The sequence below is a fragment of the Deinococcus seoulensis genome (assembly GCF_014648115.1).
Lineage (GTDB): Bacteria > Deinococcota > Deinococci > Deinococcales > Deinococcaceae > Deinococcus > Deinococcus seoulensis.
This window is the reverse complement of record NZ_BMQM01000017.1, coordinates 1-88,690: the sequence shown is the minus strand read 5'-3', so window position 1 is coordinate 88,690 and position 88,690 is coordinate 1. Positions and strand designations below refer to the sequence as shown.

Below are 88,690 nucleotides of genomic sequence, written 5' to 3'. Positions count from 1 at the left end.
ATTCCGCCGCCCTGGGCGGCCATCATCTACCAGCAGGACACGGGCACCCTGACCCTTGAGCGTACCCGCGCCTTCCCTGACAGGTAACCCAAACCGAGACCCACGCCGCCCCACGGGGCGGTTTTTTCGTACCACCCTTTTTGCCTGGAGGTTCCACCGCATGACCAACGTCGGATCTGCCCGCATCGACCTCACGCTGATCACCACGGCCGCGAAGGCCAGCCTGACGGCGTTCGCGAACGCTGCCCGCGCCGAGTTGCAGGCGATCTCCAAACCCGTCCGCATCAACGTGAAAGCCGACCCGGCCCAGCTGCGCGGCCAGGTGGACGGCGTGAAGGCCGCGTTCCGGGACCTGAACACCGACCTGAAAAGCCTCCTGCGGGTGGATGTCAGCGCCCTGAAAAGCGTGATCAGCAAGATCGGCAAGCAGATCACGGACCTCACCGCGCTGGAAGCGAAGATCCGCAGCCTGGGCGGCGGCCCTGGCGGTGGCGGCGGCAATGGGGCCGGTGGCGGCGGACCGGGCGTCAGCAACGCCTACGCCTCGCAACTCCGCGCCCTGCAGGCCGACCTGAAGAACAGCGTCCTGAACACCACGCAGTTCGAGCAGGCCACCCGCAACCTGAAGGCCAGCATCGACGCGGAGATCGCCAGCCTGCGCGGCCTCGGCCCCCTCACGCAGAGTCAGCAGGCCCGCCTGGACGCCCTGCGGAACAGCAGCGGTCAGGCCGCCACTGCCCTGAAGGGACTGGCGGATCAGCAGGCCCGCGCCGCCCGTGAAGCGGCCCGTGGAGCCGAGCGCGCCCAGGCGGACGCCGTCGCGAAACTCGGCCGGGAACTCGACTCCCTGAAGGGCAAGTACGACCGGGGTGAGGTCAGCCTCCGCACGTACCTGCGCGGCATCCAGAGCATCGAACGGGACGGGCGCGCCATGGCCGCCACCCTGACCGCCGGGAGCCGCGAGGCCGCCACCCTCGAACGCACCATGAAGGGCCTCACGCAGGCCACGCGGAACATCAACGCGCAGAGCATCACCAAGATCAAGACCGACATGGCCGCCGCCCGCGCCGAATTCGAACGCGCCACCGCCGCCGCTGGACGCTTCGGTGAGAAACGCGCCGCCGTGCAGGCCTTCGAAGCCGAGATGAAGCGCCTGGAAGGGCAGATCGCCGCCGTGGGCCGCCGCACCACCACCACGACCGCGCAGATGGGCGAGCTGAGCCGCATGAGCGGGCAGATCCGCTCGAACCTGAACAGCCTGAACAACAACCCCAGCGGCGCCGGGTTCGCCGGGGGCATCATGGCCGCCCTGCGTCAGCTCCCGCAGTTCGCGCAGATCGCCGGGGGTAGCCTCGGCGCGGCCGCCGCGCAGGCCGGCACGCTCGGCAGCAGCCTCAGCGGCGTCGGCGCGGTCGGCGGACCCGTCGCCATCGCCATCGCCGCCGTCACGGCCGCCGTGGTCGCCCTGGGCGCCGCGATCGCCGCGAGCGTCAAGACGGCCGCGCAGTTCGAGCAGACCCTCGCGGACATCCGCGCCCTGACGCAACCCACCGCCGAGCAACTGCGCCAGCTGACGGCCGCCACGTTCGACATCGGTAAACCCCTCGGCGTCGGGGCGCGCGAGGCGGCCGGCGCGGTCCTGGAACTGAACCGCGCGGGCCTGAGCGCCGCCGACGTGATCGGCGGGGGCCTCAAGGGCGCCCTGGAACTCGCCGGGGCCGCCGGGATCACCGCCGCTGAAGGCGGGAAGCTCGCCGTGGGTGCCATGACCGCCTTCGGGTTGCAGGCGCCGCAGCTGTCCAAGGTCGCGGACGTGTTCGCGAACTTCAGTAACAAGACCTTCCTCGGCGCGCAGGACCTCTCCCAGGCGATCGCGGCGGTCGGTCCGGTCGCGCGTGACGCGAACCTGAGCCTCGAGCAGTTCACGGGCGTCATGGCCACCCTCGCGCAGGGTGGCTTCAAGAACATGTCGGACGCCGGGACCAGCCTCAAGACCCTGCTGCTGTCCCTGACCGCGCCGGTGGACACGGGCGCCAAGGCCCTGAAGGCCCTGAAGGTCAGCGCGTTCGACGCGGCTGGCCAGATGCGGCCGTTCAACGACATCATCGCGGACCTGAAAGGCAAGCTCGTCGACCTGACCCCGCAGGCGCAGAAGCAACTGCTCCGGCAGATCTTCGGTCAGGACGCCCTGCGCGCCGCGCAGATCCTGCTGCGCGAAGGTCCCCGCGCCATCGAGGCCAACACCGAGGCCATGAAGAAGCAGGGCGAAGCCGCCCGCGTCGCCCGTGAACGCCTCGAGTCCCTCCAGGGTGCCGGGAAGCAGTTCGGCGCGGCGTTCGAGCAGGTCAAGATCCAGATCGGCACGCCGTTCCTCGCGGCCCTCGCCGCCATCGTGCGCGGCGCCACGCAGGCCGTCGAGGCGTTCAGCGGCATGCTCACGCTCGCGCAGGAAGGCCAGGGCGCCTTCGGTCAGCTGGCCGACTCGGCCCGCACCGCCATGACCGGGCTGGGCAGCATCGTCACCACCGTGTTCGGCGGTATCCGCGCCGTGTGGGACTCCGTGCTGTACCCCGTCCTGAAGGTCCTCTGGGAAGTCTGGACGGTCATCCAGACCGCCGCGACCGTCGCCCTCGGCATCCTCCTGAACGTCGTCAACGGCGTGTTCCAGGGTGTCATCGCCGCCATCAGCTCCCTGCTGTCCGCGTTCGGGGTCGGGCAGGGCGGCATCACCCTCAGCCTGCAGGGCATCGCGGACGCCGCCACACGCGGCGCCGGAATCGCCCGCCTGGCCCTGGTCGCCCTCGGGCGGTTCGTGGCAGGCCTCCCGGAGACTTTCAAGCTCGCCGGGACCGGCATCGGCACCATCCTTGCCGGGGTCGTGAAACTCATCCAGGCGTTCGGGCAGGGTGCGCGCGCCGTGTTCGTCGCCGCCGGCGGGTACGTCGGGGCGTTCGCTGCGAGCGTCGGGCGGAACGTGCAGGGCGTCGGCCTGATCGTGAAGGGCCTCGCCGGGGTGTTCGGGGCGCTGCTGCTGGCCGTCCGGAACGCGTTCGTCGAGAAGGCCGGGCAGGTCCTCGCGGCGGGCATCCGCCTGTACGGGCAGTTCAGTGACGGGGTCAGCCGCGTGCTGTCGCAGGTGGCCGGGGCGTTCTTCCGGTACGTCGTGCAGCCCGTCCAGGCGGGCGCGGACTTCCTGGTGCAGGCGTACAACCGCGTGAGCAGCATCGTCGCCGGAGCCGCCAACAGCATCAGCCGCATCCTGGCCCCCATCGGGAACGTCCTGAAGGCCCTGGGCCTGAGTGTCGGGGACGCCCTGGCCGGAGTGGCCAGGGCCGCCGTGAGTACCGCCACCGGGATCATCGACCGGTTCGCCGGTTCCTCCCAGGCCGCGTACGACCGCGCGCAGGCCGCCGCCGCTGCGTCCGCCAAGGACAGCGCCACGAGCACCGCCGACGGGGTCGCCGGGGCACTCAGCGGAGCCTCTGGCGCCCTGAAGGACTTCACCGCCGACAACGGCGCCGGAAGCGCCCTGAATAGCGCCCTCGGGAACGTGCAGTCCGGACTCAAGGGCGTCAGCTCGTCCGGCGCGCAACTCCAGAAGGACGTCGCCGGGGTGTCCGGCACCCTGAAAACCGACCTGGGCGGCGCGGCGCAGACCGTGCAGGCCGGACTGGGTGACATCCGCACCGGCGCCCAGCTGACCGGCGCGGCCCTCGACAACGTCCGCGCCAGCGCGCAGGACGCCGCGCAGGGCTTCACGCAGGACATCAAGACCCTCGGGCAGACCGCGAAGGCCACCGCCGCCGCCGTGCAGGCCATCAAGCCGCCGGTCGTGACGGCCCCCACCGTCCTCCCGAGCGGCACGCGCACCCTCCCCGGCACCGGCACCGGGACCGGCAGCAGCAAGACCACCGCTGCCGACCTGGCCGCGCAGTCCGAGTACAAGAAGAACCTCAAGGACCTCACCCCCCTGGAACTCGCCCAGGCGAAAGCCGAAGCCCAGCGGACCAACAACAAGAAGGCCATGACCGCCATCCTGGCCGAGGAAGCCCGCCGCGAGCGGGAACGCACGTCCGCCGTGAAGGCCGGCACTGCCGCCGACAGGGCCGCCGCCGCGACCCGCGAGACCCTCGTCCGCGAGATCCGGCAGAGCATCGCGGCGTTCAAGCTCCAGTCCGACCAGGGCAAGGTCACGGCCGCCAGCCTGCTGGCCTTCAACCAGCGGATGGAGGACTTCCAGGCCCGCGTGCAGAAACTTCCCCTGGCCCTCCAGGCGGGCACGCAGGCGCTGTTCAACCAGGCGGCCGCCCTGGCGTCCAGTACCAAAGTGCAGGCCGCTGCCGCCCGCACCGTCGCCCTGAGCGGCGTGGCCCTCACCGAGTACAAGGAGGCGCTGCGGAAGAAGACGTCCGCGCAACTGGCCAGCATGGAAGCCGACGCCCGCGCCGCGAAGCTCGGGCCGCAACTGAACGCCATCCTGGCCGAACGTGCCCGCCGCGCAGGCGTGCAGGCCACCGCCGATAAGAAAGCCCAGGCGGCAGCCGAGGCGGCCAGCAAGGCCCAGCAGACCCTGATCCGCGAGACCGGTCAACTCAACGACCGCTTCGCCCTTCAGGTGCAGCAGGGGAAGGTCACCGCCGAGAGCCTCCAGCGCTACCAGCAGGCCCTCGCCGACACCAGGGCGAAGGTGGACGCCCTCCCGCCCGCGCTGCGGGGCAGCGTCACGGCCCTGATCACGCAGGGGCAGACGCTCGCCACGCAGGGACAGGCGGTCGTCAACCACCGTAGCGAAGTCGAGAAGCTCCGCGCCGAAGTTGACAAGTGGACGCTCTCCGAACTGGAGAACGCCCGCGCCCGCGTCATCGCCAACGGCGGCGACAAGGACAAACTGGCGCTGCTCGACGCGGAAATCGGGAAGCGCAAGCAACTCACGGACGCGCAGACGCAGCAGGCCCTCACCGAGAGCCAGCTCGCGCAGGCCGGAGCCGACCAGGCGACCGCCGAAGGCGAGTACGAGAACCGCAAGGCAGCCGCCAAGGGCAACCTCACCGAACTCCTGCGGCTGGAAGTCCAGTTCGGGCAGCGGGTGCAGGACGCCCGTGACGCCGCCGCCCGCGCGACCGCCGCCGACGAGGACCGCCAGACCCGCGAGAAGTACGGCAAGCTCCTGTCCCTGGAGGGCATCACCGCCGCCCGCCGCCGGGAACTGGAGCAGGCCAGGGACCGCGAACTCGCCGCGAACACCGCCCGCCTGAACAACACCCTCGCCAAGAACCTCAGTGACCGCACCACGGCCGAGGAGGACGCCCGCCGCACCCTCAACGCGGCCCTGGAAACCCTCGACCGCGAAACGGCCAGCCGCATCCGCGCCAGCCTCCTGGCCGACCTCGAACAACGCACCCGCGACGTCGAGAACCAGCAGGCCGACGAACTGGACGCCGAGGACCTCACCGAAGCCCAGAAACTGGAGATCCGCAAACGCTACCAGCCGCAGCTGCTCGCCGCGAAACGCGCTGAGGTCGATCAGTCCCGCGCGATCGAGGAGGCCGCCGAACGCGACCGCTACCAGGCGGCCGTGGACGAGGCCCGGCAGCAGGGCCTGCTCGACCAGCAGCGCCTCCAGGCGGACGGCAGCACCCTCACCGTCCGGGAACTGCTGGAACGCGACCACCAGCTCGCCCTCGGCCGCATCCGCACGGACGCCGAGAACGGGTACCGCGACTACGTGCTGGCCGTGAAACGCGACACCGGCAGGCAGATCACCGCCAGCGAGAAGGAAACCAGCGAGGGCCTGAAGACGGAAATCGACGGCCGCATCCAGGACCTGCAGGACAACCTCGACACCCAGGACGCCCAGCAGCGCGCCACGGCCCGCAGCGTCCTGGCGACGTGGCGCACCACGTACGCCGCCATGGGCAAGAGCGGGGAAGCGGCGGTCGCGCAGATCGACGCGGCCCTGCGCAAGCTCGATCAGGCCAGCGGCAAGGTCCGGCAGTCCGCCGCGTCCCTCGTCGCGGACCCGGACAGGCTCCTGACCCAGGGTGAGAAGGACGTCGCCGCCGTCGGCAAACCCGACGACGCCACCAGCGCCAGCGCGAAGGCCGCCGCGCAGTTCGACACGCTGCGGGACACGTACACCACCAAGCTCGCGGACCTCCGCGCGGCCCTCGCGGCGTTCGCGGAGAAACGCGACGAGGACCTCACGCCCGACGAACTCCAGGTCCGGGACGGTCTGCTCGCCACGCAGCAGGCCTACCAGACGCTGCTGGACAACGTCACCCTCGCCGCCGCGAAAGCCGGGGACGACGCCGCCAATGCGTTCACGCAGGCCCAGCAGGACCAGGCAGCCGAGAGTGCCCTCGCCCTGGCCGAGGCGCAGAAGGCCCTCGCGGACGCCGAGGGACGCGACGGCAGCCCCGCGTACCTCGCCGGACTGAATGCCGCACTCGCCTACTGGCGCGCCCGCCTCACCGGGCTGGCCGCCGGAACGCCCGAGTACATCGACGCCCTCAAACGCATCACCGACCTCGAAGGGAAGGTCGCCGGCGAAGGCAATCCCGTTGCGGACCGCCTCACCATGCTCGCCGGAGTCGTCGGGAAGGGCGGGAAACTCCAGGGCACCATCAGCGCGGGCCTGGAAGGCCTCTCCGCGTACCTGAAGAAAGGCGGCGGGCAGGGCGGCCTGATCGCCGGAGCGCAGGCCCTGATCGGCGGGCTGGCCGGGGTGTTCAAGACCGGCGACGAGGACATCGACGGCGTGATCGACACGTTCGTGAGCGGCGTGCAGGCCACCCTCGGTGCCCTCGCCAAGGGCGACTGGATCGGCGCGCTGATCGCCGGCGTCACCACGGTCGTCACCACCCTCATCGACATCTTCCAGGGCGGCGCGAACAGCGCCAAGAAAGCCGCCGAGCAGGTCTCCCAGGCGACCAGGGACGTGAAGTTCTTCGACCTCAGCAAGTACGCCAAGGTCGAGAGTCGCGGCGGGTTCTGGGGCTTCCTGGGCTTCAAGAAGTCCAGCATCGACCAGGAAAGCGTGGACATCGCCAAGGGCCTCGGGGACGCCCTGTACAACGCCATCAGCACCGGCATGCTCGACGGCATCAAGCAGGGCAAACGGTCCTTCGCGGAACTCGGCCTCGACGTCCGCAAGGGCCTCGGGCAGCAGATCCTCCAGGGGCTGATCGACGGGTTCGTGAAGAGCGCCGTCATGCAGGGCATCCTGCAACCCTTCCTGGACACGTACATCACCGCCATGAAATCCGGGAACGCCCAGGCCCTCGCCGAGGCCGCCAACGGACTCCAGGGCGCCATCGCGCAGGGCAACAGCGCCCTCGCCACCTTCTACGAGACCGTCCTCGTGCCCGCCGCCGAGAAGATGGGCCAGTTCGGCACGGACGTGCAGGAGCAGGTCGGGCAGACCGGGAACTCCGCCGTGGACCTCGGCCTCGCCGCCGCGCCCACCGTCGTCAGCGCCGCCCCGGCGTACATGACGGACTTCAGCGCGTCCGCCACCGACGTCGCCGCCGCGTTCCGTGAGGCCACGCCCGTCCTGAAGCAACTCGCCAGCGACGGCCTGCGCGTCCAGGCGGAAAGCCACGTGCAGATCGACGCGGTCAACGACCTGCGCTCCTACGCCCTGCGTCTCCTGCGCTCCTGACCCCCACCCTGAAAGGAGGTGATTCACCCTGCCCTGGCAAGTCGACCTGATCGCCCCGGACGGCGTGACCGTCAAGGCCACCTGCACCCAGGACCAGCCCACCGGCATCGTCGGCGGGTTCACCTGGAACTCCACCCGCCTGCTCGACGGCGTGACCGCCACCCTCCGCGCCCGCGCGCCCACCCTGGGCGTCCGGAACCGCGACCTGATCCGCCTGAGCCTCGGCGGGCAGCCCATCTTCTACGGGCCGGTCGTCGAGTGCCCCCACCCGCGCGACCCGAACTTCGGGGACGTGAAACTCGTCGGCGCGAGCGACCTGCTCACCCGGCGCGTCATCGGGAACGAAATCTTCGAGAACGTGGACGTCGCCGTGATCGTCCGCGCCCTCGTCCAGCAGTACCGGCACCCGGCCATCACGTACGACGAGAGCCTGATCCCCCTGACCGGGCGGACCCTGACGAAGTTCAGCATGCCGTTCCGGAAGCTCGGGCAGGCACTCGACACGCTCGGCAAGACCCTCGACACCGAACGGGGCGTGCCGTTCGGCGTGCTCCCCGACGGGCGGTTCTTCTTCGCCACCCCGGAACCACCCACCCTGGCCCTCAGCGTGAACGACGTGCAGAGCCTCGGGCTGCTGACCGTCAGTGGGGACGACGCCATCACCGAGATGACCCTGATCGCCCTGAGCCGCGCGAGCGGCACCAACCCCAACAGGGTGGCCGTGTACCCGCCCGGGTACCTCGCCGGGACCATCATCGCGTACGCCTTCGGCCGGGGCGGATTCTCCGCGTACGGCCTCCCGTACCAGCCCGGCACGTACACCCTCAAAGCCACCTCGCCCGGCTTCGAGGACTACGGCCTGCAGGGCGCCGCCATCGTCCCGGACGGCGCGGACGTCCTCACCCGCACCCTCCCCCTGAGCGACCTGACCAGCTCCGGCTTCACGGGCGTCGCCAACGCCACGGACGGCAGCGGCACCACGTACGCCGCGAACGACGGCGCGGCCCGCGCCCCGTACCTCCAGTTCCGCGTGCCGGTCGGCGCGGACGCCGACCCGGTCGTTGGGATGCGCGCCGTGTACTCACTCGACATGAGCGGCCTGGACGCCAGCAGCTTCTACGGAGAGATCACCCTCCAGTACGCCTTCACGGACCCGACCGGCGCGACCACGTACCAGGCGGAAGCGACGTTCGACTACCACCTCGACGACACGGGCGGCGCGGTGCGCGAGGTGACCAGCGTCCGCCCGCTCCCAGCCGAGTTCCTCACGAGCCTGCGCACCGAACCCTGGGCCGCAGACACCCCCACCCCGTACGCCGCGACCCTGAACTTCGGGTTCAACACCTTCGACGGGCAACCCACCGTGCCCGCCGGACGCCTGAAACTCTACGCGCTGGAATTCATCGGCCTGGACCGCGCGAAAACCAGCACCATCGCGCAGTCCAGCCTGCGCCCGCCCGCGCAGGAACCCACCGAGTTCAAGGTCACGGCGCTCCCAACCGCGCTGAGCAGCGTCACCCTGACCGGCCACCCCGGCGGGGACCTCGTGGGTGACGTCGCCGAGATCGCCGGGGAGCACACGGCCGCCGGGCTGACGCGCCTGACCATCAAACTCCAGCAGCCCGGCGCGAGCGAGGCGGCCCGCCTGGTGCGCCTGATCACGCAGGAAGCCGCAGCGGGCGCGCAGACGGACCTGCGCGGGTACATCGAGAGGAACCCATGACCCAGCCCAGTTACCCCATGACCATCCACCTGGCCGTCGGGGCGCCCATCACCCTCGGCCGCGTCGAACCCATCGCCAGCGACCGCGAGTACGCCGACACCGTCGAACGGGCCGTGGAGAGCAGCGAACAGCAGGTCGGCGGGGACGGGGAACGCGAACCCCACTGGAAGAAGTTCAACACGTGGCTGCCCACCAGCGGCCGCCCCAGCGAACGCGCCGCCACCCTCGCCGCCTTCGAGGACGCCCTGCGGTACGCCACGTACGCCGAGATCGACGGCCTGCGGTACCCCATCACCCGCATCCGCGTGAAGGGCACCAGCTTCTACGCGCGCGGGTACCTGCTGGCCATGGAAATGATCGGCCCGCACCCCGAATTCCAGGTCGTAGACGGCAGTGGTAACCCCACCGGCCCCGCCCCCCTCTGGTGAAAGGACCCCCATGCCCACGAAGAAACAGACCGCCCGGCCCGCCACGCCCGACGAGATCCTCGCCGGACTGAACGCCCGCATGAACACCCTGGAAACCAGCGTCAGCGCCGCCCTCGCCCGCCTCGACGCGTTCCTGCTCAACCCGCCCGCCAGCACCGTGCCCGGCCCGCCCGGACCCGCAGGCCCCCAGGGACCGCAGGGAGAACCCGGCCCGGCAGGACCGCAGGGCGAGGCAGGCCCGCCCGGACCCGCCGGGGACACCACAGCCCTCATGGACGCCGCGCAGGGCCGCCTCGACCGCCTGGAGGACCTCGAACGGCAGATGCGCGTGCGCGTGCACCAGGTCGCCGACGAGAGCGAAGCGCGGGTGCAGCGTGCGATCACGCAGGTGAACCTCCTGACCCGCAAAGGAAGTGAGACATGAAAGCGAAAGTCACCGGCGTCAGCGCCTGGCAGGGCACGCCCACCGGCGGCACGCTCAGCATCCGCGTGCCCCGCTACGTGGACAGCAGCGGGAACGCCACTGTGGAGGAGTACATCGGCTGGCTGGACGTGAATCACACTCCACCCCGCTGGATGGACGGCATCGACCACACCCGCGAGCTGTACACCATCGTGCAGGGGCCGGATGATCCCCCCGGCGTGCGCGGCCACTTCTACGAAGTCCTGGAGTACGGTCCCACCAAGGCCGTCCGGACTGAATTCACCCGCAAGATGATCAGCAGTGACCTCGACGGCCTGATCTTCGATTACGCCGCGCCGGAACCAACCGAAATCCCGGTCGGGTTCGGGGACGCCCCGCTGACCATGCGAGCCGCCCAGCAGGTGATCGAGGAGGGGGGCGCGGTGGTGTCGGAGTGGTCCGATATCAAGGTTGATATCGCGCAGGCTCAGGCGCTCGCCGTGGCTGCCGCTGGCATCACGCCCCGCGCCAACCTCGCCGCCATCACTGGAGCGGACGGGTATTACCGGGCAATGGATACCGGGCGGGTATACCAGCGGGCAGGCGGCATCAACACCCCCCGCCCCGAACTGGAGCCCCTGAGCCGCGCCGGTCAGACCGCCGTGCAGCCCGAGTGGTACGACGGCACCGACCTCCAGGCGGGTCTGATTGCCGCCATTGCCGCGCTGCCCGCAGAGGGCGGCACGATTGACGCGCGGAAATGGACGGGCACGCACACGCTCACGGCGCAGCTATTCGCGAGCAGCACAAAGAAATTGACGTTGCTGACGGGCCGTGTGACGCTCCAGTGGAACCCTGGCACCCTCAGCCTGGAACTACCCAGTGATTTTCACTGGGCACTGGACGGCACCACCCTTCAGAGCAGCGTGCCGAATCCCAACGGGGCGAGTTTCACGGGCGGCTTCCTGACGAACCGCCGCTCGCCCGTCACGGTGAACAGCACCGCTGGCAGTCCCACCCTCACCCTGAGCGACGTGACCGCCCTGCGCGTGGGGGACGTGCTCGTGCTGCGCGTGGCAGGCGGAGCGAGCCCCTACGCCTTCGGGACGCTCGGCGCGGGCATCGGCGCGGGCGACACCACCATTCCACTCTCTGGTGGCCCCGTTGCGGGCCTGAAGGGACAGGATTACTACCTGATCGGCAGCGAGATCGTGTCCGGCAACAGCGACGGCACGCAGATCACGGGCGCCGTGCGCGGACTGTTTGGCACCACGGCTGCCGCGCACGCGAGCGGGGCCGCCCTGGCCTGGGCGCAGAGCGTCGTGGGGCGCGTGACCGCTATCAGTGGCACGCAGGTCACGCTAGATAAACCGGCGGCGCTGACCCTGACCGCCGCGCCCGCGTACTACGCTGCGAGCGGCGTGCGAATCAGCGGGCGCGGCCTGATCGACGGACGCAAGACCGACCCGGACACCACCCAGAACGCGCTGGGCGTGGTGTACCAGGCGGGCGCGAACTGCAAGTTGACCGGCGATCTCCAGCTCAACAACTGGGATCACGGCGGGTTCGCGCTGCGGGCCACGCGGGACTGCGTGGTGGATGTAGACGCGACACTGAACAATGGCCGCAGCAACGTCGGCAGTAACGTATGGGTGTTCGGTTCCTGCGAGGGGGACCGCGTGACTGTGCGGCGCATGTCGGGCGGGTTCGGCGGGGTCATCATTGACGACCGCACCACCTTCTTCACCGGCTGGGGCGTCGAAGGGCCGTGCCATAACGTCACCGTGACCGTGGGGGACGTGCGAGGCATTGACCCGTACGGCATGACCATCAGCGGCGGGACGGGCAACCGCATTACTGCCGGTCGGGTGGGTGCCGGGATTTTCGCCAACGTGGCAAGCGGAGATGGGCAGTGGACGGTAGACATGCCCACGCTGGACAACACCATTGAGTTTATTGACCACGAGGATGCTGGGCCACAGTGGCGTGGGGACGCGGTGGCGAAAGCGGCTAACAATTTCATCGCGCGCGGCGCGTCGTTGAACATGGCCCGCAGCATGACGATCAACGGGGTTGTCAGCAGTGACAATCTGAAAACGTCGAAAAACCTGCCGTACACGATTCTGGACCGGGCGGCAGGGCAAGCGGGCGCGTTCGGTGGGGTGCTGTTCACGAAAGCAGGCGTCGCCAGCGCATATGTTCTGCACAACTTCGACACGAACCGTCTGAGCCTTGCGGACGCTACAGCCACCGAGGCGTTCGGAGTGGACCTGACCACTGGGCAACCCCGCGTGACCGCCAGCGCCGCCTACCTGAACCTGAACCGCAAATCAGGCGGCAGCGGCGGGTATGGCGGCCTGTACTTCACGGACAACCTGACCGCGAAGGGGTACTTCGCGTTTGAGTGGAGCCTGAACCGCTTCGTATGGCTGGACAGTGCCGCTGCGGTGCAAGCTTCCATGACGGCGGCGGGGGCACTCACCGTCAAACGCCTGTTCGTCAGTGCCCCGCAGGTGCCCGCCTCGGCTGCGGCGATTGGCACGGCGGGTGAAATCTCGTGGGATGCCAATTACATTTACATCTGCGTGGCAACGAACACATGGCGGCGTGTGGCACTTGCGGCATGGTGACGGACGGGCGTTCGCTACGCTACAGAGCATGCGCTACGCTCTGATCCTAGGACTCGGCCTGATCTCACATGCTCCCGCAGCTACCGTCCCCAGCGACGCGACGCTCCTGCGGGACGCCCGCGCGTGCGCCGCCCCGGATGCCCGCGCCGGGGAGAATTGGCCTGCTGTCGTCATCAAACCCAGCTACAAAGAATACGTGGATTTCGGCCTGAATAAGTTCAAGACCACGCCCCCAAATTACTGGGTGGCGCTCCAGGCACAATACGACCCATTCGGTAGCTACCTGAACTACCACGCTAAAACGGTATTCCGGGATTCGGCGGCCATGAAAATGGATGACCAGGGGCTTCCGACAGTGAAATACGCGAACGGGACTTTCCATTACAACCCAGTAACCATGGCGCAATTCGTGCTGCATCAACATTCCCGTATGGTGAAAGGGTTCAAAGACGCCGAGGCATTGATGATTGCCGGAACCGATAAATTGCTGGAATTGCAGGACGATCAAGGCGCGTTCCGTTACGATTTCGAGTACAAAGCCAGCGCCCACACTTTCAAACCCGGTTGGGTGAGCGGCATGGCGCAGGGGCAGGCACTGAGCGCCTTGGCGCGGGCGTATCGGGTCACGAACGATACCCGGTACCTCGTAGCGGGCAACAAGGCCCTGCGATTTGGGTTACTGCGCGTGGCGGATGGCGGCACTCTGACGGACATGAGCACGCTTGACAAGAGCCTGAAGCGATTCCTATTCCTGGATGAATATCCGGCGGCCCCGTCCACCTATACCTTCAACGGGTTCATGTTCGGGATGCTGGGCTTCTACGACTGGAGCGTCCTGCGCGCCGGGCAGACGGACGGGACGCTGGCAAAAGCGTACTTCGACTGCTTCGCGAATACCCTGGAGCACATCACGCCTTACTACGACATTGGCGGCTTCACTAGCTACGACATGGGATTCATCACGGCAGGTACGAAACCCAACCCCAGCACCGATTACCACGGCGCGCACATCTACCTGCTGCACGCTCTGTATACAGTTACTAAAAATCCCATGCTTGAGGCGTACAGGGAGAAATACAGGGGGTACATCACGACCGACCCTTTGATGTTCTTCACAAGATGACCTGATCCCACACAGGATCAGGCCCGGTATCAGGCCCAGGGCACGCAGAAAAACGCCGCTTCCCTCCCCAGGGTCGCGGCGTTTCAGTTCACGAGTCGAGTTCTCCAACTCCGGCCCCGCCAGGGCAGCCTAACCGGCCACGGCGCCCAGCGCGGCCGCTCCTGCCGAGGCGTCAATCGCTCTTGCGCTTCAGGGTCAGCTCGACGCCCAGCTCGTCGAGGATGTCCGGCCAGATCCCGGCAGGCTTGCCCCGGTCGAGCAGGGTGCGGCTCAGGCTCTTCTCGTTCACGCCGAGTTTCTCGGCAAGGGCGCGCTGTGAGAGGCCCTTCTCCTTCATCAGGCGCTTGATCTCGGCTCGGATCTCGTCGGTCATCTCTCTCAAGGGTAGTCCTCCAGTGGGCGTTCTCCCGATGTGGTGGATGCATGAAGGAATTCGGGAGGGGGCGTTCGGGTCTCTCGCGTGGAGACCTTGACATAAGTTCAACCGAAATGGTGGAATCGTGACAAGCCGTCCGGCCCACAGTTCACGCTGGGGCCGCCTTCCCGTCCCGCCCGCAGGCCTTGCGGCGGGCCTTTCCGCTGGAGGTCCACCCATGATCAAGCGCATCCTGTCCGCCGCCGCCCTCGCCCTGACCCTCGCCAGCTGCAACGTCACCGCCCCGCCGCGCGACAACGCGCAGTGGACCAGCACCGTGCGGGGCGTGAGCATCACCTGGAGGTGGACGGCCCCCGGCGCGCTGGGGGAGCCGGTGGTGGAGGCGGGTGTGGCGACGCAGGTGGCCGGGCACACCACCATGGTGCCGGGCGGGCAGTCGTGCGTGGTGGACATCGACCCGGTCGCGGCGCGCGGGCAGGTGCCGAGGGTCGCGGCGCACGAGGCGGGTCACTGCCTCCAGGCGCGGTACCTGAAGGTCAGCGCGGACCCGCAGAACCCGGACCCGTACACGCATCAGCTCAGTGAACGCTGGGCGGAGGCGTACGCGCAGGCGTACCTGCGGGAGTGCGGGCCGAGCCTCCGACCGCTCGGCTGGGCGGACGGACGCGACCCGGACTGCGCGCAGGCGCCGGACCCGGACAGCATCCCGTTCTCCTGGTAGGACACAACTCAGGTTTCTTCCTCGCCCCCGCCTTCGTGCGGGGGTTCTTCGTTCCGAGGTGATCACATGCTTCGATTCCTGCCCCTGCTGGCGTTGCTGCTGGCCGGGTGTGGCCTGCTGGTCCCGCCGGTCAGTCCCCTGCGCGCCTGGGGCGTCCCGTTCATGGCGGAGGTCGTGCCAGCCGGGGCGCTCGCTCCGTTCCAGGGGTTCGCGACCGCCTACCACGTGCGCGTCGAGGCCCCGTACACCGCCGACGTGTTCCTGGTCGCGCACGAGCTGGCCCACGTCTGGCAGTGGCATCACCGCAACCTGATGCGCGACTGGGCGGGCGTGCCCTGCGCCGTGCAGGTCCCCGGGCACTGCACCCCCCGGGAGGCACACGCCGACGCCGTGGCCCTGGCGGTCCTGGCGGCCGGGTGCCTGCCCGGCGACCTGGGCTGGCCGGGCGGTGCGGTCAGCGGGTGCGTCCTGCCTGACCCCGCCTCCATCCGCCCGCCCTGAAACCGGCCCGCCACCGGCACTCCGGCCCCGCTGCCACGCGGGATTCTCGCCCTCACGCTGCCCCTGACCGGCGCGAGGTTCACGGCCGTCAGGGGCAGCGGACAGGGCACCAAAAGCAGCGGACAGGGGATAGCGCCCCCTGTCCTGCCTCGAATCATGCGCTCCACGCGGCAAAAAAGCTGCCAGGAGAGACCAGATGTTGTGTAGACAGCACGTTGGAGGTGTTGGATGGCCCTGGACCTGATCGGCCTGCAGGCCGCCACCACCATCGGCTGCGGCGTCAGCGCCGCGTTCCTCCACTGGGCCGGGGTGATCACCCGCGCCCGCCGCGTCCCGCCCGGCAAACTCATCGCCGAGATGACCGCCACGTTCGTCGTCGGCGCAGGCGTCGAACGCGGCCTGGACTGGGTGTCGCACGGCGCACTCGACGTGATGAGCAAAGCCATCGGCGCGTGCATCGTCGGGTTCGCGTACGGCCCGACCGCACTGCTGCTCGCCGCGCGGTACGGCGTGCAGAAGTACATCCCCGACGCGCCCGCCCCGCCCCCACTCGACCCGCCGGACCCGCCCGCGCCGCCCAGCGTCACGCCCGGAGGTGACGGCCGTGCTTGACCTGCTGATCGCGCTGTACATCGCCGCGGTGGACCTGAACCGCTGGATCATCGGGCCGCCCATCATCCTCGCGAGCGTCACGGTCGTCATGACCGGCGTGAGCGTCCTCGCCGCCCGCCGCCTGCACGCCCACCCGGCCCCCGGCATCCGCTGGGGGTCCCTGGTGCTCGCGGCGGCCCTGCTGCTGCAACTGCCCGCCCGGACGGCCGACCCGAGCGCGTTCGGACGGGTGATCGGCACGGCCGCCCTGACGTGGCTGCTGCTCGCCATCGCCATCCGCTGGCGCAAAGGAGACCCTCATGACTGACAGCCCCTGGCACGCCGCCCTCGTCGACACGACCCGCGCCGCGAACGCCCTGATGAACACCCCGTTGATCACCGACCCGGAATGGTCGTACCTCGCGGTGAGCATCTACCGCGTGCTGATCATCGCGCTGCTGGTCATGCTGACCGGGCGCATCCTGGCGGTCGTCCGCGAGGCCCGCCGCACGCACCCCCCACTCACGGTCCTGGCCCTGCTGGAGTACGGCGGCCTGGAACGCTGGCGGACGGCGGTCGTCAGCGCCGTGATCGGGCTCGCGTTGCTGATCGTGTGCCTCGCCGGGCAGATCGTGGCCGGGCAGGTGGCGGGCAGTCCGCTGGGGCACCTGACGCTGTACCTGCTGGTCATCTACGCCGGGCTGGGCGCCCTGTGCCTCGGCATCGGCCGGGGGTGCAGCCTGCTGCAGGAGGTGATCCGCGTGCAGGCCGTCACCCCACAGCGGGCCGCGTGATCGGCCGGACCGTCCTGGCCGGAGCGGCCCTCGCCGTCGGCGGCAGCCTGCTCGCCCAGCGGCCCGCGACGCCCAGCGCGTACTGCGCCGCGACCGTCGAGCGCACCGCGACCCTCGGCATCATCGAACGGCTCGCCATCCGCCCCGCCCCGGACTGCCCGGCGCGCGGCGTGGTCCGCGCGCGGAAGCGCAGCGTCCTGAACGCCGAGGGTCCGTACCAGCCGATCTACCCGCTGCGGGGTGCGTGGCAGATCCCGAGCGGCGGCGTCCGCAACGAATGGGTGGGCCGCTCCTGGTCCGTCGAGTACTGGAACGGGCGGGCCTGGGTGCCCGCCGGGAGGTTGAAGTGAGTGCATTTGATTTCGCTGCGGCAATCAAGGCGCGTCCGAGCGGCGCGCAGCAGGCGCAGCTCGTCGCCGCGTTCGGGAACCCGGAAGGTCCGGGCGCCACGCCCAGCGCGCAGGGCCCCGCGTGGTTCGAACCCAGCCCCCAGTGGCGGGCCGCGAACCTGGTGCGCGTGCCGGTCACGGACCTGCCCGGCTGGCCCGCGTACCCCGGCTCGTCGATCACGGCCGTCACGGTGCACCGCCTGGTCGCGCCGGTCCTCGTGGCCACCTGGGCGGAACTCCGGAAGCGGGGCCTGAACGGCCGCCTGCGCACGTACAACGGCGCGTTCGCCGCCCGGCACATGGGGCACGACCGCAGCCGCCCCCTGAGCGTCCACGCGTTCGGGGCGGCCATCGACTTCGACGCGGCGTGGAACGGGTACGGCGTGCCGCTGGACCGCATGCAGATCGACCGGGACGTGATCCGCTGCTTCGAGGAGTGCGGCTGGAGCTGGGGCGGGCACTGGACGGGCCAGTACGCGGACGGGATGCATCTGCAGTGGACGGACCCGCTGCCGGGCGTGACAGTCCCAGCGTGGCAGGACGCCATGGCGCACAAGGCCAGCGTCCCGCCCGCTCCAGCACCTGCCCCAGCTCCTGCTGCCCCGTCCGGGCGCGGCGTAGTCCTGAGTCAGTTCGGACGTCCGTTCGCAGACATCGACGGCAGCCGCGTGACCATCACGGGCGCGGCCACCATCGTCATCAACGCCACCGACCCCGGCAAGGTGCAGATCCGGGTGGAAAGGGAGAAAGCGTGAAACTGATCATCCTGCTGCTGTGCCTGTCCGGCCTCGCGTCCGCGCAAGTGCCGGACCTCTCCGGCGTGAACGTCGCGTTCCTGCTGGGCCTCGCCAGCGACCCGGTCGGGCTGGGTCTGCTGGTGTTCGGCCTGATGGCCACCCTGAAACGCAACCTGGCCCGGCGTGACCCGCCACTGGCCTGGGCGCCGTGGCGGTGGTGGGGACTGACCCTGCTGACGAGTACCGTGTGCGCGGGTGCGCTGCACCTGCTGACCGGGCGGGCGCTGCTGGGGTTCCCGGACGTCCGGGGATTCGTGCTGTTCGTGGTGGTGGCGGCTGTGGTGGCCATCGTGGGGCGCGACGGGCTGAAGACCGCGCTGGGCTGGCTGGGCAACCTGAAGCCTGCGTCGCCGGTGACGGTCGAGCAGGCCGGGACGGTCGAGGTGAATGCCGCCCCGACTGCCCCAGCCGCTGCACCAGGAGAGCCGGTGATCACAGTGGAACGGCCCGGCGCGCCGATCGCCGAGGACATTCCCCGGTGAGCCTCCGGCAGTTGCTCACGGCGCTGCTGCTGATCGCCCAGGCAGCCGGGTGTGACGTGGACCGGCCCCTGTTCGACGTGCCCGCCCAGGTCACGGCAGGGGCGGCGTGAAGCTCCGCCGCTGGGAGGACCGGGGAGGGGCGCGTGAGGGCCTGACCTTCTGGTGCCCCGGCTGCAACTGGCCGCACGCGGTCACGACACGCGGAGAGGGTGCCTGGACCTTCAACGGCGACCTCGACGCGCCCGTGTTCAGTCCCTCGGTCCTGGTGCGGGCCGAGTACCCGGAGGGCCTGCGCGTCTGCCATTCGTTCGTCGGGATGGGCGGTGTGCCGGCGGGGCACATCGTGTTCCTGTCCGACTGCACCCACGCCCTGGCCGGTCAGACCGTGCCGCTGCCGGACTGGCCTGACGCCTGACGGGGTTGCGCCTTTGTGGCGTTCGCCTTCCACTGCCATCAATTCCGCACAATCCCGCGCGGGTGCGTCCGCTCCAGCACGCGCGAGGGTTTGTGCTTTCAACATCCAACACCCAACAATCGAGGCCCCACCCGCTCCCAGCTTCGGCCGGGGCGGGTGGGGCCTCTTGTCGTTTCAGGCCTCTCCTCTCTAAAGGGCGTGTCGGATATGAGCGTCCAGAAGCCCAGCCCGTGTGCGACCCTGTGCGGCATGAACGACAGGCATGGCCGGGCGAGGCTGGAGCAGATCCGGATCCTGATGGAAGAGATGGAAGCGCAACTGGACCGGGACTGGCCGCTGGTGCCGGTCGAACGTGCCGCTGGCACTCAGTCCTGAACAGGTGGGTCTGCTGGCACGAGGTAGGCATGGGGCGCGGCCTCTGCGCGCCAGAGGTCGCTATCCTTGCGCCACGTCAGCAGGCGGCCCGTCTTCGCACCGGCGGCGACGCGGGCTGCCGAGGCGTTCAGGAACGGTCCGAACCGGTGCAGTGCGGCGTCGGATTCCAGGTCGAGCACGGTGACGTAGGTGTCCATCACAGCCAACCTAAATCAGCAGTGGTTGCGAGGGGTGAATGCAGGACGCGGCCCGCATCGGGGTGTCCGGGCGGGCCGCGCTGTTGGGACCATGCGTTTCAATCCTCGCCCCACCCGAAGGTAGGGCGCGACGTCGAAATCACGGGGCAAGACGTGCGCTACATCGCGTTTCAATCCTCGCCCCACCCGAAGGTAGGGCGCGACAATTTTCAAGGAGATGAGACATGCAGCGTGCAGGTGTTTCAATCCTCGCCCCACCCGAAGGTAGGGCGCGACTCCTTGACGATGTTCTCCATCTCGGCCTGGGTGTTTCAATCCTCGCCCCACCCGAAGGTAGGGCGCGACTCAGGAGGCCCTGAACCTCACGGCCGCCGACGTGTTTCAATCCTCGCCCTACCCGAAGGCAGGGCGCGACGGGAGTTCAGCCTGGAGCGGTACCCGTACCAGCGGGTTTCAATCCTCGCCATACCCGAAGGCAGGGCGCGACCCGGCTCGTCGAGGACGGCATCACCGTGCAGGTCGTTTCAATCCTCGCCCTACCCGAAGGCAGGGCGCGACCACGGAAGCGCGGGGCGAGTACGAAGTCAAGCTCACGTTTCAATCCTCGCCCTACCCGAAGGCAGGGCGCGACCACCAGCGCCGCGCCGGAACCCGATGCGCTCGAGGTTTCAATCCTCGCCCTACCCGAAGGCAGGGCGCGACCTGGTGTCCGTCCAGCGTTTGCCGCGCCCAGTGCCGCTGTTTCAATCCTCGCCCTACCCGAAGGCAGGGCGCGACCGCTATCCAAGGTGAAAGGCGAGGCTGACCGCGCGTTTCAATCCTCGCCCTACCCGAAGGCAGGGCGCGACGCCCGATGCCCGCGCGCCTCACCGCAGGAGGATCATGTTTCAATCCTCGCCCTACCCGAAGGCAGGGCGCGACGTTCGGGCACGTCACGAACTGCACCTACGGCGTGTTTCAATCCTCGCCCTACCCGAAGGCAGGGCGCGACTCATGATCTGGGCAGCTCCTTCGGGGGCTTGGATTGTTTCAATCCTCGCCCTACCCGAAGGCAGGGCGCGACCGGGCGGCCTCCCCGCCGCCGAGTACCGCCTGCGTTTCAATCCTCGCCCTACCCGAAGGCAGGGCGCGACGAGTTCGGAGTCATCACGAACTGCACCTACGGCGTGTTTCAATCCTCGCCCTACCCGAAGGCAGGGCGCGACCGCATCCGCCGCCTGGGGGCGGGCATCATCCCCACGTTTCAATCCTCGCCCTACCCGAAGGCAGGGCGCGACTGGACCGCGCGCCGCGCCTGCTGGGCCTCGTGCCGTTTCAATCCTCGCCCTACCCGAAGGCAGGGCGCGACGCAATTCCGCATGTTCACCGTCTAGGAGGCGCATGTTTCAATCCTCGCCCTACCCGAAGGCAGGGCGCGACAAGGGCTTCCTGTCGGTGCTCAATGACGGATGAGTTTCAATCCTCGCCCTACCCGAAGGCAGGGCGCGACGGGAGCGTGACGTAGGGTCTGGGGTCTGTCATGATGTTTCAATCCTCGCCCTACCCGAAGGCAGGGCGCGACATGACAACGGCGCGGTTAAAGGCTACCTGAGTTGGTTTCAATCCTCGCCCTACCCGAAGGCAGGGCGCGACCCAGCGTTTCGAGGATTTCGACGGCCTGAACGTCACTGTTTCAATCCTCGCCCTACCCGAAGGCAGGGCGCGACGTGCTCACCGGGCTTCCCCTCATCGGAGGGGATGAAGTTTCAATCCTCGCCCTACCCGAAGGCAGGGCGCGACCGCACGAAACGCGACAGGCGCGACCGGGTGGATGTTTCAATCCTCGCCCTACCCGAAGGCAGGGCGCGACGCGCAGGCCGCGCAGACGGGCGGCACCTACGCGGCCCAGTTTCAATCCTCGCCCTACCCGAAGGCAGGGCGCGACGCGTCGGTTCCCACGGCATTCGCCTTCATCGGCCTGTTTCAATCCTCGCCCTACCCGAAGGCAGGGCGCGACAGGGGGATAGCGAAAGGCTGTCCAGCACGCGTCTGAATCGCCTGTTCGCGCGAACCCCCTCTTTTGTGTCCTGAGCTTGCACAGTCTGTTGTCATGAATCGCGGCCTGCACGGCCTGAACGGGTGGCGCGAACCCCCCGGGGTTTTGGTGCTTACGAGGGGTTCGCGGGATCCAGCACCGTCACGGTCACCTTCGGGCTGCGGGGGTGCGGCCCGTCAGCAGGAACCTGCACCTGGAGGTCCTTCACGCTGCGGGGCGTGTCGGTGGCCGTGATGGTCACGTCGTCGTACAGCGCGTACGAGGGCAGGTTGCCCATGGGATGCTCGTGCGTGAAGATCACGACCTTCAGGGAGCTGGTGCTGCCGCTCGACGCTGTCCGGTGGTTGTCGTACATCTTCGTCAGCGCCTCCCAGAACAGCTGCAGGTCATCCGACGTCACGAACCCGGCCGCGTCGCTGTGCGGGGAGTACTGCCCGGTCACGGTGTACGCCGCGTACGGAACCGTCCAGCGGTCCGCGAACGTCGTGCGCTTGTGCCGGTCCTCCTCGCGGGTCACGGTCACGCGCGCCAGGCTGTCGTGCACCGTCTCGATCGGGTGGGCGCTGCGGCCCATGTGGACCTGCATGGCGCCCCGGACCTGCCCGGCCTTGTGCGTGCCGGTGTCCATGGTCGCGCCGAACATGCGCACGTCGTAGTACTTCTTCAGCATGTACTCGCGGGCGCGGCCGACGTTCTCGGTGTTGACCTTGTTCTGCCCGCTGCCTTTCGTGATGTCCTTCAGGGCGTCCATCAGCGCTTTGGGGAGGCGCTGTGGCTTGAGTTGCTCGAACAGGGCCTTCACGTCCTCCTTGGTGAGGGAAGTGTCGTAGCTCAGCAGTCCTTCGTCCTCATCGACGGTGAATGCCATCGGCAGGACTTCCCGTTCCTGCAGGTCCGTGACGGCCTGGAGGATGTCGGGGGCCAGTTTGCGTTCGGCGGCCTTGCTGCCGGTCAGACCGAGCGCCTCGTACGCCTTGCGGAGCGTGCCGTTCAGGGGTTCGTCCCGCTGAATGAAGATGCGGTGCGTGTCGCTGTCCGCGTGGAGCGTGTGGACGTAATCGCGGACCTTGCGTTTGACGCTGGCGTCGCTGACGCGGCCGTGCCCGGTGCGGTCGTCCGTGCGGGGGCGGTTCGCGGCGTCCGGGTCGCCGTTGGGGTTCCCGTCAGTTACCTGAAAGATCAGGACGAAGTCGTGACGGCGTTTCGGGTTGAGGTGGGCGGGGGTTTCGGTCATGCGCGGTCTCCTGGGGTGTGCAGCTGGTGGTAGTAGCCGAGCGTGAACGCGGTCTGCTCCTCCGGGGTGAGGGTGGTGGGGAGTGTGCCCGCCTGGAACGGCGCGGTGAGCTCCTTGATCTGCCCGTCGAAGTGGGCGGCCAGTCCAGGGGTCGCCCGGCGGATCTTCTTGAGGTGCACGGTGGCGTTCGTGAGGATCAACCCGACCGCCTGGCTGGGGTTACGACTGGCCAGACCGAAGTACGTGTCGGCGAGGCTGGTGTTGACGGTGCCCATGGCCTGCCGCTGAATGTTGCTGGCCAGGGCGAGGAGTTGCCCGACGCGGTAGGCGAGGTCGGCGTTGGTGGGTGGGTCGTGCATGGCGTGGTCCTCCTGCAGGATGCCGGCGCTGGTGAGGGTGAGATTGCCGAGGGCCGCCAGGGCGGGCGTGACGTGGGCGGGCGTGCGGGCGCGGGTGGTGATGACGGTGGCCAGGCTGCGGGGGAGGGGCGTGCCGGTCAGGGCGTGGCGGAGCAGGGCCTCGTCGAGACCGGGAGGAAGGGCCGCACCTTTGGGGCCGTCGTTGCCGTTCAGGTCTCGCAGCACGCTGCGGATGCCGAAGGGGCGCAGGGTCGCGGCGTGGTAGCGGCGGTCAGGGACGCGCAGGCGCCGCAGGAACGCGTGGATGTGCGCCTGGGTGTCCATCAGGGTGCCCTGGAACTGCCCGAGGACAACGAGACGGGACTTGTTGCTGCCGAGCAGCAGACCGTGGAAATCGCCGTCCTGAACAGTCAGGGGTTCCTGCCCGGACTGGGGGGCCTGCAGGAGGTTCTGGATGTCCTCGGGTTGAGGGTCGAACAGCCAGTCGAGGGGCAGGTCATCCGGGGTGGTCGTCCAGTAGATGAGGTCGGCGGTGTTCAGGTTGACGGTGTGCTTCGGGTCCTTCAGCAGGGCGTTGATGGCCTTGCCGAGCTCGTCGGCGGTCTGGGCCGTGAGGCCGGTGCCGAAACTGTTCACGAGCCCGTAGTTGTGAAAGGCAAACTTGTCGGCGCTCGCCAACATGGCCTTCTCCTGCTTACCTTCCTTCCCGCGCACCCGGGCGCTGGCGGTGGCGGGGAGACGGTCGGTGTACAGGCCAGGGTCGGGCCGGACGCCATCCTCACCCGGACGGCCGCCCGCGAGGATCAGGGTCTGCCAGTATGCCTGCACGGCCGGATCGTCATGCAGGTGATTCCCGTTGACGTACACGACCGTGAGGGCCTGCGGGGCCAGGTCGGTTGGGAGCGTGAGATCGTGCGTGCCGGCCAGCAGGGCGGGACCATCCGCAGTAATCGCCGCGTGAAGGGAGAGCAGTCCGGCATGCCCGGTCGCGTCGGCCGCTGCTTTCAGGCGTTTGAGGTACTCGGTATGCCGCTGTGGGCTCTTGGCATCCCGGGGCACACCGAGGGTGTACTCCAGCGTGTCCGTGGCCAACTGCGAGACGATCTTGTTCGTCCGGGCGGCCGGAAGTTTGGGGACCAGGACTGGGCGGACCGTTTTGCTGGCGGCCGAGATGCTGACGATGCGGTCCGCCATCACCTCGATTACGATGCCGGGCGGTGCGGGTTCGTACCCGTACGGGACCGTGGGCTGGCCGCTGCGGCGGACAAATTCGAGCAGGTAGGTATACATCAGCGCTCCGGGACGTGCAGCACGCCGTTCTCGAGGCTGGCGTGAAAGAACAGCGGCGTGGCGCGGCCGCGGACGGTGCGGCCCCCGTCCGGTCCGAACTTCCGGAAGGTGAAGGTGCCCTGCGGGTCCTCGTCGAACCGCATGCGCAGCAGCATGCGGCCCAGGTCCTGCGTGACGGGCAGCGTCCGGGCGTAATCCTCCGGGGTGGGCGGCGCGAAGAACGCCGGGAATTCCCGCAGGCCCAGGAAGGGACTGTGGTAGCTGCGGCCGGTCTGCACCCGCTCGGTGAAGATCCCGACGTACTTGCCGGGTCCCTCGGTGGCGTGCGGTTGGAGTTCGACGTTGGCCTTGATGATGTACTCGACGTCCTGCAGGATCAGGCTGCTGCGGGGCGTGTGGTCACGCGTGATGTACAGCGGTCCCCGGTCGGGCATCTGCCGGCTCTTGAGTTCGTTGCGGGACAGGCGGGTGAACTGCACGGGTTTGAGCAGGTGGATTTCCGTGACCTGGTATCGGATCTCGGGTTTCCAGAAGATGGCGGACAGGAGGTTCTCGGCAGCGGACGGCGTGATGAGGTCGTAGGAGGCGCGCTCAACCTTCAGTTCCGGGCGGGTAAAGCAGGCCAGCGGCCCCCACACCCTCACCTGTATGCGGTTCATGTGCGGTCATCGTACGGGCAACGCCGCGCGAAGTCCTGCAACTTTGTCGTACTCGCCGTCCCATCGCAGCACGCCCGGGCGGACTTCCCGCAGCAGGCCGCCCAGGTGGCAGTCCACGAAGGACTGGTTCACGCCGACCGTGTAGCCGCTCAGGGCGCGCAGGTCGCTCATGCCCGGTTCTGCCGGGAGGCGTTCCAGGAGGGGGAAGCACTCGCCGTAGTTCACGTGGACGGGCGTGCGGTTGTCGTCGATCAGCTGGAAGAGCTTTTCCACTGTGGCGAAGTTCTGCTGCCGCCGTTGCTCGAGGATCTGGTGGGCGTCCGTCTGGAGGCGCTGATACATGGTGGCGTAGAACGCTTCGCTGACGCCGGGCTGGTCGAGGGTGTCGAGCACGCCGGGCTGGGCGAGGAGGGTGCGGGTGTGGGCGGTCAGGTCGCGGTACTCGTCGCTCGGGAGGGGCGTGCCTTCGGCGGGTTCGAAGATCAGCATGGTGCCGCGCGCATGCTTGAATTCACGGTTGCAGCGGCCGGCGGTCTGGATGAGACTGGGCAGCGGGCCGAGGGCGCGCGCCGTGAATGGGAAGTCAATGTCGACACCCGCCTCGATCACCTGCGTACTGATCAGGTGCACGGGTCGCAGGACGTTGAGTGCATCCTTCCCTTCCTGTGGCTGGAGTCGGGCTTTCACTTCCTGCAGGACGTCGTTGCGGTGCGCGCCGCACTGGAGGGTGCTGAGGTGGCGGGTGAAGGGCGCGGCGTCCGTGGCGAGGAAGTGGTCGAGCAGGGCGAGCGCGTCGGCGCGGGTGTTCAGGACGGTGAGCGTCTGGGCTTCACGGGTGAGGCGCTTGGTCAGGTCGGCCCAGGTGATGGGGCGGACCTCGCGGGTGAACGTGACGCGGCGCAGCCCCTGGAAGTGCCGTTCCTGCTGGTCGGGTGCCAGGACGGGGTGCACGTGCCTGAAACCCGTGAGGAAGGGCGTGTGGCCTTGCACGGCAGGGGGCGTGGCGGTGCACAGGAGGATGGTGGTGCCGTACGTTTCGCTGAGCTGCTCGAGCATCCGCACGACCGGGCCCGTAAAGGCGACGGGAATGGCCTGCACCTCGTCGAGGATGATGACGCTGCGCGCCAGGCGGTGGAGTTTGCGGACGCGGCCGGGATGAGCAGCGTGGAGGCTTTCGAGGAGCTGCACGAAGGACGTGACGATCACGGCGGCGTCCCAGTTCTCGGCGGCGAGTCGGAACGGGAAGGGCAGGCGTTCGGCGGGTGCGGCGGAGTGGTGTTCGAGGATGGGGAGGCCGCCGAGGAGGTCGCGGGTGACGCGGGCGGTCTGCGTGGTGATGCTGTTGAACGGCGCGGCAATGACCACGCGGTCGAACTGGTGGTAGGCGGCGTGCTCGAGGGCGAAGGCGAGGCTGGCGCGGGTCTTGCCTCCGCCGGTGGGTGTAGTGAGCTGGTACACGCCGGTGGGGCCGTGGGCCGCGTGGACGGCCGTGTCGAAGATGTCGCGCCGGATGACGTTCAGGGCAGTGTCGGGCGGGTCGTGGTGAAGGCTCTGGATGGAGGCACGGAAAGCCTGGATGAACTGCGGGAGGGTGGGTCCCTGTCGGGCGGCGGCGACGTGTGGGCGCCGGTACGCTTCGGTGTCGAGGAAGTCCGCGTCAGCCAGGGCGCTGAGGAGCAGGCGGGTGTGGAGCTCCAGGTCGAGGGGCGCGCGGGTTGATCTGGTCCCACGCGTGGACATGACGTCCGGGAAGGCGCCTTGCAGGAACGCCCGGATGGGGGGCAGAAGGGCGGGGTCACCGCGCTGGCGAAGGCCTTTGCGGAGGTCTTCGGTGTCCAGCAGGCCCTGGTGGTGACCGTAGATGGCGTTGACGACATCCCGGTCGTAGCCGAGTTCATGCGCGAGCAGAGCGCCGTGAATGGCGTGCGGTGGCCCGGGTGGGCGGGTGCGGCCAGCGGCAGAGTCGACCAGGTACTGCTGGAATGCGGGAGGGATCTTCCCGGCGTCGTGGAGGACGCCGACCGGGCGGGCCAGTTCAGGAACGCCGAGGGGTGCGAGGAAGGCTTCCAGGCCGGTGGCGACGTCGGCGGCGTGTGTGGTGAGTGGGTGCCAGGGGGTGCCGGGGTCTGTGGGCGTGTGCGCGAAAGGGCCTTCTGTCGACTTCACAGCAAACCTGACGTCAGGGTAGGCAGGGAGTTCATACCCCAGCGTAAGGGGTGAGGAGAAAGCCCGCAGCTGCATTGAAGAGGAGCGGTGCTGGCATGGGAGCATGCCCGGACGGCATGAGATCAGCGCGGAATGCCATGGGAAGTGGCCCCCGGCGCATGACGGTGGGCGGATCTGGGCACCGGAGCGCCGTACCAGATCTGGTAAAACGAAAATCCCGGCCTGCACGATCATTTCTCCACCAGGGCACGGTGCCCTGAGTGGAGGTTTCAATGGAAACAGCGGGTGTTCTGATGTTCGTGCTGGTCTTCTTCTGGTCGGGGCGCGGGTCGCCGGCGCAGGGGGACGCGGTCCTGGCTCTGGCGCAGGGGGCGCTGGGGTCGATGACGTTCCTGGCACTGGTGGACCGGGTGCTGCCGTTCGTGCTGGAGGTGCTGCGGTTGAGCGCCTGAGCGGATGGGGTGGGTGGGGGGACAGGTTGCCTGCCCCCCCACTTGCTATTTAATTGCGTATGTAATTAAACAGGGGCATGAAGACCATGACGCTCAGCCAGACCGACACCGGCTTCTACCCCACCTTCGGGCCGTTCTTCGTGTCCGCCGAGGTCCGTCAGGCGACCGGCAGCGCCATGACCAGCGAACCCACCTACCGCTGGACGGCCGTGCAGGACGCCGGGCAGACCGTCGCGTTCGCGGGCATCAAGCCCCAGAAGAACGGCGGGGCCGAGTTCATCGCCGTGTACGCCCAGGGCGGCAACGTGGACGCCAAGCGCCTCGCCGTGCAGGCCGCGCTCGACGACGCCAAGGGCCAGCGCCTGAGCCGCGTGAAGATCCTCGCCAAACTGGAGAACGCCGACTTCTACCGCGACCTCGGCTTCGAGAGCGGCGCCCTGCGCGGCGGGTTCATCGCCCTGGAGAAGACCCTGTGACCGGACCCGGCCGCCCCGTCGGACCGGAAGGGCGCACGCAGCGCGTCCAGGCCATGCTGACCGCGGACGTCACCACCATGGCCGCCAGCAGCCCGCGCGGCCTCCCCGCCATGATCCGGCACGCCCTGCGCATGCAGCACGCCCTCGACACCATCGGACCGCTCCCCGACGCCATGACCGAGGCGCGCGCCCTGGCCGACCTGCAACTCGTGCGCGACCTGCACCGTCAATCCTGGCACGCCCTGACCCACGCGGCCCGATTCAGCGTCTCCGTGACCGGCGACCGCCACAGCGAACGCGGCCCGGTCTACGCCTGGCGTGACGGGCAGTTCACGCGCGCCGAAACGGACCCGGACCCGGAACCCACCCGGCTCTACCTGATCCACGACGCGCTCTACGCCCCCGACTACCAGTTCCAGGTCGCTCCCCTGCACGTCCGCGCCCTCGAACGCATCCATGCCAACCCGGAGGCCATGACCCCATGACACAGCCCCGCCTGATCGACCCGGCCGCGCCCGACATCGCCACCCTCGCCGCGCAACTGGCCGAGGCCATCGCCGCACTGCCCAGCACCGACGCCCAGGTGCAGGCCCTGAACACCGCCCGCCGCGCCCTGCATGCCGTCAGTCCCCTGCGCCACCACCCCGTGGACCTCGTGGAGTGGGTGCCGGCCGCCGACGTGCAGGCGAACGCCTACAACCCCAACACCGTCGCGCCGCCCGAGATGCGCGCCCTGACCCGCAGCATCGAACGCAGCGGGTACACCATGCCGGTCGCCACCTGGCCGGGCGAGGAAGGGCAGCGCCGCGAGATCATCGACGGGTTCCACCGGACCCGCGTGGTCCTGGAACGCCCGAAGGTCCGCGCGAGCACGCACGGGTACCTGCCGGTCACGACGGCGCGCGGGGAGCGGCAGGACGTGGCGAGCCGCATCGAGGCGACCGTGCTGCACAACGAGGCGCGCGGGTCGCACTCGGTGCAGGGCACGCAGGACCTCGTGGAGGTCCTGCTGGCCCAGGGTGTGGCGCTCGACGACGTGGGCCGGGCGCTGGGCATGGACGCGGACGAACTGCTCCGCTACCGCCAGCGCGGCGGCCTGCTCGACGGGGTGGGCGAGACGTACAGCGAGGCGTGGGAGTGAAGATCCCGACCTGCTGACGCAGATTCAATACGACGCATTGCTTGATCTCAGGCTGGGTTTTCTGCACTTCGTGAGAATCCCGGAAGTGCAGATCCCGGCTGAACTTGTCAGCCAGAATGCAACTCGGCAGAAATTTCAGCATCAAACGCAATGGACAGCGGCAGGCGATTCTGGCAAATGCCAGGGCCGCCTGCCGCTGCTGTCAGTCGGGGATTGGACCGGCCAATTCAGGGCGTGAGAATCCGCGCGAGGCTCAGCAGGCCCCGCCAGCCTCTGGCCACGGCCGCCACGATCAGCATGAAGCCCAGGCCGGCGCTGGCCCAGGTGAACGTGACGGTGGACAGCAGATGACCGGCGGCCACTCCCAGCACGGCCAGGATGCCCAGGCAGGGCAGCGCGACGTGAATGCGGCCCGACCGCAGCGCACCGACGACCAGCATGATCCCCACGACCAACGCCACGCCGAGCAACGTAACGAACCCCGCATCTAGCAGGGACTGCGTGAACATATCAATGACGGGTTGCAGTGCTTCAGATGCTTGCTTGCGGCCTTCCAGGGTTGCGTCGGTGATGATGCTGCCGTAATCAATAGCTGTCGGTGCGGGTGTTGTCATGTCATCACTATGCGGTTCATTCACGGAAAGTTCCAGGCCAAATTTGCCTTCCAAAAAGTTGAACCGGCGTGTATTCTGATGGATCACGCCGATTGATTTAAGTGGGAATTTCTGTGGAGCATTCAGAAATTTTTGACTGTATTCATGGAGGCCGTAAACCGTTGCCGGTGACTTGGATTGCTTATGGGCGGCGGAACGTGCGAACGACTTCCCTCTACAGTGTCCGTCCGTGCTCGTCGACGCTGTGACCGCAGGTCTGGCACTCCCACCCTTCGTGCTGCCCGGTGGGGTCGTGGCGGAGTTCCAGGTACGCCGCGCTGCCGCACGCAGGGCAGTCCGGGCCGGGTTCGACCGGTGCGGGCGGGATGACGGTGAGCAGTTCCGCCAGGCGCGTCCGGGTCCGCTCTGGCAGCGTCAGCGCGGGCAGCGGCTCCTGACGGCCCGTGAGGTCCTCACCGGCGGCTCCGGCCGCGAATCGCTCGGCCAGTACCGTCAGCTGCGCCGTGCTGACCACCCCGCCCAGCAGGCGCGCGCCGGTCAGCGCCGGGGACACGCGGTAGTGCCCGATCGCGACGCCCTGCGCGGTCCCGACGTGCCGTCCATTCCACGTCAGGGCCGGGTGCCGCTGCCCCGGGCGCGTGACGAGCCCGACGCCTTCTGCGGGGGCGCGCAGGGTCTCGCTGATCGTGGCGTCCGGCATGAGGTCAGTCCTGGGGTGGTCCGACGAACTGCGCGCGGGTGAGGTGCAGGTCGAGCTGGGCGACGGCTGTGGCGTGACTGTGCAGGGCATCTCGGAGTTGGTGGGCATGGGCGGGTCGCTCCTGGTCGAGGGCGCGCAGCAGCGCGGCGTGGGTGCGGGTGAACTCGCGGAGGTGACGTTCGAGGGTGAGCAGTCGCTCGGTGGTCGTGCCGGGCGGCCCGAGGCGGGCGGCCGGGCCGGTCACGCGGCCACGTCCGGGGTGGGGTTCAGGGTGCGGTGCGCCTGCGCCAGGGCGTCCGCCTCGGCGTCTTCGCGGAACCACGCGATGCCGATGCCGACGACGCGCCCCTGGTACGTGGCGTCCACCTCCCAGCGGCCGTCCTCGTCATGGGAGGGCCACAGGTGAATCTGGTCACCCAGGGCGCCGCTCACAGGCCCGCTCCGGCGTACGCGATGGCCGCCTGCGCGTAGGCGTGCTGCGCGGCGTTCAGGCGTTCGCGCGCTTCATCCAGGGCCCGCTGGGCGGCGCTGACGGCCGGGGCGGGCGGGGTGGGCTGCGGCCCGGCGTTCACGTCCACGTCCAGCAGGATGGTCAGGCTGACGGCGCCGATACCGTCGATCAGGCGGGTGCCTTTCGTGCCGTGCCCGGCGCGGTCGCTCTTGCGGACGGGCGTGCCGGTCTCGATGTACGCGGCGGCGTCCCGGAAGGCCTCCTCGAAGCTGTAGCTGCTGCGGTGGCATTTGGTGGAATCGAAGTGGAAGGTCAGGTACGTGCTGGCCGGGGTGAAGATCAGGCTCACGGGGTCCCTGAGGCTCTCGCCGTTCATGCGGGCCAGGGCGTACCCGAGGGCTCCGGCGGCGCGCAGGGCCTCTTCGTGCGTGAGGGGGCGGGCGATCAGCAGGCCGATGGTGTCGAAGTCGCTGTCGATCTGGGGGAGGTTGTGAGCGTAAATCTTTACTGCATTTCCGTTCATGGCTAAATAGTAGAGCAATTGCTATACAAAGTCAATAGCAAAAGCTATAGTTGGCGGCGTATGAATGCATGCCCGACAATGAATTCATGAAGTGGAACGACGCTCAGGACGATATCCGCACCCGCATGGCCACGCAGCCCCGTGGCTATCAGGCTCAGCTGGCAGAGCAACTCCAGAAGACGCCAGGGTACGTGAATCAGATCATTACCGGTCGCCGCCCCATCCCTCTGGAACACCTCGACGAGATTCTGGCCAGCCTGAACATGGAATACGACGTCATCCTGCGCGACCGAGATAAAGGCGGGGTCGATAAGACAGAGGCCTGATGGCCTGGTGTCACAAATTTTTCCGCAACCCCTTCGCCGTCGTGTTACGCTCTGATCGTAATTGATTCCTGCCGCTTTCGAAGGAGACGATATGCCGATCCGTGAACAGCAACTCGCCAGCTGGACAAAGCGTTCCAGCGACCATGAAGAGGCAAAATGCGAACGGGCCGCCAGAATGATCCGTCAAGCACTCGCCCGGCACTCCGGCATGGAAGCCCGGGGGTACCGGATCATTCCGCAGGGTTCCTATCACAACAACACGAACGTTCGACTCGAAAGCGACGTTGATCTGTGCGTGGTTTTCGATGACGTAGCGGCAACAGATTTCACCTACGCGGACGGGGAAACCTTCGAGAGCCTTCGTCTCACACGCGCAGGCAGAGATTACCAGCAGGACCGAGACATGGTCGAAGAGGCCCTGCGCAGCACATTCCAGCGCAACATGACCCCAGGCAACAAGGCCTTCGATGTCCACAGCAACGAAGGGACCCGCGTGGATGCTGACGTGGTGGCCGCCTGGGGCTTCAACGGGTACAGCAAGCAGGCTGGAGTGATGTCCATCGAGGAGGGGATCGCCTTCTGGACACGCGACGGCCGCCGCATCGTGAACTTCCCTGAGCAGCATCACGAGAAGGGCAAAGGTAAGAACATCCGGACTGGCCGCGCGTACAAGAGGGCTACGCGCATCCTGAAGCGCCTGCGTTACCAGATGCTCGCGGAGAAGGTAGGCGCGGCTGATGGCGTGTCGTCGTTCCTGCTGGAGTGCGCTATGTACAACGTGCCGGATTGGTACTTTGCTCAGCTCACCTGGGGGCAGGCGATGGACATTGCCATCCAGTACATGATCGACGAGATCCAGGCCGGCCGCGCTGAAGAGTGGGTTGAGGTGAGCGAGAAAAAATGGCTGTTCAAGCCGACGTACAGCACCCCGAGCAACTGGCAGTCGCAGCAGCTGCTGGATTTTCTGGTCGACGCTGCTGAATACCTCGAAGCGTGATCCCGAATTACGCGCTGGAACTCCTGAAGCGACTCCTCGGGTGGCTTGGGCCCGTTGCCCTCGCCCTGCATCTCGCGCTCGTGTGGGCCGGTCAGCAGCCTGCGGTGCAGGCGTATCTGACGTGGACGCCGGACATCAAGACGTTCCTCAGTCTGTATGTGACGCTGTATGGCCTGGCCATTCTGGCATTCAACGGATTCGTCTGGCGTACGCCCTTGGGGCGACTGCTGGGCTGGAAGCTGCCGGATCTGCGCGGCACCTGGAAAGGCACCTTGGTTCCCGTGAGCCTTCCGAATAACATCCCGCTGCCGCCGGCGCCCATCCCGATTTATCTCGTGGTCCGGCAGTCGGCCTTCACGCTGAACATCACCCTCTACACAGGGGAAAGCTGCTCTCGGTCGCTCTCTGCTGAGTTCACGCGAACAGATGACGAGATCCAACTCGTCTACTGCTACCGCAACGAACCGGACCCGCAGCACAGGCACCGCAGTCAGATCCACACGGGGACGGCGCTGCTGGATATGGCCACGGTGTATCCCATCCGCATGAACGGCGCCTACTTTACGGATCGCCTGTCGCAAGGAACCATGCGGCTGGACGAATTCAATCCCCATCAGGCACACGACATGATTGACGCGCAGGGCTTTGTTTATGCCCCGCGCCGTCCACGTCGCTGATCCCTCCTCTCCCCTATCGCTGCGAGGCCTACTCTTCCCCGACTCGCCGGGCCACGCGGGCCCGTAGGTCGGGGTCGTCGCGGTACTCCTCCATGATCGCCTCAAGTACTCGTTCCAGGAGTACGCGGCGCCCGAGCTGGCCGCGCAGGTCCACGCTGGTCTGGTGGATCAGGGTCTGAAGGCTGGGGCGCATGCGGCTCCCGAAGTGCACGCGGGCTTCCGCGCTGACGGTCGGGGCGGGTGCGGCCACTGCGGGCACTGCCGCCGGGGCTGTGGGGGGCGAGGCGGGGGGCGGCGTGGGCGCAGGCAGGACCTGCTGAGTGGCCGCGTCCGCCGCCTGACCCTGCTCCAGCATCCGGCTGAGCGCCTCCCCTCGCCGTGGCTTGCCGGTCACACCAGACCCCGGATCTCAGTCCACAGCTGCGTGAAGTGCCACCACTTCGCCGTGGGCCGGGAGCCCTTCGCGTTCACGTACACCTCGCGGTAGGGGATCACGGTCTGCGCGACCGCGAGGCCCACGCCCTCCACCGCCTCGCGGGTCCGGCGGGTCTGCGCGGCCATCGTGCCCGCGTGGTTCAGGACGCCGATCACCTGCAGGTTCGGGTTCGCCTGGCGCGGCAGCTTCAGCAAGCCCAGCGTCTGGACGACCTGTGCCACGTCCCCGGACCCGATGTGCATCGGGATCACCACGAGATCCGCCACGCCCGCCGCCTGCATCACCACGTCCCGCGCGACCGGCGGCGTGTCGATGATCACCCATTCCGCGTCCCCGGCTTCCTCCAGGTCGTTCACGCGGTCGTCGAGACCCTTGATGTCCAGCTGCTCGACCCGCAGGGTCTCCCCCGTCAGGTTCGCTGCGTGCATCCACTGGGACGCGCTGGGTGTGGGGTCCAGGTCCAGCAGCACGGTGCGCCCGGCCTTCGCGGCCTCCCACGCCAGGGGCACTGCCGTCGATGTTTTCCCACTCCCGCCCTTCAGCCCGGTCACCGAGATCACTTTCATGCTCGTGAGCTTACTCGCTTTCTTAAGATTAATTCTACTCAATCGCGAGAAATTAATCTCGCAAGAAATTGAGCTTTTGAGTTTTCTCAAAAGCTCGCAAGCTCAAAAGATTTCTCACTCCAGGTCGAACAATTCCGCGTCGTTCACGCCGACACCCTCGTCCCACTCGATCAGGTGCAGCAGTGCGGCGGCCACCTGCGCGGCGCTCAACCCGTGCGCCCGGCTGGCGATCAGGCTCAGGCTCATGGGTCGCCCGTGCTCCCGCATCACGCGCAGCACCGCCTCCCGCGCCGCCGGGGTGGACTCGACACTGCCCGCTATCTGCCACAGCCGCTCCCGGCGGTACGTGCTCACGGTCGCTCCCGGTCCCGCCGTGCCCGTTCAATCCACGTCCACCCGAACGGCCCGACGACCAGGGCGAGCGCCCATGCCTCCCACGGCCAGCTGACCGGGCGCCTGCGGGACTCCCGGCCTGTGATGTACGCCCACATGCACAGCACGCCGCCCCCGGACCAGAGCAGCAGGAACAGGACCGCCAGTTGCGCGCGGGTCACGCTCCCTCCCCGCCCAGCGCACTCAGCAGCGCTAGGGCCAGAGCGTGCGCGGGCGTCTCGGCCATGCCCTGGAATGGTCGGGTCAACACCCCCCGTTCGACCTCCGCACCGAACCCATGACCCGGCAGGCCCGCCCAGACGCGCCACATCCACCCGCGCGCCTCGCACGCCTCGCGCAGGGCGGTCTCCAGCAGGCGTAGGTCGCGCAGGCCGAACCTGCTCACGTACCTGGGGTCCGGTCCGGCGAACCCGATGCACTCCCAGCTGTGCAGGCTGTTGATGCCCAGCACCATCACCCCGCACCCCCAGCCCCAGCCCCGCCCGCACCATCCGCCGCGTCGGCCTGAGCGAGAGCGGCGCGGGCCTGATCGGGAGAAAATGCGGCGTACATGGCTGCCTCGGCAGCACTGAGCCGTTCGTTGCCCGCCTCCCAATCGGCGTGAGTACCACGCTCATCCAGCTCTCTCAGGCGATCTTCTGCCGCCACCCACGCAGCCACCATCAGGCGGTACCGGGCCTCCGCCTCTGCCTGGGCGCGCAGGGCGGCCACGACCTCATCCGCATCCCCGGTCAACGTCCAGTGCCCGCTAGGGTGCTGCTCAAAATGATCAGCGATCACCTGCTCTAGCGGGGGCCGGGTCACGCTTCCACCATCCGCGCCATGCGGCGTGCGTCGTATTCATCCCAGTCCATGAGGGGTTCCGAAGAGCTGCCGTGGGTGAGATTGCGCTTCGCGAGCCGCTGCTTTCGCGCGTGCCGCTGGCCGCGATACAGGGCCCAACTGATCACCCAGATGCCCTGCTGCTCCGGGGTCATGACGGAACGGGTCACGACTGATCTCCGAGGGCGGCGCGGGCGCGTTTCAGGTGCGGCAGACTGTCCCGCTTCAGATCGGCCACCGCCTCGTCCAGCACGACCATTGGTGCGCCGCGCCCGTAGGCATCAATGACGTCCTGTTCGCACTGAATGGCAGCGTCCAGCGCCGCCCGCCACTGCGCCTCCCGTGCCTGCGCGGCAGCCAGAGCAGCGGCCGTCTCGACGAGCAGGGCGCGGTAGTCCGGTGGGCGCATCCAGTCGGGCGTGGGGCCATACATCAGGTCCTCGCCGCTCATGCAGTCCCGCCACGCGAGGGCAGTCTCGATGCGCTCAGGCAGGGGCGCGGGCTGGGGCTGGGGGGTGGTCATGCGATCAACTCCAGCTTCTCCGTGGCAAGGAATTCGCCGTCAGGGCAGGCGACCCATCGGGCGAGGCCGCGCCGGACCAGGCCGTCCGCGACCAGTCGGGACTCCTGGGTGTAGGCGCGCGTGGGCGTCGGCACGACCGTCAGGCAGTCCATGCCGCGCGGGCGGCGGTACAGGGCGTGCCCGGCGCGCAGGTCCTCGACAACGCCATTCATGCGGGGGGTGGGCAGGGTTGGGTTAGTCATGGAGTTCCGCCTTCAGGTGCGTGAGGTCGGGAATGCGGGTGATGCGTTCGTGCTGGGCAGCCTGGTTGTGCGGTTGGTCGATCAGGTGGACGCGCAGGCCGTTGCGGGCGGCGCTGAGGGCCTCGCGGCCGCTGTCCTCAACGAGGGTGATGTTGCTGAGGTGGTTCGGCCCGCCGTCCCGGTGGCTCCAGCCGACGGCGAGGCCTACCGCCTGGACGCTCTTGCAGGCGTGCTCGTCCGGCATGTGCCGCAGCAGGTAACTGGCGACCGGGAAGCCGTGCGTGGACAGCCACGTGTACGTGACGTCCCACATGCGGTGCGGGCGCCGCGTGACGTACCCCAGGAGCCGCCCGGCCTGCGCCACGCGGGTCACGGCGTCCAGCGCGCCGGGCAGGGGCTGCGCCTGACTGGCCACCTGCTCCCACTCCCGCAGGGCGGTGTCAGTGCGGTCGCAGCCGGTCGTGAACCCAAACTGCTCGTACGGCCCGTCGTTCCGGATGGCGTCCACGGGCAGGCCCAGGCGGGCGGCCAGGGCCACGCGCAGGGCTGGCAGGGCGCAGGTGAGGGTCCCGTCGATGTCGAACGCCACCCACAGAGGCCGGGACGCGCCGGTCACTGCTGCGCCTCGACGTGGCGTTGCAGGCCTGCAAGTCCCTGCCGGGAGAGGAGGAACTCACGCAGGGCCTGCACGTCGTCCGCTCCGATCGCCATGAAGGCCATGACGGGCTGCCCTGAGATGCCTTCCAGGATCCCGGCGGCCACTTTCGGCAGCTCGATCAGGGCTTCAGCGGCGGTGAGGGGGTCGCTGCTGCGGACGCTGGTGTCGGCCAGGACCATGAGGCGGCGGTGGTTGGCCATGCTCGCGCCAGGGTGCGGGCCGGTCACTGGTTACTCCGGGCGCGGCCGAGGTCGATGGCGGCGCGGAGCATACGGTCGGTGGCGTTGCGGCCTTTCCCAAAGGTGCTGCGGTGGTCGGTGACGCCGTCCTGCTGGGCCTGTTCGGTGAGGGTGTCCCAGATGGCGTGCATTTCTGCCCAGACGTGGTGGCCGGGGCGTTCGGCGAGGGCGCGGACGGCGTCGCGGGCCTGCGGGACGGCGCGGATGAGGCGCAGGCAGCGGCCCAGGTCGCCGTTGTCGTACGGGTAGTTGTGGACGCTGCCGGGTTCGTCGCGACCGGTCAGGATGCGGGCGATGCAGAGACTGCTGACGCCGGTGTCACCGCTGAGTGCCCAGTCGGCGAGGGCGACCAGGGTGGCGGTCGTGGCGATGGGGTTGCCGTTCACGTCGCGGGGACTGGTCAGCATCGGCGGCCGCCGTGGCGTTTGCCGCGTCCGGCGTTCGCGTCGAGGATGCCGCGCACCACGCCGGTCGGGACGCCGGGGTACGGGAGTTCGCAACTCATGACGTGCGTGGTCTCCTCGAGGAGCCGGGCGAGGTCACGGATCAGGTCGTCCTGAACGCTGGCGTCCGGGGCTTTCCGGTACGTTTCCAGCGCGGCGCTGGCCAGGGCGTGCAGGCGGGCGTCCTGGTGGGTGCGGGTGGCGCGGACGACCAGGCGGGCGGGCAGCGCGGGGCGGACGCTGGTCAGGCGTGGGCGGGTCAGGGCGTGCTGGAGGGCGCCGGGGTTGATCAATTCGCACAGGTCCATGCAGCGGACGATGACGTCCCCGAGTTCGCGGGCGCGGGCGTCCCGGTCGCGTTCCAGGTGCGCTTCGGTGATCTCGCTGTGGATCAGCGCGATGAACTGCGGGACCTGCGCGAGCGTGAAGTCGGTACCCCAGTCGTTGCGGGCGTTGACCTGGCGGGTGCGGGTGGCGAGCTGCTGGATGGTGTAGTTCATGCGACCTTCTTGTGGCGTTCGGGGGTGGGGGCGTGGCGGAAGAGGATGGACGCGCCGACGGGACGCAGGGCGAGCAGGTGGTGCGCTTCGAGCAGCGAGAGGGCCTTCTCGACGCGCGGCCAGGGCCAGCGGGTCTGTTCCATCAGCGCCTGCCGGGAGAGGCTGCTGTCGCGTTCCGTGGCGGCGCTCAGGAGGCCCTGGACGGCCTCGGCGTCCGGCGTGAGGGGCCGGGCGGGCACGCGGGGCAGGCCGCTGCGGACTGCTGCGTACGTGGTGACGCGCGAGCGCATCGTGGTGGGCGTGATGAGCAGCGCCTCCTGCGTTTCGTGCACGAGGTACGCGAGGGCTTCGCGGGCGGCCGTGACGCTGAGCGTGGGGACGGCGCCGAGGATCGTCAATTCCGGCAGGGGTTCCGGGGCTGCCCGCAGGACGGTGAGGATCTGCGCGGCGGCGGCGGTGACGGTCACGCGGCGGCGGGCGGTGGTGTCGCGCTGCCGGGCGCGGCGGGCCGCCTCGCTGGCGTCCGTACCTGCTTCCAGTTCGCGGGTTTCGCGGGCGGTGCGGGTGGGTGGCCACGCGCGGAACCGGTACTCGAAGCGGGGCCGGTCGGGGCGGTGGTCGGGAGCGTGCTGGCGGTCGAGGAGGCCGGTGCGGTGCTGGTACGCGGCCTGCTTGGCGTAGTTGCCGGTGCCTTCCATGCCGAGCAGTTCGCGCAGCTGCGTGACGGTGATCCACTGTCCGGCGTTGGCGTGCGCGACGCGCAGGATCATGTGCCCGCGCCCGGCCGTTTCCGGCGCGGCAGGGTTGAGCGGGGCGGTCACAGCGTCACGCCCTGCGCGGTCAACTGGCGGCGCACGCGTTCCTGCACGGTGTCGTCCGGGCAGAAGAAGCCCAGCGCGCCCCGGCAGGGGATGGGGTCGGTCAGGCGGACGGGGTGGGCGACGTGCAGGTGCACGGCTCCACGGGCAGCCCAGCCGCTGGTGGGTTCACCGTCCACCATGACGGCCTGGATGGTGATGACGCCCAGGACCGCGCCGAGGGTGCAGTCGGCCTTCAGGAGGCGCTGCCCGGTCAGGGCGCGGACGACGGGCACGCCGCTGTCGTCGAAGGTCTTCCCGGCGTGCAGCATCAACCGCCGGCCGACGAGACGGCGGGCCTGGGCGAGCAGACCGGGGCTGCGGTGCCACTCGCGGTTCTCAACGTCCTTCCCGAAGTCCAGGATGGCGGTACTCCAGGGCTCCTGAACGCTGAGGGCGAGGAGGGGGGCGGGCAGGTTGGTCATGCGCGCACCTGGTCCTTCTCGCGGCGGGCCGCGCACTCCGGGCAGGTGCAGACCATCTGGCCGATGGTGGTCTGCACGCGGTTCAGGGTGGTCAGCAGGGCCCGCGCGTCCCCGCTGACCAGGCTGGGGCTGTTCTCGCCGGGGCGGGCGGTGATGATGGCGACGCTGAAACCGGCGGCGCGCAGGTCGGCGGCCAGGGTGTCCATGCGGGCCTGCAGGTCAGGGGAGAGCTTCTCGCTGATCGTGCCTGCGGGGATGGGTTCGCCGTCGTGGTAGAGGCGGGTCACGCGGCGTCCTGGGCGAGGAGGGGGCGGATGCTGGCGCGCAGGTGGGCGCGGCGGGCCTCGTCGGTCGGGTACTCGGCGGACCACGCGACGATCAGTTCGCTGCGCTGGACGGTCTGCTCGCCGGTGAGGTGGTCGCCGTCGGCGCGGGTGGGGATGCCGTGCGCGGTGAGGTACACGGCGCAGCTCATGGCGGCCAGGCGGGGGTTCAGGGTGGGGGTGGGCATGGCGGTGACCTCCAGGGCAGCAGGGGCGGGAGCAGGGGCGGGTTCGGGTTCAGGGGTGGCCGTGCGGGCGGCCGCGAGCTGAGCCTCGAGGCGTTCGCACTCCTCGTTCAGGTGCCCGACGGTGGCGGCCAGGGTCCGTTTGTCCTGCTCCAGCTGGTGGATCTGGTTGCGGGTATCCCGGTCGCGGTTGATGGTCGCGGCCCGCTCGGCGGCCAGGGTGCGCTTCAGGTCCGCGAGGGCCTGCTCGTGCGCGGCGCGTTCGCGGGCGAGCTGGGCGCTCGCGGCGTCCAGTTGCCGGCGGGCCTCGCTGGCGTCCGCCTGGGCCTGATCGGCGGCGCGCAGGGCCATCTGAAGGTCCGCCTCGATCTGTTCGCGCAGCGTGGCCTCGCGGGCGTCCAGTTCCGCCTTGCGGGTGTTCAGGTCAGCCACGCAGCGGTCGTAATCGGCCTTCATCTCGCGGTCGGCCTGTGCGATCAGGCTCTGGATGTCCGCGTCCTTCTGTTCGACGCGGAGGCGGGCGGTCTCGCGGACGTACTCCAGTTCGCTGTTCAGGGTGATGAACAGCTGCTCGTCGAACTGCGTGACCTGCGCGTTGATGTCGCTCACGGCGACCTTCGACCCGCCGCGGATGAGGCCTGCCACGCCGGACTGCACGCAGCTGAGCGCGAGGCGGATCAGGGGCGCGGAGGCGGTGTCGGTCTGCTGCGCCAGGAGGCGGTTCAGGAGGTGTTCCGCGTCGCGCACGTACCGGCCGAGTTGCGCGTCGGGCATGGTGCGGATGACGTTCTCGATGCGCCGCGCGGCGTGCTCGCTCCGGGGGGTGAGTTCCACCCGGTCGAGGTGCAGGGTGATGTCGTGCTCGCCGACGGCGTACGCCTTGAGGCGGTGGTCCTTGCGGCGCAGGGAGGACTGCACGGCCTGCGCGATCAGGTACCGGCTGCCGAGGGCGTTCACGCGGCCACCCCGTCCGCCCGGGCGGGCGCGAGCGTGAAGTGCTGGAGCATCCCGGTCCGGCTCCAGCGGAGGCGTCCCTGGGCGTGCAGGACCGCGAGGGCCTCCTCGACCTCCTCGCGGGGCAGGCCGGTGACGGTGACCATGTTGCTGATCGTGTCCCGTTCGCTGCGGTCCGTGACGCGGGTCAGGTGCGCCTCGACGACCCGGCCCCCTGCGGTCAGGTGGTCACGCTGCGGGGCGGGCAGTTCCAGGGTGTCGCGGGCGTACGCGACGCGACTGGCGGGCGTCGGGCCGGGCACGCGGCGCAGCGTACCGGCCTCCTCGAGGTACCCGAGTGCGGCGCGCAGGTGGCTGAGCTGCATGGCGGGGAGCTTGGCGCGGAGGTCCGTTTCCGTCATGGGTTTCTTCCCGAGGACGGCGCTGACCTTCGCGGCGTTCTCGCGGACGCGGGCCTTGAGTTCCTCCTGGCTGATGGGGCTGACGCCGCTGACGGGGTCCGGTTCGGCGGCGGGCGGGGGCGTGCGGACCTGCGCGCGCGCGGCGGGTTTCGCGGCCTTCCGGGCGGGCGGCGCGGCGGCCTTGCGGGCCTGGGTGGACGTTTCGGGGCGGGGGCGGGCGCTGCTGGGCGTGGGGTCCGGGTCGGGTTCCGGTTCGGGGGTGGGTTCCTCCTCGTCCTGACCTTCGACCTGCGTGAGGGCGTAGGCGTGCAGTTCGCGCAGGTACGCGACGCCGCTGGGTGTCAGGGTGTGCGTGTACTGCCCGGCCAGGCCTTCCCGGCGGATCTGGAGGGCCTGCATGCCCGCGTTCAGGATCCCGCCGACCGGGCCGCTCTTGAAGCCGGTGCGGGCGAGGATGCTGCTGGAGGTCGTGCCGGGGTGCTGGAGGACGTCCAGGAACACCCTGGCGCGTTTGCTGAGGTCGAACTCGGCGGGGAACACGAGGTCCAGGGTGTTCGTGGGGGCGGGTTCGGACATCTCGGCCAGCGGCGCGGGGGTGGGCTGCGCTTCGGGCTCCGGCGCGGCGACGACCGGCGCGGCGGGTTCCTGCGGGGTGACGGTGACGGGTTCGAGCGTGCCGATCAGGTCCGTCAGGCCGTCCGGGGTGGGGGCAGGGTCGGCCTGGGCGGGTTCAGCCTGGGTGGGCTCGGCGCGGTCGGCCAGGCCGAGCAGCGGCGCGATGGAGTACTCGATGTCGCGCAGCAGGTCTGCGGCGTGCATGGCGGCCGTGAGGCGGCCCGTGGCGATGTCCCGGCGGGCCTGCGCGTCGCGGATGGTGGCGTCATGCTCGCCGATCTCGGCGCGCAGGTCGTCGATCAGGTGCGCGCGGCTTTCCAGGACGGCCATGCGGGCGCTGAGGCTCACGCCGGCGGGCAGGTCGGTGTCGAGAGCGGCGTAGGCGTTCTGGTGGGGGGTGGGGTCGGTCATGCGGGGCTCCATTCGCCGAACAGCGTCGGCATGCACGTGGGGGCGGAGAGGACGGGCGCATCGGGCAGGGGCGGGTCGGGCGGCTGCATGGGCGGTTCAGGGGACGGGGCATCCTGCGTGGGCTGGGCGGGCGTGTCCAGCGGCGTCCACTGCCCGGGCCGCGCGAGGCTCTCGCCGTTGCGGGCGCGGACCAGTGCGGCGCGCGTGCCGTCCGGCCAGGCCAGGAGGGTGATCACCACCCCGGCACCCAGGTGCGGGACCGTGACGCTGGCCCCGACTTCCGGAAGGTCCGGCGTGACCGCCTGCGCGGGTGAGTCCGTGGGGGCGTGCCCGGCCCGTCCGGCGGCGATCTGGGCGAGGTGGTCGGCCATGCTGCGGCGCGTGACGATGCACCCCTGGGCGCGCATGGTGCGGGCGAACAGCTCCCCGAGCCCGGCGGGGTGGTCGCAGGTGACGGCGTGCAGGTACCCGCGTGCGTTGTGGGCGGTGAGGACGTCCATCAGGCGGCCCGCCGGGGGTGGGTGCGGGCGCGCTGCTTGACCCAGGCCCTGGCGCGGTCCCAGCCCCGGTACCAGTGGTGCCGTTCGCGGGCGTTCCCGCCGTGTGCGCGGGGCCGCTGGCGCATGTAGGCGTGCCAACCTGCTTCCAGTACCAGGGCGTCCGCGAGGGTGCGGGCGTACCCGACGACCTCCCCGCCGACCACAGCGACGGCCACGCGGTCCGGCTGGTTCCCCTGCGGGGCGGCCATGAACTGAAGGCGGTTCAGGTCACGCATCGGCGGCCTCCCCGTTCAGGTCGGTGATTACGCGCGTGGGCAGGACGAAGGTGGTGGCCACGATGGCGCCCGCCGCGTTCAGTGCCGCGCCGACCTCCGCCGGGGACGCCTCGTGAGCCACGGGGCCGTTGACGGCGATCAGCTGGTTGCGGTCCGTGAAGCGGATGCTGAGGCGGACGGGCGTGGTGACGGGCAGCCCGAACACGGCGAGCAGGGCGCTGGCGTACATGACCTGCGCCGGGTGGCCAGGGTGACCCAGCAGCTGGCGGAAGTCGGACTTGAACTCCAGCTCGAAGTGCACGGCCGGGATGAAGGCAGGCTCAGTCATCGTCGGCCTCGGGGCGCAGGGGCCGGGGCAGGAAGCCACGCGCAGCCAGGGTGGGGGCTTCTTCGAGCAGCATCGAGCGCAGGTACTCGTCCGTGGTGTTGGCCCGGTCGCCCAGGCCCGCGTCGTCCCAGATCTCCTGAAGGGCGAGCGTGTCGCAGCCTCCCAGGAAACCTTCCGTCAACGTGAACGGGTCCAGGTTGCCCAGCGCGGTCGGGGCGGCGGTGTTCGAGAAGCTCAACTCGCGGTGGAAGTACCCGTAGAACAGCGTGTCGAGGTCCGCGCCGGTCAGGGTGAGCAGCAGGCGCAGGATCTCGGTGGCAACCGCGAGTTCCGCCGTCTCATCCTTGGGCTCGGCGCCCAGGGTCCAGCCGTCCCCGTTGCGTTTCAGGTGCGTGCTGAACAGCAGTTCCAGACGGTCGGCCGCGCGGGTGAGTTCAGGCGTGATGTGCGGGACTTCGCGGTCCAGCATGCTGTCGAGGATGTACGCGGCCTGCAGGCGGCGGCGACGGTCAGGGCCGGTCAGGGCCGCGTCAACGCGGATGTCATCCAGGGACCACGGGGCCGGGTACCTGGGCGCGGCGGGCCGGTCTGCCTGGGGAGCGCTGGCCTGGGCCGCGCCGGGCTGGGTGGCCGCGCCCTGGGGGGTGCTGGTGTTCGCACCGCTGTCCGGGGTTGGGTTCTTGACGCTGTACCCACTGTCGGGCAGCGGGGACCAGCTGCGGCGGGCGCCGATGTTCTCCCAGCGTTCCATCTCGCCGCTGTTCTTGACGCTGTACGCGACGCCGTTGCCGGTTTCGCCGTAGTGGTGGCGCATGGCGTTCAGCACGACCTCCGCGAACGCCGCGCCGCCCGCCACGTCCTGATCCGCCAGGACCCGCGCGTGCCGGAGCTGGCACTCCATGGCCTGCGCCGGATCCTGGAAGTACGGTTCCACGTCGTCGAACAGGTCCGCCTCGACGACCCCGCCGGTGTACCAGGCGGGAGGGAACTGCCGGTGCCGGACGAGGAACAGGTTGTTCGGGAGGTGCTTGCGGATGTGCTCCGGGGGGTACAGGCGCGGGTTGCTGCGCAGGTACCCGTTCCAGACGGCCTCCTGCACTTCCGGCGCGACCGTGACGAGGACTTCCACCTGCGCGAGCGTCAGGTTGCCGGTGTTGAACTCGTCACGCAGCAGCGGCGACAGGGCGCGGCTGATCTGGATGCGGCGCACGACGGTCCGGCGGGTGTACCCGAACTTCGCGGCGATGTCCTCGATGGGACTGCCGTGATCCGCGAGGGCGGCGAAGGCGTCGGCCTCCTCGATGGGGGTCATGCGGCGCCGCTGGACGTTCTCGGCCGTGGCGACCTCCAGCAGTTCCAGGTCCGTGAGGTCCTGCACCAGGACGTTCACGGGGGTGCTGGCCGGCCATTCCAGCCACTCGTGCCCGTCCACCTCGAAGCCCTGGGTGAGCAGTCCAATGGCGCGCCAGCGGCGCTCCCCGGCGGCGATCTCGAAGTGGCCGGGGCGGTCGGGGTGGGGGCGGGCGACGAGGTTCTGCTGGAGGCCCTTGCGGTAGATGCTCACGGCGAGTTCCCGCAGGCTGTCCGCGTCGAAGTGCTTGCGGGGGTTGAGGCTGCTGTTCAGGACGCGGTTCCAGGGCACGGCCTGCAGGCCCAGGGTGGGCGCTTCGAACTGCGGTACTTCGAACTGCGGGGCGGCGTCGGGAGTGCGCTGGGGCACTTCGATCTGCGCGGGAGCTGGGGTCTGCGCGTCCAGTTGCCGCCCGAGCGCCTTGTCGCACTTCGAGCAGCGCTGCACGTCGGCGTGCGGGTCGGTGTTCACGATATCGGTGCCGTCGGGGACCATGCGGCCGCACAGGACGCGGGTGCCGTCACCCCAGTGGGCGAGGTGGGAGTTGTTGGGGTGCATCCAGCCGTGGCTGGGGGCGGGGGCCTGCTGGTCGGCGCTGGGCGCGTCGGTGGCGGTCACGGGTTCCTCCGGGGTGGCGGCGCGGGGCGCGCGGGCGATGGCGCAGTCTTCGGCGGGCACGTGGTGCTCCTCGCCGTCCACGTCGATGTCGACGATCAGGACGCTGCGGTCGATGATGCTGGGGCGAACACGGATGACCGTGCCGGTCACGGGACCGCTCAGGCTGGGGCCGGTGACGGTCTGGCCAGCGCGGAAGGTCACCGGGCACCCCCGAACAGCGGCCCGAATTCCGGCTGGATGGCGTGGCGCTTGCGGGTACCAGCGCGTCGCTCCGCAGCTGCGGACAGTTCCGCCAGGGCCAGCGCGAGGTCGGCGCGGCGGGTCACGACGAGGTACGCGGGGTTCACGATGCGCTCGCCGGGCACGCGGGCGTTCACGAGGGTGACGCTCAGGCCAGCGCGAGTGACCGTCCAGTCCCCTTCGAACAGCGGCAGTCCGTGCGGCTCCATCAGACGCCCGTGCACGTCATCCCCGACCTGAAGGGGGTGATCGATGCGGCCGGCGCGGGGCGTGATGTCGGCGCGGGCGGCCTGGACTTCGCCCTGACCGTGGACATGCACGGTCAGCGACGGGGCAGGCTCTCCGGCGTCGAGCAGGACCACGCTGGGGATGTACAGGCCGGGCTCGGCACGGTAGGACACGAACTGGCCAGTCAGCCAGGTTTCCGGCAGGAGGCGACGGCGGCTCACGCGGCCCCCACGAACAGTTCCTGGAACACGCGCAGGAATCGCTCCTGGCGCATGACCTCGGCGACGTGCGCGCGGCGTTCCTCGGCGGTGGGCCAGGGTTTCGCCTGGTGCCAGTGGACGTTCTGCCACGCCCAGTTCACGGTCATGCGCAGCGTGTCGCCGCAGATGACGGTGGCCGGGACGCCCCAGAGGGTCAGGTTGATGTAGCTGGCGTAGCAGCTGGTCTGGCTGAGGTCCTGCACCGTCCAGCGCAGGTGCAGGGGGCTGACGCCGTGGTTGGTGAGGTGCTCCGCGAACGCCAGGACCATGCCGCTGGTGCCGCAGGCGGGTTCGTTCGCGGTCAGGATCTCGCCGGGCGTGAACATGGCGCGCGGGTCCTGCGCCGTCATCAGGTCCACCATCAGGCGGTTCAGGCAGAAGGGAGTGAAGAATTCGCCCCGGTCCTGTTTGTCCAGTTTGTGGCCGATCTCCATGTACAGCGGCCCCAGCAGGTCCAGGAACGGGCGGTGCTCCATGTCCACGACCAGCTGGCGGAACGCGCGCACGATCACGTCCAGGTCGTGGGCGTTCAGGCCCCCAATGGTGTCGAGGTACAGGGCCTCAGCGCGGCCGCCGGTCAGGGCGCACGCGCCGGCGGTGACCATGCGGCGGTACGCCTCGCTGACGCGGATCTGCTGGGCTTCCTGAAGGATGCGCGCGAAGGGCAGCTTGAGCGGATCGCCGACCAGTCCGGTCGCGGCCTGCTGCGCGCCCCGGTCGCGGTCCATGGCGGTCTTCAGGCGGCTCACAGCAGTTCCCCGTCGCGTTCGGCGGCGCGGGCGTACATCAGGAGATTCGTGGCGATCTCGACGGCCTCAGCGCTCGTGAGAATGGCAGCCTGACGACCCGTGCTGTTCTGAATCATCAGGCGCACGTCGCCCCCATCGTTCAGTTCGGTCCACACGCTGACGCCGTCCTCAGCTCCGACGCAGCTTGCACGGTTGAGCATGCTGACGACACTCGGGTCGCAGGTGCTGCACAGGTCCTCGTCGATCCAATCGCAGCCGCCTTCGCAGGCCCACTGGTCGGTGCAGCCGCAGGTGCGGCAGCTGCGGGCGCCGCTCAGGCGGGCGTACTCGCGGCGGGCGGTGGCGTCCGTGTCGTCGTTCAGGCTGGGGTAGTACCGCAGGTCGTCGAAGTGGATGAGTCCGGCGTCCTTGAAGGCGTCCAGCGCGGCCGCCACGACGCCCGCGCGTACTTCCAGGGCGCGGGTCAGTTCGGCGCGCGTCACGCCGCTGCCGTGGTACACGTGGTGCAGGATCTCGGCGGCGTCTGCGTTCGGGGCGGTCAGGGCGCTGCTCACGCGGCACCTGCCAGGGCCTGCGCGGGCGTCTGGGGGCGGTTGAGCATCAGGGCGCCGCAGTCGCGGAACGTGCCGTCCACCAGTTCACTCAGCGCGATCAGGTGCGCCTGCGGGCGCAGGGGTGCGGGTTTGCGGTACATGACCAGGAAGGCCAGCGCGGACGGCGCGACCGCCTGCTTGGCGTACCCGCCGCAGCGGTACTGCGCCAGGGCCGTGATGGGCGCCTGGACGGTCATGCGCGCGTCCCGGAGCGTGCCGAGCTGAACGCAGGTCGTCGAGACGCGCTTTCCGGTGGCGATGGCCAGCGCGGTGCTGGTCAGGGGGGACATGGGCAGCAGGACGCGCAGCAGGCGACGCTGCTGGTGCGCGGGCGCGCGGTTCGCGGGGCGGCGGCGGTTCAGGGCGCGGGCCGCCTGCCGCTGCTGCCGGGCGTTCGTGCGAGTCACTGGCGACCGCCGGGCAGGTCCACGTACTCGCGGATCGGGCCGGGCGCGGCGTACAGGGCACGCACGAACAGCAGCACTCCCGCGATCAGCCCGGCGGCGGACAGCAGGCGCGTGGGTCCCTCGACCAGGACGACACTGATGGTCAGGGCCAGGACGCTCACCATGCCCAGCCCGGCCAGCGCGAACGGCAGTTCACGGCGGCGGAACACCCGCCAGCGGCGCACGAGGCGGCTGGGGCGGGCGGCGCGGCGTTCGTGGGCGGCGTACACGGGCACGGTGGTCACGGGTGCGGGGTGGGTGGTCATGCGGCGCTCCTGTCGGCGAGGGTGAGGGGGAGGGGCTGCTTGGCGCTGTACTCACGGCGGTGGAGCTGCATCTGGGCCAGGACGTTCCGGCGGGCCTGGAGCCAGATGGCGCGGTTGGGGCTGTCAGGGCCGCCTTCGGCGATCGCTTCGCGCAGCTCGCGTTCGAACTCGTACAGGTCCTGGAGGCGGTCGGGCATCAGTTCGAGCGCTCCAGTTCGAGGGCGCGGCGGGCCAGTCGGGCCAGGCGTGCGGCGCGCAGGCTCAGGTGGGCGCGTTCGGGCGTGCAGGGGTCGGCGTGCAGCTCGGCGATGAACACCACCCAGTAGCGGCCCTGGTACTCCTCGAGGCGGGTGAGGCGCTGCGGGCCGGTGACGACCCAGTCGGCGCGGTAGTGGGCGGCGGTCACGCGGCCACCTGCGCGGCGCGGCGGGCGAGGAACGCGGCGGCGGTCTGGGCGAGGTGCTCGCTGGCTTCCTCGAACCCGTGGACGTTCATCCCGGCGTACCGGCAGTTGTAGTGGACCTTGCCTTCGCCCTTGCGGTTGCGGCGGACGGCTTCGATCACGCGGTACTCGACGCGGCGGCCGGTGTCGCGGTGCGTTACCGTGACCGTGTAGATCAGGGTGCGGCCCATGTTGCTGAACTCGGTGTGGAACCACTCCAGGCTGTACTCGGCGCCGTCCACGGTGATCACGCAGGTGGGGTTCAGGATGTTGAACGCCGCGCCGTGCAGGCGGGCCTCGTTCACGATCAGGGCGAGGTTGAAGCGGGGGGCGGTCTTGACGGTCGGGGTGGCGTGCGTCATGCTGGACCTCGGTTCCCCCTCCCTTGAATTTCGCTCTGCCGGGCGTTCGGGTTGGGGGATTCGCCGTTTTTCTCGGGCTTGACCAGAGTATAAACTGAGTTTAGTCTATGACGCAAGACCTAAACTAAGTTGAGGTATTGATGACTCTGACTCGCAACGAACCCGCCAGCACGCCCGCCACCTGGGACCACCTCATCAGCACCTCGAACCACCCGACCGAACTCATTGCCGCGCTGTCAGATGCGAGTGGCGACCTCCGGGTCCGCCGGAAGGTCCGGATCGCCATGACCACCCGCTGCCCGAAAACCATCAACGAGGCCCTCGACGAACTCGACCGTGAGCAGGTCGCCGGAGCGCACGGCCTGCGCCTGCTGGCGAACATCACGCTCGGGCAGTACTCCACCGTGCTCCAGACGGCCGAGGTGTCCCTGTCGAGCCTGGACCCGCACGCCGTGGAAGACGCAGCGGACGGGGCGTTCGCGCGGGGCATGGCGCTCGGCGAGGCGCAGCGGTTCACGGAAGCGCTCACGCAACTGCGCCTGGCGCGCACCCTGGCCGAGGCGCTGGGCATGCAGTACCGCGTTCAGCACGTGGAGATGGAACTCGGACGCCTTCACACCAACATGGGCGAACCGGACCCGCAACTGCTGCTGAACGCCATGGCCCGCAACCCGCTGACGGAGCGGCGTCAGGCCTGGGCGCTGCGCCTGCTGGCGGAGGCGCACATCGCCCTGGGCAATTACGGGGACGCCGCGACCCTGTTGGAGCGGGACCACAGGGGGTTCAATGAGTTGCAGGCGTTCGCGCTGGCCCTGCTGGGCCGGAACCAGCCCGCCCTGGACGACCTGCCGCAGGGTGGAGTGTACGGGCAGGTGGCGCGGGCCTTGTGGGCCTTACGGCTGGGCACTCCGTTCAGCGCGCCGCCCCGTACGGGAGCCAGCCCGCAGTCCGAGTACGGGGCGATCGTGCGGGCCTGGGGCATGTTGCAGGCCCGGCCGATGGCAGCGCAGGCCCGCACGATGCTGCTGGGCCTGACGGTGCGGACGCCGGATCAGCGGGCGCACTGGGCTGCCGCGATGGTGCGCGCCAACCAGCTGGGCGGGTTCGGGGATGACATCGACGACCTGATCAGGGAGTTCAACGGGGCGTTGAAGGCCATGACGACGCGCGGGCCGTTCCTGGCGCTGCTGCGGGCGCTGGTGCCAGACACGTTCGCGCTGCTGGCGATGCTGCCGGGCGTGCATGAGGAGGTCGCCGAGAGCCTGCCCGAAGTGCCGATGCTGACGGGCGGGGAGGTGTCGTTTCAGTACCAGCAGCACCGGCTGCCTGGGCGCAGTAACGGCAGTGCGGTGACCGTGCTGGCGGCCGCGACGGGCCGGACGGGTCCGGAGGCCCGCCCGCACCCGCAGGCGGCGCAGCGGATCCGGGACATGCTGGTCGAGATGGGCGCGCGTGAGTGCGTGAATGTGGGCGGGTTGATCCGGATCATCTGGCGGTTCAGTGAACAGGCCCGGTTTTCCCGGCGGGAAGCGTGGAGTGGGGCGCTGTGCCGGGCGCTGGCATGGGTGGACAGTCCGGCCCTGCGGCAGGAGATCAAGGACGCAATGGGTGTATAAACTCTGTTGATATCGCTATTTTTCCGGCTACCCCGTACCCTGAGGGTATGAAGAAATCGCTGCTGATGCTCGCCGCCTTCGCCCTCCTGACTGCCACCAGCGGCGTGCTGGCTGCGGGTACGGGGACCGTCCCGACCAAGCCGCCCGTGGTGAAGAACGACCCCTGCGCTGAGTGCTGACGCGTCGGTCACTACTTCCGGGGTCGCTGTACGTAAGTAACGTAACGTAGGAGCCTGCTTTGGTTCACAATGCCGACATGCCCGACAAGCAGCTCACCCTCCCCACTCTGCTGAGTTCAACCGAGCTGGAAGAAGTCAGGAAAGCCGCCTCCTTCGATGCCGTCGAGGACAACGGGTTTTACAGGCTGATCTTCAACGACCCGGATTCCATGGAGCGGGCAGGTGAAGCCCTCCAGGCTATGCGGGAGGACCCGAGCTGATGAAGCGCCCCAGAAGAACAGCCCCCGCCGGCTGTTCTTCTTTTTTGGCGATCCAGTAACCTCCGCCGAACTGCCCGATCTGCAGGCCGCCGTCCGTGTCCGCAGGGTCAACGGTCAGCAGGCTCTGCGCCGGGATCATCCACCCGCTGCCCTGGACGGGGAACTCGGCCAGGAACGTTTCGGGGCCGGTCGTTACGGGTGGACCCATGCGCCCCTGCCGCAGCGACCGCCAGCTGCTCCGCTGCTCGACGGGAATCTCGAAGTACTTCCAGGCCCACGTGTCGCTGACGTACATCCCGTCAAGCAGCTTGGTGATGCTGGCCGGGCGCATGGAGCCGATGTCGGTCTTGCCGCTGGCGTACTTCGAGATGGTCATCTCGGTCAGTCCGGTCATGCGTGCCAGGTCGGCCTGGCGGAGTCCTCGGTGGTCCAGCCATGCCTGGAGTTTCAGTCCGCGGTGCAGGGCCTGGGGGTTCACGGACGAGGTCGCCGTCAGGTCGGCTGCTTCCGCGCCGTTCTGATTGGGTTCCGTGCGTCTCCGTGCCATGACCGCACTATAAACGGAGTTTAGGTAGCCTACTAGCCGCCCAGCGGGCGGAGTCGCCCTATAAAGCCTGTTGTGACTATTTTGAAATAGCCGCAGGTTACCCTGTTGCGTATTTCCTAAACTGAGTTTAGGATGGGTGTATGTCCGCCCGCCGCCAGATCAACCCCCAGCTCCTACGGGCAGCCAGGGAAAAAGCCGGTGACGGCACCAAATCTGCCGCTGCCGCCGCCGCCAAGATGACCTGGCAGGGCTACAGCCAGTGGGAAAAACAACCCGGCCGCACCTACTTCGACTGGAACTCCTTCCGCTCCCTTTGTGACTACCTCGGCGTCAAACCCGAGGACATCACCGACGAAGTCCCTGAAACCCAACAGGCCATGTAAGCCGCCGCCCGCACTCAGGGCCGAGCGGCTCTTCTCGTTTCATCCCACGGGCGATACCCCGGACCGCCCCCGACGACCAGGGTCCATTCCTCCACAGTTGCAGCCGGGTTCGCCCGGCGAGTCGCATGACAACGGACGTGATCGACCGCACTGCCGCCCGCCTTCACGGTGGGACTGGATCCCCGTGATCCGGTGAGACGCGAAGCGGAACCCACCCTGTGCGCCACTGGGGTCAGGTCCGCGCAGACTCCGCCCATACCCGTCAGTTGCGTGAGCACCACCCGATCCAAGTTCAGTCCAGCTGTTGAGATCTCCGGCTGGACGTAACGCGGCGCGCCCTGACTCCCCAGGCGCGAGACAGCAGGGGAGACGGCAGGCCTGGACGCCGAGATGACCAGTGTTGAGGCCACCTGCGCGGCCGAGAGCAGCAAAGCGCAGGCTGGCGCCCGGCCGATCTGGGCGCGTGAACTGGCGCGATACGCCGGCCCGAACACTTACACCATCAGCGCCGCCAGGACGGGGCGCTGCGTGGGGAGGTAGCTCTGTTGGGAGAGCGCCCCGGCCCGAGGCTGGGGAGACGCAGGTTCGATTCCTGCCCGCCCCGCACTTCATCAGGCTGGTCTGGGGACCAGTCGAAACGCACCGCCCTGGTGCGCGCCCGTGACCGCCATCCCCACCCGCAGTGAACCGCCAGCGCGGCCCTGCACGCCGGGAAGGTCACCCCAGACGCGGGGAGCAGCGTGACCGTCAGGCGGAGAGACGCCGGGACCCGAGCAGGCGCGGCGTGCGCCTGCAACCCCCACACCACCGGGGAAGCGCGTGGAATCACCTGCCGCTATCGTCAATCGCCATCTTTCACTCTTGTTGCACTGGGGCGCGCTGGGAGGTCCGGCGCGTCCCGAGTACCGGTCCCGTCCTGGGGCCGTTCCACAGCCGCGCCGGCGGTGATACCCGGCGAAGTCCACCGTGGAGGTCCCGGCCATGTAACACGTTGCCCCTCAGTCGGTCACTCATCCCGGCCCGCCGCATCCAGCAGCGGGCCGCTGACATCTCGGCCCTGGCACACGAGCGGGTTCGATTCCCGCCGCCGAGCCCACAGGAGGTACCTTGAACAGCCTGATCCCGAAGGACCTGATGACCGCGCAAAACACTACACGGATCCACGACCAGCACAACCCGAAGCTGCCACGCGCTGTGGAAGCGGAACAACAGGTGACCGTCCTGCTGGAGAAGTGGGTGCTGCCCGCCGCCCGCATGGGTACGTCCGTCCAGCTGAACCTCGCGCGGCCGGACCTGACCGACGAGATCGCCGTCGTGTTTCACCGCCTCGGGTACGACGTCACCGTCTGGGAGGCGGGCAACACGCTGACCGGCGTGCTGGACCTGAACTGGCCAGCGCGTCCGCACGAACCTCTCCTTGGTGGTCGGCCACCGCAGCCACCAGGACCCATCCAGAGGAAAGACGCTCCCGGCCCGCTCGCCCGCTTCTTCAGCAACCTGTTCGGCAAGAGTACAGTGGGGCCACGATGACGCTCGTGTTCGGAGTGATACTGCACCGGAACGGTGATCAGGTTTCTGGCCGGTTCGTGGAATTCCCTGGGGTTCATGCGACCGCTGGCACGGAGGCCGAGGTGCTGGAGCAACTGGCGCCCCTGCTGAGTGAGGCCGTGCTCGCCTACGTGGACGAGCACAACAGGCTGCCCGTGCCGTCGTACGTGTCAGTCGGCGCGCCCGCCGTGCCGCTCCCACGCCTCCCGTTTCAGGAGGAGGCGTCGGAGAAGTTCCTGGACTTCGCGAAAGCGGAGTTCGACCGGGTGTCCGCCAGTTCTAAATTGGCGGAGGAGCGCGCCAAGCAGAACGGCGTGTACGCCCTGGCGGCCGTGCCGATCCTGAGCTTCATTCGCCCGGAGGATCCGGCATTGTGGTACGTGATCGGCCAGATCGGTTGCGTCGTACTGATCGTGGCCACGCTGCTGTCGGTGGGCCGAACGCTCCGGCCCGTCACGCTACGCGGTATCGGGTGGACGCAGGCAGAGATGGACGCCGAGCAGGAGGTCCTGCTGCGCGGGTACCGGCCATACTCGGACCTGCTGTATCTGCTGCAGGGGGCGTGGATCAGCGGTGGAGCGGCCATGAAGGTAACCCGGGACGCCCGATTCGCGGAGGTGGAGCGGCAACAGTGGTTCCTGCTACCGCTGGCAGTACTGATCATGGCGTTGCTGATCGCGCCGCCGCTCGCCGCCCTGTTCTGATTGAATGAGGAATGCCGACGAAAAAGACAGGGGGCACCGAGAAGGGCTCCAGACAGGAAGGTAAGAAGAGCCAGGTGCCGACAGCCAACCCGACCTATACTCCGGCACCCAAGCCCAAGCCTAAGCCCACTCCGAAACCCGGGGGTAAGAAGGGCTAACGCTCACCAGTCGCGGTTCAGGGCCTTCTCGCCTTCGCGGGCGTAGTTCACGTACGTTTCGCTGGTCGTGATGCTCGCGTGCCGCAGGTGGTCCCGGACGGCGAGAACGTCCTTCGTTTCCTTGTACATGCGGGTACCGGCGGTGTGCCGCAGGCCGTGCACCTCCCGCCCCTGGTAGGGGATGCCTGCGCGCTGGCACAGTTGCATGACGCGCTGCTCGACGGCGCGGCCACTGCGGAGCGTGAGGACCTGCGGCCCGTAGGACGGGGTCATGCGGATCCACTCGACGAGCGCCACCTCCGCCCGCCGGGAGAGCGGCACCTGCTGGCGCTTCTGGCGCTTGCCGGTCACGGTCAGGTACGGCCGGTCCCCGCCCGCGCGGACGTCCGCGCGCAGCAGCGTGGTCATCTCGGTGACGCGCAGCCCGCAGTCCGCGCCGAGCAGCACCATCACCCGTTCCTGCTCGTCCGCGTGATCGAGCAGGGCCTGCACGTCCTTATCCGGGTAGGGCTTGCGTTTCTCCCAGGCGGGCACGGGGTCACTCGCGGCCCGGACGTCCGTGAACGGTGCGGCGTCGGTCGCGCCCGCCCAGCGCAGCGCGGCGAACACGGCCCGGGCGGCGGCCAGCCGGACGCGGACGGTACTCGGCGCGAGCCCTTTGGCTTCAAGGTGCCGGACGTACCGGTACCCGTCGTTCGGTTTCGGCCGGATGAAGCTCATGCCCGCCCCGGCCGCCCACTCCACCAGGAAGCGCAACCCGGTCTCGTAGCTCTCCAGGGTGCGCAGGCTGACGCGGGCGCCCCGGCCGCCCCGCAGGACCAGGAACGCCTCCGTGATCGCCCAGAGGCCCGGCACGTCCACGTCCCGCGCGGCACGCAGCGCGTCCTTCCGGAGGACGTCCGGTTCCTGGCTGCCGACACGGTCCGCGCGGCCCTGCAATTCCAGGTTGTACGCCATCAACTCCAGGCCACTCATACACGCAGCATACAGAGGAGCCCCCCATGACCACGCACGACGCCACGGAACCCGCGACGTACCTGACCATCACGACCGAACACCTGCTGCGCCTCGACGCGGCGTACCCCGCCGCGCGCTGGTGGTTGAAAGCGAACGACGAGGGTGACTGGGCTGGCCCGGTCCTCAATCCCATGACGGCGCTCGACCATGCCGCGCAGGCGTGGGGCATGACGGCCCAGCAGGTCGCTGCGACGCTCGACGAACCGGTCATCGGCGTGATGTACGAGGACCTGATCGGCCTGATCCAGCAGGACCTGCTCGTGAAGGAAGGCCTGGATGGCAGCGCGGCGGCGGCCGTCACCGCGCACCTGATCGACCAGCTCCGCGAGATCGATGGCGCCCGTGACAGTGAGGCGCTGCTGTACGGGTTCCGCGTAGTGTTCGAACCCGGCGCTGATGGCCGCCTGCGCGTGATGGCCCCGCCGGCCGAGGTGAGCGCATGACGACCGCTCCGGAGCGCGCCCTCGCCCTGATCCGCGATGAGCGGGAACGGCAGGTGCAGGTGGAAGGCTGGACGCCGGAACATGACGATCAGCACGTGACCGGCGAACTGGCCGACGCGGCCGCTGCGTACGCGCACGCTGGTGATCACGGCCCCGTAAATCCCGAGGATGGGTACGGAACGGACCTGGGCCGCGTCCTGTGGCCCTGGGACCGCGCGAGCTTCAGGCCCGGCGCGCACCGCCGCAACGTGGTGCGCGCCGGGGCGTTGATCGTCGCGGAACTCGAACGCCTCGACCGGCTCGCCGGGAGCGTGCAGTACTTCATGCGGCTCATGCCTGGGGGTTCGCTGGAACTCTACGCAGCGGCCAGCCTCACGGCTCTGGCTGAGTGCCTGGGCGGCGCGTCGCTGGTGCAGCTGTCCAGCATCGACCGGAGCGTCCCGTTCTGGGTGCCGGGCCGGGAGGGCACCGTCCGGGCGGAGGACCTGTTCCTCGAGTACTACGCGGACACTCCATACGCGGGTGAGGCGGTGAAGCTCTGGCCGCCTCTCCTTTCCTAGAGCTGATCAGCGTGTATCGCCGAACTGAGATTATCCGACGTTTCATGAAGACCCGCCGGTCCTGTTGGCCGGCCAGGAGTGACCTGTGAACGCATTCACGAGTAAAACCCAGCCGGTCATCACGGCCGCGCACAGATGAAGGTCGAGCAGGTGCAGGCGCTGATGCTCCTCGCCGGATTCGAGGTCAGCGACTACCAGCCCATCCGCAACGCGTACTGGCCCGACCACCCCGACTACGACCAGGTCCGCGCCGACAATCCCTGGTGGACCGTCCAGACCCACCACGGCCTACTGACCATCGGCCGTCGCAAACGCGTCTGGGAGATCAGCTGGCCCGGCATCGCCCAGATCGACCCCGACACCATCACCCAGGACGACGTCACCAAAGGCCGGTTCCTGATTCACGCCTAGACGCTCCCGGACGTCCTGAAGTACCTCACCAACCTCCGCACGGAACTGACGGTGCTCAAGCTGCGCGACGGCGCCGGTGGGGGGCAGTCGTGACCCGGCCCCCGCTGGAGCTGGCGGCAGAGCTGGACCGAATCGTGAATGACGCCTGTGAGTACGTGGGCGACCTGGAGGGCATCCCGGATGAGGTGCACGAGCGCCTGCTGACCATCAAGCTCAGCGCCATCCAATTGCGCGCTACCCTGCGCGCCCAGGCCGATGCGGTTCATCTCATAAAATCTGTCAGGCGGTCAGCTGCCGTCTCTCAACTTCGACCCAAACCGCTTTCGAGAAGCTATTCACATCTGGGATGTACAGCACGTACCCGCTCGCCTCCAGATCCAACAGACCCTGGGAGCAGCAGTCCCCATCACCCGGTGGATACAGATCACCTCAGGCGGGGGACCTGTCCAGCCACATACAACACATGCATGTTGTGTATCCTGCGTGGAACGGATTACCAGTGACTGGTAACCGCGGGAGGAGGTCCTGATGGCACATTCAATCACTGAAACAGAGCTGCAGCGAGTCCTTACCCGCGGGCAACGTGACCCCGAGTGGGAAGCAGGCAGGCGGGCCATGCTCGCACGCAGCCGCGGCGCAGCCTCCCGCCCCGTGCAGGTTGATCAGGCAGACAAGGTACCAGCCAAATGGCACGGCGGTGCCGAACAGAGCTGCGTGACACGCACTGACGAGCAATCCCTACTCCATTGGAACGTCATCATCCTCCAGTCAGGGAAACTGAAGTCGACCAGAACTCGTCAGAAAAGACAGCGGATTCACCGGCTCAAAACTCGTAACGGACTGAAGACAATACTGCTGCGAAAGTAAGCGAGTTGCCACAGCCTGACCCGGTATCATGCGCACCGCGTGATGCTTCCTCTGCAGCCCCGAACCCTTGACGCGAGATTCTCCTGCGTGGGATTCGACTGTGGGGACCCCGGTCTAAACGCCGCTCTGGAAAAACGGATCCCTGCCGCCATTCAGGAAGGGCGCGTGCGTTTGATAGGCCTGAACGCTGGAGATAGCCGGTTGATAGCGTGCATCGCTCTCCGGGCAGCTCAGTTGGAGGTCGACTCTATTGACCGCAGCAATGTCATTCCGCATCTGACGCACCGGATCGTTCCAACCATGCACATCGAGCTCCTGGCCGTCCACAAGGACTGGCACGGGAGGAATCTGGGAACCCAACTGCTGGACATAGCCACGGATACTGCACGTCAGGTTTCGGAACAGATCGGGCTGCGATTCATCACCCTGGACGCGACCCCCACCTCCATCGCTTTCTACGAGAAGCACTTTTTCCAGGCCGCCACTTTCCAACCCGGCCGAGAATCCGGGTTGCTACTTGGAGCGGACGACACGACCAGCATGCTGCTTGATCTGATGGCCTGAACCACAACCCTGCTTTTTCAAGAAGAGGCGCACACCGTTACGGTGTGCGCCTCTTCTTGCCTCCCTGACACCAAGGAGTCCCTTTATGACTGACGATTCCCGCCCCTGGGCCTGCGCCTGGAGCACGGACGGTCCGTGGTTCGGTCCGTTCCCCACCCGCGAGGCCGCCACCCGGTATGCCCTCGATCACCCGCCGCTGGTGTGCGATCACCCGCGCGTGTTCCTGGCCCGCGCCGTCACGCCCGCTGCCAGCCTGTTCCTGGGCAGCGTGGACGCCCTACTCCCCGAAGCGGCGAGCGCTGCCGCCTCCCTGCACGGCCCGGCCGCGAGCGAGTGGCTGGCGAACGTGCCGGAAGATCAACTCGACGACCTGCAGGTGCAGCTTGATCAGGTGTTCGACGTCTGGGCCGCGCGGCACGGGCATCAGCCCACCTTCTTCCGGGTGGAGGACGTCACCGGGCACCGCCTGGCTGAATTCATCGCGGAGCACGCGTGAACGCCCTGACCCTGGTGGGCCTGGCCGTCCTGTCGGTCGCCGTGTTGCTGGGCGGTCTGCTGCTCGGCGTGGTGTGCGTGCGCGTCCTGCACGCCGGTCGGCGCGGGCCGTTCGCTGACCACACCATTCCGCTGATCCTGCTGACCTTCAGCGCCCTGATCGTTCTCGCCGGCTGGCGCAGCCTACACGCTGTCAGCGGTGCCCTGGTGGGACCGTGACCCGCCAGGAGCAGACCGCCCGCGTGGACCTCGACAGCCTCACCCACAAACACAACCGGATCGGGGAGCCGCTGACGGAACTGACGCTGATCCTCCCGAGCGGCACGGACCTGCGCCTCCTGCACCGCGCCGCCCGCGTCCAGAAGGCCGGGAAGGGCGGCCCCGTCACCGCGCAGCTACACGTCACGGACGAGGCGGGCGAGAAGCGCACCTTCAACCTGTTCTTCGTCAAGAGCACCACCAAGGACTTCCGGTTCGGGGCCGTCATGCGCCCAGACGCGGACGCCCCGCCGTTCCTGGACTTCCACGTCCTGCTGGAAACCATCAACGCCAACCCGATCCTCGCGGCCGCCGGAACGCTGAAGGACGGCCTCCAGAAGATGGTCGACGACAGCGGCGATCTGGAGAGCGTCACCCTCAGCAGCGGCGGCCAGAGCGTCACCCTCACCTCCGCCCGCGACCGCGCGCCGCGAGAACAGCGCCCCCTGGAGACCCATGACCACCACTGAACCCACCACCGAGGACCTCGGCTACACCCTGCTCGGCTGCGTCAGTCTCGTCCTGAACCACGTCACGGACGGCAACCGCCTCGGGCAGGACCTCGCGCCCGTCCTCACGGCCGCGCGGCTCCGGCGGGTGCGCGACGACCTCGAAGTCGCCACCCTGACCGGCTCGGCCCTCGACGTGCCCCGCGAGGACGCCGAACTGATCCTGCTGGCACTGGTCGGCACGCAACGCCTCCTCGAGGACGGCGGGCGGATCAAGGGACCGCCGGACCTGCTGGGCGCCGTGAGCCTCCCGCAGGTCCGCGCGGCCGTGCGGCATGTCATGGACGTGCTGGACCGCCCGCCGCGCCTCGTCGTTCAGCAGGCCTGATCCACCCGCCCTGGCCACCGCACCAGGGCCGCACGGGGAACGCCAGGGCACACCTGACGGCCCCCACCACCGACCGAGGCGCGCACGGTCAGAGATGCGCGGCCACACCTCCACCCCACCCGGCGAGGTTACTTCATGAACGACACCCTTCAGACCTTCAAGTTCGGTCTGTTCGACCTGCGCGTGCACTTGATCGACCAGCAGCCTTGGTTCCTGCTGGGGGACGTCTGCCGCGCCCTGAGCCTCAGCAACCCGAGCATGGTGGCGCAGCGACTGCAGGCGCATCAACGGTCTAAGCTCAGCTTAGGTCGTCAGGGCGACGCCCTCATCATCAACGAAAGCGCCCTGTACCGCGTCGTGATGCGCAGCGACTCCCCGCACGCCGAGCCGTTCCAGGTGTGGGTGACGGAGGAGGTCCTGCCCTCCATCCGGCAGACCGGCGCGTACACCCTGCCGGCAGCGCAGGAGATCGATCCGCTGACCTTCGCGGAGCGGTACGTGGAGGCCGAGCGGGCCCGCCGCGCCCTGATGGAGGAGAACGCCGTGCTCGCCCCGCAGGCCCAGCAGTTCCAGACGCTGATGTCCGCGGACGGCACGTACAGCCTGGACGCGGCCGCGAAGATCCTCGGATCCGGGGAGAAGCGGTTGTTCACGGTCCTGCGTGACCGGCAGATCCTGATGGACCGCCACCGCAGCGGCACGGAGAACCACAACATTCCCTACCAGCAATACCTGGACCGGGGATATTTCGTGGTGAAGACGAATGCGGCGCCGGACGGGAAGCACCTGTCGCGCACGACCCGCGTCACGCCGAAGGGCCTGGCATGGCTGGACCGGCAGATGCGCGCGCAGCGGCTCCTGCCGCCACCCCCGCCGACCGGGCCAGCGGCCCTGCCGGGTGTTGACGCGTGACCCTCTTCGCCGCTGATGATCCCGCCCCGCCCTCGCAGCCGGTGACGCAGCTGGCGGTGACGCTCGCGGGCCTGTTCCGCGCGAGCCGGTCGGACGGCAAACAACGGTCGCACGTGCTGAGTAAGGGCCTGCAGGTGCGGGTCGGCACGGCGGACGGGGACGTGATCTACCTGAGCCGGAAGGGCGGGGAGGCCAGCCCGGACGAGGCCCGGGCGGTCGCGGACGCGGCCGGCTGGGTCCTGTTCGACACGGAGCTGAGCAGCTGGGACGGCACGCGGTATCTGATCGTCCGGCCAACCGAGACGGCTGAAGAGGACCCGCCGCCGTTCCATCCGGAAGCCCCCACCATCCCGCAGGATTCGCCCGCACCGGTAGAAACCGACGAGAAGGCGCTCGACGAGCGGATCCGCGCGGCGCTGCTCGGGCCGGGCCCCTGGTGGAACCCGACCTTCACGGACAGCATGCGGGAATCACGTCTGGGAGCGGTCCGGAGCATGAAACGCGCCGACCTCCGGGACGAGGAACGCTGGATCAGAAGGAACTGGCCAGCGCAGGCCGAGGACGCTCTCGCGGGCGGCACAGTTGCGTGACACGAACGGGAGATGCGCTACACTGCGAGCATCCCCGGCGGTCACCGAGCAACTGACCAAAAGGGAAACCCCCTCCGCGAGAGCCGGCCAGCTCGTAGTACGCAGAAGGGATCACCGATAACCCTTAGTTATGACCACTTTCGTGGTGGCTCTCGCCTACCCGCAGGATACGCGCCCTGCGGGTCCCGGTCAACAGACCGGACGGGTACCCATACCCGATGCGCGCGTAGGAGAACGACCGTGACGATCCCTAACCCCCGCCACACCCGCAACGCCGCCCCGCAGGTCACGTCATGACCGAGCGCGGCGAAATGAAAATCGAAGAGGGCCGCGACGATCTTCCCTTCCAGATTCACTGGGAACTCGACGACGCCCCCCTGACCGTGGACGCCTTCCGTGTGTACGCGCACCTCGTCCGCTGCGCCGGGCGGGACGGTCTGGTGTTCCCCAGTTACCTGACGATCGGCGAGAAGTGCTTCCGGGCGTCCGTGGGCGCCAAGGCCAACCCCCGCAGCCTGCGCAACCGCGCCATGAAGGCCATGCGGGAACTCGTGGATACCGGCCTGGTCCTGAAGCAGGCCCGCACCAAGAAAGGCCGGGAGGAGAACGACTCGAACATCTACGTGCTCGCCCCCCGGCGTCAGTGGATCGAGGGCATCCGGGCCAGGCGGGCCGCACTGGAGGCGCAGACCCTGGTGATGAAGGCCTCCCGGAAGGGCGCCGAAAAGGAGGCAGGTGGCACTCTGGTGATGCCACCTAGCATTCCCACGATGCCACCCCCTGGCATCCCAGCTATGCCACGTGGCATCCCAGCTATGCCCGAAGTTACTTCAACTGAAGTTCCTCAATCTTTTGAAGTTATTTCAAAAGAATCATCATCAGAGGAGGCCCCCGAGGACGCTCGCCCCATCCCGCTCGCGGATGATGATGACCTTTCGCCTGACGGCGGAACCCCTGAATGCACGCCTGAAGACACGGACGCCGAAGGTGGCGAGGACCTGCTCCTGGATCAACTGGTCGGGTCTGGCGTGGAAGGCGGGGAATCAGGCACAGCCGAAGGTGTTGAAGATGTTCCGCCGGCGGCCGCGGCCCCTGTGGAAAACCCTGTGGAAACCTCCGGCACTCACGCCTGGGCGATCCTGGCGCTGGAACCCGTCCCGCTCGCGGACCTGCAGGCCCGTCCCGCCCGCGACCCGGAAGGCCTGAAGGTCCTGCGGGCCCTGATGCAGGCCAGTAGCGCCAAGCGCCTCGGGCACCTGCGCGAGCAGCTGGCCCTGCCCGGCACGCACCGGCACCTGCTGCCCCGCCTGACGGACGCCGAACTGGACCGCGCCGCGAAGGCCGCCTCGCACGACGCCGCCCGCATTCCCGGTGGCATGCCGAACGCCGGGTACTACGCCCTGGACCGCCTGCTCGGCAAGGCCTTCACGCCCGAGATGCTCTCCGGCCAGAGGCCCCCGGCCCCCCAGCCTGCCCTGGGCCACGCGTACGACGTGAAGAACGAAGGCGCCCGCCCCGTTCCCGTCCAGCAGGACGCGCCGGTCGACGCGGCCATCGAGGCCGAAGGTGCCCTGGCGGCCGGGAAGATCTGGCGGCACAAGGCCAGCGGCACCCTGGTCCGCATCGAACGCATCGACGGCATGACCGTCCACCTCGACGGCGGCGACAGCCTGAGCATCGCGAAGTTCAGCACCACCCACGTCAAGCACACCGCACAGCAGGCGGCCAGCTGATGCCGCGCCGCAAGACGTCCATCCCGAAGTACATCGACGAGATCCCCGACGGCCTCGCCACCCGCGACCAGCTGAAAGCGGCAGGCCTGCAACCCGGACAGGACACACCGGCCGCGCTGGTGGAACTGAACACCCCGAACTCCCAGCTGCTGACCGGGCTGTTCGAACGCGCCGCCGCCGTCCCGCTCGATCAGGAGGACCTCGCATGACGCCCGCCTCCCCCATCCCGCACGCGGCCGTGATCACCGTGACCGGCTGGCCCACCGTGCTCCCGGACGGCATCCGCATTCACGGTCTGCACGTCCGCACCGCCTGGCGGCCCGGTGAGACCCCGCAGCGCGTCACGGTCCGCGCGTTCCCGGACACCAGTCCGCACGGCGGGCTGCGCCGCCTGTACGCCCCGCCTTCGAACATCCGCCCGGCCCGCCGCCCGAACGGCACGGACGTCCTCGTGACCGGGCAACTCCTGAAGCTCGACACGGTCGAGGGTCTCATCCGCGTGAAGGTCGCGCCTGCCGTGGCGAACACGCACCCGTTCACGGTGACGCTCCAGGCGTCCACTGAGGTCCTGCGTCTGGATCCGGGGACGTTCAGCGTGACGGTGCGTGGCCGGGTCCTGAGCGTCGGGCCGGGCGTCCTGCTGGCCGATCAGGTGCGCAGCGTGTACGCGCCCGTCCCGGAACGCTGGCAGGGCGTCCGCGCCTACACCCGCCGCGTGGGCACGGCGCCCCCGGCAGAGCCGCCCGTCGCGGCTGACTGAACCCACCCCGCACTCCGCTCTGCCCACGAGTCCCGCCCTGGCCCCCGCGCCGGTGCGGGACTTCGCGTTGGAGGTTCTCCGTGCTCGACGACCTGTACGTCGTGGCCGACGACCGGCCACCCGCCACCCTCCGGACCCTGATCGCGCACGCCGCCGAGGTGCGGCGCAGCAGCGTGCTGATCTACCCGGTTCTGGACGCCGTCCCGGACCTGGACTTCACGGCCCGCCGCCTGCTGGACGCGCTGGACGAGGACACCCGCGACCTGCACCACGCCGCGCAGGCCTTCGCCCTCGCGTGCCTGCGGGCCGCGCGGCACCGCTGGCACGGCACCGACAAGCAGGCCACCACCCGCGCCCGCGACCGGCTCGACGAGGCCCGCAAGGCCCGCGAGAACCAGCAGGCCCTGAAGGACCTCCGCCACAAGGTCGCGCAGCGCCCCTCGCCCCCACCGCCGCCTCTCATGCCCACCCTGCTGGAGATCCCATGACGTACAACCGACATATTCCCGGTCCGCTGCTCGAACAGCCGTTCACCGTCACCGCTGGCATCGTCGTCGTGTACGGCGTGGAGTCCGGCATCAGCGTCCGCATTCCCGCCGGTGGCACCTGGCCCGGCCACGCCGACCTGCCCGCCGCCATCGCCGATCACCTCGAACTCCACACGACCGGCTGCACGCCCGGCAGCGCCTGGACGGACACCGTCACCCCCGACGCCCTCGCCGCCGGGGTGGCGCTGATCACCGCGCAGGCCCTGATGCTCCGGCGCCTCGCGGCCCGCATGAACCTGCTCGAGCAGCTCGGGCATCCGCCCCGCACGCTCAACCAGGCGCTCGGCGGCGGCCTCGTCGGCAGCGTCCGCGAGAGCTTCACGAAGTTCAGCCGCACGTACTGACCCACCGCAGGTCCATGGGAAATCCCATGGACCCCTGAACTCCACAACCCACCGTCCCGCGACCGGGCCGCCCCCACCCCAGGAGGCGGCCCGCGCCCATTCCCCCCGGAGGACCCCCTTGCCTGACCACCCTGAACCCCTCTACCAGCTCCTCGTCACCGAGTCGGACCTTCTGGCCCTGGAACGCGCCGCTGAACTCAGCGGTCGCCTGCACATGGGGCAGACCTGGGCGGTCGCGGAGCACGTGGACCGGGCCGACATGACCCCCGAGGGCCGCAGCGCCTTCCGCAGCGCCCTGGACGCCCTCGCTTACTTCATCACTGGCCTCCATAACCCCGCGCACGCCCGCTACCCCACCGACCGCGCCCGGCAGGCCGGAGAGCGGGCCTTCCACCTGCAGGACCACCTGCGGTACGCGCGGACCGCCGATCCGAACGTCCGGCCCCTGGCGTTCGCGCCGAACCTCGCGCGGCGCATCACGCCCCGCCCGCCCGCCAAGCCCGCGCCCGTCGCCCTGAACGACGTGCTGAAAGCCGATTTCGGCAGTGAGGACCTATGACCCTGATCCAGCTCCAGATTCCCGTCCCCGACCCGCACGACCTCACGACCGGCGAACGGGACGCCATGACGGACCAGCTGCGCCGCCGCGCCGCCCGCGACCTGCCCGTCCACGTCACGCCGGACGGCCTGCGCGTCAGCGTCCTCGACTGCACCCCCGACCAGCACCGCGCCCTCAGTGCCCACCTCGACCACCTGCGCCGCCCCGGCACGCCCCGCACCGCCCAGGACCAGCAGCTTCTCGCCGCCTTCGGAGGCCCCCAGTGACCCCAGACCAGACGCACGACCTCATCCGGTACGCCATCTTCGCCGCCATCATGCTGGGCATTCTGGGCGCCTACGTGGCCACCACCCTGCGAACCGACCGACCCGCCCGCCGCGCCCACACGGACCGCCGCCTCTCCCCCGTCGAGTACGCCACGCTGGAGATCGTCCGCGCCGGACTGCAACGCCACGGGTTCGACGCCCTGAAACCCGAGCACGTCCACAGCGCCCGCCGCGCCGCCCTGATGATCGCCGGGGAGGCCCGGAAAGACCCGGAAGGTCCGCAGTGACCGGCCCCCTCCCCTGGCCCGCCGTGCGGCGCGCCCTGCGGGGCATCTCCTGGGCGCAGCCCGTCCCCGCCCGCGCCGCCCCGGCTGCCCTGCGCCTCCTGCCGCACCTGCGGCTGCCGCTGTGCATGGACCTGATCGGCAGCACCAGCGAGATCTGGCGACTGACAGACGCGCCCCCCAGGCGACTGATCGAGGCGGTCCTCCGCACGCAACCCGACCACGGCCCCACGCTGCCCCTCTGGCCGGACGGAGTGCCCGCTTGACGCCGGACCCGTCGCTGCTCGAGGCGGTCCTGCTGGCCGCCCTGGAAAGCCCGTGCGGGATCACCGGCGCCCTCGCCCGGTCCCGCACCCTCACGCCCGCCCCGCTGCCCGCCCTGGACCGCGACGAGACCGTCCGCTGCGCCCTCGCCCGGTACGTCCGCGAGCACTGGATCCAGGTCCTGCCCGGCGCCGCCCCCCGCTACCACCTGACCGGCCTCGGAGAGCAGCGCCTCCTCTGGCACCGGCAGCGCGGCACCCTGGAGGCCCCCGCGTGACCGGCACGCCCGCACCCTTCAGGCGCCAGTGGACCCTGACGGACCTGGGCGCCGCCCAGCAACCCCTGGCCCGCGCCCGCCTCGGGCTGCCCTGACGTGCCGTTCGACGAGACCTTCCTGCGCGAGTACCGCCGCAGGCACCCGCACCTGTTCCCAGAGGACGCCCAGCCCCAACCGCCGCCCGCTCCGGCCCCGCCGCGCGACAACGGGTACCCGGACGAGGCGGCGTTCCAGGCGGCCGCCGTGCGGGAACTCACCGCGCTCGGCTGGCACGTCCAGGAGTCACTGAAAGGAAGCCAGCGGGGCGGACCCGTCTGGTACACCGCCGGGTGGCCGGACCTTGCGCTGTACCTCCCGGACGGCCGGCGGCGCCTGTGGTTCGCGGAACTCAAGCAACCCGGCAACAAACCCAGCGACGACCAGCTCGCCTGCCACGCCCGCCTCCGGGCGGCCGGGTTCCGCGTGGTCGTCGCGTACACCCTGGCCGAGCTGCTGGCCGCCGAGCAGGAGGAACGCGAGTGAAGAAAGCCCCGCACCCCGCCCACCGCTACCGCCACACCGCCGAGAAACTCCGCGAACGCTACGGCCTGCGCCTCACCCGCGCCGCGTACCAGGACCTCTGCACCCGGATCCGCGCGGACCTCGCCCAGGACCGCCTGCTCACGTACCCCGCCAACGGCACGCGCCTGTTCCTGCACGTCCCCTGGCGCGGCGTCACGCTCCGCCTGATCTGGTGCCCGCACACCCACCTGATCATCACCGCCCACCACCCCCACGCCCGCTGGGAACGCAAACGCGCCCGCAAGCACGCCCGACAGGAGAACCGCGCCGCATGACCATCCACGCCCGCCTCAAACGCATCCTGATCCTCGCCCGCCTGCACTTCACGCCCCTGCGCCCCCGGATCCTCAAGGGCCTCGCGCTGGGCGTGGACACCGCCCTGGACTTCTGGACCACCTACCGCGTCGGCCCCGGCGTGTTCTACGCCACCGTCTTCCAACTGGAACGCGAGGGTCTCGTCACCCGCGCGCACCTCACGGACGGCCGCGCCCAGTTCACCCTCACGCCCGCCGGCCAGCGCGCCGCCGAACCCGCCACGAAACTCGACTGCGACCTGATCGAACTGCTGATCCTCCAGAGGTGGTCATGACCCGCCGCCAGCTGCACCTCACGGCCGTCCTCGCCCGGGGCACCGTGAAGACCGAGAGAAAACCCCTCGACCGCAGCGGGTATCTCCCCCACGAGATCCACGAGGTGGTCGAACAGTGGTTCGCCGAAATGGTGGCGCTCATCCGCAGGCGAGGCCGGAGGGAATTTCGCTGGGAGGTGCCCCTGAATCAGCCCTGGCCTCTCCCGGTCCCCACCATCGTCAGCAGAACGCACGGGGTGGTCTTCTACACCCCCGACAGCCCCGACTGGAACAGCCCGCGCAGCCACCCGTTCCAGCCCCGCCCCTGGGAGTCCGCGTGAACCGGCGTACGGAGGTGCTGCACGAGCAGTGGGTGCAGGAGGGCAGCCCCGGCCTGGGCGACCTGCCGGACTGGGCGCAGGCAGCGCATCACGTCCTACTGGCCCGCCGCGCCGCGCCGGACGGCCTGTCGCCCCGCAAGGCCCAGATCCTGGGTCTCGTCCGGGCCGGGCAGAACCGCGAGCAGATCGCGAAGAGCACCGGCCTGAGCGTGAACACCGTCAAGAGCCACATCGACTCGCTCTGCACCCGCTTCAAGGCGCGGAACATGCGCGAACTGCGCGAGGTCGTCGAATGAAATACCGGTCTGGCCCCACGCCCACCAAAGCCCAGCAGGCAGCGCGTCGCCACCGCCTGAAACGCGTCCGCCAGCATCACGGGGCCGGGCTGCCCTGGGCGTCCGCGCAGCGCCTCACCGCACGCGACTACCGCAGCCGCCTCGGGTACGTCCCGATCAGCGACCTGGAACCGCACTACCTGCCGGAACTCGGCCTCCGGGAGCCCGCGTGACCCGCGCGCTCACCGGCGAGCTGGCCGAAGCGCTCGCGGAACTCGACACGTACGGCCCCACCCCCGCCGCCCTCGACCGCGCCCGGCAGATCCAGCAGGCACACGTTCAGCCCGCCCGGATCCTGAACCGCGCCCTGGTGACCCTGGCCATCCACCTGAACCCCCACGGGGAGCGGCGGCACCTCTGGACGCACAGTCGGGCCCTCACGGCGGAAGACATGGCCACCATCGTTCACGGCCCTGGCACGTGCAGCCGCACGCCGGTCAGGGAGTGACGGCATGAAGAAGAATTGGCCGCCCCTCCTGCCGTTCCACCTGGCCGTCCTGGCCGTCGTCACGCCGCCCGGCAGCATCCCCGCTGGTCCGCCCGCGCGTCGACCGCGCCGCTTCCCGATCCCGAGGTGACCCCATGACCGACCGCCCCGTCCGCGAATCCCTGGAAGCTGAACTGCTGCGCGCCTACCAGCAGAACATCGAGTTGGAAAGCACTCTGCGCCTCGCCAGACATGAACGCAGGCTGCTCAAGCCCCACCCCGCCCGCTGGCCCGTCCGCGTCCTCTGGGGCGGCTGGCCGGTTCCCTACCGGCCCGGACGTCCCATCCGCCCCGGCACCGGCGCCAGCTGGTTCGACCAGCACGGCAGCGAGGAGTGGTACGCCACGATCCGCTACGTCCGCCTCGGCCCGATCATTCTCGAACTCGGCCGCCGACCCGACCTCGACGAGGCCCGGCAGAGCGAACTCGACTTCTTCCACCGCGTCCACCGGGGCGCCCGCGACATCGCCCGGACCCGCCTCGCCACCCTGAAACGCCACGTGGACGGCCCCAGTGGTCATCACTGACGCCGCCATCCGCGCCGCCCGGACCCGCTGGATGGAACGCGACGACGACAGCGCCATTCGCGCCATCAACCTCGTCATCCAGCGCGGCGACCGCAGCGCCCCGCACGGCCGCCCCCGCATCCAGCTGGGCACGCGCGTCCTGCACCTGATCGAGAACCGCGTCACGGACGCCACCGTGACCGGCATGCGCCACGCCACGAACCTCTACCGCCGCGCGAAACGCGACGCCCGCGAGCGCCGCAAGGGAGCCACACCGTGACCCAGTCTGACCCCATCAACACCGACAGCCCCGTCCACGAGCACTTCGAACTGAGCTACGCCTCCTACAAGGTCCTGCCGCGCACGGTCCTCCAGAGCATGCCGGTCTGGTGGCAGCGCGCGTTCGTGGACCTCATGGACCTGCTGGACGAAGCGGGCGCCGACCTGCCCGCTACTGACTACTCCGTACAGGCCGGCGATTGGAAGTCCCCGGACGCCATGGCTCCCGACCGCCTGCGCCGCCTCGGGTACCGCTGGGGCCCCGGTAAGACCGTGCTCTACGCCGCCGACGGGCACGACCTCGACCCGTCCCGCACGTGCGCCTTCGACCCCAGTCCTGATCCCCTCCCGCACTACCAGCGCGGCCGCACCCGCGTCCCCCTGCGCGAGATCCAGCGCCCCGCGTGGCTGCCCGCGCAGCCCGAGGCTGAATGACCACCCTGACCGTCACGAGCAGCTGGACGCACGCCCAGTGGTCCCTGTTGAAGTACCTCGGCAGTGGCGGGCAGGTGACCGTCCGCCGTCAGGGCCGCCGCCGCGTGGCCGAGGGTGATCACTACGCCGCGACCTGCGAGAACCTCGACCGGCTGGCCGACTGGGGCCTCGTCGAGGTCACGCAGGGCCGCGCCGCCGCCACCAACGACGGCCACCGCGTCCTGCAGGAGTACGCAGCGGAGATGAGCGCATGACGGCCGCCATCTACGCCGGATTCCTGATCATCGCCCCGGCCGCCATCCTCCGGAGCCGCCCATGACCGGCACCTGCGCCCGCTGCGCCGACACGCGCACCATCCTCACGCAGACGGGAGTGGCACCCTGCCCTCTCTGCGCCGAACTGCCCGCCGGAGCGCTGACCCGCGTCAAGAAAGGCCAGCTGATCGGCCAGCGCCTCCCGCACCTCATCCACACCGCCGACCGCGCCCACGGCCGCGCCGAATACATCCCGCCCAGCCCCGACCTCTCCCCTCTGATCCGCCTCGCCTGGACCTGCGGTTACACACTCGCCGTGCACGGTAGCCTGGAACGCGACCTGGACCTGATCGCCTGCCCGTGGACCGAGGACGCCGTGAGCCCCGACGATCTCGTGAGCGTTCTGATCGACCAGGGACGCCTGAAGCAGCGCGGCCCCTGGGTGGACAAACCGCACGGGCGGCGCGGCCTCACCCTCCGCTCAGGCACGGACGCTTGGACGAAACACATCGACCTGAGCGTCATGCCTCGCCTGAAGGCCGTCCCATGAGCCGCAGCACCCGGAGCATCGCCCGCCGCTACGGCCTCCACCACGGCGACGTCACCACCCGCGCCCTCACTCGTCACGTCACGCCCCTGCGCGCCGCCCGGCAGCTGGCCCTGGAACGCGCCCGGCCGCAACTCCCGGGTCACTGCGCCACGGTTGTTTCCGCGTACGTCGCTTTCAGGAAGGCCACCGCCGCCCTGGCCCTCTGCGCGCCCACGGAGCAGCGCGCTGTCACGAACAGCCGGAATGGAGAGCCCCATGACGAACACCATCGAAGTCAACGCCACCCTGCACCTGGAAGTCCGCTCGCGCGGCACCCGGCCCGGGCAGGTGCACCGCGAGCACCGCGTGTACACCCACACGCAGGTCGTCGATCCGAACGACCCGGAGCCGTGCATGGTCACGATGCAGCGCCAGGTGCAGCACGCCGGCGGCCTGAGCATCAGCACCTGGACGTGGACGCCCGAAACATTCGACCTCGACGCCCGCACCAGCACCTTCCGCGAGAGCGTCAAGGCCAGCGACAAACTCCTCGAGTACCTGGAACGGTTCGACTGGACCCGCCGCCCGGACCTGGAAGAAGCCGCCGAATGACGAACACGGTCCTCCCCCCGCAGGAGATTCCCTGCCCGTCGTGCGGCGTGCTGCTGAGCGTCAGCCGCCGCACGAAGCCCGGCGAGGTCGCCCGCTGCCCCGAGTGCCGCGCGACCAGCACGTACCAGGACGGCACACTCACCCCCGCCCACCCGGACCCGGTCGCCGCCCCGCCCGCCTGGGCGTTCGCGGTGCCCGGCTGGCGCTGGAGTCACCCGTGAGCCGTTACGTGTCCCGTCACGCGATCGAGCGGGCCATCAGCGCCGACCCGGCCGCGCAGGCCCCCGCCGCGAACCTCCTGATCGACGAGCCGCCACCCCTCCCGGACCTGCTGACCATTCTCGACGCGGCCGGATTCGAGTACAAGTTCTCCCGCCGCTTCCGTGACGGCGCGCCCTGCTACTACGCGACGGTCTGGCACCCGACCTGGCTCGCCCTGCGGGGCGGGTACGTCCGCCGCGTCACGCACGCCGACGCGCCCGGCGCCCTGATCCGCGCCCTCGACGCCGCCCTCCGCTGGCAGGGCCGGGCACGCCACCAGGCCCCCCCGCCGGAGTCCGCGTGACCCGCCGTCACCTGCGCGCCCACACGGCCCGCCTGAACCGCCGCCCACCCCGCACCCCAGCCACCCGCCGGAGGTAACGCATGCCCCACGATCCCGCCCCCGCCGCCCAGGCGGCCGGTCACGCGCCCGACGCGACCGGCCCGGCCACCCTCACACCCACCCTGCCCCTCGCGGCGGACCTGCGCGCCATCGTCGACCAGGGCAACAGCGACACCCTCCAGCAACTCGACACGCTCACCCAGGGCCTCCAGCGGGCCGCGCAGAAAGGCCTGAGCGAGTACTTCCACGCCGGGGACTTCCACCCGGGCGTGGAAGGCGACCTCCGCACCGCCGGGTACCGCCTCACGCACGTCCCGTCCCGCAACCAGCGGGAACCGAGCGGCTGGTGGATCCGGTGGTAACGGCCCTCCTCACCCGCTGGCGCGCCCGCCGCGCCCTGCGCCGCACGCCGCCGGAACTGCGGGTCCTGCACGCCCTGGCGACCGGCGTGACGTACCCGCCCCTGATCGCCAGCGCGTACCACCTGACGCTCGCGCAGGCGTGCGACACCCTCACGGACCTCGAACGCCGCCGCCTGGTCCGCCCGCACGTGCCCCGCCCCGGCCAGGAGGCCGCCAGCACCCTCACCCGCTACGCCCTGACCCTCGAAGGGGAATGGCACGCCGCGCGGTCCCTCCTGCCCGGCCTGCAGTCCGGCACGCCCACCGGCTGGAAAGGCGTGCACCTGTGCGTCCGCCCCGGCCAGCACCTGCTGCCCGTCGCGACCCTCAGCCCCATCACCGCTCACCTGGAAGGACGGTCCCACCCATGATGATCCCCCGCACGAACGTCTGGCTGCCTGAACTCCCGCCCGTCGACGGGACGCTCCCCGTCACGGTGGACACGCCCTTTCACGTCACCGAGGGCCTCGTCGTGGTGGAGGGACGGCACAACCTCACCCTGCTGCCCGGCGCGACCTGGCCGGGCCTGGGCGCCCTGCCCGCGCCCATCGCGACCAGCGTCATGAGCGGAGATCTGCGCGCCGCGACCGGCACCCGCCTGCGCCCCGCCACGCCCGCCGAGATCACCGCCGGGATCGCCCTGGCCACCAGTCAGGCCCTCCGGTCCCTGCCCGGCGCGGAAGCCTACGCCACCCTGACCGCGCTCACCGGGCACGCCCACACGCCCAGGGACGCCATGTACATCCTCGACATCAGCCACGAGACCGCCATGCGCGCCCTGAAGCGCCACCAGGAGGTCACCCGTGGCTGACCCCGCCCCCCACCTCCACCCCGACCCCGCCACGCTCCCCCCCGTCGCCATCGGCGACATTCACGGCCGCCTGGACCTCCTCGACGCCGCCATCGCCGCCTTCCCCAGCCGGAAGTTCGTCCTGCTGGGCGACTACACCGACCGGGGACCCGACAGCGCCCAGGTCATCGCCCGCGTCCGGGCACTGGTGGACTCCGGGCGCGCCACGGCCCTATGTGGCAATCACGACCAGATGCTCATTGACGCCACCCTCCACGACCAGGGAGAGGCCCTCTGGGACATGAATGGCGGCGACACCACCCTCGACAGTTACGGCGGGAACCACGCCGCACTGCTCGCCGACGCCCAGTGGATGGACGAACACCTCCTCCCCCACACCATCATCGGCAGCACCCTGTACGCCCACGCCATGCGCCCCGACCCCACCGGACGCGACCTGTACGCCCACACCTGGGGCCGCCCCGACGGCGAGACACCCTTCTACCCCCTCCCCCCCGGCGTCACGCACAGCGTCCACGGGCACACCGTCATGCAGTACGGCCCCGTCCCCCTCCAACTCACCGACGGGACCGTCGCGTGGTTCATCGACACCGGCGCCGTGTTCCTCGGGACGCTCACCGCACTGGACACCGCCACCTGGATACCCCACCTCTTCAGCGACCAGACGCCCGCCACGCCCGCCCCGCAGGTCACCCCATGACCGCCACCGCCCCAGCACAGGCCCCGGCCGTCACCCCCATCCACCCCGAAGCGGCCGCCCTGCTCATCAGCGAACAACGCGCCCGCACCGGGTACCGCAGCCTCCTCCAGTACGCCCACGAACTCCACCAGCAGGCCGCCAACGCCCAGGACCTCCACGAAACCCTGCACGACCTCAGCGCTTTCCCCGAAGAAGACGACGACCGCAAGGCGTACGACACCCGGTACCAGGCCGCCCGCGCCGAACTGGAAGTCACGCGGCAGCAGGCGCAGCAGCACGCCCGGCGCATGATCCGCAGCAGCAGCGCCGCCCGCCACCACCACGAGTACCTCGCCACCCTCCTCCTCGACACCGCCCGCCAGGAAGCCCTCCAGCGCCCTCTGCGCGCCGCCCAGCTCCGCACCGCCCCCAGGCCCGCCCTGCCCAGCAGCGCCCACGCCGTCCACCCCGCCCTCACCATCGACCCCGTCCAGATCCTCCACGAGCAACGCCAGGAACACAACGCCATCGCCGCCGCGTTCCTCGGCCGCCCCCGCCGCACCGGCGACAGCCACCTCGGCACCACCGCCGACGAGGACACTGCCCTGCTCCTCGACACCAACCGCGACCGGCACAGTCACGCCCTCCTCGCCGCCCGCTACCTCCTCACCGGCCCCGACACGCTCGCCCGGCACCACGCGCAACTCGCCTGCGACGCCGAAACGCAGTACCAGACCGTGCACGCCCGCATCCAGCGCGCCCACCGCGACGGCCGCCGGTCCGCACCCTGGCAGGACGGCACCACCTGGACCGCGCACCTCCCCGACCACAACGACCCCGACCTCGCCCAGACCATCCCCTTCCACTTCCACCTCGACCTCCGCTGGAGCGACGACGGCCTCGCCCTCCTCGTCGAACCGCACGACGCCGCCCACTTCGAACGGCAGAGCGGCATCACCGTCGGACGCGGCTGGCACTCCCTCGCCCGCTGGATCCTCGACACGCACGCCCGCCTCGGCGGAGAAGGCCCCGGCCCCCGCCCCAGGCACGAACACCTCATCTGGACGCCCGCCACCGACCGCGACGGCCTCCGCCTCCCCCCCACCCTCGAAAGCCGCTACCCCAACCTCATCGCCGCCCTCGAAGCCCTGCGCGTCACCCTCACACCCGCCACCTGACCCGCCGACAAAACGGCTTGACAAAACGGAAAAATTACCCCACACTCTCCATAACGTAGACGACGTCTGCCACAACCCGGACACCCAAGCCCCCGCACCCACACGCGGGGGCTTTCTCATGCCAGGAGCGCCCATGCCCAGAAAGACCCCCAAGCGCCCCTGGCACGAACAGGCGCGCCACCTCACCCCCGAAGCGTTCTACCTCGACCTCCGCACCTGGACGGACGCCCAGCTCGCCGCCCGGCAAGACGACGCTCACCACCTCCCCCAAGAACACCGCGAGTACCTGCACGCCGAACACGCCCACCGGCACCGCAACGACCACCGCGACCCCTGGGCCACCGTCACCACCCTCTACAGCCCCCACGCCTGGACCACCCACCTCAAAACCTGGACCCTCACCCGCCTCCGCCAGGGACAGGCGCACCTCAACCGCCTCCCCGACGAGTACGCCCGCGCCCTCAAAGCCCAGTACCAGTACCGCCAGGACCACCCCTGGATCAAAGACCACACCTGACCCCACCCCACCCACCCCACCCCAGGAGGTGACCTGATGCCCACACCCAAAAAGCAACCCGCGAAGGCCCAAGCACAGGCCACCCCCAAACCGCACAAGCCGGGCACTGCCCAACCCAAAAAGACCAAAGGCGGACAGGGCCCCAAAAACCCCGCCGACAACCTCATCCAACTCGGCCCCGAAGAACAGAAATTCCAGGACGCCCTCCGCGAATGCATCCCACAGGAACGCAAATTCATCCTCACGATCCTCGAAGGACACAACCACACCCAGGCCGCCATCAAAGCCGGATACGCCGTCCGCGGCGCCGACGCCCAGGCCGCGAGGATGTTAGGACGAGCCAGGGTCAAAACCGCGCTCGAAGCCGGGTACGAAGCGGCCGGCATCAGCCCCGCCCGGACCCTGGCGTTCATCGCGGCCCTCGCGAACTTCGACCGGTCCCAGATCGAGACGATCGTGCGCCAGCGGACCGTGGATCACGAGTACCGCCGGGCGGACGCCGTGGCGGCCACGGTGCAGCGCGAGGTGGACGTGACGCGCAGCATGCTCGACGACCTGAAGATCGAGGAGGCGGACGAGTCGGAGCTGAAGCCCCTGCAGATGCGCCTCAGCAAGGCCCGCATGCGGCTGCTGGACCTGAACCTGCTGCTGGACGGCGACCCGGACGCCATGACGGTCGTGGAGGTCGAGCGCCTGGAGGAAATCCCGCTGATCGACCTGAAGAAAGCGCGGGAGTTGGGCCTGTCGCGCTTCGTGAAGGGCGTGAAACGCGGGAAGTACGGGTACGAGGTGGAGTTGCACAGCTTCATGGACGGCGTGGACCGCGCCGCGAAGGTTCACGGGCTGTACCGGGAGACGCTGGCCATCACGAACCCGGACGGCACGCCCCTAGACGCCGTGCGGAACTCCGGGCCGGAGGACATCGGGAAGATGCTGGCCGCGTATGACGAGATGCGCGCGGCCGCGAGGCGCTCATGACGCTGATCAGTGGGAGCGTGCCGGTCGCGGCGTCCGTGGTGTGGGCGCACCGGCCTCAGCTGCCGGACGTGCTGCACGTGGACATCGATCAGGCGATCGAGTTCGCGCTGGACTGGCACAAGGAGCAGCGTCGCCTGGAGATCTTCCTGGAAGTCAAGCGGCGCCTGCAACTGCTGGAGGACATCGGGAACGACCCGGCGCGGCAGGCGGCGTGCATCGCGGCGTGCATCGCGGACCCCGTGACGTTCATCAACGACTGGTGCTGGACGTACGATCCGCGCAACGTGGCAGTCGGCCTGCCCGGGAACGTGCCGCTGCTGCTGCGGCCCCGGCAGGAGGAGTTCGTCCGGTGGTGCGAGGACCGCATCGAGAACCGCGAGAGCGGCCTGATCGAGAAGAGCCGCGACGAGGGCGCCACGTGGGTGTACTGCGCGCGGGCGCTGCGGCGCTGGCTGTGGTGGGACGGCTGGAAGATCGGCGTGGGCAGCCGCAAACTGGAGTTCGTCGATAAGCGCGGCGTGATCGACTCCATCCTGGAGAAGGTGCGGTTCCTGATCCGGAACCTGCCGGACTTCATGATTCCCGACGGCTTCAACGAACGGGACCACATGCCGTTCATGCGGATCAGCAACCCCCGCAACGACGCCGTGTTCACCGGTGAAGGCGGGGACGACATCGGACGCGGGGGCCGCAGCACCGAGTACCTCGTGGACGAGCACGCCAACCTGGAACGCCCCCTGCTGGTCGAGAACGCCCTGTCGCAGAACGTGGAGACGGTGTTCTACCTGAGCACGCCGCGCGGCCGGGGGAACCTGTTCGCGCAGAAACGCTTCGGCGGGCGCATCAAGGTGTTCACGTTCTACTGGAAGGACAACCCCGACAAGAACTTCACGGTTCGGGTCCGCGTGAACGACGGCACCGGGGAACGCGTCATGACCATGTACCCCTGGTACGAAGGGCAGAAACGCAAGAAGGACCTCAAGCCCGTCACCATGGCGCAGGAGATCGACATCGACTACGACGCCAGCGTCGAAGGGATCCTGATTCCCAAGGCGTGGGTTGACGCCGCGTTCCTCCTGGACCTGCCCCCCAGCGGCGGCGTGACCGCCGGACTGGACGTCAGTGACAGCGGGCAGGACCGCAGCGTGTACACGGCCCGCAGTGGGCCGCGCGTGCTGCGCATGCAGGACGTCACGGCCGACACGAGCGCCCCGGTGGACGTGAAAGTCGAGATGCTCGCCACGCAGGACGGCATCAGTCTCCTGCACTACGACCGCATGGGCGTCGGCGCCAGCATCACGGCCACGCTCGTCCGGAAGAGCCAGGCGCAGGAAGTGCCGTTCCTGGTGCAGGGCATCGCGAACGGCGAGAAGGCCAGCGAGACGCTGTACGAGGACCTGCCCGACACGACTGCCCGGCAACGCTTCGCGAACTACGCCACGGAACTCTGGTGGCGGCTGTACCTGCGCTTCAAGTGCACGCACGACGTCCTGACCGGCAAGGCCGACCATGACCTGAACGACTGCATCAGCCTCGCCGCGCTGCGCGGCACGGAAGAGGAACAGACGCTCCGGCAGCAGCTCACGCAGCCCACCACGCGCCGCATGGGGCAGAGCGACCGCCTGATCGTCGACAAGCTCGGCGGGGACAGGAACGCCCCCAGCCCCGACCGCGCCGAAAGCCTCATGTACGCCTTCGCGGTCGCCCCGACCTTCGAAGTGGAACCCGAGAAGCCCCGCCCGACCGCGCAGGACGTTCAGAACGTCATGACGGCCTTCACCAGACGACTGAGGAGGTGAACCCACCATCGGCATTCGAGACTCCCTGACCCGCGCCTGGCGGACCCTGAACACCCCCTTGCAGGACCTCCTCCCGCGCCGCCGCGCCCGCGCCAGCCCCCAAGCCCGGCAGGCCGTCACGGGCCGCGCCTCCTGGGGCATCGCGAACCTCACCCGCAGCCTCCGCAGCAGCGGCCGGCAACTCGGCACGCAACGCAGCGCCGAGAACCCCGGCGCGATGCTCGACCGGATCGCCGGGGCGTACCTCGGGTACCCCGGCGACACCCGCACCCGCCTCACCGGCGTCCTGCGGATGCTCCTGCAGAGTGACGAGGACGTCAGCGGCGCCGCCAGCGACTACCTCGCCATCGTCAACCCCGGCCACACCATCGAATTCACCGGGAGTCGCAAGGCCGTCAAGGCAGCCCGCGCGGAACTGGACACCTGGGCCGCCACCATCTTCCCCGAGGGAGGCGGACTGGACGGCCTGATCAACAACCAGATCCTCGAACTGCTCGCCAGTCCCGCCAGTAGCGTCGAATGGCCCACCGACGACACCCGCAGCGGCGTGATCGGCGCGGTCGTCGTGCCCGCCGAACGCATTGCCGTCGGGTACGACCCCACCACCGGAGGGCGCACGTACCACCAGGTGGGCGTCGCCATCAACCCCATCGAACTGGACCCCGCCACGTACCTGTACGCGCCGCTTCTCACGATGGGCGGCGACCCGCACGGCATTCCGATGTTCCTCAGCGCCCTGCGGAGCCTGGACCGCAAGACCCGCCTGATCGACAACGTGGACCGCGTGATCGACCTGATGCGCAAGATCGCGCTCGTCGGCGTGGAACTGCCCCTGCCCAGCCCGCAGGAACTCGGCCTGACGGACGCTCAAGACCCCCGGTACGCGGAACTGAAAGCCGAGTACACCAACCAGGCGGCCGACATGATCCTCGGCCTCGCGGACGAGGGCCTGTTCGTCGGGCCGGAAGGCACGAAGTTCAGCATCAACAACATCACGCACTCCCTGACCGGACTGGACGCCGTGACGCTGGAGAACAACCGCCGCGTCTGGAGTGGCCTGCACACCACGGGCTTCATGCGCGGGCACATGGACAGCACCACCGAGGCGCTCGCGAAGATCGTCTACCCGATGATTGAGGCGCGCGCCACGAACATCCAGGCCGTCCTCGCGCGGCAACTGGAATTCGGACTGAACCTGCACCTGCGGCTGCGCGGCATTCGCGCCGTCGCGTACGTGCGCTTCCAGCAGGCCCAGAGTGCGTTCAAGCAGGCGGAAGCCGAGGCGTACAAGACCCGCATGGAAGCCCACCAGATCGGCAAGGCCATCGCCGGGAAAGCGTACGCCCGCCGGTTCGCGGACGACCTGGACTTCAGCGACGACGAGGACCAGCACGCCCCCGCCTGGGCGGACACCTGGGACGACAACGCAGGCACCCCCGCGCCCCCACCGCCCGCCCCCTCCAGCAACCCGGACGCTCTGATCACCGCCCGGTACGCGTACCACCCCCGCGAACGACGGTACGTGCACGCCCCCACCCCCCAGGAGTGACCATGACCACCAAGACCCGCAGTCCCACCCACCTCAGCGGCGTCACCGCCCTGATCGCCAACGGCCGCTGGGCCATCAAAGGCGACCAGCTGCAGGACATCGTCACGGGCTTCAGCGCGTACCTCGCCGGGCACGGCCCCAGCGAAGACACCCTCCGTGAACTCAGGGCCGCGCGCGAGGGCCGCGCCGCCGCCACGCAGGACGCGCAGGACGCCACGCCCAGCGTCGCCATCATCCCCCTGCACGGCACGATCTTCCCGCGCGGCAGCATGATGGTCTGGATGTGCGGCGCCGTGGACCCGCACACCTTCGCCGACCGCGTCCGCGCGGCCGCGCAGGACCCGGCCGTGACGAGCATCATCATCGACATCGACAGTGGCGGCGGCGCCGTGTCCGGCATCGACGTGGCCGCGCAGGCCGTCGCTGAAGCCGCGCAGGTCAAGACCGTCACCGCCATCGCGAACACCATGGCGTGCAGCGCCGCGTACTGGATCGGCGCGCAGGCCACCGAGTTCATCGTCACGCCCGCCGGTGAAGTCGGCAGCATCGGCGTGATCGGCACGCACACCGACCAGACCGCCGCCCTCGAAGGGGAAGGCCTGAAGGTCACGTACGTCCGCAGCACGGAACGCAAAGCGCTCGGGCAGCCCGGCGAAGCCATGGACGGCCCCGTGCTCGCGCAGTGGCAGGCGGAAATGGCCACCGTGCACGACCTGTTCGTGCAGGCCGTCGCCACCGGACGCGGCGTCACCACCGCGAAGGCCAGCACCTGGGCGACCGGGGACGTCTGGTTCGGAGACGGAGCCGTCACCGCCGGACTCGCCGACCGGGTCGGCACCCTCAACGACATCATCACCGAACACCTCCAGGCCGCCACGCCCCAACCCGCCCCCACCCTCCGCCTCGGCCGCAGCGCCAGCGCGGAAGACCCGCACCAGGAGGACACCGTGCTCATCACCGTCAAAGACCGCACCGGCAAAACCCACACGCTCGACACGACCACCGACGCCGCGCAGACCGACGCGCAGACCCTCACCGCCACCCTCGAAAGCGGCGCGTACGAAGCGGGCATCCAGGCCCAGCGGGAACTCACCGCCGCCGCCCTCGGCGTCGAAGTGAACGACCTCACCGCCGACCGCCTCACCCAGCTGCGCGCCCAGGCCGCCGACGGCGCCGCCTACCGCGCCAGCCTCATCGAGAAAGTCGAAGCGCTCGCCACCGGCGTCTACGGCGCCGACGCCACCGCCGCCATCGAACGCGCCGCGCGCCTCGCCAGCAAGGCCGACACGGCCGACCTGCCCGGCATGATCGACGACCTCACCGCCCAGAAAGCCGCCCTGTACCCCGCCGGACGTCAGAGCAAACCCGACAACGGCGCGCCCGCCCAGGCCGAAGACGCCAAACCCACCGCCCCCACCCTCCCCCCGACCGCCTTCAACTTCTAACCCCCACCCGCCGCCCCACCCCACTTCCCCCGGAGGAACACCATGAAATTCGGAGAACTCGTCTTCAACGGCCAGAACCACTACCCCACCATGACCCTCGCCAACGGCACCGAGATCGGTGACGCCGTCGCCCACACCGGCGCCGCCACCGCCGGACGCGGCGCGGACGGCGACCCCCTGCTCGGCAAGGTCCTCACCAAGGAAGCCGACGGCGTCGGCACCGTCGCCCTCGAAGGCGCGGGCTTCACCGACATCGCCACCGTCGGCACCCTCCCCCTCGGCTACCAGACGCTCGTCGTGGACGGCGCCGGGAAAGCCAAGGTCGGCGCGGGCGGCACCCGCGTCCTCGTGAACATCGCCACGAACGGCCTCGCCAACATCAAGCTGTAACCCCCGCCCCCGGCAAGACGAACCGCGCCCACCCCCACACCAGGGGTGGGCGCACCCATGACGCCCGCAGGAGGGCCAGCCCATGCCGAAAATCAAGAAGATCACCGACCTCACCCTCGCCCTGAAAGCCGAAGCGCACGCCGAGAACCGCACGTTCGCGCAGCAGATCCAGCACCTCGCGGACAACGGCGAGATCGACAGCAACCTGTACGACCCCGCCACCCGCGACAGCACCGGCGCCAGCGTCGCCGCGTGGAAGCAGGTCATGGTGCGCGGCGCGGGCCTCGAACCCCGCGGCCGTCACGCCGCCGCGACCGTCAACGACGCGTTCTTCCGCCAGGAAGACAACCGCATCCTGTTCCCCCTGTACATCGAGGAACGCTACCGCGAAGTCGGCCGTGACAGCCGCAACGGCCTGACGCTCGCCGACGTCGTCACCGACACGCAGCCCGTCGAGGCCAGCGTCGTCAGCACCCAGCTGCTCAGCTTCCAGGACGACGAGAACGCCGACCTGGCCCGCGTCGCCGAAGGTGCCGAGTACCCCGTGCTGACCATCACGCAGGGTGACGCCGTCGTCCGCCTGTTCAAGTACGGCGGCCGCCTGGAAGCCAGCCTCGAGGCGATCCTGAACGCCAGCCTCAGCACCTTCGACCGCTGGCTGCTCAAAGTCCGCCGTCAGGCCGACCGGAACAAGATCCGCAAGGCGCTCGACATCCTCAAGAACGGCGACGGCAACAACAACGCCGCCCCGAACGTGAACGCCGCCGGGGCGAACCTGACCGCCGCCGACTTCATCGCGCTGCTGATGAAAGCCGAGGAGTACGGCGCGGAACCCACCATCCTGACCGGCGCGACCGCCGCGCTCGGGCAGGCGCTGAGCATGGACATCGTGACCGGCACGGGCAGCACCGCCGCCGCCGCCGACTTCCGCGACACCGGCACCTTCCCCACCCTGTTCGGCATGCGCCCCAAGCTGCCGCCCCAGCGCAGCGTCCTGACCGGCACCGACCAGTTGCTCGCCATCGACCCGGCCGCCGCGCTGACCATGCACTACGACCCCCGCTTCGACCTCGTCCGGTACGAGGACATCATCCGCCGCGACCTGCAGGCCGTGCAGATCACCGAGATGCTCGGCTTCAGCAAGCCCGACACGGGCGCCGCCACCACCCTCACCCTCCAGTAAGCGTCACGCCGGGCCGCTGACCCCAGCAGGCCCGGCGCAGGAGACCCCCCCCATGGCCACCAGGAAAGAGAACGCCGGACTGCTCGGCGAGAAACTCGGCGTCACCATCAACACCGAGGCCACCAACCCGAAAGCGGACGTCCTTCAGGGCTGGGCGGACCGCGTCGAAACGGACCCCGAAGGCGTCAAACGCGAGATCCTGACCACGCAGGTGCAGGACGCCCTGGACGTCGAACTCGCGGACGCCACCCTGACCAGCGTGCAACTCCAGGCACTGCTGGACGAACCGGACGCGGACGCCGCGCGCGCCGCCCTGGCGGAACTGCAAGGCGGTAGCGCCAGCGCTGGCAGCGCCGAGCCTGCACCGGACGCGCCGACCTTCACGGTCCGCGTGAACGACGCCATCGCCGCGTACGGCGGCACGTTCACCGACCCCGACCAGGCACAGGGCAACCGCGTCATCGGCGCGGACCCCGTCACCGCCCACTGGACGCCCGCCCTGGCGCGCGGCCTGCGCGACGGCACGCTCGTCGAAACGGAGGACTGACCCGTGATCACCGTCACGCCCGCCGAGGTGCCCCAGCTCATTCCCGGCGCGCCGGCTGACGTGACGGACGGGCACCTCACCCTCGCCGCCCTGTGGGTCGCGCAGCGCCTCACGGAACGCAACGTCAGCGACGCGGCTCTCACCGAACCGCAGGCCCTGGCCGCCCGCACTGCGCTGGCCGCCAAGGCCCTGGAAGTCCGCAGTGCCCTGACCGGCGGCGTCACCCGCCTCCAGGTGGCCGCCGGAAGCACCAGCGGTGGCGCGCTGGAAAGCATCAAGCTGCCCGGCCTGGAACTGAAGCTCGGGAAGACCACCACCACGGACGGCGCCGAGCTGCTCGACGTCGCCGCCACCACCTGGGCGACCCTGGCCGAGCAGCTGCTCGCGTACGCCCTGCCTGCCGCGCCCCGCCGCGTGCTGTTCCCCGGAGCGGCCCGGTGATCCTCGACCTGCTGAACGCCGCGTCCGCGCAGCTGGATCAGGTCGGCCCGATCGTGCAGGACGTCCTGGCCAGCAACCTCGCCCGGCCCGCCACCCTCACGCGATTCGGAGCGGCCCCGCAGGAGGTCCGCGCCCTGATCGCCGAAGAGGAAGACCGCAGTACGGCCGCGCCGGACGTGCACGAGCCCGGCGTGAGCAGCCGCACGCACACCGCCCTCCTGCCGTTCCTGGACGCCGCCCGCACCGTCGGGTGGACACTCACGGACGACCGGGGCCGCGTGTTCGTGCCGGTCGCGCTGCCCCTCAACCCCGGCGGACGTGACTTCTGTCTCGTCGCGCGGGTCGCGCCGCTCGTCGAACGCACCCGCGTGCACGACCTGGCGTTCAGCGTGCCGGGCACCGGGATGACACGGGACTCGCTGGGCAACCCCAGGCCCGCTCCTGGCGGCGCCCTGGCCGTGCAGGCCCGCCTGAACGCCACCACCGACCCGAAACTCCGGGACACGGTCGGCGCGGACAACGCGGACCTGGTGCTGATCGGCCGCTGGGGCAGCCTCACCGCCCCCACCAGCAGACCGGACGGCGTGCGCTGGGGCAGTCAGTCCCCGCTCGTCATCGACGGGCAGACCGGGACGCTCACCGTGCAGCTCGCCTACCCGGACGAGGACACCGCCACCGAAGCCCAGTTCGGGCAGCGGTTCCTGGCCCTCTGGAGGACCCCATGAACCCACGCAAGAAAGCCGCCCCGAAGGCCGACCCGAAAGCCGACGCGCCGGCCGCGCCGGAATCCACCCTGGACCGCCTGCTCGCCCGCGTCACCGTCGAGGACGCCCCCGACCAGGAGGACGCCGCGACGTTCGCCGTGGACCGCGTCACCCGCACCGTCCTCGTCCGCGTGAATCCCGACCTCGTGAACGACGAGGCCCGGCACGGGTACCGCCTGCGCGGCCTGCTGAAGCTCGTCCTGAGCGGGTACGCGGCGTACAACAACGACGTCGCCCGCCGGTACGGCCGCTTCGACGAGGGCCGCGTGTACGACAAGGCCGAATCGGACGCGCTGATGGACCTCGAACCGCTGCTGCACCAGCTGCTGCCGTTCGAAGCGCCGGACGCGCCCGCCCCGGCCAGCGAGGACTGACCATGGCCGTGCGCGTCACCACCGACATCCGCCCCATCGAGGCCCGGGGCCGCCGCGCGCTGCTCGCCACGGCCGACGCGGTCGGGAAGCGCGCGGAACTCCTCATTCGCGCCCGCACCTGGGCGTGGCCCGGCACCACCAACCGCGTGAACGGCGAGGTGGCAGGCCCCAGGCGCAACATCGTGGACACCGGCACCCTCGCCCGCAGTCAGCAGGCCCCGCGCCTCACCGGGCCGCTGAACGCCCAGATCACCTGGACGGCCGCTTACGCCGCCGCGACGTTCCTCGGCGCGGTGTTCCGCAAACGCCGCTACAGCCTCCCCGCCCGCAACGCGCCCGCCCAGGCGCTACGCAGCGTGAACCTCGCGCAGGAATTCGCCCGCGCGTACCGGCAGGACCCGTGAAGCAACCCACCCCCCTCCAGCTGCGCGAGGCGGTCGAGGCGGCCCTGCGGGACGGGGACGTCACGCCCGGCACGTACACCTGGCCGGGCGGCGCGCAGACCCCGGCCCTGTACACCGGCGACCCGCCCGAAGGCGTCACCGTCACCGGCCTGGAAGTCCTGATCCCCGCCACGCCCGACAGCGACGTGATCAGCACCTTCGCCGGGGCCATCACCATCGACCGGTACCCGATCCGCGCGGTCGCGCACGACGGGCAGAGCCTCACGCCGTTCTTCACCGCGCTGGCCAGCGCCTTCCGCAGCGTCGCCGCCCCGCAGGTCCTGCAGGCCACCGACCGCTACCCCGACCAGATCCTCGTCACCATCACCCCCTGAGCGCCCCGCGCTCATCCCCTTCAGGAGGGAACCACCATGGGTTACACCGCCGCAGAACTGAAAGAAAAAATCACCCTCGGCCGCGACAGCATCTTCCGCGTCGCCCCCCTCGCCGCCGGTGGCGCCATGCCCGCCGCCGCCGCGTACAAGGAACTGTGCCTCGCCAGTGAAGTCACCGTCGGCTTCGAGAACAAGACCATCAGCTTCCAGAACTTCTGCACCGGCGGCGACGAGATCGAAATTCCCGTCGGCAGCACCGGCAGCGTCGACCTGAGCGAAATGCAGTGGATCGAGGACGACGAGGCGCTGCTGATCATGGAAACCGCCGCCCGCGACCTGACCGCCATCGCGTACGAGTACCTGCCCGCCGGGGCCGGAGCGGGCAAGCCCGTGTACCGCGGCGTCATGGACGTCAACAGCTGGAAGCTCAAGAGCGCCAGCGACGGCACCGTCACCGTCGAGAACCCCACCCTCAGCAGCGCCGGGAAGCCCGAGAAAGGCACCCTGACCTGATGATCTGGCGCGACACCTGGGACGGCACGCCCGGGGTCGTCGTCATCACGGAACAGGCCGAGGAGGACGGACAACTCGACGCCGTCCTCCTCGGCCTGCGCCTGGACACCCTCCCCGCCACCGCCCACATCACCAACGAACACGGCCGCGCCCTGCGCGTACACCTGCCGCGTGACGTGGACGCCTTCAGTCTCAACACCCGCATCACCCTGACCGTGGAGGTCACAACATGAGAAGCCAGAAATTTGCGTTCGGCACCAACACCCGCCGCACCCTGCCGTTCACCGTCGCCGGCGAGACGTTCTTCGCGCACCCCCTGACCGCCGACGAGGACCTCACCCTCGCGGACATCGCCGACCGGTACGACCTGGACGGCCTGAGCGGCGCGACCCTCGGGCCGTTCATGGCCGAGATGGCCGAGACGCTCGCCCGCATCCTCCAGACCCGCGCGCAGGGCAGCACCCTGATCCCCACCGAGTGGGTCCTGACGCACGTCGGCCTCAGCACGCAGACGCCCATCCTGGACCTGCTGCGCACCGGCAACCGCCCCGAACAGCCGCTGGAGCTCACGCCCTGGCTGGACGAACCGTTCAGCATCCAGGACCGCGCGTTCACCGCCCGGCCCCTGAACTTCGCGGAGCACATCCGCCTCGGCAGCCTCCCCGAAGACGGCACCAGCCGCGAACTCACCCAGGGCAGCGCCGCCCTGATCGCCGAGTACCTCGACGCCCGCACCGACGAGACCGGCGAACCCATCACCGCCGCGTGGCTCACCGCGAACGTCACCGCGAACGAACTCGGGCAGATCCTCAGCCTCCTCCAGAACGGCCCGGAGGCCCTCGACCCAAACGCCGACCGCCCCGGGGAGGGCAGCCCGCCCAGCGAGGCGGACGCGTCCAGCACCTCCTGAGCGTCCTCGCCGCGTACGGCGAACGCTACGGCACCGACCCCGCCACCCTCCTCGACCGGCCCATCGCGCAACTCGAAGCGCTCGTCGAGGAAGGCCACTACCTCCGGTACATCGAGCACCGCCCCCTGTACCAGCTGCTCGCCACGTACCTCAACGGGCACGGCGGCAAGGACCCCCAGGCGAAGAAAGTGCCGCGCTCGCGCCTCTTCACGCCCGAGGAACTCATGCCGCCCCACCTGATCCCCGACGACCTGCGCCCCTTCCGGTTCACGCCCGGCGAGGCGCACGCCATCCTGGACGCCCTGCCGCACCTGAAGCCCGGCGGGAACTGGGTGTTCCAGGCGCTCGTGAACAAGGTCATGCCGCTCGACGAGATCAAAGCCAGCGCCGGTATTTGAGGAAGCTGGTGCGCAGGCGCTTGCCTGCGGTAAACCCAGCGGCCTCCACAGCCCCCCGCCGCCCCTGCCCAGGTTGTGCCGACACGGGCAGGGGGAACCGGGTACGGTGAACGGATGCGACTCCTGATGCCACTCCTGACGTTGGCCCTGGCCACTCCCGCGACCGCTCAACAGGCACCGAACCCTGCGTGCACGACCGGGGAGATTTACGTCGGAGGCGCACCGGCGCAACCCTCATACCGGTGGGTGGAACCTGCCGCTGGCCTCACGCCCGCAACGCAGAAAGTGCTCCGGGAGAAATGGACACTCACCTGCCCAACCTACGAACTGACCAGCACGCCCAGAAGCGTCACCGTCCGCTCGCTGACCGGGCACCCCCAGGACGCCCTGACGCCCCTGCGTCCCCTCCAGGCCTACGGCAGCGGCTACTACCGTTACCCTGCCCTGCGGCTCGACTGGATAGGTCAGAGCATCGACCTGACCTGGGACGGGAAAGACACCGTGACACTCACCGGCAACACGGACACCAGCGTGATCGTCGCCCTGCGATCCGGGGACACCCCCCTGCGGCTCGTGAACTTCACGCGCCAGGAACCCTCCCTGACGCTCCCGGCCGACCAGTCATTCGAACTGCACATCAAACTCCAGTACCCGATCATTCCGCCGCCCTGGGCGGCCATCATCTACCAGCAGGACACGGGCACCCTGACCCTTGAGCGTACCCGCGCCTTCCCTGACAGGTAACCCAAACCGAGACCCACGCCGCCCCACGGGGCGGTTTTTT

Annotated in this window: 130 protein-coding genes and 1 CRISPR repeat array; of the genes, 87 read left to right on the top strand and 43 right to left on the bottom strand. The window is 69.5% G+C overall.

Features of this window, described 5'->3' with window-relative positions; all coding sequences use genetic code 11:
- Nucleotides 1-160: 160 nt before the first annotated feature.
- The 6 genes from IEY70_RS13045 (at nt 161) to IEY70_RS13020 (ending at nt 13,967) form a co-directional block, all read left to right on the top strand.
- Nucleotides 161-7,660 carry a phage tail tape measure protein gene (locus IEY70_RS13045; protein ID WP_189065466.1) on the top strand — a complete coding sequence of 2,500 codons (7,500 nt, stop codon included), beginning with the start codon at nt 161-163 and terminating at the stop codon, nt 7,658-7,660.
- Between the two features lie 64 nt (nt 7,661-7,724).
- A complete protein-coding gene (locus tag IEY70_RS13040) occupies nt 7,725-9,383 on the top strand; it encodes a hypothetical protein (RefSeq protein ID WP_189065465.1) in 1,659 nt (552 codons plus the stop codon).
- Complete coding sequence (locus tag IEY70_RS13035) at nt 9,380-9,811, top strand: hypothetical protein (protein WP_189065464.1); 432 nt, start codon at nt 9,380-9,382, stop codon at nt 9,809-9,811. Before IEY70_RS13040 ends, IEY70_RS13035 begins: the two co-directional genes overlap by 4 nt.
- Before the next feature lie 10 nt (nt 9,812-9,821).
- Nucleotides 9,822-10,235: a collagen-like triple helix repeat-containing protein gene (locus IEY70_RS13030; protein ID WP_189065463.1), complete on the top strand. Its 414-nt coding sequence runs from the start codon at nt 9,822-9,824 to the stop codon at nt 10,233-10,235.
- On the top strand, nt 10,232-12,844 hold the full coding sequence (locus IEY70_RS13025) for a hypothetical protein (RefSeq protein WP_189065462.1): 2,613 nt from the start codon (nt 10,232-10,234) through the stop codon (nt 12,842-12,844). Before IEY70_RS13030 ends, IEY70_RS13025 begins: the two co-directional genes overlap by 4 nt.
- Nucleotides 12,845-12,872: 28 nt before the next feature.
- Complete coding sequence (locus IEY70_RS13020; RefSeq protein ID WP_189065461.1) at nt 12,873-13,967, top strand: D-glucuronyl C5-epimerase family protein; 1,095 nt, start codon at nt 12,873-12,875, stop codon at nt 13,965-13,967.
- Nucleotides 13,968-14,139: 172 nt separating this feature from the next.
- Here IEY70_RS13020 and IEY70_RS13015 read toward each other — a convergent pair whose 3' ends face one another.
- On the bottom strand, nt 14,140-14,340 hold the full coding sequence (locus tag IEY70_RS13015) for a helix-turn-helix domain-containing protein (protein ID WP_189065460.1): 201 nt from the start codon (nt 14,338-14,340) through the stop codon (nt 14,140-14,142).
- A gap of 220 nt (nt 14,341-14,560) precedes the next feature.
- On the opposite strand from IEY70_RS13015, the gene IEY70_RS13010 reads away from it, so the two are divergent.
- From IEY70_RS13010 to IEY70_RS21320, 10 genes are all read left to right on the top strand, one after another.
- Complete coding sequence (locus IEY70_RS13010; RefSeq protein WP_189065459.1) at nt 14,561-15,064, top strand: hypothetical protein; 504 nt, start codon at nt 14,561-14,563, stop codon at nt 15,062-15,064.
- 66 nt (nt 15,065-15,130) lie between these two features.
- Nucleotides 15,131-15,565, top strand: a complete 435-nt coding sequence (locus tag IEY70_RS13005) for a hypothetical protein (RefSeq protein WP_189065458.1) — start codon at nt 15,131-15,133, stop codon at nt 15,563-15,565.
- Nucleotides 15,566-15,793: 228 nt separating this feature from the next.
- Nucleotides 15,794-16,177, top strand: coding sequence for a hypothetical protein (locus tag IEY70_RS13000; protein WP_189065457.1), 384 nt, complete (start codon nt 15,794-15,796; stop codon nt 16,175-16,177).
- A complete protein-coding gene (locus IEY70_RS12995) occupies nt 16,170-16,484 on the top strand; it encodes a hypothetical protein (protein WP_189065456.1) in 315 nt (104 codons plus the stop codon). The genes IEY70_RS13000 and IEY70_RS12995 overlap by 8 nt, the downstream gene beginning before the upstream one ends.
- A complete protein-coding gene (locus tag IEY70_RS12990) occupies nt 16,477-16,950 on the top strand; it encodes a hypothetical protein (protein ID WP_189065455.1) in 474 nt (157 codons plus the stop codon). The genes IEY70_RS12995 and IEY70_RS12990 overlap by 8 nt, the downstream gene beginning before the upstream one ends.
- Nucleotides 16,947-17,300, top strand: coding sequence for a hypothetical protein (locus IEY70_RS12985; protein WP_189065454.1), 354 nt, complete (start codon nt 16,947-16,949; stop codon nt 17,298-17,300). The genes IEY70_RS12990 and IEY70_RS12985 overlap by 4 nt, the downstream gene beginning before the upstream one ends.
- Nucleotides 17,297-18,094 (top strand): M15 family metallopeptidase, encoded by a 798-nt coding sequence (locus IEY70_RS12980; RefSeq protein ID WP_189065453.1) that lies wholly within the window; start codon nt 17,297-17,299, stop codon nt 18,092-18,094. The genes IEY70_RS12985 and IEY70_RS12980 overlap by 4 nt, the downstream gene beginning before the upstream one ends.
- Nucleotides 18,091-18,618 carry a hypothetical protein gene (locus tag IEY70_RS12975; RefSeq protein ID WP_189065452.1) on the top strand — a complete coding sequence of 176 codons (528 nt, stop codon included), beginning with the start codon at nt 18,091-18,093 and terminating at the stop codon, nt 18,616-18,618. The genes IEY70_RS12980 and IEY70_RS12975 overlap by 4 nt, the downstream gene beginning before the upstream one ends.
- Nucleotides 18,619-18,724: 106 nt before the next feature.
- Nucleotides 18,725-19,033: a ubiquitination-like system serine protease family protein gene (locus IEY70_RS12970; protein WP_189065451.1), complete on the top strand. Its 309-nt coding sequence runs from the start codon at nt 18,725-18,727 to the stop codon at nt 19,031-19,033.
- A gap of 249 nt (nt 19,034-19,282) precedes the next feature.
- Nucleotides 19,283-19,408, top strand: coding sequence for a hypothetical protein (locus IEY70_RS21320; protein WP_268243915.1), 126 nt, complete (start codon nt 19,283-19,285; stop codon nt 19,406-19,408).
- On the opposite strand, the gene IEY70_RS12965 is transcribed toward IEY70_RS21320, so the two are convergent.
- The 5 genes from IEY70_RS12965 to IEY70_RS12945 form a co-directional block, all read right to left on the bottom strand.
- Nucleotides 19,399-19,605: a hypothetical protein gene (locus tag IEY70_RS12965; RefSeq protein WP_189065450.1), complete on the bottom strand. Its 207-nt coding sequence runs from the start codon at nt 19,603-19,605 to the stop codon at nt 19,399-19,401. The genes IEY70_RS21320 and IEY70_RS12965 overlap by 10 nt on opposite strands.
- 95 nt (nt 19,606-19,700) lie before the next feature.
- Nucleotides 19,701-21,601: direct repeats of the CRISPR family, unit length 37 nt; unit sequence GTTTCAATCCTCGCCCTACCCGAAGGCAGGGCGCGAC.
- A gap of 151 nt (nt 21,602-21,752) precedes the next feature.
- Complete coding sequence (locus IEY70_RS12960) at nt 21,753-22,874, bottom strand: type I CRISPR-associated protein Cas7 (RefSeq protein ID WP_189065449.1); 1,122 nt, start codon at nt 22,872-22,874, stop codon at nt 21,753-21,755.
- Nucleotides 22,871-24,523: a type I-C CRISPR-associated protein Cas8c/Csd1 gene (locus IEY70_RS12955; RefSeq protein WP_189065448.1), complete on the bottom strand. Its 1,653-nt coding sequence runs from the start codon at nt 24,521-24,523 to the stop codon at nt 22,871-22,873. The genes IEY70_RS12960 and IEY70_RS12955 overlap by 4 nt, the downstream gene beginning before the upstream one ends.
- Nucleotides 24,523-25,182, bottom strand: a complete 660-nt coding sequence (gene cas5c, locus IEY70_RS12950; protein ID WP_189065447.1) for a type I-C CRISPR-associated protein Cas5c — start codon at nt 25,180-25,182, stop codon at nt 24,523-24,525. Before cas5c ends, IEY70_RS12955 begins: the two co-directional genes overlap by 1 nt.
- Before the next feature lie 6 nt (nt 25,183-25,188).
- The gene (locus IEY70_RS12945; protein WP_189065446.1) at nt 25,189-27,348 is read right to left on the bottom strand and encodes a CRISPR-associated endonuclease Cas3''; all 2,160 of its coding nucleotides are present in this window, start codon (nt 27,346-27,348) and stop codon (nt 25,189-25,191) included.
- A gap of 272 nt (nt 27,349-27,620) precedes the next feature.
- Here IEY70_RS12945 and IEY70_RS12940 point away from each other — a divergent pair, with 272 nt between their 5' ends.
- From IEY70_RS12940 to IEY70_RS12925, 4 genes are all read left to right on the top strand, one after another.
- Nucleotides 27,621-27,800 (top strand): hypothetical protein, encoded by a 180-nt coding sequence (locus IEY70_RS12940; RefSeq protein WP_189065445.1) that lies wholly within the window; start codon nt 27,621-27,623, stop codon nt 27,798-27,800.
- A 77-nt stretch (nt 27,801-27,877) separates the two neighbouring features.
- Complete coding sequence (locus IEY70_RS12935) at nt 27,878-28,276, top strand: GNAT family N-acetyltransferase (protein WP_189065444.1); 399 nt, start codon at nt 27,878-27,880, stop codon at nt 28,274-28,276.
- Nucleotides 28,273-28,761, top strand: coding sequence for a hypothetical protein (locus IEY70_RS12930; RefSeq protein WP_189065443.1), 489 nt, complete (start codon nt 28,273-28,275; stop codon nt 28,759-28,761). Before IEY70_RS12935 ends, IEY70_RS12930 begins: the two co-directional genes overlap by 4 nt.
- Nucleotides 28,758-29,417: a ParB N-terminal domain-containing protein gene (locus tag IEY70_RS12925; RefSeq protein ID WP_189065442.1), complete on the top strand. Its 660-nt coding sequence runs from the start codon at nt 28,758-28,760 to the stop codon at nt 29,415-29,417. Before IEY70_RS12930 ends, IEY70_RS12925 begins: the two co-directional genes overlap by 4 nt.
- A gap of 227 nt (nt 29,418-29,644) precedes the next feature.
- Here IEY70_RS12925 and IEY70_RS12920 read toward each other — a convergent pair whose 3' ends face one another.
- The 5 genes from IEY70_RS12920 to IEY70_RS12900 form a co-directional block, all read right to left on the bottom strand.
- Complete coding sequence (locus IEY70_RS12920) at nt 29,645-30,031, bottom strand: hypothetical protein (RefSeq protein WP_189065441.1); 387 nt, start codon at nt 30,029-30,031, stop codon at nt 29,645-29,647.
- 214 nt (nt 30,032-30,245) lie between these two features.
- Complete coding sequence (locus IEY70_RS12915; RefSeq protein WP_189065440.1) at nt 30,246-30,731, bottom strand: hypothetical protein; 486 nt, start codon at nt 30,729-30,731, stop codon at nt 30,246-30,248.
- 4 nt (nt 30,732-30,735) lie between these two features.
- Nucleotides 30,736-30,975, bottom strand: a complete 240-nt coding sequence (locus tag IEY70_RS12910) for a hypothetical protein (RefSeq protein WP_189065439.1) — start codon at nt 30,973-30,975, stop codon at nt 30,736-30,738.
- Nucleotides 30,972-31,163: a hypothetical protein gene (locus tag IEY70_RS12905; RefSeq protein WP_189065438.1), complete on the bottom strand. Its 192-nt coding sequence runs from the start codon at nt 31,161-31,163 to the stop codon at nt 30,972-30,974. The genes IEY70_RS12910 and IEY70_RS12905 overlap by 4 nt, the downstream gene beginning before the upstream one ends.
- Nucleotides 31,160-31,705: a hypothetical protein gene (locus IEY70_RS12900; protein ID WP_189065437.1), complete on the bottom strand. Its 546-nt coding sequence runs from the start codon at nt 31,703-31,705 to the stop codon at nt 31,160-31,162. The genes IEY70_RS12905 and IEY70_RS12900 overlap by 4 nt, the downstream gene beginning before the upstream one ends.
- 86 nt (nt 31,706-31,791) lie before the next feature.
- Here IEY70_RS12900 and IEY70_RS12895 point away from each other — a divergent pair, with 86 nt between their 5' ends.
- The 3 genes from IEY70_RS12895 to IEY70_RS12885 all read left to right on the top strand — a co-directional run bounded on the left by IEY70_RS12895 (nt 31,792) and on the right by IEY70_RS12885 (nt 33,705).
- Nucleotides 31,792-32,031 (top strand): helix-turn-helix domain-containing protein, encoded by a 240-nt coding sequence (locus IEY70_RS12895; protein ID WP_189065436.1) that lies wholly within the window; start codon nt 31,792-31,794, stop codon nt 32,029-32,031.
- A gap of 61 nt (nt 32,032-32,092) precedes the next feature.
- The gene (locus tag IEY70_RS12890; RefSeq protein ID WP_189065435.1) at nt 32,093-33,028 is read left to right on the top strand and encodes a nucleotidyltransferase-like protein; all 936 of its coding nucleotides are present in this window, start codon (nt 32,093-32,095) and stop codon (nt 33,026-33,028) included.
- Complete coding sequence (locus IEY70_RS12885) at nt 33,025-33,705, top strand: Cap15 family cyclic dinucleotide receptor domain-containing protein (protein ID WP_189065434.1); 681 nt, start codon at nt 33,025-33,027, stop codon at nt 33,703-33,705. The genes IEY70_RS12890 and IEY70_RS12885 overlap by 4 nt, the downstream gene beginning before the upstream one ends.
- A 28-nt stretch (nt 33,706-33,733) precedes the next feature.
- Here IEY70_RS12885 and IEY70_RS12880 read toward each other — a convergent pair whose 3' ends face one another.
- The 30 genes from IEY70_RS12880 to IEY70_RS12735 form a co-directional block, all read right to left on the bottom strand.
- A complete protein-coding gene (locus IEY70_RS12880) occupies nt 33,734-34,099 on the bottom strand; it encodes a hypothetical protein (protein WP_189065433.1) in 366 nt (121 codons plus the stop codon).
- Nucleotides 34,096-34,707: an AAA family ATPase gene (locus tag IEY70_RS12875; RefSeq protein WP_189065432.1), complete on the bottom strand. Its 612-nt coding sequence runs from the start codon at nt 34,705-34,707 to the stop codon at nt 34,096-34,098. The genes IEY70_RS12880 and IEY70_RS12875 overlap by 4 nt, the downstream gene beginning before the upstream one ends.
- A gap of 114 nt (nt 34,708-34,821) precedes the next feature.
- Nucleotides 34,822-35,061: a hypothetical protein gene (locus IEY70_RS12870; RefSeq protein WP_189065431.1), complete on the bottom strand. Its 240-nt coding sequence runs from the start codon at nt 35,059-35,061 to the stop codon at nt 34,822-34,824.
- The gene (locus IEY70_RS12865; protein WP_189065430.1) at nt 35,058-35,261 is read right to left on the bottom strand and encodes a hypothetical protein; all 204 of its coding nucleotides are present in this window, start codon (nt 35,259-35,261) and stop codon (nt 35,058-35,060) included. Before IEY70_RS12865 ends, IEY70_RS12870 begins: the two co-directional genes overlap by 4 nt.
- Nucleotides 35,258-35,554 (bottom strand): hypothetical protein, encoded by a 297-nt coding sequence (locus tag IEY70_RS12860; protein WP_189065429.1) that lies wholly within the window; start codon nt 35,552-35,554, stop codon nt 35,258-35,260. The genes IEY70_RS12865 and IEY70_RS12860 overlap by 4 nt, the downstream gene beginning before the upstream one ends.
- A complete protein-coding gene (locus IEY70_RS12855; protein ID WP_189065428.1) occupies nt 35,554-35,904 on the bottom strand; it encodes a hypothetical protein in 351 nt (116 codons plus the stop codon). Before IEY70_RS12855 ends, IEY70_RS12860 begins: the two co-directional genes overlap by 1 nt.
- Nucleotides 35,901-36,092 (bottom strand): hypothetical protein, encoded by a 192-nt coding sequence (locus tag IEY70_RS12850; protein ID WP_189065427.1) that lies wholly within the window; start codon nt 36,090-36,092, stop codon nt 35,901-35,903. Before IEY70_RS12850 ends, IEY70_RS12855 begins: the two co-directional genes overlap by 4 nt.
- Nucleotides 36,089-36,445, bottom strand: a complete 357-nt coding sequence (locus IEY70_RS12845; RefSeq protein WP_189065426.1) for a hypothetical protein — start codon at nt 36,443-36,445, stop codon at nt 36,089-36,091. Before IEY70_RS12845 ends, IEY70_RS12850 begins: the two co-directional genes overlap by 4 nt.
- Entirely contained in the window at nt 36,442-36,687 is a 246-nt protein-coding gene (locus tag IEY70_RS12840; RefSeq protein WP_189065425.1) for a hypothetical protein, read from the bottom strand. Before IEY70_RS12840 ends, IEY70_RS12845 begins: the two co-directional genes overlap by 4 nt.
- A complete protein-coding gene (locus IEY70_RS12835; RefSeq protein WP_189065424.1) occupies nt 36,680-37,303 on the bottom strand; it encodes an HAD family hydrolase in 624 nt (207 codons plus the stop codon). The genes IEY70_RS12840 and IEY70_RS12835 overlap by 8 nt, the downstream gene beginning before the upstream one ends.
- On the bottom strand, nt 37,300-37,545 hold the full coding sequence (locus IEY70_RS12830; protein ID WP_189065423.1) for a hypothetical protein: 246 nt from the start codon (nt 37,543-37,545) through the stop codon (nt 37,300-37,302). The genes IEY70_RS12835 and IEY70_RS12830 overlap by 4 nt, the downstream gene beginning before the upstream one ends.
- A 23-nt stretch (nt 37,546-37,568) precedes the next feature.
- The gene (locus IEY70_RS12825; protein WP_189065422.1) at nt 37,569-37,991 is read right to left on the bottom strand and encodes a hypothetical protein; all 423 of its coding nucleotides are present in this window, start codon (nt 37,989-37,991) and stop codon (nt 37,569-37,571) included.
- Nucleotides 37,985-38,527 (bottom strand): nucleoside triphosphate pyrophosphohydrolase family protein, encoded by a 543-nt coding sequence (locus IEY70_RS12820; protein WP_189065421.1) that lies wholly within the window; start codon nt 38,525-38,527, stop codon nt 37,985-37,987. The genes IEY70_RS12825 and IEY70_RS12820 overlap by 7 nt, the downstream gene beginning before the upstream one ends.
- Complete coding sequence (locus tag IEY70_RS12815) at nt 38,524-39,348, bottom strand: hypothetical protein (RefSeq protein WP_189065420.1); 825 nt, start codon at nt 39,346-39,348, stop codon at nt 38,524-38,526. The genes IEY70_RS12820 and IEY70_RS12815 overlap by 4 nt, the downstream gene beginning before the upstream one ends.
- On the bottom strand, nt 39,345-39,809 hold the full coding sequence (locus tag IEY70_RS12810) for an ASCH domain-containing protein (RefSeq protein WP_189065419.1): 465 nt from the start codon (nt 39,807-39,809) through the stop codon (nt 39,345-39,347). The genes IEY70_RS12815 and IEY70_RS12810 overlap by 4 nt, the downstream gene beginning before the upstream one ends.
- Nucleotides 39,806-40,096, bottom strand: coding sequence for a hypothetical protein (locus IEY70_RS12805; RefSeq protein WP_189065418.1), 291 nt, complete (start codon nt 40,094-40,096; stop codon nt 39,806-39,808). The genes IEY70_RS12810 and IEY70_RS12805 overlap by 4 nt, the downstream gene beginning before the upstream one ends.
- Nucleotides 40,093-41,274, bottom strand: a complete 1,182-nt coding sequence (locus IEY70_RS12800; RefSeq protein WP_189065417.1) for a hypothetical protein — start codon at nt 41,272-41,274, stop codon at nt 40,093-40,095. The genes IEY70_RS12805 and IEY70_RS12800 overlap by 4 nt, the downstream gene beginning before the upstream one ends.
- A complete protein-coding gene (locus IEY70_RS12795) occupies nt 41,271-42,698 on the bottom strand; it encodes a hypothetical protein (RefSeq protein WP_189065416.1) in 1,428 nt (475 codons plus the stop codon). The genes IEY70_RS12800 and IEY70_RS12795 overlap by 4 nt, the downstream gene beginning before the upstream one ends.
- Entirely contained in the window at nt 42,695-43,198 is a 504-nt protein-coding gene (locus IEY70_RS12790) for a hypothetical protein (protein WP_189065415.1), read from the bottom strand. Before IEY70_RS12790 ends, IEY70_RS12795 begins: the two co-directional genes overlap by 4 nt.
- Nucleotides 43,198-43,473, bottom strand: a complete 276-nt coding sequence (locus IEY70_RS12785; protein ID WP_189065414.1) for a hypothetical protein — start codon at nt 43,471-43,473, stop codon at nt 43,198-43,200. The genes IEY70_RS12790 and IEY70_RS12785 overlap by 1 nt, the downstream gene beginning before the upstream one ends.
- A complete protein-coding gene (locus IEY70_RS12780) occupies nt 43,466-43,801 on the bottom strand; it encodes a hypothetical protein (protein WP_189065413.1) in 336 nt (111 codons plus the stop codon). The genes IEY70_RS12785 and IEY70_RS12780 overlap by 8 nt, the downstream gene beginning before the upstream one ends.
- Nucleotides 43,794-45,971: a ParB/RepB/Spo0J family partition protein gene (locus IEY70_RS12775; RefSeq protein ID WP_189065412.1), complete on the bottom strand. Its 2,178-nt coding sequence runs from the start codon at nt 45,969-45,971 to the stop codon at nt 43,794-43,796. Before IEY70_RS12775 ends, IEY70_RS12780 begins: the two co-directional genes overlap by 8 nt.
- Nucleotides 45,968-46,459: a hypothetical protein gene (locus tag IEY70_RS12770; protein WP_189065411.1), complete on the bottom strand. Its 492-nt coding sequence runs from the start codon at nt 46,457-46,459 to the stop codon at nt 45,968-45,970. The genes IEY70_RS12775 and IEY70_RS12770 overlap by 4 nt, the downstream gene beginning before the upstream one ends.
- On the bottom strand, nt 46,456-47,247 hold the full coding sequence (locus IEY70_RS12765) for an N-6 DNA methylase (protein WP_189065410.1): 792 nt from the start codon (nt 47,245-47,247) through the stop codon (nt 46,456-46,458). The genes IEY70_RS12770 and IEY70_RS12765 overlap by 4 nt, the downstream gene beginning before the upstream one ends.
- Nucleotides 47,244-47,801: a MarR family transcriptional regulator gene (locus IEY70_RS12760; protein WP_189065409.1), complete on the bottom strand. Its 558-nt coding sequence runs from the start codon at nt 47,799-47,801 to the stop codon at nt 47,244-47,246. The genes IEY70_RS12765 and IEY70_RS12760 overlap by 4 nt, the downstream gene beginning before the upstream one ends.
- On the bottom strand, nt 47,798-48,247 hold the full coding sequence (locus IEY70_RS12755) for a hypothetical protein (protein WP_189065408.1): 450 nt from the start codon (nt 48,245-48,247) through the stop codon (nt 47,798-47,800). The genes IEY70_RS12760 and IEY70_RS12755 overlap by 4 nt, the downstream gene beginning before the upstream one ends.
- Nucleotides 48,244-48,552 carry a hypothetical protein gene (locus IEY70_RS12750; RefSeq protein ID WP_189065407.1) on the bottom strand — a complete coding sequence of 103 codons (309 nt, stop codon included), beginning with the start codon at nt 48,550-48,552 and terminating at the stop codon, nt 48,244-48,246. The genes IEY70_RS12755 and IEY70_RS12750 overlap by 4 nt, the downstream gene beginning before the upstream one ends.
- A complete protein-coding gene (locus IEY70_RS12745; RefSeq protein ID WP_189065406.1) occupies nt 48,549-48,749 on the bottom strand; it encodes a hypothetical protein in 201 nt (66 codons plus the stop codon). Before IEY70_RS12745 ends, IEY70_RS12750 begins: the two co-directional genes overlap by 4 nt.
- A complete protein-coding gene (locus tag IEY70_RS12740; RefSeq protein ID WP_189065405.1) occupies nt 48,749-48,958 on the bottom strand; it encodes a hypothetical protein in 210 nt (69 codons plus the stop codon). Before IEY70_RS12740 ends, IEY70_RS12745 begins: the two co-directional genes overlap by 1 nt.
- Nucleotides 48,955-49,356 (bottom strand): hypothetical protein, encoded by a 402-nt coding sequence (locus IEY70_RS12735; protein ID WP_189065404.1) that lies wholly within the window; start codon nt 49,354-49,356, stop codon nt 48,955-48,957. The genes IEY70_RS12740 and IEY70_RS12735 overlap by 4 nt, the downstream gene beginning before the upstream one ends.
- Before the next feature lie 140 nt (nt 49,357-49,496).
- Between IEY70_RS12735 and IEY70_RS12730 the strand changes: the two genes are divergently transcribed.
- The 3 genes from IEY70_RS12730 to IEY70_RS12725 all read left to right on the top strand — a co-directional run bounded on the left by IEY70_RS12730 (nt 49,497) and on the right by IEY70_RS12725 (nt 51,411).
- Nucleotides 49,497-50,972: a hypothetical protein gene (locus IEY70_RS12730; RefSeq protein ID WP_189065403.1), complete on the top strand. Its 1,476-nt coding sequence runs from the start codon at nt 49,497-49,499 to the stop codon at nt 50,970-50,972.
- Between the two features lie 47 nt (nt 50,973-51,019).
- A complete protein-coding gene (locus tag IEY70_RS21315) occupies nt 51,020-51,151 on the top strand; it encodes a hypothetical protein (protein WP_268243914.1) in 132 nt (43 codons plus the stop codon).
- A gap of 77 nt (nt 51,152-51,228) precedes the next feature.
- Nucleotides 51,229-51,411 (top strand): hypothetical protein, encoded by a 183-nt coding sequence (locus IEY70_RS12725; RefSeq protein WP_189065402.1) that lies wholly within the window; start codon nt 51,229-51,231, stop codon nt 51,409-51,411.
- On the opposite strand, the gene IEY70_RS12720 is transcribed toward IEY70_RS12725, so the two are convergent.
- Nucleotides 51,389-51,958, bottom strand: coding sequence for a helix-turn-helix domain-containing protein (locus IEY70_RS12720; RefSeq protein ID WP_189065401.1), 570 nt, complete (start codon nt 51,956-51,958; stop codon nt 51,389-51,391). The two genes, IEY70_RS12725 and IEY70_RS12720, sit on opposite strands and share 23 nt — an antisense overlap.
- Nucleotides 51,959-52,098: 140 nt before the next feature.
- Between IEY70_RS12720 and IEY70_RS12715 the strand changes: the two genes are divergently transcribed.
- The 3 genes from IEY70_RS12715 (at nt 52,099) to IEY70_RS12705 (ending at nt 54,593) form a co-directional block, all read left to right on the top strand.
- Nucleotides 52,099-52,341, top strand: coding sequence for a helix-turn-helix domain-containing protein (locus IEY70_RS12715; protein ID WP_189065400.1), 243 nt, complete (start codon nt 52,099-52,101; stop codon nt 52,339-52,341).
- Nucleotides 52,342-53,448: 1,107 nt separating this feature from the next.
- Nucleotides 53,449-53,871, top strand: coding sequence for a hypothetical protein (locus tag IEY70_RS12710; protein WP_189065399.1), 423 nt, complete (start codon nt 53,449-53,451; stop codon nt 53,869-53,871).
- Nucleotides 53,872-53,972: 101 nt separating this feature from the next.
- Nucleotides 53,973-54,593 (top strand): hypothetical protein, encoded by a 621-nt coding sequence (locus tag IEY70_RS12705; protein ID WP_189065398.1) that lies wholly within the window; start codon nt 53,973-53,975, stop codon nt 54,591-54,593.
- Nucleotides 54,594-54,754: 161 nt separating this feature from the next.
- On the opposite strand, the gene IEY70_RS12700 is transcribed toward IEY70_RS12705, so the two are convergent.
- Complete coding sequence (locus IEY70_RS12700) at nt 54,755-55,726, bottom strand: site-specific integrase (RefSeq protein WP_189065397.1); 972 nt, start codon at nt 55,724-55,726, stop codon at nt 54,755-54,757.
- A 26-nt stretch (nt 55,727-55,752) separates the two neighbouring features.
- Between IEY70_RS12700 and IEY70_RS12695 the strand changes: the two genes are divergently transcribed.
- From IEY70_RS12695 to IEY70_RS12415, 58 genes are all read left to right on the top strand, one after another.
- A complete protein-coding gene (locus IEY70_RS12695; RefSeq protein WP_189065396.1) occupies nt 55,753-56,211 on the top strand; it encodes a hypothetical protein in 459 nt (152 codons plus the stop codon).
- A complete protein-coding gene (locus IEY70_RS12690; RefSeq protein ID WP_189065395.1) occupies nt 56,208-56,771 on the top strand; it encodes a hypothetical protein in 564 nt (187 codons plus the stop codon). The genes IEY70_RS12695 and IEY70_RS12690 overlap by 4 nt, the downstream gene beginning before the upstream one ends.
- 135 nt (nt 56,772-56,906) lie before the next feature.
- The gene (locus tag IEY70_RS12685) at nt 56,907-57,182 is read left to right on the top strand and encodes a hypothetical protein (RefSeq protein ID WP_189065394.1); all 276 of its coding nucleotides are present in this window, start codon (nt 56,907-56,909) and stop codon (nt 57,180-57,182) included.
- 909 nt (nt 57,183-58,091) lie between these two features.
- Nucleotides 58,092-58,613, top strand: coding sequence for a GNAT family N-acetyltransferase (locus IEY70_RS12680; RefSeq protein WP_229777907.1), 522 nt, complete (start codon nt 58,092-58,094; stop codon nt 58,611-58,613).
- Nucleotides 58,614-58,698: 85 nt separating this feature from the next.
- Complete coding sequence (locus IEY70_RS12675; RefSeq protein ID WP_189065392.1) at nt 58,699-59,109, top strand: hypothetical protein; 411 nt, start codon at nt 58,699-58,701, stop codon at nt 59,107-59,109.
- Nucleotides 59,106-59,327 (top strand): hypothetical protein, encoded by a 222-nt coding sequence (locus tag IEY70_RS12670; protein ID WP_189065391.1) that lies wholly within the window; start codon nt 59,106-59,108, stop codon nt 59,325-59,327. Before IEY70_RS12675 ends, IEY70_RS12670 begins: the two co-directional genes overlap by 4 nt.
- Complete coding sequence (locus IEY70_RS12665; RefSeq protein WP_189065390.1) at nt 59,324-59,836, top strand: hypothetical protein; 513 nt, start codon at nt 59,324-59,326, stop codon at nt 59,834-59,836. The genes IEY70_RS12670 and IEY70_RS12665 overlap by 4 nt, the downstream gene beginning before the upstream one ends.
- Nucleotides 59,823-60,203, top strand: a complete 381-nt coding sequence (locus IEY70_RS12660; protein WP_189065389.1) for a hypothetical protein — start codon at nt 59,823-59,825, stop codon at nt 60,201-60,203. Before IEY70_RS12665 ends, IEY70_RS12660 begins: the two co-directional genes overlap by 14 nt.
- Nucleotides 60,204-60,338: 135 nt before the next feature.
- Nucleotides 60,339-61,115, top strand: a complete 777-nt coding sequence (locus IEY70_RS12655) for a phage antirepressor (protein WP_189065388.1) — start codon at nt 60,339-60,341, stop codon at nt 61,113-61,115.
- Complete coding sequence (locus tag IEY70_RS12650; RefSeq protein WP_189065387.1) at nt 61,112-61,705, top strand: hypothetical protein; 594 nt, start codon at nt 61,112-61,114, stop codon at nt 61,703-61,705. The genes IEY70_RS12655 and IEY70_RS12650 overlap by 4 nt, the downstream gene beginning before the upstream one ends.
- A 293-nt stretch (nt 61,706-61,998) precedes the next feature.
- Nucleotides 61,999-63,438, top strand: a complete 1,440-nt coding sequence (locus IEY70_RS12645) for a helix-turn-helix domain-containing protein (protein ID WP_189065386.1) — start codon at nt 61,999-62,001, stop codon at nt 63,436-63,438.
- The gene (locus tag IEY70_RS12640) at nt 63,438-63,647 is read left to right on the top strand and encodes a hypothetical protein (protein ID WP_189065385.1); all 210 of its coding nucleotides are present in this window, start codon (nt 63,438-63,440) and stop codon (nt 63,645-63,647) included. Before IEY70_RS12645 ends, IEY70_RS12640 begins: the two co-directional genes overlap by 1 nt.
- On the top strand, nt 63,644-64,198 hold the full coding sequence (locus IEY70_RS12635; RefSeq protein ID WP_189065384.1) for a hypothetical protein: 555 nt from the start codon (nt 63,644-63,646) through the stop codon (nt 64,196-64,198). The genes IEY70_RS12640 and IEY70_RS12635 overlap by 4 nt, the downstream gene beginning before the upstream one ends.
- A gap of 80 nt (nt 64,199-64,278) precedes the next feature.
- A complete protein-coding gene (locus tag IEY70_RS12630) occupies nt 64,279-64,686 on the top strand; it encodes a hypothetical protein (RefSeq protein ID WP_189065383.1) in 408 nt (135 codons plus the stop codon).
- Complete coding sequence (locus IEY70_RS12625) at nt 64,683-65,090, top strand: hypothetical protein (protein WP_189065382.1); 408 nt, start codon at nt 64,683-64,685, stop codon at nt 65,088-65,090. The genes IEY70_RS12630 and IEY70_RS12625 overlap by 4 nt, the downstream gene beginning before the upstream one ends.
- Before the next feature lie 118 nt (nt 65,091-65,208).
- Nucleotides 65,209-65,649 (top strand): hypothetical protein, encoded by a 441-nt coding sequence (locus tag IEY70_RS12620; RefSeq protein ID WP_189065381.1) that lies wholly within the window; start codon nt 65,209-65,211, stop codon nt 65,647-65,649.
- Nucleotides 65,646-65,915 (top strand): hypothetical protein, encoded by a 270-nt coding sequence (locus IEY70_RS12615; RefSeq protein WP_189065380.1) that lies wholly within the window; start codon nt 65,646-65,648, stop codon nt 65,913-65,915. The genes IEY70_RS12620 and IEY70_RS12615 overlap by 4 nt, the downstream gene beginning before the upstream one ends.
- Nucleotides 65,912-66,202, top strand: a complete 291-nt coding sequence (locus tag IEY70_RS12610) for a hypothetical protein (protein ID WP_189065379.1) — start codon at nt 65,912-65,914, stop codon at nt 66,200-66,202. The genes IEY70_RS12615 and IEY70_RS12610 overlap by 4 nt, the downstream gene beginning before the upstream one ends.
- Complete coding sequence (locus tag IEY70_RS12605; RefSeq protein ID WP_189065378.1) at nt 66,199-66,465, top strand: hypothetical protein; 267 nt, start codon at nt 66,199-66,201, stop codon at nt 66,463-66,465. Before IEY70_RS12610 ends, IEY70_RS12605 begins: the two co-directional genes overlap by 4 nt.
- Nucleotides 66,462-66,740, top strand: a complete 279-nt coding sequence (locus IEY70_RS12600) for a hypothetical protein (protein ID WP_189065377.1) — start codon at nt 66,462-66,464, stop codon at nt 66,738-66,740. Before IEY70_RS12605 ends, IEY70_RS12600 begins: the two co-directional genes overlap by 4 nt.
- 96 nt (nt 66,741-66,836) lie before the next feature.
- Nucleotides 66,837-67,262 (top strand): VRR-NUC domain-containing protein, encoded by a 426-nt coding sequence (locus tag IEY70_RS12595; RefSeq protein ID WP_189065376.1) that lies wholly within the window; start codon nt 66,837-66,839, stop codon nt 67,260-67,262.
- Nucleotides 67,259-67,576, top strand: a complete 318-nt coding sequence (locus tag IEY70_RS12590) for a hypothetical protein (protein ID WP_189065375.1) — start codon at nt 67,259-67,261, stop codon at nt 67,574-67,576. The genes IEY70_RS12595 and IEY70_RS12590 overlap by 4 nt, the downstream gene beginning before the upstream one ends.
- Nucleotides 67,573-67,890, top strand: a complete 318-nt coding sequence (locus IEY70_RS12585; protein WP_189065374.1) for a hypothetical protein — start codon at nt 67,573-67,575, stop codon at nt 67,888-67,890. The genes IEY70_RS12590 and IEY70_RS12585 overlap by 4 nt, the downstream gene beginning before the upstream one ends.
- On the top strand, nt 67,887-68,210 hold the full coding sequence (locus IEY70_RS12580) for a hypothetical protein (protein ID WP_189065373.1): 324 nt from the start codon (nt 67,887-67,889) through the stop codon (nt 68,208-68,210). The genes IEY70_RS12585 and IEY70_RS12580 overlap by 4 nt, the downstream gene beginning before the upstream one ends.
- Nucleotides 68,207-68,506, top strand: a complete 300-nt coding sequence (locus tag IEY70_RS12575) for a helix-turn-helix domain-containing protein (RefSeq protein ID WP_189065372.1) — start codon at nt 68,207-68,209, stop codon at nt 68,504-68,506. Before IEY70_RS12580 ends, IEY70_RS12575 begins: the two co-directional genes overlap by 4 nt.
- The gene (locus IEY70_RS12570) at nt 68,503-68,718 is read left to right on the top strand and encodes a hypothetical protein (protein WP_189065371.1); all 216 of its coding nucleotides are present in this window, start codon (nt 68,503-68,505) and stop codon (nt 68,716-68,718) included. Before IEY70_RS12575 ends, IEY70_RS12570 begins: the two co-directional genes overlap by 4 nt.
- Entirely contained in the window at nt 68,715-68,993 is a 279-nt protein-coding gene (locus IEY70_RS12565) for a hypothetical protein (protein ID WP_189065370.1), read from the top strand. The genes IEY70_RS12570 and IEY70_RS12565 overlap by 4 nt, the downstream gene beginning before the upstream one ends.
- 4 nt (nt 68,994-68,997) lie before the next feature.
- Nucleotides 68,998-69,123, top strand: coding sequence for a hypothetical protein (locus IEY70_RS21310; RefSeq protein ID WP_268243913.1), 126 nt, complete (start codon nt 68,998-69,000; stop codon nt 69,121-69,123).
- Nucleotides 69,124-69,127: 4 nt separating this feature from the next.
- Complete coding sequence (locus IEY70_RS12560; RefSeq protein WP_189065369.1) at nt 69,128-69,559, top strand: hypothetical protein; 432 nt, start codon at nt 69,128-69,130, stop codon at nt 69,557-69,559.
- Nucleotides 69,546-69,818, top strand: a complete 273-nt coding sequence (locus IEY70_RS12555; protein WP_189065368.1) for a hypothetical protein — start codon at nt 69,546-69,548, stop codon at nt 69,816-69,818. The genes IEY70_RS12560 and IEY70_RS12555 overlap by 14 nt, the downstream gene beginning before the upstream one ends.
- Nucleotides 69,815-70,252: a hypothetical protein gene (locus tag IEY70_RS12550; protein WP_189065367.1), complete on the top strand. Its 438-nt coding sequence runs from the start codon at nt 69,815-69,817 to the stop codon at nt 70,250-70,252. The genes IEY70_RS12555 and IEY70_RS12550 overlap by 4 nt, the downstream gene beginning before the upstream one ends.
- Nucleotides 70,249-70,506 (top strand): hypothetical protein, encoded by a 258-nt coding sequence (locus tag IEY70_RS12545; protein ID WP_189065366.1) that lies wholly within the window; start codon nt 70,249-70,251, stop codon nt 70,504-70,506. The genes IEY70_RS12550 and IEY70_RS12545 overlap by 4 nt, the downstream gene beginning before the upstream one ends.
- A gap of 61 nt (nt 70,507-70,567) precedes the next feature.
- Nucleotides 70,568-71,056: a hypothetical protein gene (locus IEY70_RS12540; RefSeq protein WP_189065365.1), complete on the top strand. Its 489-nt coding sequence runs from the start codon at nt 70,568-70,570 to the stop codon at nt 71,054-71,056.
- Between the two features lie 255 nt (nt 71,057-71,311).
- Nucleotides 71,312-71,647, top strand: a complete 336-nt coding sequence (locus IEY70_RS12535) for a hypothetical protein (RefSeq protein WP_189065364.1) — start codon at nt 71,312-71,314, stop codon at nt 71,645-71,647.
- Nucleotides 71,644-71,868, top strand: coding sequence for a TFIIB-type zinc ribbon-containing protein (locus tag IEY70_RS12530; RefSeq protein WP_189065363.1), 225 nt, complete (start codon nt 71,644-71,646; stop codon nt 71,866-71,868). The genes IEY70_RS12535 and IEY70_RS12530 overlap by 4 nt, the downstream gene beginning before the upstream one ends.
- Complete coding sequence (locus tag IEY70_RS12525; protein WP_189065362.1) at nt 71,865-72,212, top strand: hypothetical protein; 348 nt, start codon at nt 71,865-71,867, stop codon at nt 72,210-72,212. The genes IEY70_RS12530 and IEY70_RS12525 overlap by 4 nt, the downstream gene beginning before the upstream one ends.
- Before the next feature lie 80 nt (nt 72,213-72,292).
- On the top strand, nt 72,293-72,613 hold the full coding sequence (locus IEY70_RS12520; RefSeq protein ID WP_189065361.1) for a hypothetical protein: 321 nt from the start codon (nt 72,293-72,295) through the stop codon (nt 72,611-72,613).
- Complete coding sequence (locus IEY70_RS12515; RefSeq protein ID WP_189065360.1) at nt 72,607-73,023, top strand: hypothetical protein; 417 nt, start codon at nt 72,607-72,609, stop codon at nt 73,021-73,023. Before IEY70_RS12520 ends, IEY70_RS12515 begins: the two co-directional genes overlap by 7 nt.
- Nucleotides 73,020-73,463 (top strand): hypothetical protein, encoded by a 444-nt coding sequence (locus tag IEY70_RS12510; protein ID WP_189065359.1) that lies wholly within the window; start codon nt 73,020-73,022, stop codon nt 73,461-73,463. The genes IEY70_RS12515 and IEY70_RS12510 overlap by 4 nt, the downstream gene beginning before the upstream one ends.
- The gene (locus tag IEY70_RS12505; RefSeq protein WP_189065358.1) at nt 73,456-74,163 is read left to right on the top strand and encodes a metallophosphoesterase; all 708 of its coding nucleotides are present in this window, start codon (nt 73,456-73,458) and stop codon (nt 74,161-74,163) included. The genes IEY70_RS12510 and IEY70_RS12505 overlap by 8 nt, the downstream gene beginning before the upstream one ends.
- Nucleotides 74,160-75,320 carry a hypothetical protein gene (locus IEY70_RS12500; RefSeq protein ID WP_189065357.1) on the top strand — a complete coding sequence of 387 codons (1,161 nt, stop codon included), beginning with the start codon at nt 74,160-74,162 and terminating at the stop codon, nt 75,318-75,320. Before IEY70_RS12505 ends, IEY70_RS12500 begins: the two co-directional genes overlap by 4 nt.
- A 133-nt stretch (nt 75,321-75,453) precedes the next feature.
- Nucleotides 75,454-75,837 carry a hypothetical protein gene (locus IEY70_RS12495; RefSeq protein WP_189065356.1) on the top strand — a complete coding sequence of 128 codons (384 nt, stop codon included), beginning with the start codon at nt 75,454-75,456 and terminating at the stop codon, nt 75,835-75,837.
- Nucleotides 75,838-75,873: 36 nt separating this feature from the next.
- Nucleotides 75,874-76,815: a terminase small subunit gene (locus tag IEY70_RS12490; protein ID WP_189065355.1), complete on the top strand. Its 942-nt coding sequence runs from the start codon at nt 75,874-75,876 to the stop codon at nt 76,813-76,815.
- Nucleotides 76,812-78,614 carry a hypothetical protein gene (locus tag IEY70_RS12485; protein ID WP_189065354.1) on the top strand — a complete coding sequence of 601 codons (1,803 nt, stop codon included), beginning with the start codon at nt 76,812-76,814 and terminating at the stop codon, nt 78,612-78,614. The genes IEY70_RS12490 and IEY70_RS12485 overlap by 4 nt, the downstream gene beginning before the upstream one ends.
- 58 nt (nt 78,615-78,672) lie before the next feature.
- Entirely contained in the window at nt 78,673-80,163 is a 1,491-nt protein-coding gene (locus IEY70_RS12480) for a hypothetical protein (RefSeq protein WP_189065353.1), read from the top strand.
- 2 nt (nt 80,164-80,165) lie between these two features.
- Nucleotides 80,166-81,608, top strand: a complete 1,443-nt coding sequence (locus tag IEY70_RS12475; RefSeq protein WP_189065352.1) for a S49 family peptidase — start codon at nt 80,166-80,168, stop codon at nt 81,606-81,608.
- Nucleotides 81,609-81,650: 42 nt separating this feature from the next.
- Complete coding sequence (locus tag IEY70_RS12470) at nt 81,651-81,998, top strand: hypothetical protein (RefSeq protein WP_189065351.1); 348 nt, start codon at nt 81,651-81,653, stop codon at nt 81,996-81,998.
- An 82-nt stretch (nt 81,999-82,080) separates the two neighbouring features.
- Complete coding sequence (locus tag IEY70_RS12465; RefSeq protein ID WP_189065350.1) at nt 82,081-83,181, top strand: phage major capsid protein; 1,101 nt, start codon at nt 82,081-82,083, stop codon at nt 83,179-83,181.
- Between the two features lie 52 nt (nt 83,182-83,233).
- On the top strand, nt 83,234-83,728 hold the full coding sequence (locus tag IEY70_RS12460) for a hypothetical protein (RefSeq protein WP_189065349.1): 495 nt from the start codon (nt 83,234-83,236) through the stop codon (nt 83,726-83,728).
- Between the two features lie 3 nt (nt 83,729-83,731).
- A complete protein-coding gene (locus tag IEY70_RS12455; RefSeq protein ID WP_189065348.1) occupies nt 83,732-84,169 on the top strand; it encodes a hypothetical protein in 438 nt (145 codons plus the stop codon).
- The gene (locus IEY70_RS12450; RefSeq protein WP_189065347.1) at nt 84,166-84,894 is read left to right on the top strand and encodes a hypothetical protein; all 729 of its coding nucleotides are present in this window, start codon (nt 84,166-84,168) and stop codon (nt 84,892-84,894) included. Before IEY70_RS12455 ends, IEY70_RS12450 begins: the two co-directional genes overlap by 4 nt.
- Nucleotides 84,891-85,307, top strand: coding sequence for a hypothetical protein (locus tag IEY70_RS12445; RefSeq protein WP_189065346.1), 417 nt, complete (start codon nt 84,891-84,893; stop codon nt 85,305-85,307). Before IEY70_RS12450 ends, IEY70_RS12445 begins: the two co-directional genes overlap by 4 nt.
- 2 nt (nt 85,308-85,309) lie before the next feature.
- Nucleotides 85,310-85,711 carry a hypothetical protein gene (locus tag IEY70_RS12440; protein ID WP_189065345.1) on the top strand — a complete coding sequence of 134 codons (402 nt, stop codon included), beginning with the start codon at nt 85,310-85,312 and terminating at the stop codon, nt 85,709-85,711.
- Nucleotides 85,708-86,085 carry a hypothetical protein gene (locus tag IEY70_RS12435; protein ID WP_189065344.1) on the top strand — a complete coding sequence of 126 codons (378 nt, stop codon included), beginning with the start codon at nt 85,708-85,710 and terminating at the stop codon, nt 86,083-86,085. Before IEY70_RS12440 ends, IEY70_RS12435 begins: the two co-directional genes overlap by 4 nt.
- Before the next feature lie 36 nt (nt 86,086-86,121).
- Nucleotides 86,122-86,598, top strand: a complete 477-nt coding sequence (locus IEY70_RS12430; RefSeq protein ID WP_189065343.1) for a hypothetical protein — start codon at nt 86,122-86,124, stop codon at nt 86,596-86,598.
- On the top strand, nt 86,598-86,831 hold the full coding sequence (locus tag IEY70_RS12425) for a hypothetical protein (protein ID WP_189065342.1): 234 nt from the start codon (nt 86,598-86,600) through the stop codon (nt 86,829-86,831). The genes IEY70_RS12430 and IEY70_RS12425 overlap by 1 nt, the downstream gene beginning before the upstream one ends.
- On the top strand, nt 86,828-87,508 hold the full coding sequence (locus IEY70_RS12420) for a hypothetical protein (RefSeq protein WP_189065341.1): 681 nt from the start codon (nt 86,828-86,830) through the stop codon (nt 87,506-87,508). The genes IEY70_RS12425 and IEY70_RS12420 overlap by 4 nt, the downstream gene beginning before the upstream one ends.
- A 644-nt stretch (nt 87,509-88,152) precedes the next feature.
- A complete protein-coding gene (locus IEY70_RS12415) occupies nt 88,153-88,650 on the top strand; it encodes a hypothetical protein (protein WP_189065340.1) in 498 nt (165 codons plus the stop codon).
- Nucleotides 88,651-88,690: the final 40 nt, after the last annotated feature.

Coding starts and splice junctions, on each gene's coding strand:
- IEY70_RS13045 (WP_189065466.1), top strand. CDS start 161: ATGACCAACGTCGGATCTGCCCGCATCGACCTCACGCTGATCACCACG.
- IEY70_RS13035 (WP_189065464.1), top strand. CDS start 9,380: ATGACCCAGCCCAGTTACCCCATGACCATCCACCTGGCCGTCGGGGCG.
- IEY70_RS13030 (WP_189065463.1), top strand. CDS start 9,822: ATGCCCACGAAGAAACAGACCGCCCGGCCCGCCACGCCCGACGAGATC.
- IEY70_RS13025 (WP_189065462.1), top strand. CDS start 10,232: ATGAAAGCGAAAGTCACCGGCGTCAGCGCCTGGCAGGGCACGCCCACC.
- IEY70_RS13020 (WP_189065461.1), top strand. CDS start 12,873: ATGCGCTACGCTCTGATCCTAGGACTCGGCCTGATCTCACATGCTCCC.
- IEY70_RS13015 (WP_189065460.1), bottom strand. CDS start 14,340: ATGACCGACGAGATCCGAGCCGAGATCAAGCGCCTGATGAAGGAGAAG.
- IEY70_RS13010 (WP_189065459.1), top strand. CDS start 14,561: ATGATCAAGCGCATCCTGTCCGCCGCCGCCCTCGCCCTGACCCTCGCC.
- IEY70_RS13005 (WP_189065458.1), top strand. CDS start 15,131: ATGCTTCGATTCCTGCCCCTGCTGGCGTTGCTGCTGGCCGGGTGTGGC.
- IEY70_RS13000 (WP_189065457.1), top strand. CDS start 15,794: ATGGCCCTGGACCTGATCGGCCTGCAGGCCGCCACCACCATCGGCTGC.
- IEY70_RS12990 (WP_189065455.1), top strand. CDS start 16,477: ATGACTGACAGCCCCTGGCACGCCGCCCTCGTCGACACGACCCGCGCC.
- IEY70_RS21320 (WP_268243915.1), top strand. CDS start 19,283: ATGAACGACAGGCATGGCCGGGCGAGGCTGGAGCAGATCCGGATCCTG.
- IEY70_RS12965 (WP_189065450.1), bottom strand. CDS start 19,605: ATGGACACCTACGTCACCGTGCTCGACCTGGAATCCGACGCCGCACTG.
- IEY70_RS12960 (WP_189065449.1), bottom strand. CDS start 22,874: ATGACCGAAACCCCCGCCCACCTCAACCCGAAACGCCGTCACGACTTC.
- IEY70_RS12955 (WP_189065448.1), bottom strand. CDS start 24,523: ATGTATACCTACCTGCTCGAATTTGTCCGCCGCAGCGGCCAGCCCACG.
- cas5c (WP_189065447.1), bottom strand. CDS start 25,182: ATGAACCGCATACAGGTGAGGGTGTGGGGGCCGCTGGCCTGCTTTACC.
- IEY70_RS12940 (WP_189065445.1), top strand. CDS start 27,621: ATGGAAACAGCGGGTGTTCTGATGTTCGTGCTGGTCTTCTTCTGGTCG.
- IEY70_RS12935 (WP_189065444.1), top strand. CDS start 27,878: ATGAAGACCATGACGCTCAGCCAGACCGACACCGGCTTCTACCCCACC.
- IEY70_RS12925 (WP_189065442.1), top strand. CDS start 28,758: ATGACACAGCCCCGCCTGATCGACCCGGCCGCGCCCGACATCGCCACC.
- IEY70_RS12920 (WP_189065441.1), bottom strand. CDS start 30,031: ATGACAACACCCGCACCGACAGCTATTGATTACGGCAGCATCATCACC.
- IEY70_RS12915 (WP_189065440.1), bottom strand. CDS start 30,731: ATGCCGGACGCCACGATCAGCGAGACCCTGCGCGCCCCCGCAGAAGGC.
- IEY70_RS12900 (WP_189065437.1), bottom strand. CDS start 31,705: ATGAACGGAAATGCAGTAAAGATTTACGCTCACAACCTCCCCCAGATC.
- IEY70_RS12895 (WP_189065436.1), top strand. CDS start 31,792: ATGAAGTGGAACGACGCTCAGGACGATATCCGCACCCGCATGGCCACG.
- IEY70_RS12875 (WP_189065432.1), bottom strand. CDS start 34,707: ATGAAAGTGATCTCGGTGACCGGGCTGAAGGGCGGGAGTGGGAAAACA.
- IEY70_RS12860 (WP_189065429.1), bottom strand. CDS start 35,554: ATGGTGCTGGGCATCAACAGCCTGCACAGCTGGGAGTGCATCGGGTTC.
- IEY70_RS12845 (WP_189065426.1), bottom strand. CDS start 36,445: ATGACCACCCCCCAGCCCCAGCCCGCGCCCCTGCCTGAGCGCATCGAG.
- IEY70_RS12840 (WP_189065425.1), bottom strand. CDS start 36,687: ATGACTAACCCAACCCTGCCCACCCCCCGCATGAATGGCGTTGTCGAG.
- IEY70_RS12830 (WP_189065423.1), bottom strand. CDS start 37,545: ATGGCCAACCACCGCCGCCTCATGGTCCTGGCCGACACCAGCGTCCGC.
- IEY70_RS12825 (WP_189065422.1), bottom strand. CDS start 37,991: ATGCTGACCAGTCCCCGCGACGTGAACGGCAACCCCATCGCCACGACC.
- IEY70_RS12820 (WP_189065421.1), bottom strand. CDS start 38,527: ATGAACTACACCATCCAGCAGCTCGCCACCCGCACCCGCCAGGTCAAC.
- IEY70_RS12810 (WP_189065419.1), bottom strand. CDS start 39,809: ATGACCAACCTGCCCGCCCCCCTCCTCGCCCTCAGCGTTCAGGAGCCC.
- IEY70_RS12795 (WP_189065416.1), bottom strand. CDS start 42,698: ATGACCGACCCCACCCCCCACCAGAACGCCTACGCCGCTCTCGACACC.
- IEY70_RS12790 (WP_189065415.1), bottom strand. CDS start 43,198: ATGGACGTCCTCACCGCCCACAACGCACGCGGGTACCTGCACGCCGTC.
- IEY70_RS12785 (WP_189065414.1), bottom strand. CDS start 43,473: ATGCGTGACCTGAACCGCCTTCAGTTCATGGCCGCCCCGCAGGGGAAC.
- IEY70_RS12780 (WP_189065413.1), bottom strand. CDS start 43,801: ATGACTGAGCCTGCCTTCATCCCGGCCGTGCACTTCGAGCTGGAGTTC.
- IEY70_RS12750 (WP_189065407.1), bottom strand. CDS start 48,552: ATGACCACCCACCCCGCACCCGTGACCACCGTGCCCGTGTACGCCGCC.
- IEY70_RS12745 (WP_189065406.1), bottom strand. CDS start 48,749: ATGCCCGACCGCCTCCAGGACCTGTACGAGTTCGAACGCGAGCTGCGC.
- IEY70_RS12735 (WP_189065404.1), bottom strand. CDS start 49,356: ATGACGCACGCCACCCCGACCGTCAAGACCGCCCCCCGCTTCAACCTC.
- IEY70_RS12730 (WP_189065403.1), top strand. CDS start 49,497: ATGACTCTGACTCGCAACGAACCCGCCAGCACGCCCGCCACCTGGGAC.
- IEY70_RS21315 (WP_268243914.1), top strand. CDS start 51,020: ATGAAGAAATCGCTGCTGATGCTCGCCGCCTTCGCCCTCCTGACTGCC.
- IEY70_RS12725 (WP_189065402.1), top strand. CDS start 51,229: ATGCCCGACAAGCAGCTCACCCTCCCCACTCTGCTGAGTTCAACCGAG.
- IEY70_RS12720 (WP_189065401.1), bottom strand. CDS start 51,958: ATGGCACGGAGACGCACGGAACCCAATCAGAACGGCGCGGAAGCAGCC.
- IEY70_RS12715 (WP_189065400.1), top strand. CDS start 52,099: ATGTCCGCCCGCCGCCAGATCAACCCCCAGCTCCTACGGGCAGCCAGG.
- IEY70_RS12700 (WP_189065397.1), bottom strand. CDS start 55,726: ATGAGTGGCCTGGAGTTGATGGCGTACAACCTGGAATTGCAGGGCCGC.
- IEY70_RS12695 (WP_189065396.1), top strand. CDS start 55,753: ATGACCACGCACGACGCCACGGAACCCGCGACGTACCTGACCATCACG.
- IEY70_RS12690 (WP_189065395.1), top strand. CDS start 56,208: ATGACGACCGCTCCGGAGCGCGCCCTCGCCCTGATCCGCGATGAGCGG.
- IEY70_RS12685 (WP_189065394.1), top strand. CDS start 56,907: ATGAAGGTCGAGCAGGTGCAGGCGCTGATGCTCCTCGCCGGATTCGAG.
- IEY70_RS12680 (WP_229777907.1), top strand. CDS start 58,092: ATGCTTCCTCTGCAGCCCCGAACCCTTGACGCGAGATTCTCCTGCGTG.
- IEY70_RS12675 (WP_189065392.1), top strand. CDS start 58,699: ATGACTGACGATTCCCGCCCCTGGGCCTGCGCCTGGAGCACGGACGGT.
- IEY70_RS12660 (WP_189065389.1), top strand. CDS start 59,823: ATGACCACCACTGAACCCACCACCGAGGACCTCGGCTACACCCTGCTC.
- IEY70_RS12655 (WP_189065388.1), top strand. CDS start 60,339: ATGAACGACACCCTTCAGACCTTCAAGTTCGGTCTGTTCGACCTGCGC.
- IEY70_RS12645 (WP_189065386.1), top strand. CDS start 61,999: ATGACCGAGCGCGGCGAAATGAAAATCGAAGAGGGCCGCGACGATCTT.
- IEY70_RS12640 (WP_189065385.1), top strand. CDS start 63,438: ATGCCGCGCCGCAAGACGTCCATCCCGAAGTACATCGACGAGATCCCC.
- IEY70_RS12635 (WP_189065384.1), top strand. CDS start 63,644: ATGACGCCCGCCTCCCCCATCCCGCACGCGGCCGTGATCACCGTGACC.
- IEY70_RS12625 (WP_189065382.1), top strand. CDS start 64,683: ATGACGTACAACCGACATATTCCCGGTCCGCTGCTCGAACAGCCGTTC.
- IEY70_RS12615 (WP_189065380.1), top strand. CDS start 65,646: ATGACCCTGATCCAGCTCCAGATTCCCGTCCCCGACCCGCACGACCTC.
- IEY70_RS12585 (WP_189065374.1), top strand. CDS start 67,573: ATGACCATCCACGCCCGCCTCAAACGCATCCTGATCCTCGCCCGCCTG.
- IEY70_RS12580 (WP_189065373.1), top strand. CDS start 67,887: ATGACCCGCCGCCAGCTGCACCTCACGGCCGTCCTCGCCCGGGGCACC.
- IEY70_RS12570 (WP_189065371.1), top strand. CDS start 68,503: ATGAAATACCGGTCTGGCCCCACGCCCACCAAAGCCCAGCAGGCAGCG.
- IEY70_RS21310 (WP_268243913.1), top strand. CDS start 68,998: ATGAAGAAGAATTGGCCGCCCCTCCTGCCGTTCCACCTGGCCGTCCTG.
- IEY70_RS12560 (WP_189065369.1), top strand. CDS start 69,128: ATGACCGACCGCCCCGTCCGCGAATCCCTGGAAGCTGAACTGCTGCGC.
- IEY70_RS12545 (WP_189065366.1), top strand. CDS start 70,249: ATGACCACCCTGACCGTCACGAGCAGCTGGACGCACGCCCAGTGGTCC.
- IEY70_RS12540 (WP_189065365.1), top strand. CDS start 70,568: ATGACCGGCACCTGCGCCCGCTGCGCCGACACGCGCACCATCCTCACG.
- IEY70_RS12535 (WP_189065364.1), top strand. CDS start 71,312: ATGACGAACACCATCGAAGTCAACGCCACCCTGCACCTGGAAGTCCGC.
- IEY70_RS12530 (WP_189065363.1), top strand. CDS start 71,644: ATGACGAACACGGTCCTCCCCCCGCAGGAGATTCCCTGCCCGTCGTGC.
- IEY70_RS12520 (WP_189065361.1), top strand. CDS start 72,293: ATGCCCCACGATCCCGCCCCCGCCGCCCAGGCGGCCGGTCACGCGCCC.
- IEY70_RS12510 (WP_189065359.1), top strand. CDS start 73,020: ATGATGATCCCCCGCACGAACGTCTGGCTGCCTGAACTCCCGCCCGTC.
- IEY70_RS12500 (WP_189065357.1), top strand. CDS start 74,160: ATGACCGCCACCGCCCCAGCACAGGCCCCGGCCGTCACCCCCATCCAC.
- IEY70_RS12495 (WP_189065356.1), top strand. CDS start 75,454: ATGCCCAGAAAGACCCCCAAGCGCCCCTGGCACGAACAGGCGCGCCAC.
- IEY70_RS12490 (WP_189065355.1), top strand. CDS start 75,874: ATGCCCACACCCAAAAAGCAACCCGCGAAGGCCCAAGCACAGGCCACC.
- IEY70_RS12485 (WP_189065354.1), top strand. CDS start 76,812: ATGACGCTGATCAGTGGGAGCGTGCCGGTCGCGGCGTCCGTGGTGTGG.
- IEY70_RS12475 (WP_189065352.1), top strand. CDS start 80,166: ATGACCACCAAGACCCGCAGTCCCACCCACCTCAGCGGCGTCACCGCC.
- IEY70_RS12470 (WP_189065351.1), top strand. CDS start 81,651: ATGAAATTCGGAGAACTCGTCTTCAACGGCCAGAACCACTACCCCACC.
- IEY70_RS12465 (WP_189065350.1), top strand. CDS start 82,081: ATGCCGAAAATCAAGAAGATCACCGACCTCACCCTCGCCCTGAAAGCC.
- IEY70_RS12460 (WP_189065349.1), top strand. CDS start 83,234: ATGGCCACCAGGAAAGAGAACGCCGGACTGCTCGGCGAGAAACTCGGC.
- IEY70_RS12445 (WP_189065346.1), top strand. CDS start 84,891: ATGAACCCACGCAAGAAAGCCGCCCCGAAGGCCGACCCGAAAGCCGAC.
- IEY70_RS12440 (WP_189065345.1), top strand. CDS start 85,310: ATGGCCGTGCGCGTCACCACCGACATCCGCCCCATCGAGGCCCGGGGC.
- IEY70_RS12430 (WP_189065343.1), top strand. CDS start 86,122: ATGGGTTACACCGCCGCAGAACTGAAAGAAAAAATCACCCTCGGCCGC.
- IEY70_RS12425 (WP_189065342.1), top strand. CDS start 86,598: ATGATCTGGCGCGACACCTGGGACGGCACGCCCGGGGTCGTCGTCATC.
- IEY70_RS12420 (WP_189065341.1), top strand. CDS start 86,828: ATGAGAAGCCAGAAATTTGCGTTCGGCACCAACACCCGCCGCACCCTG.